The sequence below is a fragment of the Halomonas sp. DP5N14-9 genome, from assembly GCF_019802175.1.
Lineage (GTDB): Bacteria > Pseudomonadota > Gammaproteobacteria > Pseudomonadales > Halomonadaceae > Halomonas > Halomonas litopenaei.
The window spans coordinates 343,276-457,763 of sequence record NZ_JAHVHR010000002.1 but is presented as its reverse complement, the minus strand read 5'-3'; the positions used below and the strand labels follow the sequence as shown (position 1 = coordinate 457,763).

The window sequence follows — 114,488 nt, the reverse complement described above, 5'->3', positions numbered from 1 at the left end:
GAACACCACCGCCATGTTGCGACCGATGTTGGTGCGAGTGGCGCGGTTCATCAGGGTGCCGCCGGTGCCGTCCAGGTTGATGTTGACCTGGGGGCGACCGTTCTCGTCGAAGCCGCGGCTGGCGCTGGACACACTGTCGCCGGTGATGATGACGTCGCGCATCAGGTCGGCGGTGCGTCCGGGCTCATTGCGGAAGGACAGCGCCTCGGTCTCGTTGGACGGGGTGTCGGTGCGCGCCTCCAGGCGGAACTCCAGGTTGGCGGTGGCGCCGACGATACGCTTGGCGGCGGCGGTGTCCTGCACGCCGGGCAGCTCGACCACGATGCGATCCGGGCCCTGACGCTGTACCAGCGGTTCGGCCACGCCGAGCTCGTTGACGCGGTTGCGCAGGGTGGTCAGGTTCTGGTTGATCGCGTAGTCCTGGATCTCGTCCACGGACGCGTCGGTCAGGGTCATCGCCAGGCTGGCGCCGCGTTCACGCTCGACGTCCTGATACTGGAAGTCGGGGAATTCGCGGCGAATCAGCGTCTCGGCAGCGTCGCGGTCCTCGGCGTTCATGAAGTCCAGCGAGATGGTGCGGCCGTCGATCTCGGTGTTGCGGTAGCGGATGCGCTCTTCACGCAGGGTCTCGCGCATGGCGCTGGCGTTGACCTCGAGACGCTGATTGACCGCCGCTTCCATGTCCACTTCCAAAAGGAAGTGCACACCGCCACGCAGGTCCAGACCAAGGGTCATGGGCGAGGCCGCCAGCGAAGACAGCCACTCGGGGGTGGACTCTGCCAGGTTCAGCGCGACCACATAGTCATCGCCGAGCTGCTGGGCGATCAGGTCACGGGCGGGAATCTGGTCCTCGGCGTCGTTCAGCCGGATCAGCAGGCTGTTGGGCTCCTGTTCCACCGTCTTGACGTCGATGTCCGCCTCGGCCAGGGCCTGTTCGAGGCTCTGCTGCTGGGACTGGCTGAAACTCAGCTCGCCACGATCACTGCTGATCTGGACCGCTGGGTCTTCGGGAAACAGATTGGGAAGGGAGTAGACCAGGCCGACAAGAAGTACCACCAGGATCAGCAGGTACTTCCATAAAGGGTAACGATTGAGCATCGGGGCTCTGCCCTCAGGTTGCTGACAAATAAGGGAAAGCCGGGGGCGCTCGAGAGGTGCTCCGGGGACTTTCCAAAGCGAAGGGTGCGGCTGCCTCGCCAACGCGCGACAGCCGACCGATCGGCTCCCCCCGCGTCAGCATGGGGCCCCCTTCGGCGCACAGGGCCGAAGGGGAATGACACCAATCAGATGGACTTGATAGTGCCCTTGGGCAGCACGGCGGCCACGGCGTTCTTCTGCACGCTGACTTCGGTGCCTTCGCTGATTTCCATGGCGAGGAACTCGCTGTCGTCGCTGACCCGGGTGATGCGGCCCATCAGACCACCGCCGATGACGATCTCGTCACCCTTGGACAGGCCAGCGATCAGCTGCTTGTGCTGCTTGGCGCGCTTGGCCTGGGGACGCCACAGCAGGAAGTAGAAGATCAGCACGAAGCCGACCAGCATCACGATCTGGGCGATACCACCACCGGCGGCAGCGCCAGCATCCTGGGCCAGGGCCGGGGAGATGAAGAAGTCCAACATGTACGACGGTCTCCTGAAGTCGTGGGGAAAAGGGAGTCAGACGGCCGGCGGCTGCCGACCGGGTCATCAATTCGGGGCGGGGGGAACCGGCAGGCCACGCCTGGCATAGAACCCTTCCACGAAGTCAGCCAATGTACCCGCTTCGATAGCACCGCGCAAACCGGCCATGACACGCTGATAGTGACGCAGATTATGGATCGTGTTGAGCATCGATCCGAGCATCTCGCCGCAGCGGTCCAGGTGGTGCAGATAGCCCCGCGAGAAGTTCTGACAGGTGTAGCAGTCGCAGTCATCTTCCAGCGGGCGGGTGTCGTGACGATGCTTGGCGTTGCGGATCTTGACCGTGCCCTCGGCGGTGAACAGGTGGCCGTTGCGGGCGTTGCGGGTGGGCATCACACAGTCGAACATGTCGACTCCGCGGCGTACCCCCTCGACCAGATCCTCGGGCTTGCCGACGCCCATCAGATAGCGCGGCTTGTCCGCCGGCATCCACTCGGGCAGATAGTCGAGCACCTTGATCATCTCTTCCTTGGGCTCGCCCACCGACAGCCCGCCGATGGCGTAGCCGTCGAAGCCGATGTCGCCGAGGCCCTTGAGCGAAGCCTCACGCAGATCCGGGTACATGCCGCCCTGGATAATGCCGAACAGCGCCGACGGTGAGTCGCCGTGGGCATCGCGAGAGCGCTGGGCCCAGCGCAGCGACATCTCCATCGAACGGCGCGCCTCGTCGTGGGTCGCCGGGTAAGGGGTGCACTCGTCGAAGATCATGACGATGTCGGAACCCAGCGAGCGCTGCACCGCCATCGACTCTTCCGGTCCCATGAACACCTTGGAGCCGTCCACCGGCGAGCGGAAGTGCACGCCCTGCTCGGTGATCTTGCGCGTCTCGCCCAGCGAGAACACCTGGAAGCCGCCGGAGTCGGTGAGGATCGGCTTGTGCCACTGGGCGAAGTCGTGCAGGTCGCCGTGGGCCTCGATGACCTCGGTACCGGGACGCAGCCACAGGTGGAAGGTGTTGCCGAGGATGATCTCGGCGCCGATCTCTTCCACCGAGGCCGGGGTCATGCCCTTGACCGTGCCGTAGGTGCCCACCGGCATGAAGGTCGGGGTCTCGATGGTGCCGCGGGGAAAGGTGATGCGACCTCGGCGAGCCCGGCCGTCCTCGGCCAGCTTGTCGAAGCGCATGAAGCATTGCTCGCGCATGGGTCTCTCCGTGCCCCTTGGGGGCGTTGATTCGAGCCTGACGACGGTGGACCGCTCGGCCGAGCAGCCACCGCCTGGCAAATAGGGTCAGCGTGCCGGCGTCAGCAGCATGGCGTCGCCGTAGCTGAAGAAGGCGTAGCGTTCCTTTACCGCCTCGCGGTAAGCCTTCATCACGGTGTCGTAGCCGGAGAAGGAAGACACCAGCATCAGCAGGGTCGATTCCGGCAGATGGAAGTTGGTGATCAGGGCGTCCACGCAGCGCCACTCGTAGCCCGGGTAGATGAAGATGTCGGTGTCGCCGGAGAAGGGCGCGATCTCGCCCGACTGGCTGGCGGTCTCCAGGCAGCGCACGCTGGTGGTGCCGACGGCGATGACCTTGTTGCCGCGAGCCTTGGCCGCGCGCACCTGGGCACAGGCCTGGTCACCCACCTCGATCCATTCGCTGTGCATGTGGTGCTCGTGGATATTGTCGACGCGCACCGGCTGGAAGGTGCCGGCGCCCACGTGCAGGGTCACGTAGGCGGACTCGACGCCCCGCTCGGCCAGCCGCTCGAGCAGCGGCTCGTCGAAGTGCAGCCCGGCGGTCGGCGCGGCCACCGCCCCGTCGCGGCGGGCGTAGACGGTCTGGTAGCGCTCGCGGTCGGACAGCTCGTCGTCGCGGGTGATATACGGCGGCAGCGGCATATGGCCGTGGCGTTCCAGCAGCGCGATCATCGGGGTATCGCCGAGAAAGCGCAGCTCGAACAGGGCGTCGCGGCGACCTTCGACCACTGCCTGGATGCCGCCCTCGAAGTGAAGCTCGGTGCCGGGCTTGGGCGACTTGCTCGAGCGCAGATGGACCAACCCCCGATGGGCGTCCAGCGGCCGTTCGAGCAGCATTTCCACCTTGCCGCCGCTGGCCTTGTGGCCGTGCAGGCGGGCGGGGATCACGCGGGTGTCGTTGAACACCAGCAGGTCGCCGGGCTCGAGCAATTGCTCGAGGTCCGGAAAGCGGCGGTGGTCGAGGTGTCCGCTGGCGCCATCGACGCACAGCAGGCGGCAGTCGCTGCGAACGTCGGACGGGTAACGGGCGATCAGCTCTTCAGGGAGCTCGAAATGAAAGTCGGCGCGCTGCATGGGAATTCGCAAGTCGTCAGGCGGGATGAAGGATGCCAAAGGCGCACAAGGATACCGTTTCCTGACCGCCACGTCAGGAAACGGCGTCGATCTTCTGTCACGACCACGCCATGGGCGTCAGCCCGTATCGGCCGTCCGCGAGGCGGGCAGCGCAGTCGGGTCGACGACCAGGGGACATCGGCGTGGCTACCACAGCAGCAGGATCAGGCCGTAGGCCATCAGCGTCACCACCACCGTACTGATCAGGTTGAGGGCAAAGCCGGCACGAATCATCGACTGGATCTTCATGTGACCGGTGCCGAAGACGATGGCGTTGGGTGGTGTGGCCACCGGCATCATGAAGGCGCAACTGGCGGCGATGGCGGCCGGCACGGTAATCAGCATCACTGGCAGATCCAGCGACAGCGCCAGGGCGCCGAGCAGCGGCAGAAAGGCCGCCGCGGTGGCGGTGTTGGAGGTCACCTCGGTGAGGAAGATGATGACCAGCACCACACCACCGATGATTGCCAGCACCGGCAGGGCACCGAGGATCGACAGCTGGTTGGCGATCCACTCGGCCAGCCCCGACTTGCTGATCGCGCCGGCCAGCGCCAGGCCGCCGCCGAACAGCAGAAGGATGCCCCAGGGCAGCTTCACCGCGTCTTCCCATACCATCAGCGCCTCGCCGGAACGACGGCCGGAAGGAATCAGGAACAGCGCCATGCCGGCGACGATGGCGATGGTGGTGTCGGACAACCAGGAGGCGCCCATGTCATTGAGCAGCGGGCGCAGGATCCACAGCGCCGCCGCGGCCAGAAACAGCAGGCCGACACGGCGTTCGGCGGCACTCATCGGGCCCATCTCGGCGAGCTGGTCCTTGATCAGGTTGTCGCTTTCACCCTTGCCGACCTTCAGCGAGAAGCCGCCGCGGGACAGCCACCACCAGGTCAGCGCCATCATCACCACACTGATCGGTACCCCGACCAGCATCCACTGGGCGAAGCCCAGATCGATGCCGCGGTCATCGGCCAGATAACCCGCCAGCAGAGCGTTGGGCGGCGTGCCGATCAATGTGGCCACGCCACCGATGCTGGCCGAATAAGCGATGCCCAGCAGCAGCGCGGTGGCAAAGCGGCGCAGCTCATCAGGGTCGGAATCCTCGAGCAGGCTCAGCACCGAGATGCCGATGGGCAGCATCATGATCGAGGTGGCGGTGTTGGACACCCACATGCTGAGAAAACCGGTGGCGATCATGAACCCGGCGATCTGGCGCTTGGGTTCGCTGCCGACGACCTTCAGCACGTGCAGGGCGATACGCTTGTGCAGGTTCCAGGTCTGCATCGCGATACCGAGCAGGAAGCCGCCGAGGAACAGATAGATGATCGGGTTGGCGTAGCTGGCCGCGACCTCCTTGATGCTGCCGATGCCCACCGCCGGGGCCAGCACCAGGGGGATCAGCGAGGTCACCGGGATCGGGATCGCCTCGGTGGACCACCAGCTTGCCATCAGCAGTGCCATGCCGACGCAGCCCCAGGCGGCCTGGGACATGTCGCCGGGCGGGGGCAGCACCAGGGTGGCGATCAACAACAGCGGACCCAGCACCAGCCCGATGCGGCTGGCGATGGACGGATGGGGAACGGCTTCATTGCGAGTGTCAGCCATGGGCGACTCCATTCTGGGCTGGACGCGGGTCTCGTTGACCAGGGGCTTGGTTGACCTGGGGCAGGCGGAGCGCAGTCTACCAAGGTCTAACCCGAGCGGGCGAGCGTCAAGACATGGAGGAATGACCCACCTGCCGCCAGGGTGCCGAAACCGACGGCCGGTGGGGCTTTGGCTGACAACGGCCGAGGCCGATCCCCGGTCGGTGCTCGGCCGGATGCGGTGGGTGCCGCGCCCGACAGGGGCGGGAGTCGCCTCGACAACGGCGCCATCGGCCCCGACAGGCGCCACCGAGCGGCTCAGGGGAATTGACCTCTCGCGCCACCCACGTATAATCCTCGCCCGTTGCCGGTGTGGCGGAATTGGTAGACGCAGCGGATTCAAAATCCGCCGCTGGAAACAGTGTGTCGGTTCGAGTCCGACCACCGGCACCATTCCCAATGCAGTTCGTGTATTCCCTCCTTACGCTCGTTTTCCCCTATCTGCAGTTCCCTAGGCGCTAGCGACTCGAGGCAGGCCAGAACAGTACCCTCGATGGGCAACCTGAGAGACCGTTCAAGCTCGGGTCAGCAGATCATGAGGGTCGGTGTTGTCACGACCCGACCATCGTCCACGCGAAAGGTAGCGAGCCTGGAAACAGGCCCAGTACCCATTCTGGCGCTTTTCTCGCTTGACCATGTTTTGTCAGCCCGTTCGACAAATCGACCGTCCCATTCGCTCAAGATGTTCAAGGCGGTCAAGCCTGATTCGAAGACATGCACCCCACGGCTCTCCGTCGACAGCGGTGACTGGGCGTGCCGGTGTTGTATGCCAGGTTGGTGGTCCTGTCTTCGTCTATTTTCCTGCTTTTTCTTCGGTTTTTGTAAGTAATAAACCTTCCTTGTATCTCCCAGGCTCGTAGGGTCCCGCCGAACAATACGGCTAGGCTGAAAGTTGATTCAGGCCTTATGACAACAAGATGACAGGGTGGGCCCATGCTCAATAAAACGTTGCTTGCGTTGTCGGTTGCCGGCGCCAGTCTTGGTGTTTGTGCCGATACCACCGTGATTCATGATGCCAACGGCTACGGTTTCGATGCCTATCGCCAGTTGGTGAGCTTTACCACCCTTGTCGTCGAGGATGGCAAGGTGGTGGCACGAGGCGATGAGCAACTGCTATCGCAGTATCCTGAACCACAGGCAACGATCGATGCAGGAGGCCGCACGCTGTTGCCTGGCCTGATCGACGCCCACGGGCATCTGATGGGGCTCGGCTATGGCCTGCTCGAGGTCGAGTTGCGTGGCCTGGCGTCGGCCGAGCTGAGCGCTCTGGAAGTCGCCGACTTCGCCGCGGCAAATCCCGATCTGGAATGGATACGCGGCAGGGGATGGAATCAGGTGCTGTGGGACGGCAAGGCATTTCCCACCGCGCAAGTGCTCGATGAAGTGATCGCCGATCGTCCTGTTGTGCTGAGTCGAGTGGATGGGCATGCGATCTGGGTCAACAGCAAGGCCATGGGAATGGCGGGCGTGGATGGCGAGACCCAGGCACCGGAAGGGGGAGAGATCCTTCGTGATGATGCTGGCACACCGACCGGCGTCTTTATCGATAACGCCGAGTTGCTTATCACCGACAAGATTCCCCCGCGCAGTGCACAGGAAATGGCCAAGGCCTTCGGTACCGCCGTGGCACATCTGCAGGAGCTTGGCATCACCGGAATGCACGATGCCGGCGCCAGCGCCGCTGAGCTTGAGATGTACCACTCCAGGGCCGATGCAGGTGAGTTGGGGGTGCGCATCTACCCGATGGTGTCGTCAAGCGACCCGAAGCTTGACGAGATACTCGCGCAAGGCATCCACGACGACCCCGAAGACTGGCTGGATATTCGCAGCGTCAAGATTTACGCAGATGGCGCCCTCGGCAGCAGAGGCGCGGCGCTGCTGGCGCCCTACAGTGATAGACCCGATTCCAGCGGACTGATGATCCAGAATCAGGACGCCCTGCAGGCGCTGGTCGATCAGGTCAGTAGCCAGGGATTCCAGGCCAATATGCACGCGATAGGCGACCGCGCCAATCGTGTCGCTCTGGACGTTTATGCGCGTAGCCTGGAGCAGGACCCCCAGCGGCGTGAGCTTCGCCATCGCATCGAGCATGCGCAGGTGGTGAGCGTCGACGATATACCGCGATTTACGGAACTTGGCGTCATTCCCTCGATGCAGCCCACCCATGCGACCAGTGACAAGAACATGGCCGGCGACCGGCTAGGCCAGGAGCGTCTTGCCGGTGCCTACGCCTGGCGCTTTTTCATGGACAGCGGTAGTCGTATCGCCGCGGGTTCCGACTTTCCGGTCGAGCCTGCCAACCCTTTTTACGGCTTGCACGCCGCCGTGACTCGGGAAGACCGCGACGACCAGCCCGAAGGAGGCTGGCTGCCCGGGCAGAAGCTCACCGTGGCCGAAGCCCTGCGCGGCTTTACCATCGATGCGGCCTACGCGGCGCACCAGGAGGGTAGCCTGGGTGGCTTGATGCCGGCGCAGTGGGCGGATTTTGTGCTGGTGGATACCGATATTCTGCGTGCCGATCCGGCTGAGCTCTGGCGAACACAGGTGAGTGAAACCTGGATTGCTGGAGAGCGAGTGTTTGTGCGGGACCAATAGGCCGAAAGGTGCCCTACAAGGCTTGGAGCAAGGCCGATATGCAGAGGTTGTGGCGAAGGGGGGAGGGCGCCTGTTTACTCGTTCACGATGGCTCGATTTCAGTCTGACTCAGGGCGGTGATGGCGGTCTCGGCCAGGCCCACCAGCGATGAAATGTCCAGCAGCGAGGAGTGATGATACTCGGCGAGGCCGGGCTGGGTCCGCCAGTAGCGGGAGTCCTGTCCATCGATCTCCCACCCTGGTGGAATGTCCTGGACATCCCGCGGTTCGATGCTGAACGCGGCCACCAGCCCTTCGCCCTGATGCCAGCTCAGCAAGGTGGTCAGTGGCTGGCCGTTGTCGCGATTGATGAAGCACCGAAACAACCCTTGGGTCCAGACGTTCTGGGGGCTCGGTTGCTGTTCCGGGGCGAGTTCTCCGATGGAGAGCTCGCGCCAGATGGTGCCCTTGATCAATGGCTTCCAGATGCGCTTCGACGCCTTCAGCAGGATTTCCAGATAATCGTTGCGGATCTGATGCGCCAGAATCAGCGTATTGCAGTGGTTGATGAGTTCGTCCCACTGCATGCCGACCGCCAGGTGCTCCAGCTCATGGGCGAGCAGGGCGTCCACGGCGTGTCGTGTGGAAGGGTGTTGCAGGTAGTCGTGAAGCGGGTCGGACAGTTTCAGGTCATGGCGAGAGGTTTTCATATCGGTCCCTGCTGGGAAGAGGGACGGAATGCCACCTCTTGCCCCCGAAAAGCGATGCGACGGCGTCCATGCCGTCGCTGACTTGTCACTCGACCATTCCTTGGTCGGCAAGATCAGAATAGCCCCCTTAGACGGCTGTGCCTTTGACCAGGATCAGGTGGCCATGAGCATGGTTGTGCGATAGCGCTACTTTGCTGTTTTTTGGGCACAATTGGCCCAGTGTGGCGGAAAAACCTGTGGCCAGCTCTTCGCTTCAGCGCACCCTGGCCGTGCGTGAAGCGCGGGGCGATGCTCGTGCGCCGGCTTTACAAGGGTTCGAGGCTCATCCATGTTGCCATTCTGAATCCACCGTCGGGCAGGAGGCTCATCATGAAGAAGCTGATCAACGATCCCAGAGGCAGCGTTCGCGAGATGCTGGAAGGCATGGTGGCCCTTCATCCTGGGCTTGCGCTGATGGATGAAGAAAACGTGGTCATCGACGCTAGCTTGTCTGAAGACCCTGAGCGTCGGTCGGTGGCGGTGATATCCGGCGGCGGCAGCGGACACGAGCCTGCCCACGCTGGCTACGTCGGGCGCGGCATGTTGACGGCCGCCGTGGCGGGAGACGTTTTTACCTCACCGAGCGTCGATGCGGTGCTGGCGGCGATCCTTGCCTGCGCCGGTCCACGTGGGGCCCTGCTGGTGGTAAAGAACTATACCGGGGATCGTCTCAACTTCCGCCTTGCCGCTGAACTGGCAAGGGTTCGGGGGATTCCAGTGGAGGTGGTGATGGTCGCCGATGACGTGGCGCTGCGCGATTCATTACCCCGGGAGCAGAGTCGTGGTGTGGCCGGGACGGTACTGGTGCACAAGATCGCCGGTGCCGCTGTGGCCCGTGGTCTACCCCTCGAGGAGGTCGCCGCGCTGGCTCGGGGAGCGGCCGAATCGGTGGCGACCATGGGCATTTCCTTGGGGGCCTGCACGGTGCCGGCGGTCGGCCGGCCGGGGTTCGAACTCGGTGATGACGAGATCGAATTCGGCTTGGGCATCCATGGCGAGAAAGGGGTTCGCAAGTCGGCCATGCTGCCGGCGGATACCATCGTCGATAGCATGCTGGAATCTCTGAGCCAGGCGTTGTCGGTGAAGGGGTGTCGCCTGGGTGTGCTGGTCAATGGTCTCGGCGGCACACCGCCGATGGAGCTTGCCATAGTGGCGCGACGGGCCTTGACCAGGCTGCGTGAGCTGGGGGCCGAGCCGGTGCTGGGGTGGTGCGGCAACTTCATGACGGCGTTGGAAATGCCGGGGTGCTCGCTGTCGTTGATGGTGCTCGACGAAGCCCGCGAGGACTTGCTCACGTCGCCGACCGAGGTACGCATCTGGCCAGGCAGTGCCGAAGTGGCAGCAGAGGTGAAGAGTGTGACTGCCAGCGTGCTTGATGAGCCGCTGCCGGGCGCCGACGAGGCTGGACCATCCTGCGAGCGACTTCAGCGAGCGGTGGCGGCGGTGGCGAGCGCCATGGTGGCCAGCGAGGAACGCTTGACCGAGCTCGACAGTGCCGCCGGCGACGGCGATCTGGGGGCCAGCATGGTGCGCGCGGCCCAGGCGCTGCGAAAGCTGCCGGACAGCGCTTTTGGCTCGCCTGCCGACTGCCTGGCCAGAGCCGGGGAGGCCCTGAGGCGAGCGATTGGAGGAAGCTCAGGTCCCTTCTACGCCTTTGCCCTGCTGCGTGCGTCGCAGGCATTGCCGAGTGAAGGGGAGGTCGCGGCGCAGGATTGGGCAAGAGCGCTCAAGGCCGCCGGCGACGCTATCGCCGAGATCGGAGGTGCTGCTCCTGGGGATCGCACCATGCTGGATGCTCTGGTGCCGGCCAGCCACGCCTTCGAGGACACGCTGGCAGAGGGACTGGACGGATTCCAGGCCTTTGCTCGGGCGGTCGAGGCGGCCTGGCGCGGCGTCGAGGCTTCGGCCCGCATGCATCCACGCTTTGGTCGTGCGGCCTACCTCGGCGATCGGGTGATGGGCGTGCCCGACGGTGGCGCCGAGGCGGTGGCAAAATGGCTCGAGGCCATCGACCGCTCCTGCGGCCAGCGTTAGAGCACGATCGTTTCGACTCAGGCTGAGAAAGGCAGAAGCGTTGGCCAAGCTTAGAGCGCCACCAGCACCACCCAGGCGGTGGATAGGGTGAAGAGATAGCCCAGCAGCGCCATCAGGCCGTCTCGTGCCAGCAGGGCCAGGCCGAACAGTGATCAGAGAGAGGGGGCCGCGCCGGCTTTGCTCTAAAGAGGGGGGCTTCGTGCTAGAGCGCCACCAGCACCACCCAGGCGGTGGATAGGGTGAAGAGATAGCCCAGCAGCGCCATCAGTCCGTCTCGTGCCAGCAGGGCCAGGCCGAACATGGTCTGTGCCGCGCCGGCGAGCGTGGCGCTGAATGGAATCAGCTCCATCGGTGGCGTGGCGAGCGCTATGGCCAGACAGGCCAGGCCGATGGGGTAACGGGCGATCTGACCGGTGAATACAGTCAGCCTCGGTTTCAACAACCGATCGATCCAGGCGGCCGGCTTGCGCAGCCAGCCGATGGTTCGCTCGACCTTGTCGGTCTCCACCTCACGCCGCGCCAGCCAGGCCGGAAGCCAGACGCTCTTTTTTCCGGCCAGCAATTGTGCTGCAGCAAGCACGACTAGCAGCGCCATCATGGTGGGCACACCGGGGATATCACCGATCAGCGGAGTGAGCGTGACCAGGCCTGCGACCAGCAGAATGGGGGCAAAGCTGCGCCTGCCGACGGCGTTGATGACCTCAGCCAGGCTCAGGCAGCGCTTGTCCTGGCTGGCGGCCTGTAGCTGGTCGAGCAGTTCGGTCAAGGATTCTGGAGAGGACTCTGAAGCGGTGGAACTCGTCGGCATGGGGCCTCGGGCGTGGGTAAAGCGACGTAGTATGGGGGCTGGAAAAGCAGCCTGTCCATGCCGTGAACCTGGCGCGCTCGTCGCCTTCGGAGGCAGGCGGCGGTGTAGAGGCAGACTTGCCAGGCCTGTCACATCGATCGTCAACTACGTCCGCGCTTGTCGATGCGACGGCGACAGAACGGTGTCCAGGCAAGGGGCGAGGCTGGTGCGAGTTTAATATAAGTAGTTTCTTATTTTTAGAAGTTGTCGTATGCTGAAACTGATACGAGTCCTTCCCTATATCGGGGAGGGCTTTTTTTGTTGCCAGGCCTGATTCTCGATCGTTGTCTTCGACGCAGGCCGACGTTTAGCAGTGAGGTGCCAAGGATGTCGTTGAGACTTGCCAACCGTCTTGATGCGGAGCGTTTACAGCGCCTGATCGATGAAGCCTGCGGAACCGAACGGGCTGCCGCCGACCTGCTGGAAGAGCGACTGGAGCGTGCCGAGATTCGCGACCCGGACGAGATGCCCGATGACGTGGTCAGCATGAACAGCAAGGTTGTGCTCAGGGACGTCGACACGGATCGACTTCTGACGCGCACGCTGGTCTATCCTCATGCGCTGGCGACGACCGAAGATGGTCTATCGGTGTTGGCGCCGCTGGGCGCCGAGCTGTTGACCCGTCGGGTCGGGGAAGAGTGGACGACCCAGGTGGCATTGGGCAAGCCAGGGCGCTGGCGGGTGGAAGAGATACTGTGGCAGCCGGAGCGAGAGCGTCAGTTTCATCGCTAGGTTTGTCTGAAAAGTGCCTGCGCTCGGTAATACGGCGTTAAAAATCGGCTGGTGCGCCAGCCCGGTCAAAATGCTCATTTACACCCCGTAAACTGCGCTTTCTCACCGATTTTTGCCTTGTCTAACCTTCGCTCGTCGACTTTTCGCTCATCGACTTCTCGCTCAAGGCCCAGTGAGCAGCGCAGCCGCAGCCTTTGGCATCGCCTGGATGAGCAAAGGAGGAGGGAGATGGGCCGATTCACTCACCGGTTCTCAGGGTGTGTCCTCGGGCTGGGGCTTTTCCTCGCGGGTACAGGCGTTGCCGTGGCCGATATTGTCGTGCGGTTCTCCGGGACTCAGGGCATTCCCTTCACCGCTCAGTGGGAGTGGACGGGCCAAGGGCAGGAGCACAGGAGCGGGACCTGGGCGGGACGGGCGCCTCGGGTAGAGCGCCTGCCTGACGGAAGGTTCAGCATGACCGTCATCCAGCAGGCGTCCGGGGGCCGGCTGGAGGTGCTGGTCACCGGGCGTGGCAATCGTTCTTCCTCGTCCAGCAGTGGTGCCGGGGCGACGATGTTGTTCTCGTTGCAGTGAGCCTGGCCGCAAGGCCATGTCGTGATCGGTTCAGCGAGGCTCGAGCTCCCGGGGCAGACGGCTGCGATGTGAATTCTTGGTCATGGGGGGCGGGATGCCCAGGTGCTTGCGCGCCCAGTGTGCGGCCTCGGCGCGGTGATGCACCTTGATCTTCTTGAAGATGTTGTACAGGTGAGACTTGACCGTATGCTCACTCAGGAACAGTTGGGTGGCGATATCCTGGTTGGACGCGCCGTTGCCGATGAAGCCGAGAATTTCCAGCTCCCGCTGGGTCAGGCCGGCGACGGGACGGTAGGTGTTGAACTGCTGTCGTCGGAAATATTCGAACATCTGCTGAAGCAGCGGACGCGACATCCACAGGGCGCCATCGAGGAGTTGGATGATTCCCTTGCAGATATTGTCCAGTTCGTCGCGGCGATAGAAGATGCCCTGAAGGTGCAATGACGCCAACAATTCAGCGGCTTGTTCCTGGTTGGCCAGGTTGAACGCCGCCAGCAGAATGTCGGGAAACTGTGCCTTGAGCTCGTGGCAGCGATGCATGTCGCTGTGCGATAGCTGATCGGCGTCCAGTAGCCACAGTTGCACACCAGGAGGTGAGTTCGACAGTTCCGCTTCCAGGCCGGACACCGCCTCCGGGGCAAGAGGACTGACCTGGCAGTCGAGTACCTGGCTCAGGTGATGGGTGAACAACTGCGACTGCACGTTGGGGTGCGTGATCAGCCGGACGATCGGACCTTCCTGAAGGGCAGACATCGTCCCCTCCCTGTTCCCATGCGATGATTGATCGTTATCGTTTTTTGGTGATGCCGATTTAGTATCGTTATCGATACTAATATGCTTGTAAATGACCATTAGGCGTGAACTTTGTCATTTCCGAAGAATGGTTTTTTTGATTCGGGCCGCAAAGGATGGCCGCTGAGCGCCGTGGGTCGTAGGTGTCAGCACGCTGAACTGTGCGCCATTCGTCGTCTAGTCCATCGGAATTCTCACGAGGGAGTGTGATGCCGCTGTCATTGTGGATGTCTCTGGCCGCCATCTGTGCCATGGGGGCGATGTCTCCTGGTCCAAGTCTGGCCTTGGTGCTTCGTCATACGCTGGGAGGGGGGCGCAGCTCCGGGGTGGTGGCGGCGATCGCCCATGCGCTGGGCGTCGGCCTCTACGCCTTGCTGACCGTGTGGGGGCTGGGGGAGGTGATCGAACGCCATCCCTCCGCCTTTCGCGTGATCACGATCGGTGGGGCACTGTATCTGGCCTGGCTTGGCATAAAGGCGCTGAGGGCCGGGCGTGGCGGAGCGCTGGGCGCCCGACCCACCGCCGCCAGTCACCGCGTCGCTGCGAGAGAAGGGCTGTTGGTTGCCCTGGGTAATCCCAAGCTGATCCTGTTCTTCGTCGCGCTGCTCAGTCAGTTTGTCAGCCCCGAAATGTCCTCGATCGAGCGTGCCATCATTGTGCTGACGGCGATGCTGATCGACGGTGGCTGGTACGTCATCGTGGCGTTGGGGCTGTCGCACTCCCGCGTGCTGCCCTGGCTCCAGGCTCGCGCCCACTGGATCAATCGCATCAGCGGGGTGCTGCTGCTGGGGCTGGCGCTGAGGGTGCTGGTGGGATAAGGCCGCCGCCGGCTGCGAGCATTTCGTGGCCGAGGCTGCTGGCGATGTCGGTTCATGCTGGCGCCGAGCGATGGAGGATGGCGTCCAGCGGACTTGCCGTCGGCAACACGCCATAGGCCGGGCTCGGGTGCCGGCCCAGGCGGGTACGGCAGAAGGTATCCGCCACCTCGTGGGGCGCGTGCTGGACCAGCAGCGCTGCCTGGGTGCACTGGGCCAGCCACTGGGTCAGCCAGCGGGCCCTGGGCACCAGGTCTTCGCTGGTCAGTGGCTGAGGCAGCTGGGCCAAGGCGCGATCCAGATCCGGATGTCCACCTCGGGCATGTTCGAACAGCTGATACAGAGCCGCCATGGCCTCGGGGTGTCGCGCCATGACCCGCAGCACGTCGAGGCAGATCACGTTGCCGGACCCTTCCCAGATGGAATTGACCGGCGCTTCGCGGTAGAGCCGCGCCAGCGGTGCTTCCTCGACGTAGCCGATGCCTCCGAGGCACTCCATGGCCTCGGCCATGAAGCCGGGGGCGCGCTTGTTGTGCCAGTACTTGGCCAGGCTCGGCAGCAGCCGGGCCAGGGCGCGCTCCTGCTCCTCCCCGCGGCTGGCGCCGTCGAAGGCCTGAGCGGTGCGCAGCATCAGCGCTACGCCGGCCTCCACCTCCAGCGCCAGATCCGCCAGTACCGCCCGCATCACCGGCTGCTCGGCCAAGGGCGCCCCGAAGGCATGACGCTGACAGGTATGCTGCCAGGCCTCGCGCCAGGCCTGACGCATCATGCCCACCGGTGCGCTGGCGGCGTCGAGGCGGGTCTGCTGAACCATTTCCAGGATGGTGGCGATGCCGCGTCCAGGGTCGCCGAGCGGGTGGGCCCAGGCCCCCCGATATTCGATCTCGGCGGAGCCATTGGCGCGATTGCCGCACTTGTCCTTCAGTCGCTGAATCTCGATGGCATTGCGCTCGCCATCAGGGGCGAAGCGAGGCACCAGGAAGCAGCTGAGGCCTTCGTCTCGCTGAGCCAGGGTTAGGAAGGCGTCGGACATGGGGGCGCTCATGAACCACTTGTGTCCGTACAGGCGCCAGCCGTCCTCGCCATGTTCGGCTCGGGTGGTGTTGGTGCGCACATCGCTGCCACCCTGCTTCTCGGTCATCGCCATGCCGAAGGTCAGGGCGTGCTTGTCGCTCGCCGGTAGGGCCCTGGAATCGTAGTCCTCGACGAGCAGCCCAGAGGCCCACCAATCCGGCAGCGAGCGTTCTCGACGCAGCACCGGGTAGGCGGCGTGGGTCATGGTCACCGGGCAGCAGATGCCAGTTTCGGCCTGGGTCAGCAGATAGAGTCCCGCCACGTGCGCCTGATGACCGCCGCGCCCCTCCTCCGTCCAGGCCATGGTATGGACGCCACGGGTGGTAGCCAGGCGCATCAGCGCGTGGTAGGCCGGGTGGTAATCGACGACGTCGAGTCGGCGACCGTGACGATCGAAAAGTCGCAATGAGGGTGGGTGGCGGTTGGCCTCGTCAGCCAGTTGCTGGGTCTCCGCACGACCGACATCCTGGCCCAGCAGGGACAGTCGGCAACTCACCCAGGCCGGCGCCAGATGGGCCAGCCAGAACTGAAGCACGGCGTCGTCGGCGAAGGCGTCGAAGGGAAGAGAGTACGGCTGATTGTCGACCCGGTGGCTCGCCAGGCACTCTCGCGGAGCTTGGTCATGCATGGCCCTGTCCTGATGACGAAAGACCTGATATTCAGCATGGTGTGCTGTGCCCCTCGGGTCAAACGAGAGGGATGACGCAACGGGACGGGATGGGTAGTCTTGGGGCTTTCTCGGTGGAGCCCTTCGATGTGCCCTGTTTCCTCTTTCGACTCGGCTCCCACGGCCTCTGGCGTGACGAATGCTGGCGAGGCATCCCCTGACAGCCAGCGTGAGGCGCCCGCAGCGGTGATCGCCCGGGAGCGTGTGCAGGTGGTGGATGCCCGCAATCGTCCCTGTGGCAGCGCCTGGCGCGCAGAAATGCGCCGCTATCGGTTCTGGCACCGCGCCACCTACATCGTGGTACGCAATCGCCGTGGTGAACTATGTGTGCAGCATCGAACGCTGACCAAGGAAGCCTTTCCAGGCGGACTGGACCTGGCGGCGGGAGGCGTAGTCGGCGCCGGGGAGGCGGTCCACGTCTCGGCACGTCGTGAGCTGGCCGAAGAGCTCGGTATCCGCGCAGTAGCGCTGCGCCATTGCCTGGAGTTTCGCTACGATGAAGACGGGTATCGCATCTTCGGCAGCGTCTACTGCGTAGAGTGGGACGGCCCCTTGTCGCTGCAGGCCGAGGAGGTCGCCAGCGTGGCCTGGATGTCACCGCGTCGAGCCCTCGAGCTCGCCGGCGTGACGCCGGATACGCGGCTGGCCCTCGAGTTGCTGCTCGAGCGCGAGGGGGACAATTGAATGCCGCTTTGCCGCCAGGGCGTTGCGACTGGCGCAATGACGTCTGGCATGTCATCGTGAAGACAGTAAGCGCGAGTTCATCCCATGACCCTGCATGATGTCGAGTGCCGCACCCATAGCGGCGAGCCCTTCAACCTCCGCGCCCTGCGTGGCCAGGTGCTGCTCGTGGTAAACGTGGCGAGCAAGTGCGGCTTCACCCCTCAGCTAGCGGAGCTGGAGGCGCTCTATCGTGAACACCGCGAGCGCGGCTTCACCGTGCTCGGGTTCCCCTGCAACCAGTTCGCACGGCAGTCGCCGGAGTCCGCCGAGCAGTTCTGCGCTTTCGGTGAGCGTGAGTTCGGTGTCACCTTTCCCTTGATGGAAAAGGTCGAGGTCAATGGCGCCAAGGCCCATCCGCTGTTCAAACGCCTGAAGGCCGAAGCCCCAGGATGGATGGGGACGCGCGCCATCAAGTGGAACTTCACCAAGTTTCTGGTCGCTCGAGACGGCCGTGTGCTCAAGCGCTATGGGCCTCGCGATGGGGGCGACGCCATGATGCTGGACCTCGAGCGGGCACTGGACGAATCCTGACCTCTTTGCCGGTCAGCGTATGTCTCCACCGCGGGCCACCACCAGCCGTTCCACCAGTTCGTTGTAGCGATGGCGCACCATCATGGTGGTCAGGCCCGAAAACAGCGCCCAAAACTTGCGTCGCCAGCCCTTGAGGCGAAGGTTGTGGGCGACCAGACGGCGCATCAATTGGTGGTCATCGAACTTGCGCCACTCACCGGCGACCGACATCTGCTGACGCGACAATACCGGCGCCAGCTCGATCCGAAAGACCCATTCCAGGTCCTTGAGGGCGATGCCGTCGCGCTCGATCACCTCGACCATCCGCGCATAGTCGGACTCTCTGGGCTCGCGTTCGAGCCACATGGGCGCCAGGGCAAGCCACAGCTCGCCGCGTTCATCGACCAGGGTCTGTGCATCCATCGGGCGGTCTCCTCAAGCGGTGGGCAGCATCCTGCCCGACCCCGTGCCGGTGGGCAAGAGAGCGACGCGATCGCCAGCACAGCCGGACAGGGCCCTGGTGTGTTCAGGCGTAATGCGCGGCAAGGAAAAGCGCGGGAAGTCAGGGGCATGTGCACAAAGGCGGACAGGGCGGCGCTGTGCCGCTAGAATATCGCGACCACGCTCTACACATTGGATGGCTCTCCCTCGGGAGCCGCGAGTAACGAAGAGGTCTGTCGTGATCATCAAGCCCAAGGTACGCGGATTCATCTGCACCACCACCCATCCCGTCGGTTGCGAGAAGAACGTCCTCGAGCAGATCGAGGCGACCCGTGCGCGCGGCCTCGATGCATCCAAAGGGCCCAAGAAGGTGCTGGTCATCGGCGCCTCCAGTGGCTACGGTCTGGCCGCGCGCGTCACCGCGGCCTTCGGCTACGGCGCCGATACCCTGGGGGTGTTCTTCGAGAAGCCGGGCAGCGAGAAGAAGCCGGGCACGGCGGGCTGGTACAACTCTGCCGCCTTCGACAAGTTCGCCAAGCAAGAAGGGCTCTACAGCAAGTCCATTAATGGCGATGCCTTCTCCCACGAGGCGCGTGACAAGGCGATCGAGCTGATCAAGGCCGACATGGGCCAGATCGATCTGGTGGTCTACTCGCTGGCTTCCCCGGTGCGCAAGCTGCCCGATTCCGGCGAGCTCAAGCGTTCTTGCCTGAAGCCCATCGGCGAGACCTATCGTGCTACCGCCATCGATACCAACAAGGACACCATCATCGAAGCCCAGGTGGAGCCGGCGACCGAGCAGGAGATCGCCGACACCATCGACGTCATGGGTGGCCAGGATTGGGAACTGTGGATGGAGGCGCTGTCCGAGGCCGGCGTGCTGGCACCCGGCGCTCGCAGTGTGGCGTTCAGCTACATCGGTACCGAGATCACCTGGCCGATCTACTGGCACGGCGCCCTTGGCAAGGCCAAGGAAGACCTGGACCGGGCAGCCTCCGCCATCGATGACTCGCTCAAGCAGAGCGGTGGCGGCGCCAACGTGGCGGTGCTGAAGTCCGTGGTGACCCAGGCCAGTGCGGCGATTCCGGTCATGCCGCTGTACATCGCCATGGTGTACCGCGTGATGAAGGAGCAGGGTCTGCACGAAGGCACCATCGATCAGCTCAATCGTCTGTTCGGCGAGCGCCTCTACGGCGGCGAGGCGACCACCGATGACGTCGGGCGCCTGCGCCTGGATGACTGGGAGTTGCGTGACGATGTCCAGCAGGCGTGCAAGGACCTGTGGCCCCAGGTGACCAGCGACAACCTGTTCGACATCACCGACTACGCCGGCTACAAGCACGAATTCCTGAAGCTGTTTGGCTTTGAGCGCGATGACGTCGACTACGACGCCGACGTTGATCCTGTCGCCGAGTTCGACGTGGTGCAGCTGTAAACCAGAGGACTGCCGTTCGGCGATGAAGGAGGCCGCGACCGAGAGGTCGCGGCCTCCTTCGATGTGAAGCCAGCTGCCGTGGGTGTCGACCTGGTGTAGCCCATGCGCAACGGACATGGGCGCTGAATCTCGCAGATCAGTGGCGTAATATATGCCTCGCGCACACTCCTCGAGACCCCCCATGCCACACACCGTCAGCACAACACGTTTGCCGGATTTGCTTCGACAGGTCGGGGTCGTGGTCATGCCGGGGTTTTCGCTGCTGGCGCACGCCTGTGCCACCGAACCGCTGCACGTGGCCAACTTGCTGCACGGGCGAACCCTGTATCGATTGACCAGCTACGCCAGCGGCGGCGACGCGGTTACCAGCGCCTCCCAGCAGACGGTGTTGCCACGCGCCGCGCTGGGGGAGGCGGAGTCGCAACCCGACATGGTGCTGGTGTGTGGTCCGGCCAAGCTGCCGGGGGGCATTCCTGATGACCTGGCCGCCTGGCTCAGGCGACTGGCGGCGTCCGGGGTGGTGCTTGGCGGTATCGGCGGTGGCACCGAAGCCCTGGCCCGGCTGGGCCTGCTGGATGGCTACCAGGCAACGCTACCCTGGCAGCGTTTCGAGGCCTTCGCGGCGGCCCATCCCAGGGTGCGCCTGTCACAGCAGCTGTTCGAGATCGACCGCGACCGGATCACCTGCGGCGGGGGGACCGCCGCCATGGACATGATGATCACCCTGGTGGAAAGCCACCACGGCCCAGGCCTTGCTACTCGTATCTCCGAGTACTTCGTGATGGAGCGCATCCGCATGGGGGACGAGCCCCAGCAGATCCCCCTGCGTTCACGCCTGGCCCATGCGCCGGACAGCCTTGTCGAGGCGGTCCAGCTGATGGAAGCCAACATCGAGGAGCCGCTGTCTACCCATGAACTTGCCGAGCATCTGGGGATCTCTCGCCGTCAGTTGGAGCGGCTGTTCAAGAAGTACCTGAAGTCGGTGCCGAGCCGCTACTATCTGGACCTGCGCCTACAGAAGGCCCGTCGAATGTTGCGCGATACCGACCAGCCCGCGGGCGAGATCGCCCTGCAGACCGGCTTTTCTTCTGCCGCCCACTTTTCCACGGCCTATCGCAACCACTTCGGCATGACCCCGAGAGAAGAGCGACTGGGCTGACGCTCGACGCCTTCTGTATCCGGTACGTCTTCAGGCCTTGATGAGCGACGCTTGTCGGAATGGTCTGGTCCTGAGGGTAACGGCTGCTGTCTTCACCGTGCTTCTCCCCTCCGTCGCGTTTCAGCTTCTCGCTCCGACCCTCTCGCTTCGCCCCTGCTCACTCCCGCATTTCTAGCCCCGTCTGTACTCGTTCCGTCTGCACGCGCTCCACTCGCCTCGTCTGCACTCGTCCCGTCTGCACTCGCTCCACTCGCCTCTGCGCACTCCCGCATCTCCAGCACGACTCCTCTCGCTGATCTCTCCCCGACTTCTGTCGTCCTATCGTTTCGCCTCTTGTTATCTCTACCGTTCACTGCCCGATGTGCCTACCCGCTAGCAATTGGCGTATTTCCTTCTTTTGCGTCGCCGAGTGCATAGACCGGCACAGCATTGGCACGTAAGGAATCTCCAATAAATGCTACATAGATACCGTAACTCCTGGAGCCGTTACGGCTTGTCCGCTGGCTGAGGTCAGGCAACGGCCAAGCAAATGGCTCTGCTTTCGTCCCGGGAATGTCGATGGGCGTGTCGATGGCGGCCCGGGACGAAAAAAAATGAAGAAGGCGTGTAAGAAAGTCGCAGGTAACACCTACCAACCACCATGAACAACAGACGAGTTGCTCGGAAGCCTGCCGCTAGTGAGGTCGGAATTCTGTGCATATTCGAATGAAACGTGAATGAAACGGTAGCAGCAAAGTGGAGGTGTCAGGATGCCATCCACGCAAACTAAAAAAGTGAAGACGGAGAGTTAGACATGAACCACACCACCATTTCTCGACTGGGTTTCTATGTGGCCCTGTACGGCGTCGTCGCCATTCTTTTCTGGATCGGCTTTTTCAAGTATCACCCCGATGAAGCTGCAGCGATCCAGGGCATTGTGGCCAGTTCGCCACTGATGGCCTGGCTCTATGATGTCGCCAGTGTCAATCAGGTATCGGCCGCGATCGGAACCGCCGAGATTATCGTCGGCCTGCTGGTAGCCGCCTATCCCATCTCGAAAAAAGCCGGCCTGGTGGGTGGTGCCTTGGCAAGCGTGATCTTTCTGACAACGACCAGCTTCCTGTTGACCACGCCGGGTGTACTGCACGTCAGCAGCCTGTCCGGTGACACCCTGGCGTTCCCGTCCCTGTTCGGAGGCTTCCTGGCCAAGGATCTGGTACTGCTTGGCGCATCGCTGGTGATCACCGGCTCAGCCTGGCAGGCAGTGAGTGCAGAGCGCAGTGCACAGCATGCCAAGGACGACGCTCTGGTTGCTGATGCTGCATAGAAATGAAAGGGCTTTTCGGTCTCGGGAGTGTGGCTTTCCCGGGCTGGAAAGCCCGCTCCGCGCCTGGTCCCTTTGTGAAGGGGCGCTGGTGGAGGACATGGCTACCAAGGTGTGTGGGCGCAAGAGTCCGTGTCGGCGCTCTTTTCTAATCAAGAAGTTTGGGTGAATTAAATCAGCAGCTTAAACGAATATTGTGCCTGAATGATTTGATGGACATATTTGCAATTGCCAATATGAGGGATGCCGATTAGATTTGATGTTGCCGGGTAACAAAACGTTACGACGAGAGTCGGAAAGACGGAAAGTGGTTAGACCGAAGATAGAAGTAGAGGGCAGAGTGTCGGCGCGTCCAGGAAGATGATCCCAAGGGATGCTCGATAACGCACAAAATATCAGAACGATTCAACGTCGAAACACTATCGACGACTCCAAGGAGAGTGACATGAAAACCAAAATGATCTTTGCCGCAGTGATGGCCTCCATGTTTGCCGCTGGCAGTGTCTATGCCATGGACTCCGACACCCTGCAAAAGCGCATGCAGGAAATCGAAGAGCGCAGCACCGAAGCCTCTGAAGAGCAGAAGGTCGAGGCCCTGGAGCAGGAAGTGGCTGAGCTCAAGGACCTGCTGCAAATGACCGTAGAGAGCCTGGAAGAGTCCCAGTAACACAAGCTGGAGAAAGACACGCTGGAACGCTGACGTAAAGGGCGCTCGCTCTGCAACCCGAGAGGATCGCCCTGGCAGCGCATGAACTAGCCAAAAGGACATGCAAGCGTGAAGGGAAATGTCGGTAAGGTGATAGAAAAGGCGTGCTCATCTTGATGACTCCCTTATCTACAGCGGCAGGGACGCCGTCTTGCCTTGCGGGTTTGAAGCGCTCTTTGGGTTGGTTGTGACAAGACGTTGGGCATCAATACGCTGGCGGTTTCCGCTGGGTAGATGCCGCCAGCCAAAAGCGCTAGTGGTCAAACCAATGTTCGGACTGTGCAAGTCTGGTCATGCAGAGCAAGCGTCGGTTGCGTGCTGAAATGGTGCCCTTTAGATTGATCTTGTCGATTTGTGAACAGTGTTTTTCGAACGGATATCGATGCCTGTTCGCCGACACGTGGACGTTCATGGACCGAGCGCCTCAAGGACTTGAGTCGAAGGATTGGCTCACTGGCCGCAGGGACGCGGTCTTGCAGAGCGATTGAAGCGTGACATTGGATGTCCGGCGGAAGAGCTCGGGAGTGGTCGTCGAAGCGCCTACCTGTCGGTGGCCGTGACGCACCTTGGCTTTCACTAACGTTGGTTGATTACCGCTTCCTGCCACCACCCGGCAGCGCCATCCAGGGGCGGCGGTCAGGACAAGTGGTCGAAGGATGTTCGACGAAAACGAGGAGAGAGACATGAAAACCAAGATGTTGGCAACTGCAGCGCTGGTCTCGATGATGGCCGTCGGCTCAGCCTTCGCCATGGATTCCGATACCTTGCAGAAAAACATGCAGCGGATCCAGGAGAATGCCGAAAGCGCAGAGCGCCAGGCCAAGATTGCAGCCCTCGAGCAGGAGGTTGCAGAGCTGAAGGAACTGCTGCGCGAGACCATCGCGGCGTTCCAGGAAGCGAATATGTAAGTCGTCAGCAAAGACGGCAGCAGTGTTGTCGCGTTTCGCGACCGCTACGTGAAAGGCTCACTCAGGTGGGCCTTTTTAGCGTTTGAAGGATGCTGCGTTCGAATGCTCCTGCGTTCATGACATGCTCAACCGTGGCTACGCTGCTGCGGTCTGCTGGTATCCAGCGCTCGTCCATTGATGTGAGAAAGGTCAGGGCAGCCGATACCGATTCCTATGCTGATGCCGATGGACAGCATCCTCGACAGTCACGTCATGTCCGAATCTGCCCCCTTCAGGGCCGGCCCTGTACTGCGCATCGCTGCTGCGGGGCACTAGTCTGCAATCTCCCCCCCTTGCTGGAGATTGGCCATGACCACAGCACTTCTCGTCATCGATGTTCAGGCCTCGTTTCTCGCGCGCCCCTATTGGGATGCCACTCGACTCGGTGATTGGCCGGAAGCTCAGCGTGCCTTGATCGATCTGGCTCGCGAGGCTGGCATGTTGATGGTGCGAATCATCCATACGGAGCCGGGAAGCCAGGGCGCCTTTGATCCCGACAATGGATTGACCCGAGCCATGGAGGGCTTCGAAGACCCCGCTGATGTGACCTTTTACAAGACCGCCCACAACGCCTTCACCGATACAGGGCTGGACCGCTGGCTACGCGGTCGAGGGGTGTCTCGGCTATGGATCAGCGGTATTCGCACCGAGCAGTGCTGCGAGACCACCACCAGGGTGGCCTCCGATCTGGGATACGCAGTGGATTTCGTCAGTGAAGCGACCCTGACCTTTGCCATGCAGCGGGGAGCGCGAACCTTCAGCGCCAGCGACATCCGCGAGACATCGCCGAGCGGGTGGGGGTGAGCGACGAACGTCAGCTGCGCCGGCTGTGGAAGCGCTTTGAAGCCGACACGCCTGCCCGGTGGCGCCGCCAGCATCGCCAGTGGACGCAGGCTCAGCCGGACTGATGTTCAGTAGGCCCAGGTTCTGCTGGTCGAGATTCGGCTGGTCGAGGTTCTGCTGGTCGCGGTTTCGCTGGTCGCGGTTTCGCTGGTCGAGGCTCGGCGTGGTCGGCCTTGGCGGCGATCAACGCACGAAACAATGAGCCCATCATCACCGGAGTGTCCTGTTCGATGACAAACCCTGCCTGGTCCAGCAATGGCCGGGCCTGGCGAGTGATATCGGTGGCGATGGCGGATGTCAGCAGATTGAGTCCCCTGCGCGCCAGTCCCGAGGGCCGCTCATCGCTCTGGAACTTGTCCATCACGCATAGCTGGCCGTCGCCTTTGAGGACGCGATGGGCCTCGGCGAGCCCCTTTGCCGGATCCGGCATCACCGCCAAGATCAGGTGCATCACCACCACATCGAAGCTGTTGTCGGCGTAGTCCAGCCGCTCGGCGTCCATGGTTCTGGCCTCGACGTCGATGCCAAGCCGACAGGCGCGATCCTTGAGACGCTTGACCATCGCCGGGCACAGGTCGCTGGCGTGGATCTCCAGGTCGCGCGGTAGCCACGGCAGGTCAAGGCCGGTGCCGGCCCCCACCAGCAGCACCTTCATCCCCGACTGCCAGCACACCTGATTCAGGGCGCGCCGCCGCGCCCTGGCAAAGGTACGCTGGGCCACCGTGTCGTAGACGGGGGCATAAAGCGAATAGCGCCAGCGGTTCCAGACGGTGGTGTTGAGCATGGCGGAGCCCCTGGAGGTGGTAGTGATCGGGTCAGGTCCTGCGGGAGTCTTCAGCCTAGACGAAGCCTTGATAGGCGTCATGACAATGGTGCAAGGGCAGGGCGCAAGGACAGAGCTTTGTGAAAAAGCGGGTCCCATTGCTGAAAGCCGTGGAGCGAGGGCGTCCCTATACTCGAAGCATCGATCCATTTCATGCTTTGCAGTAGCGCGCAAGCTGCGCGCTCCCGTCCGACGACGGGCAACGCCAACCACAGCGGAGATCCCCGATGAGCCATACCCCGAGCCGTGCCGACTTCGACCAGTACATGGTGCCCAACTACGCTCCTCAGAAGGTCATCCCGGTGCGCGGCGAAGGCAGCCGTCTGTGGGATCAGGAAGGCCGCGAGTACATCGACTTCGCCGGCGGCATCGCGGTGAACTCGCTAGGTCACTGCCACCCGGTGCTGGTCGAGGCTCTCAAGGCCCAGGCCGACAAGCTGTGGCACCTGTCCAACGTCTACACCAACGAGCCGGCACTGGAGCTGGCCCGGGAGCTGACCGAGCGTACCTTCGCCGACAAGGTCTATCTGTGCTCTTCCGGTGGCGAGGCCAACGAGGCCGCGCTGAAGCTGGCGCGTCGTTGGGCCCATGACAAGCACGGGGCCCACAAGGACAAGATCATTTCCTTCCGTCAGTCCTTCCATGGTCGCACCCTGTTCACCGTCAGCGTGGGTGGCCAGCCCAAGTACTCCCAGGGCTTCGGGCCGGTGCCCGGAGGCGTGCTCCACGCCGAGTTCAACAACCTGGACAGCGTGCGCGAACTGGTCGGCGACGACACCTGCGCCATCATGGTCGAGCCGATGCAGGGCGAGGGCGGCATCGTGCCGGCCACGCCCGAGTTCCTCCAGGGCCTGCGTGACCTGTGTGACGAGCACGACGCCCTGCTGGTGTTCGACGAGGTGCAGACCGGCGTGGGCCGCTCCGGCTCGCTGTACGCCTACATGGACTACGGCATCACCCCGGACATCCTGACCAGCGCCAAGAGCCTGGGCGGTGGTTTCCCGGTGGGCGCCATGTTGACCACCGATCGCGTCGCCCCGGTGCTGGTGCTGGGCACCCACGGTTCTACCTACGGTGGCAACGCCCTGGCCTCGGCGGTGGCATTGGCGGCGATTCGTCATATCGACACGCCGGAAGTGCTCGGTGGCGTCGCCAAGCGTCACGACCTGTTCCGCGAGCACCTGGAAGCGATCAACCGCAAGCACGGTGTGTTCAAGGAAATTCGTGGCATGGGACTGCTGATCGGTGCCGAGATGGTTCCCGAGTATGAAGGTCGCGCCAAGGACATCCTGCCGCTGGCCATCGAGGAAGGTCTGATGGCGCTGATCGCCGGCCCCAACGTGCTGCGCATGGCGCCGTCGCTGGTGATTCCCGAGGCCGACATCGTCGAGGGACTCGAGCGTCTCGAACGCGCCATCGCACGGATGGTCAGCGCGTCGTGAAAGGTGCCGATCAACATGAGCTGACGGGAGGGCATCCGATGCTGGCCGTTCGCCCTGTGCGGCTAGGTGACCTGCCGGCGCTGGAGCGCCTGGCGGGTTCCGCCCAGCCACGTTTGACCAACCTGCCGGCCCACCGTGATCGCCTGGAAGAGCGCATCGCGCGCTCCCAGCGGGCGTTTGCCAGTGAGGCCGAGGTGCCCGGCGACGAGCACTACACCTTCGTGCTCGAGGATCGCGAGCGGGGTGAGGTGGTCGGTACGGCGACCATTCGCGCCCTGGCCGGGGCCAACGAGGCGTACTACACCTATCGCCAGGAAACCCTGATCCACGCCTCGCAGCAGCTCAATGTTCGCCGTGAGGTGCCGACCCTGGCGCTGTCCCATGAGGTCTCGGATGCGAGCCTGCTGTGCGCGCTGTCGCTGGATCCGCGGTACAAGGGCACCAGCGCCGAGAGCCTGCTGCGCCGCGCCCGGCTGATGTTCATCGCCCAGTACCCCGAGCGCTTCGCCGAGGTGCTGGCGATGGCCTTCCCGGGGTATCTGGACGACGACGGCGAGTCGCCGTTCTGGAACAGTGTCGGTCGCCACTTCTTCGTGCGCGACTACCACGAGATCAACTACATCGCAGGCGTGCGCTCGAAGAGCTTCATCGCCGAGGTGATGCCGCAGTTCCCGCTGTACCTGGCGCTGCTGACGCCCAAGGCGCGGGCGGCCATCGGGCGCGAGCACCCGGCCCACGAGGCGGCGCTGGAAGAGATGCTGGCCGAGGGCTTCCTGCGCTCGCGCCACGTCGACCTGTTCGACGCAGGCCCGGTGATCAAGGGCGATCGCATGCGCCTCGAGTCCTTCCGTCGCGCCGCCTGGCACCCGGTACGCATCCGCCCCGAGCACGCTCTACCCGACGCCGAGCCTGCGATGGTCGCCAACCAGCGCCTGGACGGCTTCTGCTGCACGGTGGCGCGCTACGCGCTGTCGCCCACCGGCCAGCTGATGCTGTCGCCGGCCCACGCCGAACTGCTGGGCGTGGAAGAAGGACGTGCGGTGCTGGCGGCACCGCTGGGGCTGAGCGATGACGGGCTCGACCCGGGCTACGATGAGGGAGAGCTGTAATGCGCATGCGACCGATCATGGAAGGGGACCTGGACGAACTCCAGGCGCTGGCCCGGGAGACCGGGGTCGGCTTCACCTCCCTTCCCGACAACCGCGAGTTTCTGGCGGACAAGATCGCCTCCGCCACGAGCGCGTTCAACGAGCAGACCCCGGTGGACCAGCGTCTCTACTTCTTCGTGCTGGAAGACGAGGAGAGCGGGCATCTGGCCGGCTGCTGCGCCATCGAGGGGCAGGTCGGGCGTGAAGTGCCGTTCTATCACTACCGCGTGGGCACCCTGGCGCACTCGTCCAAGCAGCTCGACCTGCATCGCACCGTCGATACGCTGTTTCTGAGCTCGGATCACACCGGCGACGCCGAGGTCGCCTCGCTGTTCCTGCGCCCGGAGTTCCGGGGTGCCGATCGCCGCCATCAGCGCAACGGCGCGCTGTTGTCGATGATGCGTTGGCTGTTCATGGCCGAATTTCGCGATCGTTTTCCCGAGAAGGTGCTGGCCGAGATGCGCGGACGCTTCGACGAGAACGGACGCAGCGCCTTCTGGGACTGCCTGGGGGCCAACTTCTTCCCCATGGACTTCAACGAGGCGGATCGGCTGACCGGCCTTGGCCAAAAGAGCTTTATCGGCGAGCTGATGCCCAAGTTCCCGATCTATACGCCGTTTCTCTCGGAGCAGGCGCGTGCCTGCATCGGTCAGGTCCACGAGCACACCCGCCCGGCCCTGGCCATGCTCAAGAAGCAGGGGCTGCGCTGGGAAGGCTATATCGACATCTTCGACGGCGGTCCCACGGTCGAGGCCTACATCGACGACGTCAAGGGCGTGCGCTTGTCGCGACACGTGCGTGTCGAGGTCGACCCCAACGCCGACAGCGCCGAGCGGCCCCAGTGGCTGGCGGCGACCACCCGCATGGCCGACTTCCGTGCCGCTTGGGTCGGGCGCGGTCCCGACGCCGACGGCGTGCTGGTGCTCAATGACAACGAGGCGCGCAGGCTGGAGGTCGCCTCCGGCGACACCCTGCGCGTGCTGAATTCCGACGAGGAGGCGTGATGCAACCCACACAACAATTGCTTATCGATGGACAGTGGATGTCCGGCGACGCCGAGGCCTTCACCAAGCTCGACCCGATCACCGGCGCCGAGCTGTGGCAGGGCAAGGCCGCCAGCGCCGAGCAGGTCGCCCAGGCCGTTGCCAGCGCACGCAAGGCTTTTCCCGACTGGGCATTGACCTCGCTTGAGCAGCGTGAAGCCTTGGTCGAGCGCTTCCGTGGCGTGCTTGAAAGCCACCGCGAGGACCTGGCGGCCAGCATCGCCCACGAGACCGGCAAGCCGCTGTGGGAAGCACGCACCGAGGTCGGCGCCATGATCGGCAAGGTGGCGCTGTCCATCCGTGCCCGCGAGGAGCGCACCGGCGAGCGCGAGCGTGACCTGGGCGACGCCCGAGCGGTACTGCGCCATCGCCCCCATGGCGTGATGGCGGTATTCGGTCCTTACAACTTCCCCGGCCATCTGCCCAACGGGCATATCGTGCCGGCGCTGCTGGCCGGCAATACCGTGGTGTTCAAACCCAGCGAGCAGACCCCGCTGACCGCCGATCTGACCCTGCAGTGCTGGCTCGAGGCCGGCTTGCCGGCGGGCGTCATCAACCTGGTCCAGGGCGCGGCACAGGTCGGCCAGGCGCTGTCCGCCGATGCCGGCATCGACGGCCTCCTGTTCACCGGCAGCGCCAAGGTCGGTGGCCTTCTGCACAAGCAGTTCGCCGGCCAGATGGGCAAGGTGCTGGCGCTGGAACTCGGCGGCAACAACCCGCTGGTGGTCAAGGACGTGCCGGACGAGGACGCCGCGGTGCTGACCATCCTGCAGTCGGCCTTTCTGTCCGGGGGCCAGCGTTGCACCTGTGCCCGCCGCCTGATCGTGCCCGAGGGCGAGGCCGGTGATCGCCTGATCGACGCCCTGAGCGGTGCCATCGAGCGCCTGCGCGTGGCCGAGCCCTTTGCCGAGGAGGCGCCGTTCTACGGTGGCCTGGTCAGCGTCGAGGCGGCCGAGGGGCTGCTCGCCGCTCAGGCAGACCTGGAGGCTCGCGGTGGCAAGGTGCTGTCGCGCATGCGCCAGGTCGAGACGGGCACCAGCCTGCTGACACCGGGACTCGTCGATGTGACCGGGGTCGAGGTGCCGGACGAGGAACACTTCGGGCCGCTGCTCAAGGTCTACCGCTACCAGAGCTGGGACGACGCCATCGCACTCGCCAATGACACCCGCTATGGCCTGTCCGCCGGGCTGATCGGTGGTGAGCGGGCCGATTGGGACGACTTCCTGCTGCGCATCCGCGCCGGTATCGTCAACTGGAACCGCCAGACCACCGGCGCCTCCGGCGACGCGCCCTTCGGCGGCGTCGGCGACAGCGGCAACCATCGCCCCAGTGCGTATTACGCAGCTGACTACTGCGCCTACCCGGTCGCCTCCGTCGAGAGCGAAGCCCTGAATCTGCCCGAAAAGCTGCCGCCGGGGGTGAGCCTGTGAGCGATATGAGCCAGCGGGACGTGGTCGAGGTCAACTTCGACGGCCTGGTGGGGCCGACCCACAACTACTCGGGGCTGGCCCACGGCAACGTGGCGTCGATGTCCCACGGGGGACTGGTGTCCAATCCCCGCGAGGCGGCGCTGCAGGGCCTGGCCAAGATGAAGGCGCTGAAGGACGCCGGCTACGTCCAGGGCGTGCTGCCGCCGCAGCAGCGCCCTGACCTGGGGGCGCTGCGCTCGCTGGGCTTTGCCGGCGACAACGGTCAGGTGCTGGCCCAGGCCGCCAGCCAGGCGCCGCAACTGCTGCGCGCGGTGTGCTCTGCTTCCAGCATGTGGACGGCCAACGCCGGCACCGTGACGCCGAGCCTGGATGCCGCTGACGGTCGAGTGCACTTCACCCCGGCCAACCTGCAGTCGAGCTTCCACCGCTTTCTGGAGCCGGAGACCACCGGTCGGGTGCTGGCGGCGATCTTCGCCGATCCCGCCCACTTCGCCCATCACCCGGTGCTGCCGGCGACGCCGGCGTTCTCCGATGAAGGCGCGGCTAACCACACCCGGCTGTGCGGCGAGCACGGCGAGCCAGGGGTGCACCTGTTCGTCTACGGGCGTCAGGCCTTCGGTGGTGACGGCGTCGAGCCGCGTCGCTTTCCGGCCCGCCAGACCCTGGAGGCCAGCCAGGCCATCGCCCGTCAGCACGGACTTGGCGAGCATCAAGTGGTCTACGCCCAGCAGCATCCGGATGCCATCGACGCCGGGGTCTTCCACAACGACGTCATCGCCGTGGGCAATGGCCCGGTGCTGCTCTACCACGAGCTGGCCTTCCGTGACGAAGAGGCCACCCTCGATGCGCTGCGCGAGAAGATGTCGACGCCGCTGATTCCGGTGCGGGTACCGCTTGAGGCGGTCAGCCTCGAGGACGCGGTGGCCTCCTACCTGTTCAACTCCCAGCTTCTGTCCAATGACGACGGCAGCATGACCCTGGTGGTGCCGGGGGAGTGTCAGGAGCGTGAGGCGGTGTGGCGGTGCATCCAGGATCACCTGCTGGCCGGCAACAACCCGATCGGCGAAGTGGTGGTCAAGGACGTCAAGCAGAGCATGCGCAATGGCGGTGGTCCGGCCTGCCTGAGGCTCAGGGTGGTGCTGAGCCAGGCCGAGCGCGAGGCGCTGTCCGGCCGGGTGCTGCTCGACGACGCCCTCTACGCCGACCTGGTCGCCTGGGTCGAGCGTCACTATCGCGAGCGTCTGGCACCGGAAGACCTGGCCGACCCCAGACTCGCCGAGGAGACATTGGCGGCGCTGGACGAGCTGACGTCCCTCCTCGCGCTGGGCCCTGTGTACCCCTTCCAGGGAGCTGGCAACTGAGCCGCGATGGGCTCAAATGAACACGCGTATCCTGGTTGCTGTTTGTCGATTCGACCCCACCCTCCCCGGTGGGGTTTTTTATTGAGCGAGAGCGCCAGGTGGGCCTTGGTGCAGCGCTTCTGCCCAGGGCATGTAACGCAGCGAAAAGACCGCGTCCGGATGGCAGTCGTTGCCGCGTTGGCGTGGGGTCGCCGGGCTTGCCTGGAAGTCGGATTCGGTCGCGCTGGTGCGGGCGAAGGCTTCGCGGACGACGCCGATGCGACAGCTCAGGGCGTCGCGGTAGGCCTGGCGCATGGGCGGATCCAGGTTGCGGGCGCCTTCGTCGTCCTGCCACCACACCTGCCAGCCGCTTTCGGTGATGTCCTCGGCCCAGGCCGCGTAGACCCCTGGCGTCACGAAGCCTCCGCTGAACATGCTCAGGTGCAGCGGGCCCGTCAGTTGTTGGCTGGCGCTGGCCAACTGGCGCGTCAGTTCCTGGCGTACGCCGGGTTCACGAAACAGCCAGTCATCGAGTTCTTCCGGCAGGTACCAGCCCACCGGCGTCAGTGGCCATTGGCGCTGGATCTGCTGCTGTCGCGCGTGCGCCTTGGCCAACTGCTGGTACCAGTAGTGACGGAAGCGGGCGTTGTCGGGGAGGGTTTCGTAGTATTCGGGGTCCTGATAAAGACCGAGAATCAGATCGAGTCCCTGGCGTTCAGCGTCGACCAGGGCGCTGGACAGCCAGCCATCGGCGCCGCCGAAGGTCTCTTCGCCGTACTGGGTCCACTGCACGATCAAGGTGTGGACGCCGTTCTCGCGGGTACGCCGCCACAGCGTCTGCCACTGCTGTCGGCTGAGCGTCGCATCGCGATTCTGAGGCTGGTAGAACAGGGTTTCGCTGCGGTAGGCCTCGGCGGCTCTTGTCAGGGGGCTGTCGTCGGCGGCAGCGACCGTCCCCACGGGGATGGCAAGGACCACCGTCAGGGTCAGTGGCGCGACAATGCCAGCGAATGGGACTGGCACCGCGGTGCCTTTGAGGTGTCCGGCCACAAGAATGCTTGAGTTCATCACAGGCTCAGCTCCAGATGGATCATCCAGCCGTCGCGTTCCTGGTAGAGGTTGCCCCCCAGGGATTGCTGGTACTCGGTGGAGACGCTCAGCTTGCGGAGAAAGGCGTTGTAGTGATCCTCGTCGTACCACCGCTCCCAGCGCAGTCCGGCGGCGAGTCGTACATCTTCGTCCCAGCTGGTGGTGTCGTGGCTGGTGGCCTGGAGACTGGCGTAGGGCATCAGCGTCTGGGCCGAACGGGTCGGCAGCTTGAAGGTGCGGCCCTGGCGGTAGCGGCCGAACAGCTGTACATCGCCACGTTGGGTCCACCAGGCGGCGTCGAGATAGAGCGAGCGCTCGTTCCACTGATCCTGGCTCGCGCGCCATTCGCTGCTGTAATCGCCCTGATCCAGAAAGGAGCCGGTGGCCCTCAGCAGCAGATTGTAGTCGGTGTGCTCGCCATCGTTTTTCTGGGACTCGGCGAATATCTCGGCGTACAGGTTCAGGTTGTGACGGGCCAACGGCTTGGCCCGCAGTCCCAGACCCAGGGAGCGTCCTCGCCCGTAATCATCACGATCATCGCCGCCGATGATGGCTCTCATGTAGCCGGCCAGCTCCCGTCCCTGGTGGATCGGGTCGTGGCCAAGCGCGTGGTCCCATTGAACCACCTGGGTGTTGATATCGTGGCCGCTATCGTCGTCGTTATCGTGGTTCGATGGGTCACTGCGTATCCCCGGCGTCGGGCTGGTTGGCGACCAACTGCTGGTCAGCGTGATCCGGTCGCGCCGCGTCAGCGTCTCGTGGGCCCTTCGCAGCCGGTAGCGGCGCTCGGCCATGGCCTCGAGGCTGTCCTCGCCCACCGCCAGGTCGAAGGGCTGCAGGTCGATAGCGTCCTCGATGCGCGTCATGGAGCGGGCGTTGTCGCCAATGGTGCTGTAGAGGTTTCCCAGGGTGGCGGCGCTGACGTAGTCCTCTGGATAGGCCGGACGGGCGCGCTCCAGCAGCGCAATGGCCTCTGACCGAGCACCTGCTTCCTCCGTTGCAGCGAGCGTCAGTCCCAGCTCCCGGGCAAGCCTTGGCGAGCCCGGCGAGGCCGCCTGGGCCTGGGTCAGCCAGCGGCGTGCGAGGGTCGGGTCTCCGGCCTGGCGGGCCACTTGGCTCGCGCCTTCCAGGACGGCGGCATCGGTCTTGGGATTTCCGCCGGCGGCTGCCACTGCGCCTCTGGCCAGCGCCACGGCGCCGGCGTCGTCGTGGCGGGCCAAGGCGATGCGCGCGCCGAGCAGCCTCGCCTCAGGGCTGTCGCTATCCTCGGGCCACCAGCGCCAGGCGCCCTCGGCGTCGCCACTTGCCAGGGCACTGCGCGCGCCGGCCAGGCGGTCTGCCTGGTCGAGTTCTCCGTCGCTGGCGCCGTCGCGTTCGAACGCTCGCCACTGACGCCAGGCGGCGTCGGGGTCGCCGGCGGCAAACAGCGCGAAGGCCAGTCGCTTGCGGGCCTGGATCTCTGGCTGCGTCATTGCAGCCGTCACCGCGCCAGCTTCTGGCTGGCGCGGGGTGAGCTGTGTCAGCGCCCTCTGAAAATAGGCGGCGGCCTGGGCGGGCCTGTCTTGCGAGCAGATACCGAGGGCCGCCCAGGGTGGCGTGCTGGCGTCGGCCACGCTGCGAACGACAGGGCAACGATCGTGGCGGGCAAGCTGCTCGAGCAGGTTGTTGCGCTCGGTATCGGCCAGTCGGGGCCGGCGTACCAGCGCTTCCAGCGTTGAATCGGTGACGCCGGCATTGTCGTCGGCGTAAAGCTGGGCCAGTCGCGCCAGTGAGGTCGCCGATAGCCGCTCGGGGGCAAGCTTGAAGGCTTGCTCCAGCAGTCGCCGGGCCGCCTGGGGCCGCTGTGATGCCAGATACAGATAGCTTGCCTGCTCAAGCGAGCCGGAATCGCCGGTCAGATGATAGTGCTGCTGCCATAGCTCGGCGGCCTCGGGGCGTCCCAGCCGCTGGGTCAACTCGGCGCGCTCGCGCAGGATCGCCGGCGTCTGTGGCTGACGTGTCAGCAGGCGCAGCGCCTTGTCATCCAGCCCGTCGGCGCGATAGCGATCCAGCAGCACCCGATCGCGTCGCTGGTGCCAGGCCTCCGGCAGTTCCGTGGTTTCCAGCAGGTCGAGGGCATCGAGACGATCGGCGAGTATCAGCCAGCTTTGCGGACCTTCCTTTGCGTCGCACTCGGTGAAGGTGCTCAAGGCCTCGGGGTCGCCATGATCGCTGAGCCAGCTCACCAGCGTCAGGCAATCCATGTCCTGGCGGCTGGCCATCTGGCGGACCCTGTCGGTGTCGCCCACTGCCAGCGAGGTCTGCAGCAGCTTGCGGGTGTCGCTGGCGTCCAGCTGATCCGACTGCTCCAGGGTGGCCAGCCAGCGCTGGGCGATCCCGGGGTAGCCGAGAGCGATGGCGCGATCGGCGCCTGCGCGCAGCACGAAATGGCGGACGTCGCCCTCGGGAAGCCTGGCGATCACGGCATTGATGCCGCGTGCATCATCGGTCTGAATCATGGCGATCGACAGGCGTCGCCAGTCGTCGTCGTTCAGCGTATCTTCCATGGCGTGGGGCACCAGCGCATCGATCACGCCGTTCCAGTCCTGGATCTGCTCGGCCAGGGCGGCACGGTAGCGGTCCTGTGCCAGGGCGTCCTGCCGGGCGGGCACCGTAGCAAGCCATTCCAGCGCTGCCCGGGCGCCGCGGGTTGCGCGCAGATAGTCGGCCTGGGCGCTCCACAGGGCCTCCCGGGCGCTGCCCGACGTTTCGCTGAGCCATAGCGTCAACTCGCCCTCGCTGGCGTGGCCGTCGGCGATCCAGGCCTGGCGCAGGGCATTGATCTGGACCGCCGCCACGTTGGCGTCCAGCGCCCCCAGCGCCGCCATGGCGCCATCCAGATTGCCCTGCTTCGCCAGTGCCTGGGCCAGCAGGCGATAGGCCTCGACGTTCTCGGGTACCTGACTGATCAGGTGCTCCATCAGCTGCTGGACTTGCGCCCAGTCGCGCTGTTCTGCTGCCCGGTAGGCCTTGTCGAGATAGGGGTAGCTGTGAAACTCCTCGAACTGGCTCAGCCCCCAGGCCGGTGGCTGAGCCAGCAGCTGAGCCAGCGACACGGCGATCAGCAGCGACATTGCCCTGGCCTTCATACCGCCACATCCTCGAGGCTGCGGGCCGCCTGTCGGCGGTGGTCCGCCTGGAGCGCGAGCGCTCGCTCCAGATCATTCGACGTAATCATCCCGCGTGCGACAAGGAAGTCGCCCAGACGACCCTGTTCAGGATCGAAGTCGATCATCGCCTGACCGAACAGGGCGGGTGTGATAAGCCCTTGCTCCAGCAACAGTTCTCCGAGCAGGTACTGGTGAGCGCAGTAACCATCGAGGCGTGCGGCGTCGGCGTCTGCATCCAGTTCAAGCAGCCGGTCCCGGTCGACGTCGCCAAGCTCTCCCAGGTACCAGTGGCGCAGGCCAAGGGTGACGCGACCGAGCGGGACCAGACGCTGCTCGACAGGACGCTTGATGCGCCGGCCAATGGCGCCGATGGCGACCGGACTCAAGGCGGTCTCGGTGGCGATGATCAGGCTGTCGCCGCTCTCGCCGATGGGCAGCGTGGCGTAGCGCAGGGCGACATGCCGGGGCAGGGCGTCGATCAGCGCGGGCGACAGCACCAGCGGATGGATCTCGACGCTGGCGATGCCCCGCCGCCTGGCATCCAGCCTGGCCAGCGTCGCCCCGGACACCAGGTCTCGTGCAATCAGCTCTCTGGGTAGCCGACGTGCTCCGACGTCAACACCTATGCGTTCGATATCGCTTGCGGTGACAACGCCATCCTCGATCAACAGGGCTTCGAGAGAGACTTGCACGGCGTCGTCGAGCTGGGGGAAGTCGTGGGTGGTCTTGTCCCAGGCGAAGGTGCGGTGACGCGCCCGGGTGAAGAAAAGCTTCCAGGCCCGCACGTTAGCCAGAAAGTTGACCAGATTGCTCCACAGCATGCGTGGAAAGGACAGCAGGCCCTGACGCCAGCCGTAGTAGATCTTGACGAAGTAGAAGCGCTGGAAGGCCCTGTTGACCAGCAACAGGCCATTGATGGTGAGCAGGGTCTCCAGCAGCCAGCCACCGAGGATCGACTGGAAGTGCCAGGCCTGTGGCGACAGCACGGCGTACAGCCAAAGCCCTGCCAATACCAGCATCAGCAGGGTGGCGACCAGCGCCAGGGGGTAGGCCACCAGGCCACGACGGTCGCGCCACAGAAAGTAGTTGAGACGCCAGTTGGTGCGGCTCCAGCCCAGATGCTGATAACCCTGGAAGACGATACCGGTGATCCAGCGGGACTTCTGCCGGACCACCGCGCCCAGCGCCGTGGGGAAGTGCTCGCGCACACAGATCACCTTGCTGTCACGAATCGACAGGCCGTGGGCCTGTTCGCGCCGAGGCGACAGCTCGTCGCGCTCGACGCTGTAGCGCACGAAGACACAGGACAGTCCGCTTTCGTGCAGGCGAAAGCCGATATCGTAGTCTTCGGTCAAACTCCAGATGTCGAAGGTGATGCCGTCATTGAGCTCTCTCAAGTGGGCCAGCGCACGACGACTGAAGCAGGTGCCGACCCCGGCGCTGGGCACCTGGCCGCACATGGCCTCGCGAATCAGCACGTCCTTGCCGTGGTACTCGGAGAACTCGTCGATGTAGTGGCCGCCGGAGAGCTGATACCAGCGTGGTCGGAAGGGGTAGACCGGGACCTGGATCGGGTCCTTGTCCGGCAGCAGATAGTTGTAGAGCCTAAGCTCCATCGGCGAAATGACGTCTTCGGCGTCATGCAGGATGCAGCCGGCAAACTCGATCCCGGCGGCCTTCTCGAAGCGCGCGATGGCCTCGATGATGTTGTTCAGGCAGTCGGCCTTGCTGGTGGGGCCGGGGCGTACCGTGACCACCTTGTGCACGTTGCTGAAGCTCTGGCAGACCGCGTCGACCTCGGCCTGGGTCTCGGGGTCGTTGGGGTAGGTGCCGACGAAGATCTGATAATTCTCGTAGTCCATGGTACTGGCCATCAGCTGGGCCATCTGGCCGACCACGCCGACTTCCTGCCAGGCCGGCACCATGACCGCCAGCGGTTTCTCCCGGGCCTGATAGAGACGCTCCTCGTTGGCCCTGGGGTTATCGCGATAGATCGACCAGTAGCGCCAGCTACGCCGGGTCCAGTAGATCAGGTCGAGAAACAGATCATCGATGCCCATGGCCAGCATCAGCAGGCACAGCGTTATGGCGACGTACTTCAGGGCGTACAGCACATGGATGGTGGCGTCGACCAGCCACAGTGACAGCTCGGGGGATAACTCAGGCATCGCCGGCCTCGAGTGTCTCGACGGCGCGGACAAGCCAATCGTTGAGGTCTGCGATGATCTGCCTGGCGGCGTCGCCGCTACCGTAGGGATTGGGGATCGCGGCCATGCGCCGGCGCGCCTTTTCATCGTCGAGCAGGAGCGCCGAGGCGGCCACGATGGCGTCGCTGTCACTGCCGGTGAGGATGACGGTACCGGCGCTCAGGGCATCGCATCGCTCGGTGTGCTCACGCATCACCAGTACCGGCACACCGAGGGCGGGAGCCTCCTCCTGGATGCCGCCGGAGTCGGTGAGGATCAGATAGGCGCGGCCCATCAGCCAGACGAAGTCACGGTAGTCCTGGGGGAGCACCAGCAGCACGTTGGGGATGCCCGCCAGGGCGTGTTCGACGACGTCCTTGATCGCCGGGTTGAGATGGACCGGGTAGACCAGGTCGACGTCCGGGTAGCGAGCGGCGAGTGCGGCGATGGCGGTGCAGATGGTACGGATGCCATCGCCGTGGTTTTCCCTGCGGTGGCCGGTGATCAGCACCAGCCTGGCGTCGTCGCGCAGCGCGGCAAGCGGTGAGGGGGCTGCCGGGCGATAGCCTTGGCGGTCGAGGCGGTCTTTCATCCAGGCCAGGGCGTCGATGACGGTATTGCCGGTCACCAGGATGGAATCCGGTGCCACCTGCTCACGCAGCAGGTTGTGACGCGCCGACGCGGTGGGGGCGTAGTGGCGCTGGGCGATACGCGCCACCATGCTGCGGTACGCCTCCTCCGGCCAGGGCGACGCGATATTGCCGGTGCGCAGCCCGGCTTCCACGTGAGCCACCGGGACCCGCCGGTGGAAGGCCGCGAGGCTCGCGGCAAAGCAGGTAGCGGTATCACCATGGACCATCACCAGGTCGGGGGCCACCCGGGACATCACCTGATCGAGTGCCTGGATCATGGCCTGCATCAGACCGTTGAGGGTCTGCGCTGGTCTCATCACCGCCAGATTGCTGTCCGGCGTGAGGTCGAACAGCGACAGTGCCTGGAACAGCATCTCGTCGTGCTGGCCGCTGGCACACAGATGCAGTGACAGTGCCGGGCATGCCTGTATGGCCTGGGCGACCGGGGCCATCTTGATCGCCTCGGGACGGGTTCCAACAACGAGCATGACGACAGGCATGAGACGTCCCATAGGAGCGGAGTAAAGTATTCTTTGATTATCTCAGCATACTTCGGTGCGAACTGGGCGCCATCGCAGTGATCTAGGTCAACAAAAGGATATTTTTTGCCGAAAGCGGCGAGAGGGCGACACCTCGTAAGGGAGAGGTGGAGCGACTCTTGGGAGAGAGGGTGGCGGCGAGCCTGGAGAGAGGGTGGCGGCGAGCGTGGAGAGAGAGCAGCGGCGGGAATCGAATCCCGGGACGACCCAGCCAGCCAGTCAGCAGGTTTTGCAATGCACAAGGAAGTCGAGCACCTTGTGCTCGCTCATCTCGCAAGGCTTCAGTTGCCACCCACGAGCGGTCAGGTAGCCATTGAGACTGACCATATCGTTGCCGCCCAACTCCCGCGCGAACACCTTGAGCGAGCGCCCTCGGTTGAAGGTGCGTCGGGTCATGGCGTAGCGGCGTCCCCGGTAGTGCACCTCGCTGTACCCCTCGGGCACACCTTCGAGCAAGAGCGCCAGGTCGTCGGGCGTCAGCTTGTCGGCTGTCAGATCGTCAGCAGCGGGATCTGAAGCCGGCTGCGGCCTGGCATCGGGCAAGTCTGGATGGGCCTTTGATGCTGCCGGCTTTCCAGTGGATGCTTGCGACATGGCATAGACCTCCAGGGCAATTGCTGCGGCGGCGAAGGGGCCGAGCGGTTATGCTGAGTCTACCCAAGTTTTCCCAGGCCAAGGAGGGATGCCCTGTGGCTGGAAGTAGCCTGTTAACCCTGATCGACGACATCGCCACCCTGCTCGACGATGTCTCGGTGATGACCAAGGTGGCGGCCAAGAAGACCGCCGGTGTTCTCGGCGACGATCTGGCGCTCAACGCCCAGCAGGTCACCGGCGTGGCGGCGGATCGCGAGCTGCCGGTGGTGTGGGCGGTGGCCAAGGGGTCGCTGTTCAACAAGTGTTTCCTGATTCCCGGCGCGCTGTTGATCAGCGCCTTCGTGCCCTGGCTGGTGACGGTACTGCTGATGCTTGGCGGGGCCTTTCTGTGCTTCGAGGGCGCCGAAAAGCTGGCCCACAAGTTCCTGCACAAGGAAGACGCCGAGCAGGAGCGCCAGGCGCGACTGGCGGCGCTGGCCGACGGCGAAACCGACATGAAGGCCTTTGAACGCGACAAGATCAAGGGCGCCATCCGCACCGACTTCATTCTCTCGGCGGAGATCATCGTCATCGCGCTGGGCACCGTCAGCGCCGCCCCCCTGAGCCAGCAGATCGCGGTGCTGGTGGCCATCGGCCTGCTGATCACCGTGGGCGTCTACGGCCTGGTGGCGGGGCTGGTCAAGCTCGACGACCTGGGGCTCTACCTGACGCAGAAGGACGGCGGCCTGGCACAGGCCCTGGGCCGAGGACTGCTCAAGGGCGCACCGCTATTGATGAAGGGATTGTCGATCTTCGGCACCCTGGCGATGTTCCTGGTCGGCGGTGGCATTCTTGCCCACGGCATCCCGGTGGTCGGGCACTGGATCGAGGGGCTGGCCGAGACCGAGGTAGCCCTTCCCGGCCTCGACGCCATCATGCACGGGCTGGTGCCAATGCTGGGGAACGGCCTGTTCGGCCTGGCCGTGGGTGCTGCCCTGGTGGCCGTCTGGACCGGCGTCCAGCGGCTTCGGGGCAAGGGCCACTGAATGTCAATGCTGGTCGATCATGCTTCGTTCGTCCTGGCCGTGGGCGCGGCTCAGGGGCAAGGGCCACTGATCGCGGATAGGTAGACAGGGGCGGAGTGTGCTCCTGGCATCAAGCAAGAAGGGCGACCCGTGGGTCGCCCTTCTTGTGTGGTGGATGGCCTTTTCCTGGCTTTGCCGATGGCCCTTTCCTGTCTTTACTGATGTGGGGCCTAGCCGGTAGCGCGTCGGCGTGCCGCGACCAGGGTACGCAGGGCGTCCACCGTCAGGAATATCACCAGGCTTACCCCCATTACCGGCATCGCCAGGCCCAGCAGCAGCGCCACCAGCGAAATGAGCGCCAGCACCGACAGCGGTAGTTCCAGCAGGGCCTGCCACAGCGTCTGGCTGTCGCGGGTCAGGGCACGGCGGCGCCACCACATGGCGTAGCCCCAGCCGACCATGGTCATGATGCCGATGCCGAGGGCGGCCAGCAGCAGTTGGTTGGGCAGGCCGAAGAGGATGCCCATATGGCCGTCGATGCCCCAGCGGGTGAGCTTGGCCGTAGGCGGGTAGTCGTTGAAGCTCACCTGATCCAGCACCTGAAAGCTTTGCGGATGGATTGCCACCTCGTCCACCTGGGACGGCCAGCTACGGTCGATCTCGCGCACCTTCCAGGCCTGATTGTCGCCGGGCACCAGCAACTCGATCTTGCCGGCGTCGAGGCCAGCCTCACGGGCCTGGCGTTCGACCGCGTCGAAGGCCTCAAGCGACCCCGACACGGTCGGGTGAGCGCCGGGCATGGCGTGGTCGGCGTGTGCGTCGTAGGCGACGTCGTGGGCCTGAAGCGACTGGGACACCCGAGGCGTCCCCCAGCCCGCGGCCTTGAGCATGGTGAAGAAGTTGTCGCCGGCGTACTTCGACCAGGTCATGCCGGTGGCCGACAGGGCCAGCAGGCCGACCAGCAGGAACAGCCCCAGCAGACTGTGGCGTCGGCGGGTGCGCAAGCGACGGGCGGTGCGGGTCTGCTTGCCGGGCTGCACTTGGGGCGAGGGAGTGACCGCCCAGATGGCCAGTCCGCCGAGGGCGGCGAGCCACATCCAGGAGGCGGCCAACTCGCTGTAGAGGCGGCCGGGATCGCCCTGCATCAGGCTGCGGTGGATCTGGTCGATGATCCGGCGTAGCGGCAGTACCCCACTGGTACCGTAGACAGTCATGTCGCCACGGATTTCGAGGCTTTGCGGGTCGACAAAGATGGCCCGGTGTTCGCCGGCATCTAGGCTTGGGTCTGCGAACATCACCCGGGTGGTGGCGCCGGGTTCGGGGGCCGGGCGCACGGCGCTGGGCAGGGCGGAATCATCGAGATAGTCCTGGGCCGCCGCGATCTGGCGTGACAATGGCCGGGCCAAGGTCGCGGAAGCGCTGTCCGAACCGGTGGTCAGGGCGTCCCGGTACAGTGCCTGCTCCAGTGCCGGGGTCAGCGCATAGAGCGTGCCGGTGAGGGCGGCGAAGAAGATGAAGGGGCCGACCAGCAGGCCGATATAGAAGTGCAGTCGTATCACCAGCGTCTTCAGCGCCGGCGCAACGGGTTTCGCGTGCGTCGTCATGGTCATTCTCTTGGAGGCGGAGGTGCCGACGGCGATGCCGTTCGGTGGCTCTGGAGGCGGTGGCCTCGATGGATCACGACAATGACGCGGGAGGGGCGCGGGGAGTCGGACGCTGGAAGCGCCCGCTGACAACGGGGGGAATGCCTGCAGCACAACGTGCCGGCGGGGCCCGCGGCGCCAGGCTAACCAATACCAGCAACAGCAGGGCCAGCCACGGCACCTGGGCAAACAGTACGCAGTAGCCACAGGCGGCCAGGTGATGATGCCCGGCGTCACCGATAGCCCCCTCGGCGGCAGGCTCGAACGTGCCGTGCCCCTCGACCTTGCCGACCGCCCCCTCGGCGGCAGGCTCAAACGTGCCGTGCCCCTCGACCTTGCCGACCGCCCCCTCGGCGGCAGGCTCAAACGCGCCGTGCCCCTCTACTTCCGTGGCGCTCGGCGTGGGATCATGCTGGGCATGGCCTTGTCCGGTGCCTTGAGCCAGGCCTTGGTGGTGACCATGTCCATGGTGGTGTTGTCGACCGGCCTCGTCCTCCATCGCCAGGCGCTGGACCTGGCTGATCAGTGGGCCTACGAACAGCATCAGCATGGCCAGCACCGCCAGCAGGCAGACCCGGCGCTGACGGCGGGGTCGGGAGCTCAAGAGACGAGCGGCTGAGGGCATGAAAGAGGCAACCTTAGCGATCGGGAATATGCAGACGGGCCACTATAGTGCAGCGCCTGGCGTTTGCCCACGGTGGAGGCATGCTCTTCCGAGGGACCTGTGCCGGCGGCAATAGGGGCACACGGGACAGCAGCACCAGCCAGGGAGCTTTCAATGGGTGACCGCTTTGAAGAAGGCGAAGAGATCGATGAATGGATCGATGTGCGCCAGGGGCCGCATCCTGGGCCGGACCGAGAGGCGCCATCGCTTGGCAGCCAACGGCTGGATCGGCCGCTCCATGGGCCGTTGAACCAGTCTCGATGTCAGCCGTTGTCGCTGGGCTATCAGGCGCTGCTGGAGGAGGGACATCTGGTTGCCGATGCCGCCCAGGCCCGGGCGGTCGAGGCGCTGGACGCATTGCAGCAGGAGCTCGCTGGCGGCGTGACGAGCCGGGGCCTGTACCTCTGGGGGCCGGTGGGTCGTGGCAAGACCTGGCTGATGGATCTGTTCGTCGAATGCAGTCCGGTGACGGTGCGTCGTTGGCACTTTCATCACTTCATGCGCTGGGTGCACCAGCGTCAGTTTTACTGGCGCGGACAGCCCGACCCGCTGGCAAGGCTCGCCGAGGAGCTTTCCGCCGAGGTCGGGGTGCTGTGTCTCGATGAGGTGTTCGTCGAGGACATCGCCGACGCCATGCTGCTGGGCGGGCTGATGCAGCAGCTGTTCGCCAGACGCCTGACGCTGGTGGCTACCTCGAACCAGCCGCCGGCCGAGCTCTATCGCGATGGCTTCAATCGCGAGCGTTTCCTGCCGGCCATCGCCGCCATGCAGGCCCATCTTCAGGTGCTCGAACTGGATGGCGGTCAGGATCATCGCCGCCATCCCGGCGACGTTCACCAGCGCTATTTTGTGCGTAGGGCCGGCGACCCCGGCATTCTGTCCGAGCAGTTTGTTCGGCTGAGCGGCAGGGCGGCGACGCCCCGAACACTGGCGCTTGGTGGCCGCAAGCTGGAGGCCAGAGGCCTCGAAGGCCAGGTACTCTGGTGCGACTTCGCGGCCCTGTGCGAGGCGCCGCTGGCGGCGCTCGACTTTATCGCGCTATGTGATCGCTTCGATACGCTGTTGCTGGGGGAGGTGCCGTGCCTGGCTTCCAGGCCTGATGAGGATGACAGCGACGGCAGAGCCGCGCCGGATCGGCGACCGGGCGCTCCGCGTCCCATCGCTCGGGGTACCGAAGACGCCAGTGAGCGGGTGGCCGCCGGTGATCGCGTACTGCCGCCGCTGGGAGCCAGGGACGACAGCGTGCGTCGCTTTATTGCCCTGGTCGACGAATGCTACGACCGCCGGGTACCGCTGGTGATCGAGGCGTCGGTGGCGATGGAGGAGCTTTATCCCGACGGCTATCTGGCGTTTGCCTTCCGGCGCACCCTGAGCCGGCTTGGCGAAATGCAGCTGGCGCGCTTCGGGCAGCGCCGGTTGCCTTGATCCTTCCGGCGTCAGCCTGGGCGAGGCCGCGCTTGGCAGGCGCCGTCGAAAAGTGTCGGCAAGGACAACAACGCTCACAAGTGAACGGCAATAGACGGAAGTGGACAGCAATGGACGAAAATCGACAGATGAACGGGATCACCATCGAGCGCTTGAGCGCCGCTTCGCAACAGCTTGACCAGGTCGCCGACTGGACCTTTGACGCCTGGGGGCACCTGCATCCGGAGGCCGACATCGCCGGCTGGCGACAGGCGGTGGCTCAGATGTGCGGTCCGGCCGGGGTGCCCTCGGTGTTCGTGGCGATGAAGGAGGGGCAGGCCCTGGGCACGGCGAGCCTGTCGCCGGATGACATGAGCATTCGCCGGGAACTGTCGCCGTGGCTCGCCTCGGTCTACGTGCCGCCCGAACAACGCGGTCAGGGGCTCGCCTCCGCACTGGTACGGCGGGTGGAGCGGGAGGCCCGCGACCACGGCATCGAATGGCTTCACCTCTACACGCCGGATCAGCAGTCACTGTATCGCCGGCTGGGGTGGGAGGAGCTCGAAGAGCTCGACTACCTGGGTGAGCGGGTCACCATCTTGCGGCGGCGGCTGATTGATGGGTGAAGTGAAAAGGTTTGTCGGAGGATGGACTGTGCTCAAACAGTCTTTTTCGGAAGTTATCTGGTTGAATTTTTTATAAAAAACGAAGGTGTGTGGTGGGGTGGGCTAGCCGCTGGGTTTGCCGCAGGCTAGCCTTCGTCAGGAGTATGCCATCTACCTTTTTGCAATCGACTGACCCGGAGATCATGCCATGGACAAGCACACCATCGAAGGCAAGTGGAAGGAACTGAGCGGTGCCGCCAAGGAAAAGTGGGGAGAACTCACCGACGACGAGATTCAGCAGGCCGAAGGCAACAAGGAAAAGCTGATCGGCATCATCCAGCAGAAGTTTGGCCTGGCCAGAGAAGAGGTGGAGAAGGAGTTCGACAAGCTCAAGGGCCGGCTCGATCAGTAGCGGCGAGTGCCGCGGGCTCTGTCGCCCGTGCGGGCAGGCAGCGTCTTGTACCAGCGGGGAGTCATCGTGACTCCCCGTTGTTCGTTGTGGGTCAGGTCTGGTGTCCTCAGGTGCTCTCACCTTCCAGCAGGGCGAAGCCAACGTCGATCTGGCGTTCGGGGTCACGGCCCTCCAGACGGTCGATGATCTGCGAGGCGGCGAGCCGGCCGATGGCCTCGCGGGGGGAGGAGATGGTGGTCAGACGCGGCATCAGCGAGCGGCCGAAGGGCAGCCCGGTAAACCCGGCGATGGCGATGTCGTCGGGTACTCGCAGGCCCCGGCGCTGTGCGCCCAGCAGGGCGCCGCTGGCCATTACATCGTCGACGAAGTGGATCGCCTCGACGCCCGGGTGGTGGCGACGGACCTCGTCCAGCGCCGTGGCGCCCAGATCGAAGTGGCTGTCCTGGTGCCACTCCATCAGCGGGGCCGCAAGTCCGGCCTTCTCGAGCCTGGTGCGGTGGCCGGCGTAGCGCTGGGCGGCGCGATAGTTGGACTCGAGCCGGGTGCCGGCGAAGACGATATGACGGTAGCCCCGAGCGATCAGATGATCGGCCATGGCGGCGCCTGCCTTTTCGTGGTCCATGCCGACGTTCATGTCCAGCGCCGGGCCCAGTTCCATGATTTCCACCAGCGGTCGAGGAAAACGTTCCAGCAGCGCGCTCAGCCCCGGCTGGTGGCGCAGGCCGGTGGTCACCAGGGCGGTAGGGGACCAGCCGAGAAAGGTGCGGATCAGCTCTTCTTCGCGCTGCATGCTGTAGTCGGTGTTGCCCAGCAGCATCTGGTAGCCGTGCTGATCGAACTGTGCCTGCAGCCCCTGGATGACCTCGACGAACACCACATTGGACAGCGACGGCACGATCACCGGAATGAAACGCGAACTGGCCGATGCCAGGCTACCGGCCACCATGTTGGGCACGTAGCCAACCTTGGCGATCGCCGCCTCCACCTTGTTGCGGGTGGTCTCGCGTACGCTCTCCGGGCGGTGAATCGCCCGGGATACGGTGATCGAGGAAACACCAGCCTCACGGGCGACGTCGTCAAGCGTCGGGTTGTCCAGGCCCTTGCGGCGGCGGCGATCACCGCCCTGGGTCTCGTTCATCGGACTCTCCTTGATCGATGGCATCAGAGGGACGCCTGCCTTCCATGGTATGCCGAATGGAGCGCGCTGGCTCGCTCGTTCCCGGGCTGTCTACGTCGCAGGTCGGTGGAGACATGGCCCAGTTCCACGGCCTCGAGCGGCGGATGCCGAGCGCTTCATGCAGGGCAGCTTGGATCAAACGCTGCGCGCCTCGGGGCACCCATGGTCCCGACACCGGGATCACGGCGGTAGTTAGACATTGGTCGATGCCTATCGCTTTCGTGCTTGTGCAACAAGGGACTCTGGACTAAAAATGTTAGCGCTAACATCTTGCAGGACAGCAGCGGTGATCTTCACTCATCATCGTCGACCGGATTTCCTATCGTCCTGTTATCGGTATTGGTCGCTGGCCTCCGATGTGCCGGGGACAGATACCGCCTCCCTGCTCCTTCCGCAGATGAAGTCGAAGCAGGCCATACTCTTGTTTGTCGGCCCTGACGGCCTCGTTCCCGGAGAGCAGCATGAGCGAATCATCCACAACATCCGCCGGATCCCCTGTCTGTGGCGTGGTGGGGCTTGGCGCCATGGGCATGGGTATCGCCCGAAGCCTTCTGCGTGGCGGCCTTGAGGTGATCGGTTGCGACGTTTCCAGCGCCTCCCGTCAGGCCTTCGAGGAAGCCGGTGGCGAGGCGGTGGCGTCGGCCCGTGAGCTGGCGCCGCGCTGTGACGTGGTGCTGCTGGTGGTCGTCAACGCCGATCAGGTCGAGGCGGTGCTATTTGGAGAAGATGGCCTGGCGGCGACGCTTGCGTCGGGCAGCCTGGTGATCCAGTGCGCCACCGTGGCGCCGAGTTTCGCCGAATCCCTGGGACGCCGACTGGCAGAGGCTGGGCTGATGATGCTCGACGCCCCGATCAGCGGCGGGGCGGCCAAGGCGGCCAGCGGAGAGCTGTCGGTGATGGCCTCCGGGAGTGCTGAGGCCTTCGCCCTGGCCGAGGCACCGCTTGGTGCCATGGCGGCCACGGTCCACCGGCTGGGTGACACGCCGGGGCCCGGCTCCAGCGTCAAGCTGGTCAATCAGCACCTGGCCGGGGTGCATATCGCCGCCGCCGCCGAGGCCATGGCGCTGGGCCTGAAGATGGGCATCGACGGTCGCGCGCTGTACCGGGTGATTACCCAGTCGGCGGGCAATTCGTGGATGTTCGAGAACCGGGTGCCGCACATTCTGGACGGCGACTATCACCCGCTGTCGGCCGTGGACATCTTCGTCAAGGACCTCAACATCGTCCACGACACCGGCCGCGAACTGCGCCTGTCGATGCCAGTGGCGGCCAGCGCCCTGCAGCAGTTTACCGCCGCCAGCGGCATGGGGCTGGGACGCGAAGACGACGCCGCAGTGGTCAAGGTCTACGCCGCCACCGCAGGGATCGCACTGCCCGCGGCCAATGACGACGACGCCGGATAAGGCCGCGTCGCAGCCGTGCCCCTCCCCTTTATTCACCGTATTTGACGAGGACTGACCATGACTCTGGTACTCGGCGCCATCGCCGATGATTTCACCGGCGCCACCGACCTGGCCAACAATCTGGTGCGCTCCGGCATGCGCACCGTGCAGATGCTCGGTGTGCCCACCGGCAAGCCGCTTCCGGAAGGTGTCGACGCCGTGGTCGTCGCGCTCAAGTCGCGCACCTGCCCGGTGGAGGAGGCGCTGGCCGACAGCCTGGCGGCGCTGGACTGGCTGACCGAACAGGGCGCACGGCAGGTCTTCTTCAAGTACTGCTCGACGTTTGATTCCACCGCCGAGGGCAATATCGGCCCGGTGGCCGATGCCCTGCTCGAGCGTCTGGGCGGCGATCAGACGGTGATGGTGCCGGCCTTTCCGACGACCGGACGCACGGTCTATCAGGGTCACCTGTTCGTCGGCGATCGCCTGCTCAACGACAGCGGCATGCAGGATCACCCGCTCAATCCGATGACCGACGCCGATCTGGTGCGGGTGCTGGGCGCGCAGACGTCGCATGCGGTGGGGCTTCTGTCCCACTCGGTGATCCGCCAGGGCGCCGAGGCCTGTGCCAGCCACCTCGAACGCCTGGGAGGTGACAAGGTCCGCCACGTCATCTGTGACACCCTGGATGACGCCGACCTTGAGGTGCTGGCTGCGGCCTGCGTCGAGCTGCCCCTGGTCACCGGCGGCTCGGGCCTTGGCCAGGCGCTGCCCGCCGAGTATCGGCGCAAGGGCTGGCTTGAGGCGGTCGACGATGCGGCTCGGTTGGCCTCGGCCCAGGGACAGGCCCTGGTGCTTTCCGGTAGCTGCTCGCGGGCGACCCTGGCCCAGGTCGAGCACTTCCTCGAGCGCCATCCGGGGATCGCCCTGGACCCGCTGGCGCTGGCCGAGGGTGACGCGCCCATCGCCGAGGCGCTGGACTTCGTGCGTCGCCACTATCGTGACTCGCCGGATGAACCGGTGCTGGTCTACGCCTCGGCTGCACCCGAGCGGGTCAAGGCCGCCCAGCAGCGCCTGGGTGTGGCCAAGGCGGGCGAGCTGGTCGAGCGGGCCCTGGCGACCCTGGCCGCCACCTTGGTGGACGAAGGTGTCGGCAGGTTGCTGGTGGCCGGCGGCGAGACCTCCGGTGCGGTGGTCTCGGCGCTGTCGCTGGACCAGTTGCATATCGGCGGGCAGATCGATGCCGGGGTGCCCTGGACCCAGGCCCGCGTCGGCGGGTCGACCCTGTCGCTGGCGCTCAAGTCCGGCAACTTCGGCGGCGTCGATATCTTCAGCCGCGGCTTTCAGGTGCTCAAGGAGATGAGCCAATGAGTGCACGTGACGTCAATCGTCTGCGCGAGCAGATCGCGACCTACGGCAAGTCATTGTTCGACCGCGGCCTGACCATGGGCTCCAGCGGCAATATCAGTGTGCGTCTGGACGACGGCGGCTGGTTGATGACCCCGACCAACGCCTGCCTGGGAGGACTCGATCCGGCCAGCATCTCGACGTTGTCGGCGACGGGGGAATGGCTCGATGGCGACAAGCCGACCAAGGAAAGTTTCCTGCATATGGCGATGTACGCCGAGCGGCCCCAGTCCGAGGCCATCGTCCACCTGCACTCGACCCACTCGGTGGCGGTATCCTGCCTGCCGGATGTGGACCACCACGACTGCATTCCGCCGCTGACCGCCTACTACGTGATGCGCGTCGGCCGCCTGCCGCTGGTGCCCTACCACGTACCGGGGGACCCCAGCCTTGGCGACGCGGTACGTGGGCTCGCCGGCAAGCACAGCGCGGTGCTGCTGGCCAACCACGGCCCGGTGGTGGCGGGCAAGTCGCTGGAAGCAGCGGTCTACGCCACCGAAGAGCTCGAGGAGACCGCCAAGCTGTTCCTGCTGCTGCGCGGCCAGAATCCTCGTGGGTTGACGCCAGAACAGGTAGAGGAGCTCGAAGCACGCTTCCCCCGAGACTGACACGGCGCTTGCTGCGTCGATCTCAAGGCCCGCACGACAATGACAATCAGGAGAGCGAGATGCCCCGCCTGGCCGCCAACCTCAGCATGATGTTCACCGAACACGCCTTTCTCGACCGCTTTGGTGCCGCCGCCAAGGCGGGCTTTACCGGCGTCGAGTACCTCTTCCCCTATGACTTCGAGGCGCACGAACTGCGTGAGCGGCTCGACCAACATGGGCTGACGCAGGTGCTGTTCAACCTGCCCCCCGGCGACTGGGAGGCCGGCGAGCGAGGCCTTGCCAGCCTGCCGGGGCGCGAGGGGGAGTTCCGCGAGGGACTCGAGCGCGCGCTCGACTACGCCGCGGCGCTCGACTGTCCGCGCCTGCATGCCATGGCGGGGCTGCTGCCGCAAGGCGCCAGCGAGGCCACCCGAGAGGCCCATCTGGCCACCTACGTCGACAACCTTTCCCATGCCGCCGAGGCCTGTGGCCGGGCCGGGCGCACCCTGTTGATCGAGCCGATCAACGGTCGCGACATGCCGGACTTCCTGTTGCAGCGCCAGGAGCTTGCCAGGGAGGTGATCCAGCGCGTCGGCTCACCCCACCTCAGGCTGCAGTTCGACCTGTACCACTGCCAGATCGTCCAGGGCGACCTGATCCGTACCCTGGAAGCGCAGTTCGATGTGGTGGGACACGTTCAGCTCGCCGGGGTCCCGGAGCGCCATGAACCGGACCAGGGGGAGGTGAACTTTGGCCCGGTGCTCGAGCGTCTCGACGCCCTTGGCTATGACGGCTGGATCGGTTGTGAATATCGTCCCGCAGGTGACACCGTCGATGGCCTGGGCTGGGCGCGCGCCCATGGTGTTGTTGCCAAATAACTCGCCGCCGAAGGAGGAGGGCTTCCATGCATATCTTGATGACTGGTGCCTCTGGTGTATCGCTGGGGCAGCGCCCGGCGTGGGCCATCGTCCCCAAAGGAGGAGAACACCCATGCATATCTTGATTACTGGTGCAGCCGGCTTCCTTGGCCAACGTCTGGTTCAGGCGCTGCTGGCCAAGGGCGAGGTCAACGGCCAGCCGCTTTCACGCCTGACCCTGGTCGACCAGAGCACGCCGCCTCACCCGCAGGACTCAGGCCAGGTGGCGGTGACGTCCACCGCTCGGGATCTTACCGAAGAGAGAGCCTGGGACGCCCTGCTGGATGGCGCCCCGGACGTGATCTACCACCTGGCGGCGGTGGTCAGTTCTGCCGCCGAGGCCGATCTGGAGCTGGGGCTTGCGGTCAACTTCGACGCCACCCGGGCGCTGCTCGACGGCTGCCGCCAGCGCGGCCTGGCCACGACCCGGGTGATCATGGCCAGCTCGGTGGCGGTGTACGGCGGCGAGTTGCCCGAGGTGCTCGACGACATGACCGCGCTGCGGCCCCAGAGCTCCTACGGCAGCCAGAAGGCCATGTGCGAGTTGTTGATCAACGACTACAGTCGACGGGGCCTGATCGACGGTCTGGTGCTGCGCCTGCCGACCATCGTCATTCGGCCAGGCCGGCCCAACGCCGCGGCCTCGAGCTTTGCCTCCAGCATCCTGCGTGAGCCCCTGAACGGCGAGGCCGCGGTGTGCCCGGTGCCCACCGAGCTCGAACTGTTCGTGATGTCGCCTGGCAAGGTGGTTCAGGCGCTGGTCCACGGCGCCGAAGTCGCCGCCGATGCCCTGGGTGACTTCCGCGCCTTCATGCTGCCGGGTATCAGCGTGAACGTGGCGGCCATGCTCGACGCGCTGGAGCGTCAGGGTGGCGCTCAGGCGCGGGAGCTGGTGAGTTTCGAGCCGGATGAGCGTATCCGCGCCATCGTCGAGAGCTGGCCTGGGCGCTTTCGTACCGACAAGGCTGAGGCCCTTGGCTTTGTCGGTGACAGCGACTTCGATGCCATCGTCGCGGCCTTTGTCGAGGATCAGGCGACGGGCTAGCGCTAGCGGTGGGGAATCGAGGCTGAAGGCGGTTGCCCAAGGGCTGGCGCGGGTGCTTGGCGCGAGTCCTTGGCGCGGGGCCTTGGCGAGAGTCCTTGGCGTGGGTGCCTAGCGTGGGTGCTTAGCGTGGGTCTTCGGGGGTATCCAGGTCGCGCACCACGCCGGGATCATCGACGTCGATCTCGAGCAGTGCCTGGCGGTGGCGGTGCAGTAACGCTCGGGCGCCGTCCTGGCCGTGAAGCTGCGTCATCTCGGGCCAGAAGTCGCAGCCAACGATCACCGGGTGGCCGGGTTGGCCGTGAAAGCGCGGCCTGACCAGTCGGTCGGCCCTGGCGCTGGCGGCAAGCCGGCGGCAAGTCGGTGCCGAGATCCAGGCCATGTCGCCGAGCCATACCGCCGCTGCGGTGAGCTCAGTACGTTGCTGCTGGCGTTGCTGAAGCAGCCAGCGAAAGGCCGCCGACAGGCTGTCGCCGAGGGCGTCGCTGGGACGTTCAAGCGACAGCAGCTCGAGGTTGGCAGACGGTGCAAGGTCCCAGTCGGCGAGGCTCTCGCCCGGCCCCAGCACCACCAGCCGCCGAGGGGTCAGCTCGGCCGCCGCCGCAAGGCTTGCCGCCAGCAGCCGACGACCATCCTTGAGGCGTGCATGGCGCTTGTCCGCGGCGCCGAAGCGCCGTGAACGACCCGCCGCCGCTACTACACAAATCAGTGGGGTGACGTGGGACGGATGGCGGCTTTCCTCACAAGAGGGGGTTGAAGCGGGAGTGCCCGACTGGCCGCTAGAGCGCATGGCGGTCCTTGCCCCGGCGTACCCGAACGATATCGGCCATCACCGCCAGGGCGATCTCCGCCGGGGTCTTGCTGCCCAGGTTCAAGCCGATCGGCATATGGATACGCGCGATCTCGTCATCGCTCAGACCACCGCTGCGGGATAGCCGCTCTGCCCGTGCCCGGGACGTCTGCAGCGATCCCATCACTCCGATATAGAACGCCTCGGAGCGTACCGCCTCGATCATCGCCAGATCATCGATGCGCGGGTCGTGGGTCAGCGCCACCACCGCCGTGGCAGCATGGCAGCCGCCTTCGGCGATAAAGCGGGACGGTAGGGTCGCCACCTTCTCGATGTTGCCGGAGGCGCCCCCGAGTTCATCGATAAAGGACTCCAGCATGCCTTCCCGAGGGTCGCAGACGATCACCTCGAAGCCGAGCCCCACGGCGAACTGGGCGCAGGCGACGGCCACCGGCGAGACCCCGGCAAGCAGCAGTCGGGCGGCTGGGCCGACGCGCAGTTGCGCACTGGCCTCACCATTCCCATCGACCAGAACGACGCGATCACCCAGGCCATCGTCTTGAACGAGTGAACGCGCGCCGCTGTCCAGATCGACGCGGCGAATCAGCGGCTTGCGTCCTTCCAGCGCCGCCTCCAGGGCGGAGAAGTGCGCCAGTGCCGCCTGGCCGGGGGCGAAGCGTTCGACCAGGACGTCGAGCACGCCGCCGCAGGGAAGGCTGGGCGCCGGGTAGTCGACGTCGTCGCCGGCGCCGTAGCGCACCCGCCTGACCGGCGTATCGAAATCACCCTGCCCAAGGCGCTCAAGAAAGTCCTCCTCGACGCAGCCGCCGGACAGCGAGCCAACGTGATCACCGTCACGGGTAGCAGCCAGCCAGGCGCCGGGTTCGCGTGGTGAGGAGCCATAGGTGGACAGCACCGTGGCCAGCCACAGGGTGCGCCCGTCGCGCAGCCAGGCGAGGGCACGTCGCACCACCGTAAGATCCAGATGTTGCATGGTCAGCGTGTCCTGTGTGTGACGAGCGCCACGCGATCAGCGTGGCGCTCGGGTGGCGGGTCAGGCCCCCAGTGCGGCCTTGAGCGCCTCCGGCCGCATCGGCAGGTCGCGCAGGCGCACGCCGGTGGCGTGAGCGATGGCGTTGGCGATGGCCGGCGCTACAACGCAGGTGCCAGGTTCGCCTAAGCCGACCGGGGTGTGGTCGTTGTCGACGAATTCAAGGTCCAGCTCCGGCACCTGATGCATGCGCAGCGGCGTATAGCTGTTCAGGTTGAGGTCCGCAGGCTGGCCTTCGGCGTACTCGGTGCCTTCGTGCAGGGCCATCGACAGGCCCCATAGCAGCGAGCCCTCCAACTGGGCCATGGCACCGTCGGGATGGGCCAGGGTGCCGGCATCCACCACCGAGGTCAGCTTCTCGACCGTCACCTCGCCGCTGGCACGATCCACCTTGACGCGGGCGACACAGGCCACCCAGGTCGGCATATGGCGTTCCTGGCCGAAGCTCAGCGCCACACCGAGACCGGTGTCCTCGGGCAGGGCGTCGCGCTCGTTCCAGCCGGCCTTGTCGAGGGTGCGTTCGAGCACTGTCTTGAGGCGCTCGGCGCCGCCGACGCTGTTGGGCGCCTCGCCGGCGTTGCGTCCTTCGGCCTTGAGCAGGTTCCGGCGGAACTCGGCAGGGTCCTGGTCGGCGGCCAGTGCCAGTTCGTCGATATGGCTCTCCACCGCCCAGGTGGTCCAGCCTGGCCCCACCGCACGCAGATAGCCGGGAACGAAGGCCTCGTGGGCCTTGTGGTTCTGCTGGGCCCACACCCGCTGGGCGCCCAGTGCGTACCAGTGGTCGGCACCACTGATGGCAAAGGAATCGATCTTGCCGCCACCTTCGACGAATTCGCCGAGAAAGCCGGGTGCGATATCGGCGGTGGGCCAGCCGGCGGCGGCGGCGTGTTCGCTGGCCTGGATGGCGCCGTCGGCTGCCAGGGCCGAGCGCAGCCGCTGCACCGAGGGTGAGCGCACGCAATCCATGCGACTGTCATCGGGGCGGGTAAAGACCATCTTGACCGGGGCACCCACGGCCTTGGCTGCCAGCGCCGCAGGCACGGCATAGTCGCCATAGAGACGGCGTCCGAAGCCGCCGCCCAGATAGTACTGGTGGAAGGTCACCTGGCTCTCGTCGACTTCCAGCGCCTTGGCTACCAGGGGCACCGCCACGGACTGCTGCTGGTTGCCGCAGTGGACGTGCCAGTGGCCGTCGCGCTCGACCACGGTGGCGTTGACCGGCTCGAGCTGGAAGTGCAGCACGCTGGACGTGGTGTAGGTGGCATCGATCAGCGACACGTCCTCGGCGGACGCGGCCTGCTCGAGGGTGGACGTCACCTCGCCGATATCGACGAACAGGGCGCCGTTGTCACGGCTCGGTGACTGGGTCAGACGGCGGCCTTCATCGAGAATGTCGGCCTCGGTGATCGAGATGCCGGAGCCGTTTTCCCATTCAATCTTCAGCGCATCGGTGGCACGCATGGCGGCGGAAAAGTTGTCGGCGATCACCGCCAGCCAGCCCTGGCACAGGCCCGAGGGGTCCTCCAGCCGGATGGTCTGGCGATAGCCGGCGATGGACTGGGCTGCGCTGTCATCGATGGAGGTGGCGCGGGAGCCGAAACGGGTAGGCGGCAGCACCGGGCGGGCGTAGAGCATCCCATCGACCTTGGCGTCGATGCCGAAGACGGCCTCACCGGTGGTCTTGGCGGGGATGTCCTGGGCTCGGCCGGAGGTGCCCAGCACGCGGCGCTCGGAGGCCGGCTTGAGCTCGATGGCTTCAAGCTCTTCGGCGCTGTAGCTGCGCGACAGGGTGCCGCTGGCAACGATCTCGCCGTAGCCGATGCGCTTGTCGCCGCTGATGACCTGACCGTCACGGGCCTGGCAGTCGGCGGCGTCGACCTCGAGCAGGCGCGCACCTGCTTCGATCAGCGCCTGGCGTCCGGCGGCGCCGGCACGGGAGAGCGGCAGGAAGCTGTGGTTCACCGACCAGCTACCCCCGGTGATCATGTAACCCCACTTGGGGTCGCTGTCGACGTATTCGATGGCGATCGTCGCCGGGTCGACCTCGAGTTCCTCGGCGACCAGGCGGGCCAGGCTGGTGCCCACGTGCTGGCCCATCTCGGCCTTGGTGCAGTGCAGGGTGACGTGACCCTGGGCGTCGATGGCGTACCACAGGGTCGGCTCGAAGCGACCCTTGGCCAGGGCCTCGCTGGCCGCGTCGGCGGCGCCGAAGGCCATGCCGGGCAGGCCAAAGGCGAGAACCGCGCTGGCGCCCAGGGTGCCGATCAGAAAGCCGCGGCGGCTAAGGCCGGGGCCTGCGTTTCGGTCGGCTAGGGACGTATCGCTGCGGACTGCGGAAGCGCCCCGATGGGCCGCCAGGGTGTCATCAAACCGGCTCATGGCGGGGCTCCTCGGCGCTGGTACGGGTTTCGCTGCGGGCAGCAGTAGCGGAGGCGGGGTCGAAGGTCTCGACGCCGCCCTGCTGAAGCGAGGAGGCGCGTTTCACCGCGCGATGGATGCGCACGTAGGCCATGCAGCGGCACAGGTTGCCGCTCATGCCCTGGGTGATCTCGTCATCGCTGGGGGAAGGCTTGCGCTTGAGCAGATCGGCCGCCTGCATGATCTGGCCGGATTGGCAGTAACCGCACTGGGGCACCTGCTCTTCTCGCCAGGCCTGTTGCAGCGGGTGGTTGCCGTCGGCGTCGAGGCCTTCGATGGTGGTGATCTCGGCACCTTCGGCGGCGGCCAGCGGCAGCACGCAGCTACGCGTGGCCGAGCCGTTGAAGTGGATGGTGCAGGCGCCGCACTGGGCGATGCCGCAGCCGAACTTGGTGCCGGTCAGGCCCAGGGTATCGCGCAGTACCCACAGCAGTGGGGTCTGGGGATCCACCTCGACGCTCACCGCTTCGCCGTTCAGGGTGAAGCTGGTCATGGGGGCTGGTTCCTCGCTGGTTTCATTGCGTAGCTTCAGGGTCCGTTGGTGCTTCTGATTTTTTTGTATGCGTCCCTTTTACCCGTTCTTGAGGCAACAGGGGACGCGAGGACGGTCGGGATGCCGTAACTGGCACACCATCTGCCTCTTAATAAGCGATGTCGCGATACTATAGACCAGTCGACTAGTGGGCAACGTTGAATGCGGGAACGGGCGAAATGCGTGGATGGCGGTTACCGCAAAGGCGCCGGGGGCGTCTGGCGCCTCTCGTGGTGAGGGCTGCTTCTCGACATGGAGTTCAGGGCGTCAGTGAATCTAGCTCTCGCTGAGACGTCGATGGAGTGCGTCGCCCTTGAGCATTTCGGGGTTCAGGCGAACGCCCAGCCCGGGTTCGCCGCTGACGCGGATCATGCCGTCCTCGACCGGCGGCAGGCCCTCGACGCAGTCGGCGTACCAGCCGTAGTAGAAGGCCCGGGTGAACTCCTGCTCGGCGACGTTGGCAAGCGCCATGGCCAGGTGGGTGGATACCGCCAGCGTCACCGGGCCGGAACAATCATGGAAGGCGATCGGGCGACCCTCGGCTTCGGCCAGGGTGGCGGCCTTGCGGGCGAAGCTGACGCCGCCGCCCCAGGTCACGTCGATGATCGGGGTGTGGATACGTCCGCGATGCAGCAGGTCGCGAATCTGCCCCAGGCCGCCGAGGGTCTCGCCGCCGGCCAGGGGGACGCAGGTGTCGGCCAGCTCGCCAAGCTGGTCGAAGCGATCCATCCACAGCGGGTCCTCGATCCAGTCCGGGTCAATGGGGGCCAGCGCCTGACAGATGGTGCGCGCCGCCGGCAGACTCCAGAGTCCGTGCAGTTCCGCCTTCAGGCGCATGCGATCGCCGTGGACACGACGGATCTCCTCGAACGGCCACAGCGCACGATTGAGATCGGCGGGCGAGATGGACATGCCGTGGCGGGCGCCTTCGGCGAAGTCGAAGGGCCAGATCTTCATGGCGGATATGCCCATCTCGAGAAGCTCTGCGGCGAGCTCTGCCGGACGCTCGAGAAAGGCGTCCAGGTCCTCGTAGCGGGGAGACGCCCCGTCATCCCCCGAGCCACCCTTGATGCCGAAGTTGTCCGGGCGTACCTCGGCGGACTTGGACACATAGTCGGGGCCGGCGCAGGTGTTGTAGAGCGGCACCCGCGCTCGGGTGGCGCCACCGAGCAGGTCATGCAGAGGCAGGCCGGCACGCTGACCAGCCAGGTCCCACAGGGCCACGTCGATGGCGGACAGCGCGCGGGTCTCGGCACTGGTGCCGCCAAAGCCCACGTAGGGTTGCATCTTGCGGTGCAGCGCCTCGATGCGGGAGGCATCCTCGCCCAGCAGCAGGGGAGCGAGGCGGCCATGAACATCGGCGTCGATGGCGTCGGTGCCGAACCAGCTCTCGCCCAGGCCCACCAGGCCGTCCTCAGTGTGGACGCGCACCCAGATCAGCGACGGACGAGCCGCAGGACGCAGGGTTTCGATACGCTGGATCTTCATGCTGGTCTCCGCAAGGTTCAGTGTTTCGCTACCGTTGATCGGCCCCGTTCGTCATTGCCGCGTACCGCCACCGTTCATCGCTGTTGTGCATCTTCAATGGCCACCCTTGCTGACGTCGCTTGATCCGCTCAGGCAGCTTGCGAGTGGCCGCCGTCAAATGACGTGTGACGCAAGCATCATGGCTGCTTTGACTGTGATTCGCCGAGCAGACTGACCAATTCCGGGACCAGTCTTTCACCGTGGCCGGCATCGACGATGTCCTGGTAGAGCCGGGTGATCGCCTGACTGAGCTGGCGCGAGGCGCCGAGGTCCTCGGACATGCTTTGATAGTAGCCCACGTCCTTGAGCGAGTTGGACAGGCTGAAGCGGAAGCCTGCAGGGTCGGCGTCGGTCAGGAAGGGACGCAGGCGTTCGAGCACCACGCCGCCGCCGCCACCGTTGCCCAGCACCTCGAGCAGCACGGCGTCGTCGATGCCGGCGCGTCGAGAGGCGGCGCTGGCCTCGGCCAGTACGGCGGTGAAGCCCAGCGAGACGAAATTGTGCAATAGCTTCAGGGTGTGGCCGGCGCCCACCGGGCCGCCGTGGGTGATGTGCTCGGCGAAGGCGCCAAACAGCGGCTTGAGCTCGTCAAACAGCGCCTGATCGGCACCGACGATCAGGTTGAGGCGGCCCTCGGCGGCCTCCTTCGGGGTGCGGGTCATGGCGGCGTCGACGAAACGGCCACCGGCCTCGCGCACCCTGGCGTCGATGGCCTGGGTGGAGCTGGGGATGGCGGTGGAGCAGTCAACCACGATCTGGCCTGGCTTGAGCCCCTCCAGCACGCCGCCTTCGTCGAACAGCACGCTTTCCACCTGGGGAGTGCCGGTGACGCACAGGATCACCAGATCGGCGGTCTCGGCGACCTCGCGGGCGCTGGTCAGAGCGCTTGCCCCTTTGTCGATCAGGTCGTCGCTGGGCTGATTGCCGGGGTGATCGAGAAAGCTCAGGCGATGGTCCGCGCGCAGCAGGCTGGTGGCGATCCCGTGGCCCATCAGGCCGACGCCGATCAGGCCGACGTGAAGCGAGGTGGTCATGTCCCTTTCCTTGTGGTGGTGGTAGTGGTGATGATGGTGGTTGGTGCTTGATAGTCCTGGGTGACGGCCTAGAGGAGGGCCGGCACCTTTCGTGCCAGGCCCAGACGTTTCCAGCGACGTCTAGCCGTGATGAATCGCAATGGTCTTGATGCGGGTATAGCTCCTGAGCCCTTCAAAGCCCTTTTCGCGGCCGTGGCCGGAGCGGCCGACGCCGCCGAAGGGCAGCTCGATACCACCGGCGGCGCCGTAGTTGTTGACGAACACCTGGCCCGAACGGATCGCCTTGGCCAGACGCAGTTGGCGGCCGCCGTCGGTGGTCCATACGCCCGCACACAGGCCGAAGTCGGTGGCGTTGGCCAGGCGTGCGGCCTCGGCCTCGTCGGCGAAGGCCTGGACCACCAGTACCGGCCCGAACAGCTCCTCGCGGCTGACGCCGTGGCCTTGCGGCACCTGGGTCAACAGGTGGGGGACCACGAAGTGGCCGTCCCGGGGGGCGTCGTCGGCCAGGCGTCCATGGGCGGCGATGTGGATGCCATCATCCTGTGCCGCCTGGATCAGCGTCATCACCTTGTCGCGCTGGCGTTCATTGATCAGCGGTCCGCAGTCCGGGTCGTTCTCGCCGACGTCACAGGTCAACCGCGCGAAACGCTCGCTCAGTGCCGCCACCACCTCATCGTGGATGCTCTGCTCCACCAACAGACGGCTGCCGGCGGAACAGGTCTGGCCGGCGTTCTGGATGATCCCGCGTACCACGGCGTCCAGGGCGCGTTCACGGTCGGCGTCGGCGAACAGCAGCTGGGGCGACTTGCCGCCGAGTTCCATGGTCACCGGCACGTGGTGCACCGCCGCCGCCTGAGTCACCAGGGTGCCGGTCTCCGGCGAGCCGGTGAACGACAGATGATCGATGCCGGGGTGGGCGGCCAGGGCGGCGCCGGCTTCACGGCCGAGGCCAGGCACCAGGTTGAGCGCGCCTTCCGGCAGCCCGCAGTCGACGGCCAGCTGGGCCAGGCGCAGCACGCTCAGACAGGCGTCCTCGGCGGGCTTGAGCACGCAGGTGTTGCCAGCGGCCAGCGCCGCCGCCACGCAGCGTCCGAAGATCTGGGCCGGGTAGTTCCAGGGGATGATCTGGGCGCACACGCCCCAAGGCTCGCGCAGGGTCATCACCGCATAGTCGGGATCGAAGGGGATGGTCTCGCCGTGGAGCTTGTCGGCGGCGCCGGCGTAGAAACGGAAGTAGCGCGCGCAGGCGGCGATGTCGCCCCGGGCCTGGCTGATCGGCTTGCCGGTGTCGGCACACTCGAGGGCGGCCAGGGTGTCCCTGTCGGCGTCGATGGCCTGGCTGAAGGCGTACAGCCATTCACTGCGCGCCCGCGCCGAGAACGTCGACCACTGGCCAAGCTCGCCTGTGAAGGCTGCCCGGGCGGCGGCCACCGCAGCATCGACGTCGGCTGCGCTGGACGCGGCGATACGGGCGATGACCTCGCCACTGGCCGGTCGCAGCACCTCGAGGGTGTCGGCGGTATCGACCCAGTGACCGCCGATCAGGGCGCCGGTGGGTGGAGTGAGGGGGAGGGCGTGCATGCTGTCGACTCCTGAGAAGGGGCGGAAGATAGGATGGGCCCCGGCGCGGCCGGGGCAGTGATCGGTATCAGTACAAAAGATCGACCAGGCCCAGTGAGATCCAGGGCATGTAGGTGATCGCCATCAGACAGGCCAGTACCACCAGCACGAAGCGCGCAAGCCAAGGGATCAGCTCGTCGATGGACAGCTTGGCCACGGCGCAGGCGGCGAACAGATTGACCCCCAGCGGAGGGGTGAACATGCCGAGCGCCAGGTTGACCACCACGATCAGGCCGAAGTGCACCGGGTCGATGCCGTACTGCACGGCGATGGGGGTGAAGATCGGGGCCAGCACCAGGATCGCCGCCGAGGTCTCGACGAACATGCCGATTACCAGCAGCATCACGTTCACCGCCAGCAGGAAGCTGACCGGGCTCTCGAACACCTGGGTGACCCAGGCGGCAACCTCGCCGGGTAGCCCCGAGCGGCTGATCAGGAAACTGAACAGCGCCGCCGCCGAGATGATCAGCATCACCGTGGCGGTGGAAATCACGCTCTGGCGCAGGATCGGCACCAGTTCCGACAGCGGCAGCTCGCGGTAGACCAGACCGCCGACGATCAGGGCGTAGAACACCGCCACCGCCGAGGCCTCGGTGGGGGTGAAGACCCCGCCATAGATGCCGCCGATGACCACCACCGGCATCAGCAGAGCGGCCCAGGCACGGCGCATCGAGGTGGTGAAGGCGGCGCGATCCTCGCGGTCGCGCAGGCCGTAGCCGCGCAGCTTGCAGAAGATGTACAGAAACAGCAGCAGCGCCGAGCCGATCAACAACCCCGGACCGATACCGGCAATGAACAGGCGCCCGATCGAGGTGTCGGTGCTGACGCCGTAGAGGATCAAGGGGATGGAGGGCGGGATCAGTACGCCGAGCTCCGCCGAGGAGGCCTGGATCGAGGCCGCCAGCGGACGCGGGTAGTCGTGGGCCACCATCGCCGGAATCAGGATGGAGCCGATGGCGAAGGTGGTGGCCACGCTCGAGCCGGAAACCGCGGCGAACATCATGCAGGTCAGCACGCAGGTCATGGCGAGCCCGCCCTGGAGCCCGCCGACGATGGACTTGGCCAGGTCCACCAGGCGCTGGGAGATGCCGCCGGCGGCCATCAGGTTGCCAGCCAGGATAAAGAAGGGGATCGCCATCAGCGGGAAGTTGTCGATGCCGACGAACATCTGCTGGGGCACCATCAGCAGCGGAAAACGGGTGAAGAACTCGATACCGATCACCGACGCCAGCAGGATCGACACGGCGATCGGCACGCCCAGGGCGAACAGGATGATCAGCGATAGTCCGATAGCGGCGTTCATGGCTGCTTCCTCCCTTCGGTACCGGACGAGGTCCCAGTGTCAGGGCCAGGACTGGATTCGGGTTCAGGCACGTGTGCGGGGGCCTCGGCATCGACCACGCCGATGGTCTCGCGTCCGGTCAACTGGGCGATCAGTCGAGTGATCACCGACAGCAGCGAAAAGGCGGCGCCGATCGGAATGGCGGCGTAGATCCAGGCGATCGAGATGCCGACGCCGGAGAGCATCTGGTTCTGCACGCGCAGCGTCATCTGATAGCCGTAGATCACCAGGATCGCCAGAACGATCATGCAGCAGGTGGCGATCAGTATCTCCAGCGCCTTGAGGGCGGAGGTCGGCACCAGCTTGTAGATCACTTCGACGGCCATCATGTAGCCGCCGCGAAAGGTCGCTGCGGCGCCCAGAAAGACGCACCAGATCATGGTGGAGCGGGCCATCACCTCCGACCAGGTGGAGGGGGCGTCGAACACGAACCGGGTCAGCACCTGGTAGAAGCCAAGGCTTACCGAGGCGATCAACATCAGCACCGCTGCGTAGAGGGCGACCTGGGAGATGGCCCGCTCGAGACGGAAGAACAGATCCAGCATGGGGCTTTCCTCATCGCGGGTAAGGCCCGAGGACGGGTCAGGCTTGACCGCCCAAGCGCTCGCCAACGGCAGGTAGCGAGCGCTCGGGCGGGAAGGTCAGTCGAGGATCAGTGGACGATCAGCTGCCGCAGTCGCTGGAGCGAATGCGATCGAGCATCTCCGAGCCGTACTCGTCGGTGTAGACCGAGTAGGAGGGCTCGACGGCGGCCTGGAACTGGGACTTGTCGATGTCATCGACCACGGTCATGCCCTTGGCCTTGAGTTCCTCGACGCCTTCGGTCTCGAGTCTCGACACCATCGCTCGGGTGGCCTCGGCGCCGGCCTGGGCGGCCTCCATGAACCAGCCCTTCTGCTCATCGGACAGGCCGTCCCAGAGGATCGGCGAGGCCAGCATGATGGCCGGAGAATAGACGTGGCCGGTCAGCGACAGGCGATCCTGGACCTCCCACAGATTGCCGGTGAGGATCACCGAGATGGGGTTTTCCTGGCCGTCCACGGTGCCCTGCTGCAGCGCGGTAAACAGCTCCGGGAAGGCCATCGGTGTCGGATGCACGCCCATCTCGTTGAACGCCGCCATGTGCATCTCGTTTTCCATGGTGCGGATCTTGAGACCCTGGGCATCTTCGGGGGTCTCGATGTCACGCTGGCTGTTGGTCATGTGGCGGAAGCCGTTCTCGGTCCAGGCAAGACCCACCAGATCGTGCTCGCCGATCTTGTCGAGCAGGTCCTGGCCGACCTCGCCATCCAGCACGCAGCGGGCGTGGTCGTAGTCCTTGAACAGAAATGGCAGGTCGAGCACGTAGGTCTCAGGGACGAAGTTGCCCAGCGGCCCGGTTGAGGTGACAACGGCGTCGATGGTGCCGATCTGCAGGCCTTCGATCATGGCGCGCTCGCCGCCCAGCGCACCGGAGGGCTGCTCGTTGACCGTGAATTCGCCGTCGGACAGCTCCTCCAGGGTCGCCTTGAAGGCATCGATACCCTCGGAGTAGTGAGAGCTGTCCGAGGTGGTGTGGCCGACGGTGATGGTCTGGGCGGCAGCCGCCGGCAGGGCAAACCCGGCCAGTGCCACGGCCAGCAGGCAGGGCTTGAGGTGAAAGGCGGGGCGGCGTGTTGCGTGGCGTACAGTCGTCGTCATTGTTGTTTCCTCTTTGCGGGATGACGCTTGGGTGTGGCCGTGCCCGGTGGCACGGCCGGATCAGTGCTCGTGGTCGGCCAGGGCTCGTCCTCGCCTGAGCCGCTCGAAGTAGTCGTCGCCACCGATCTGGCCGCCCTTGAAGGCGATCTCCAGATCCTGGTAGCGCGGGTCGTCGCTGTGGGCCTGACATAGCGGCGAACCCGGGGTGTCCGGCAGCGGCATCTTGACCGTCAGGGCATGGATGTTCAGGGCGGCGATGGCATGGCTCGAGGTGTCGCCGCCGGCGACACACACCCGGGTCAGCCCCTGATCGTCCACCAGCGCCTTGAGCATCTCGCCGAGGGCCTTGCCCAGACTGTGGCGGCTGGATTCGGTGGCCAGGCTGTCGTCGTGGCTGTCGGGTCCCATGGCGGTGTGCAGGATGACGCTGCGGCCACTGCTCAGGGCATCCAGTGCCTTGAGGATGGCGGTAGCCATGGCCTCGTTGCGATGGGCGGGGATGGCCAGGCTGCGAGCGTCGAGCTCGATGCGCTGAAAACCGGCATGCTCGACCGCCCAGTGAATCTGGCGTGCGGTGGTGCTGGAGACGCTGCCGGAGACCACCGCGATGCGCTCGACCGAACGGGGCGGAGAGAAGTCGTTGCCACCTTCCACCAGCCCCAGGCGTTGCCATTCGGCGAGCAGGGCATACTCGACGCCGGACGAGCCGACCACGAAGCCGCCCGTGCCGCCTTGTTGCTGCGGGCGAGTGCGCCAGAGTTGATGACCCACCGCCTGTTGATGGGCGGGTTCGAGCACGTCGAACAGCACCGCCGGATGCTCTGCGAGGGCGTGATCCACGCGTTCGTCGATATCCGGCAGGGCCAGGCTGGGCACATCGATCAGGCCGACCGGCAGAGTGGTCTGGGCGGCCAGGTGGCGGCGCAGGTCCGCCTCGTGCATGGGGGTGACCGGGTGGCGCGACATCACGGGGTGTCGATCGATGCGGTAGATCTGATCCTGATAGGCGGCGTAGAGCTCGCCGAAGACGGTGTAGCGGCGCATCTGCGGCACCCCCACCACCAGTGGGATCGGTGTCTCGCCGAAGACGCCGCGCGCGACCTCCATGGCACAACCGATGCTGCCGACCTCAGGGCTGCTGTCGAAGGTGGAGCAGGTCTTGTAGTGGGTCAGCGCTGCGCCCTGTTCGGCCAGCCACTGGAAGGAACGCTTGAGCTCGCGGCGCATCCAGTCATTGGACTCGCTGCGGCTGGTGCCGGCCAGACCCAGGGCACGACAGTGGTCGAAGCGGGCGCGCTGCTCGGCGCTGGGGCGAGCGGTGAACAGCACACTGGGGACGCCCTGGCAGGCCAGGGCCTCGAGCGCGTCGGTGGAGCCGGTCAGGTCGTCGCCGTAGTAGCTCAGCAGCAGGTCGTTCATGGGCAGAAGGTCTCCAGAGCCTGGGCCAATTCGCCATGGTCACGGGCGTGGTCGGACAGCGAGATGCCGCGTGCAGCGGCGTCGTAGGCCTGGCGCAGGCTTCTGACGCCGGCGGCGATACCTCCAGGGTGGGCCATGATGCCGCCGCCTGCGGTGACGATCATGTCGCTGCCGCCCCCCATGGCGCGACAGGTGTCGATGGCCTGGCAGGCGGTCTGGTTGGACGAGAATACCGGCATCACGGTGTGGGCCGGTCCCGGGGGCTCGAACAGCGGCGTCAGGCAGGCCCGGGCGCTGGCGGCGACGCTGTCGTCGGATTCCGAAAACTTGTTGGCCAGACCATTGACGTGAAGGTGATCGACGCCGGCCAGGCGCCAGAAGGTCTGCCAGGCGGCGAAGTCCATGCCCAGCAGCGGCTCCCGGCTGAACATGCCCCAGCCGGCGCGGTGGCCGTGGATGGGCAGCTCACAGTGGCGCCGCAGATGACTGACGCCGGCCAGACCCACCGCGTTCAGGGCGACCATCACACAGCTACCGCCGGCGGCCAGCACGTGGTCGTGGTGCCGGCGCATCTCGTCGATCTCGCCGGTGATGTTGAAGGCCACCATGACCTTGCGTCCGGTGCGCTGCTCATGTTCAAGCACCAGCGGCATGATCGCGTCGACCCGCTCGGTGAACGGGCAGTGCGGGCCGTTGGCCTGGAGTTCATCGTCCTTGATGAAGTCGATGCCGCCATCCAGCAGTTCCTTCACCACCTCGGCGGTGGCATCGGGTGAGAGCCCGACGCTGGGCTTGATGATGGTGCCGATCAGGGGACCCTGGTCGACGCCGCTGAGGCGGCGGGTGCCGTCGATGCCGAACTGGGGCCCGGGGCAGGCCTCGGCAAAGGCGTGGGGCAGGCTGACGTCGAGCAGCCTGAGCCCGGAGAATTCCTTGAGTTCATACAGATTGCCGGCGAGGGTGGCCATCAGCGTGGTCAACGACGGACCGAGGTTCTCAAGGGGCCAGGACAATCGCACCCGGGCGCGCTGGTAGCGGGTGCCGGGCGGCTGGGGCCGGGTCGGCATGGGCAGCGAGGGCGCGTCGACGCTGTCGAGCAATTCGATGGACTCGACTCTGGCCGCATGACGCTTTCGAAAGTCATCGGTTTCCGCGGCCAGGCGGGTGAAGGTGCCGCAGGATTGCTCCCCGGCCATCACCTGGCAGGCCTGCTCCACCTCGAAGGGGGTCTCGATCAGGTAGCTGGCTTCGATTCGGTTCATGCCTGGCCTCTTGGTACTCGCGATGGCGCTGTCGTCAGACTCTGTGGAGAGCGTGGCCCCTCAGGTGATGCGCTGAATGCTGTCGGCGATGGCGTCCGGCTCGAACACCCGCTTCCAGTCATCGCGCATCAGCATCGGCTTGCCGTTCTCGATCGCCTTGTTGCAGGCATCCGAGAAAGCGCCGGGCTGTTCATCGAAGATCACCGCACCGAGGATGTTGAGATGGCCAAGCAGAAAGTCCCTGGCGCACTCATGGCTGACGCCTCGATCCACGACTTCGTCCATCGCTTCACGCATCACCGATAACAGTGTGGCACATACCGTTTCCGACAGACCGGGTTCCAGCAGCGCCATCTGTTCAACGCTGACGCGATGGCTGCGCCCGACGGGGGCATAGATGGTCCTGGCCACGGCCTCGCCGAGGGCAAAGTGGCGGTCATCGCCCTGCATCAAGGCGCTGACGATATGCTGGGTGGCGTGGCTGCCGCCGAAATAGTCGCGCTTGGCCTCGAGGGTGGTCTCGTCGTTGAAGATCGGGGGGTGGCAAGGGTGAGTGACGAAGTAGACCAGGTCGTCACGTTCGGGCAGATGGCCGGCGAAGGGGGCGGCGGCGTCCAGGCAGACCACCATGGTGCCGGCTTCGATCGACGGTGACAGCTCGGCGGCAATCTTCTGGATCAGGGTGTCGGGAACGGCCAGGATGACCACATCCGCGCCGGCCACCGCCTGCTCGGCGCTGTCGACGCACTCGATGTCGAGTTCGTCGCGAAGCCGTTGGCGGCCCTGTTCGCTGACCTCGACGTGACGCACGTCGAAGTCCGAAGTCTTGAGATTGCGGGAGAGGCGGGCGCCCATCTTGCCGCCGGCACCGATCAAGGCAATGGTCGTCATGGCCAGGTAACCTGTGTGAAAAAGTGGAAGAGGCAAGCTGTGCTGCAACTGGTATGATGACAATATAAGTGGCCGGGGCTGTCAAACACGACCTTGGTCGAGTGTCATGTTCCAGGACCGCTGGCATGGGTATGCTGCGGGGCCTGGCGCCGCGAGGTAGAGGCCATGAGCGACTCGTTGAAGATTTCTCGCCGCAAACTGTCCGACGAGGTGTTCGATCGGCTTTATCAGCAACTGCTGAACGGCGACTATGCGCCGGGGGACAGCCTGCCCTCTGAGCGGGAATTGATGGATACCTTCGGGGTCGGCCGGCCGGCCATCCGCGAAGCGATGCAGGCGCTGGAGCGGCTGGGGCTGGTGTCGATCCACCACGGGCAGCGGCCCAAGGTGCTGACGCCCAGTGCCGACGGCATGCTGGCCCAGATAGAACTGACCGCGATGCACCTGCTGTCGACCGAACCCGCCTCGCTCGAACACCTCAAGGAGGCGCGGCTATTCTTCGAGGTGGGCATGGTGGCGCGGGCGGCGCGGCAGGTGGGCGCCAAGGATCTGGCGCGCCTCGAGGCGCTGGTGGAGCGCCAGCGGGTGGCGTTGAACAAGGACATCGATGCCTTTATCGCGGCGGACATGGGGTTTCATGTTGCCATCGCGGAGACCACCGGCAACCCTATCTTCATCGCGGTCAGTCGGGCGATGTTCGAGTGGCTGGCCAGGTTCCATACCTCGCTGATCCACTGGAAGGGCAGCGAGCATGTGACGTTGGAGGAGCACGAGCGCATCCTGGCGGCGTTGAAGAACGGCGACGAAGGCGCCGCCATTCGCGAGATGACGCGTCATCTGGAAAGGGCGCGTTCGGTGTACGCTCCCAGTTGAGGGCGCATTGATTCCCGCTTTTGACGCTCGCCCCGGACGGGCGACACTTATCGAGAAGGAACGGGACCTTGGATAGTGATCTGGTCTACGCCCTGGACATGGCGGGGACGGTGGTCTTCGCCTTGTCGGGCATCTTGCTGGCGTGCCGCTCACGCATGGATCCCATCGGCATGCTGGTGCTGGCGGCGGTGACCGCCGTCGGAGGAGGGACCCTGCGTGATCTGGTGCTGGGTGTCGCCCCGGTGTTCTGGATCCGCGATCCGACCTATCTTTGGGTGATCCTGGCCACGGTGCTGTGCGCGCTGGTCGGATTTCACTATATCCATCGCCTCAATCGGGTGGTGCTGCCGGTGGCCGACGCCTTTGGTCTGGCGCTGTTCGTGATCATTGGTGCCAACAAGGCGATGCTGCTGGGGACCTCGGGGGTCGTGGCGGTGTTGATGGGGCTGTTTACCGGGGTGGCCGGCGGCATGATCCGTGACGTGCTGGCAAGGCGCGTGCCGATGGTGCTGTGTCGTGAGGTCTACGCCACCGCCGCCATCGCCGGCGGTGTGGTCTTCGTGGCATTGGCAAGCCTCGGCGCCCCCAGGCTTGGCATTCTGCTGTCGCTTGTCACCACCCTGGGGCTGCGGCTCGCGGCAATCCGCTGGCAGCTGGCGCTGCCGGTGCTGGCCTGGGTGGTGATCGAGCCATCTCCAGGCCAGTCGGCGTCGAGTCGGGCGGCGGAGCCCGCTGCCCCGGCGTCGATGCCGGCCGATGGCAATGACACACCGCTGACATCGGCCCGCGAGACGGTATCGTCCGCCGACGTCGCGCGTCCCAAGATGCGGGTGAGGATGGTCTCCCGAAGCAAGGCCGCCCGCCTGTGGCCCGAGGATGAGGACGTCGACTGAGCCCTCGATTGACGGTTTTCTTCCTCGATGCTCGAGCATCGCCGTCTGCAACTCTGTGCTGGGATCTCTGCGATCGATGCCAGGCGATTGCCTCTGGCGCGGGCAGGCGGGAGGCATCTATCTTGCGGGTGTGACGCCCATCCTCGGGCGTTGCTCGCCGGCAGGAGAGATGGCATGGACAGTGCAGTTTGTCGCTTGTGGAAGAGGTCGCGAGCTGCGGCTGTGCTTATGGTGCTGCTGCTGGCGTCGGGGTTGGCCGTATCGGTGGGTGCTCACAGCGTCTCGGCCGGCGCTGGCAGCGAGTCGGCGCTCACTGTCAGGACTGCCTGTGCTGACTGCGCACGCGCCGCCGCCGAGATCCGTGCCGTCTACGAAACCTCCTTCGACCTTCTTCCCGCCGACAAGCAGCGCCACTACGCCCAGCGGCTGTGGCGGGTGACCGGTGACCCTGCCTACCTGTGCGCCAATCATGCCTACGGCCGACGCCTGCTCGATCAGCTCGCGCGTGACGCCTTCACCGTCGCGGACAGTGACCGGCTTCGCCAGCGCAATCGCGAGTTGCTGGCGGCCTACCCCGAGACCAGCCCCAAGCAGCGTCGGCGCAAGGCCATGCTGTCGGAACATGTCGACATGATGCTGCCTCGGAGCATCCTGTTTCGGCTGGCCCAGGCCCGCTACCACGGCTTGCTTGGACAACTTTCCGAGGCTGACCGGCGCTTGCTTGAGCAGGCCGTGGGCGCAGTGGATTGGCGGGCCTTTCTGACCGACCCCGAGGTGCTGTCGGTGTATGCCGCCCAGGTGGCCAACCAGGCCGCCTTCCTGGCCCAGCTGGGGATCGTGGATCTGCGTGGCGAACTCGCCCGGGCCTTTCGTGACCGTTATCCACCCGGACGGATCGAGGAGCTGTCACCGGCGGAATATCGCAACTGGGTCTACGGCCTGACCCACTTCATCATCGCCGCGAGCCACTACTACCAGCGGATGCTGTCCGACGGCGAGCTCGATTGGGCGGTGGCGGCGTTGCTCGGCCAGGGAGAGGTGTTGTTGCAGGTCAAGGCCGATATCATCGCCGAGGTGGCGCTGTCGCTGCAGTTGGCAGGGCAGGCCGATCATCCGCTGGTGGCGGTGCTGCATGAAGCGCTGCTGGCACGACGGGATCCGCAGTCGGGCATCCTGCCCGCTACCGACGGCGGGTTCGATCTGGGCGAAGGTGAGCATCGCAACGTGCTGGCGATCATGACGCTGGGGTGGGACGGGCGGTTGTATTCAGGGCCCCGGCTGGTCCTCAAGAACATCTCCGAGGAGCGTGACTGCCGACTGCCTGGGCGGTCCCTGGCTACGTCGCCAGAGGACTGAGTTGGAGGCCGGGTCGGAAGTCCGCTCAAGGGTCGGGTCGAGAGGCCAGACACTCGACCGACGCCTCGCTATACCCGGCAGCTCGACGTTGAGCGCCACAGGCTCCCTAGTCCGTCGAGGTGGTCCCGGGTGGCGGGCAACTGGGCCCCCAGTGACTCGTGCAGACGAAGGTAAAGCGGCGTCAGCAGCGGATTGCGCTCGCGATCGGCGCATTCGTTGTCGATGTAGTAGGCACGCCGGGTACCGCAGTAGTGGATGGTGTCGCTCACCGGCTGGAAACGAAAGCCGGACAGGGTCAACAGCCGCGCCAGGGGAGGCTCCATCAGGGCGTAGAGGTGTCGCCGTGCGGTCAGGCCGGCAAGGGCGTGGGCGCTCAAGAACAGGCCGGTGACGATCAACGGAAATGCCTGGCGTTCCTCCGGAGGAAACTGTACCGGCAGCGTTTCTTCGCCCTTGCTTGGGGCCCGGAAAAGCCGCGAGATCGCCAGGCGAGAAATTTCGGCGATCTGGCGCCCGTCGTGCTGTCGCGGATGTAGCGAAGGCGCCGTGAAGACGCTGCGGGTGGCGTTCATCACCGGCAGGTCATCCGGACGATCGACGGGGGGAAATACCAGTCGCACGCAGCCCGCCGCCAGACCGCTTGAGCGATGTTCGACCAGGCAGTGGATGGCCTGTTCATCGAAGTCATCATGCTCCTGTTGCTTGTCACTGTCGCCTGGCAGGGCGTATTGAAGCTCACGTAGAAAGACGTCATGGCGCAGCGAATAGACCCGCTCCCTGTCCGCGACCGTCTTTACCAGGATCACCCGGAACTGGTCGGCGAACTGCTCCAGCAGGCGCTGTTGCCGGGATGGCCTCTCGGTGTCTGCTGCTGGCATGGGGGATCACCTCCGTGTTGTTATAGCCGGGCCGCAAAGGCCCGGCGGGCGCCCGGCTCCCTGCACCAGTACACCCTGTCTATGATAATACCCATTCAATATGCACTAGTTTACCGAATCGATGTCGATCACTGGATCGAAGGCGAAGACCTCTTTGAAGGGCACAGGACGGCCCAGGTGATACCCCTGGCCATAGGTGATGTTGTAGGACGACAGCAGCGGAATCAGCGCCTCCTGGTCGACGAACTCCGCCACGGCCTGTTTGCCGAAGCCGGTGGCGATGTCCGACACCGCCTTGACGATGACGCGGCTGTCGGGATTGGTCGCCAGGCTGCGGATGAAGGAGCCATCGATCTTGATATAGTCCACCGGCAACTGGCCCAGATAGTGGAAACTCGAGAAACCGACGCCGAAGTCGTCCAGCGCGGTCCGACAGCCTAGATCACGGACGCTCTGCAGCACCCCGCGGGCGGTGGAGAAGTCGGTGACGGCGGCGGTCTCGGTGACTTCCAGCACCAGATGATGGGGATCGGCCTGACTGACCGTCAGCAGGTTGGCCAGGTACTGCTTCAGCCCTTCGTCGTGGAGCGACTGTCCGGACAGGTTGACCGCCAGGCTGATGCCCTCGAGCCTCGCCAGGGCATGCACGCAGTGATGCAGCACCCAGCGATCGATGGCCACGATCTGGCCGGAATGTTCGGCCACCGGGATGAATCGTGCCGGTGATATCAGGCTGCCATCGTCGTCGCGCATGCGCAGCAGCACCTCGTAGTGGCGGATCGAGCGATCCTCCAGCCGCACGATGGGCTGCACCATCAGCACGAAGTCACCCTCCACCAGGGCTCGGCGAATACGGTCGACCCAGTAGACACGCTCGTTGAGCTCATCCCGGGCGTTTTCCAGAGTGGCCAGCAGGTGCCAGCGTTGCAGGTTGCTGGCCTTGGCCTTGTACATGGCCACGTCGGCGCTGGCCATCAGGTCGGCGGGGGTGGCGCCCTCGGTGGGGAAGGGGACGATACCGATGCTCGCAGTGACCCGGTGGCGACGTCCTTCGGCGACGAACCCGAGGCTCTCGAACAACTGGTTGAGGTGCTGGGCGACGCGGATCGCGTGGTCGTCGTCGACCCCAGGCAGCAGCAGGGCGAACTCGTCGCCGCCGAGGCGCGAGATGACCCCTCGGTGGGCGTACTCCTGCTGCAGCAGGCGGGCCACGGTATGCAGCATGCGATCCCCGGCATGATGGCCGCTGAGCTCGTTGACTTCCTTGAACTGGTCAAGGTCCAGCAGCATGACCACGCCCTGCTCGTCTCGGGCCAGGGCCTTGCGCAGCGACTCCAGGAAGAAGCGACGATTGTAGAGCTCGGTCAGCGGATCACGCTCGGCGAGCCAGGTCAGTCTGGCCTCGGCGGCCTTGCGCTCGGTGATATCAAGTCCCACCGATATGCGTGCCAGGGAGGCTTTGGCACCGCTCTTCAGCGGGCTGTGGTACCAGATGATGGTGCGTGGCTCCCCATCGGGAAGGGTCAGGGTGCGTTCTTCCTGATGCAAGGTCTGGCTGGGCTCGCTGTCCCCCGGGCCTGCGCCGAAGATGTCGTCGAAACGACGCCCCAGCAGTTCCTGGGAGGGGCAGCCGAGCTGGTCCTTGAGGTAGTCGTTGACCATGTCGATGCGCCCCTCTTCGTCCAGCGTGAGGATATGCACCTGGGCGGTATCGATCAGATTGCTGACAAAGTCCCGCTCCCTGGCCAATTCATCGATACGACGTGCCAGCTCATCCCCCCGCTGAGCCACCTGGCGCTGCAGGCGCTCGAGCTTGTCGGCCAGGGTCAGGGTGCTGGATTCCAGCACGTCGATCTCGTCCGGCAGGCGACGTGGCGCCAGCGGCAAGGCTTCGCGCGCCTGGGAAAAGCCACCACTGGCCAGCGGCGGCAGCACCGAGGCCACCCGGCGCAGTCGAGCCATGGGACGCAGCAGGATCGCCAGCAGCAGGAGTTCGGCAGACAGCCAGCCAAACAGACTGGCCATCATCTGGGTCCGGGTATCGAGCTGGATGGCATGGATCTGGGTGGTGATGTCCGAGATCAGCACGAAATAGGCGGGTGCACGAGCCCCGGAGGACGAGGTCAGCGGGACGGCGGAAAGCTCGAGATGACGTCCCTGCTGTTCGAGGCGCAGGGGTTCCTGCGCCAATGCCTCGAGGGAACCTTTTCGGCTTGCCTGGTGCAGCAGCGGCAGGCTCTGTGAGGCGTTGGTCACCGCCTGTACCCGTCCCTTCCAGCCGTCCAGTCGACGTGGTTCAAAGGCGGCTTCGGTGGCGCTGGTATCGACGCTGATCAGGGCGACCTCTCTGGTGGATATCTCGCGAGTCTGGCGGGCGACGTCCGCCAACGAGCGAGACAGCAGCAGGGTGCCTGCGCTGCCGCCGCTGGCCAGTATCGGGACCACGGCATACTGGCGGCACTCGGGAGAGCACTCGAGCGGCGACAGGGGGAGCTCCCGGGACATGACGCTTTCCACCCAGCGCCGATAATGAGGCGGCGGCGACTGGCCTGGTTCGAGCCCCAGCGACATGACCGCACGGGTGCGATCATCGTAGACCAGCATCTGTTCGATACCCGCCTCCAGCTGGAGCGAGGGCCACAGTGAGGCCAACGCAGGGGACAGCGCCTCGGGCGGTGACGGCGGGGCCCCCTGCTCCAGCGCAGGGCCCAGGTCGGGCGAGGCCGCGATCAGTCCCGCCAGCTGCTGCAACCCTTTTTCCGAACGGCGGATGGCGAACTCGAGCTCACGCTGCTGGCGCTCGATCTGCTCCTGGCGCGTGGCGGTGAACTGACGTGTCAGGTTGGTGTGAGACAGGTAGGTGAACAGCACTGCCAACGCCACCAGCAAAAGGCTGGTGAGGGTGACCACTCGCCATGTGAGGCCCAGGCGAAGGCGCTCGGGGCGTGACGGGCTGGTAACCGGCATCAGAACCTCAACGAGAGCTGGAAGAGCCACATGTTCCAACGTCGCTCGGTGTCTTCAGGATCTGGATTATCCTGAACCGGCAGCCAGGCGGTCCCGTCCACATAGTGATATTCGCCCGCCAGCATGACCCGTGAATGGGGCTGCCACTGTAGACCGAAGGTCCAGTCATTGGCGTACTGGGAGTGGGCCGGACCACGGCCTTCGCGTTCGTAGTCGGTGCCGTTGCGGTCGTCGCGGTCGTTGACCAGGCTGTCGTAGCGGACCAGCCAGCGCCAGTCGTCGAGGAAGCGCCGGCGATATTGCACGTACCAGCTTTCACCCTGGTTCTCGTTGTCCTCGAAGGCGTCGAAGCCGGTGAGGCTGACGTCGCGCAGCGCGTACTCCGCGGTCAGGCTCCACAGCTCGGCGTTGTATTGAGCAGAGAAGATCCACGGCTGGAAATCGAGCTTGCCGTCTCCGGGAAAGGCACCGGGGGAATCGTAGTCGGCCTTGACCGAAGCCGCGCTGACGGCAAATACCATGCGACCGCCGTCGTGTTCGTAGCGCACCTGGCCTACCGCCGAGGTGTCGGCGTCGAAGGAGCCGGGTAACACATCGAGACCCAGCACCTCTTCCACATCGTCATCCACCTGCGCCTGGCCGACACCCAGCTGGGCATGGATCACGCCGTTGTCGATGCGCTCTTCGTGGTAGAGGCTGACGCCGTCGGCAGACAGCCCCAGGGAACGGGTGCGGTCGAAATAGATCGACTGTGGCAGCAGAATGCTGGGGCGGGTAAAGGCCACGTCCCGGGTCTGGTTGTAGAAGCCGAAGGGATTCTTGAAGCGCCCGACCTGAATGCCGAAGGTGCGATCCCGGTCGGACAGCATCTGCCAGTCGACGATACCGTAGTCGAGTTCCACCGAACCGTTGTCGACCTCGCCGGCGCGCCGGCTCAGGGCCTGGGCGGCCAGCAGCAGGTTCTCGGTGGGTCGGATGGAGGCGTTGATGCCGAGCTCCGTGTAGTCCCAGCTGCCGCCACTATCGCTGCTGTCGCCGAACATGTTGTTGTCGTCGGTGATCACCAGCGCCTGGCTCAGAAAACCGTGCACCTGGAAGGTGTCCAGGGGGGACGCCTGTGCGGTGGACACCAGCAGCAGCGGCACCAGCAGCGAAGGCGCCAGCAGCCCCAGGCGGCAACCCACCGACCTAATCCCTGGCAATGGCTTGGACGCGCTCATCCAGATACTCCCTTTCGATGTAGCCGATGGCTCCGGGGGTGGTGGCCACCGTGTCGATCATGTCTTGCTGACTGCGCACACGATGTGGCGCCTGCCCGGTACCCGAAAAGACGATGCGGTCCCAGGCCAGCTGCAACTGGTGAGGATAGACAGACAGCCATTCCTTGACGAAGGTGGCGTGGACGGGGTCGTCACTGGCCAGGACGTACACCTCCGCGCCTTGCCCGCTGGGCCAGGTGCGCAGGCGCATGGCAAAGATCGCCCGCAAGGTATCGCGGTCGAGCTCGTTCAGGGCAAGGCCAGGATGAGAAATGACCACCACCTCGTCTGCGGTCTTTCCCCACGCAGCCGTGCTGGCCAGCCCTCCGGAGATCAGGACCGTCCAGATGCAGAACAGGAGGCGAAGAGATAACCGACGCATCAACGCAGCCTCTCTGCAGCCTCGATGGAGGACAATCGCCACCTGGAGAGTGGCATCCACTGTGTCATAGTGCTCCGGATTCCCTGCATGGCTTCCTTGCGACGTCGCATTTCTTGGGCTTGGCCGCAGAAAAACGCTCTTTATAGGTAGATAGCCAGATGTCGTTACGCATCAAATGCGCCCAGCTTGTGCATTAACAAGCTTATCCTAAGGTGAGTCACTGTGGGGGAAAAGAGAGGTAGTAAAGAGTTTATGCCACCAACGCAAGGCGATGTGGTGCTTGCGAAGGTGGCATGGCAGAGAGAGGGACGGCCGGGATTCAGCCCTGAATGGCGAAGCTGGCCTGGTTCAACCACAGGTGCGCCGCGACGCTGGCGGCGTAGCCCAGCGCGATCACCGGGGCCCAGCGCAGGTGGCCCATGAAGGTGTAATAGCCGCGTGCCTGGCCCATCAGCGCGACGCCAGCAGCGGAACCGATCGACAGCAGGCTACCACCGACGCCAGCGGTCAGGGTGATCAACAGCCAGTGGCCGTGGGACATCTCTGGCTCCATGGTCAGTACCGCGAACATCACCGGAATGTTGTCGACCACCGCCGAAATGACACCGAGCGCGATATTGGCCCAGGTCGCGTCCCACTGGTTGTACATCACGTCAGACAGCAGTCCGAGATAGCCCATGAAGCCAAGACCGCCAACGCACATGACGACACCATAGAAGAACAGCAGGGTGTCCCACTCAGCCCGGGCGACCCGGTTGAACACATCGAAGGGGACCACGCTGCCGAGTTGCTCGAGCTTCTTCCAGTCGCCCTTCTGGGTATAGACGGTGCGCTTGCGATCCAGCGACTTGGGCAGGCTCTTGCGCAGATAGAAGCCAAAGAACTGCAGATAGCCCAGTCCGGTCATCATGCCAAGCACCGGCGGCAGGTGCAGCAGGGTGTGGCAGGCAACGGCGGTGGCCACCGTGAGCAGGAACAGGACGATGATGCGGCGTGCCCCACGCTTGAGCTCCACCGTCTCCTCGAGGCTGTCCGGGGTGCGATTGTGGATGAAGAAGCTCATCACCACCGCCGGGACCACAAAGTTGATCAGCGAGGGAATCAGCAGTTCGAAGAACTCCTGAAATTCGATCAGGCCGGCCTGCCAGACCATCAGGGTGGTGATGTCGCCGAAGGGGCTGAAGGCGCCACCTGCGTTGGCTGCGACCACGATGTTGATACAGCAGAGATTGATGAAGCGCTTGTCACCTTCGGCCACCTTGGTCACCACCGCACACATCAGCAACGCCGTGGTCAGGTTGTCGGCGATCGGCGAGATGACGAAGGCAAGGCCGCCGGTGAGCCAGAACAGGGTGCGGTAGCTGAAGCCTTTCTGGACCATCCAGGAACGCAGGCCATCGAAGATCCGGCGCTCGTCCATGGCGTTGATGTAGGTCATCGCTACCAGCAGGAACAGCATCAGCTCGGAGAATTCCAGCAGCGTCATATGGAAGGCATGCTCGGCCTCATCCGGCATACCGGATTGCACGTAGGTCCAGCCGATCAGCGCCCAGATAAGGCCTGCCGCCACCAGCACGGGCTTGGACTTGCGCATGTGCAGCTTTTCTTCCGCCATCACCAGGGCGTAGGCCAGTACGAAGATGGCCACCGCCAGAAAGCCGGCGAAGGAGCCGGTGAGGTCGAGTTCTCCGGTCACCGCCTGGCTGGCTCCCGCCAGGGTGAGCCCCATCAGCAGCAGAGCGGCGAGGACGAGCCAGCGACCCGGTCGTCGTATCCTCTTGTTGTCATAATTATGCATGACGATGTCATCCTGAAAGTGAATGAGAAAGGGAGAAATCGACGTCGAGACTACCACAGCGTTTTGCACTGCAATATGCTGCCAAAGGCGCGCTGGAATGCACCTTTGGTAGGAGTAGTGAGGCCCTGTCCGGTTGTCGGGGCAAGAATCTGTGCTAGTTGATGCCGGCGGTGCTCATCTCGGCAGGTTCTGTGGCATCATGCTCGCCTGGAGAGCCTCCGGGAGCTCCATCTTCAGTTTCAGCCAGGCGCCTGTTCCATGTTTCTTGATGACTACCACTCCTGCGTCGATGATCGCATCGTGATTTCCGCTGACCAGGCGAGCCGCTTCGCCAAGTGCATAGCCGGCGACTTCAACCCCATTCACACACCGGGCGCACGGCGGTTCTGCGTACCGGGCGACCTGTTGTTCGCTCTGGTGCTGAAGCGTTTCGGACTGTCGCCGCACATGAACTTTCGCTTTCTCGCCATGGTGGGGGCGGATCGGGCGCTCAGTTTTCGCGAGGAAGGCGACCGGGTGATACGGGTGCTGGACGATGACGGCAAGTGCTATCTGGAGGTCGAACGGCGCGGAGAGGCGACCTTCGACGAGAGCGTCGTCGAAGCCTTCACGCGCTGCTACGTGGCGTTTTCTGGAAAGAACTTTCCTCACTACATGAAGCCGCTGATGGAAGACTGCGGTGTCATGTTCAATCCCAAGCGGCCGCTGGTGATCTACGACAGCATGGGCTTTTCGCTGACGCGACTGGATGCGCTGGAGCCGGCGTTACGGCTGCTGGATTCCCGCCTGGAGGTCATCGGCAAGCGCGGTGACGTGCACCTCGAGTTCGCCATCGACGCCGCTGGAGAAAGTATCGGTCATGGTGGCAAGAAGCTGGTGGTCAGTGGCCTGTGTCCCTATGACGCCGAGGCCATGGACGACATCGTCGACCAGTTCTACCAGTTGAAGCGGGATCACGCCGGCACTCCCTGCTGAGTCCGGGCCGGACCTGACGGCCGGCTGCTGGTATCGCCGGCGTCGGGAGCGACACCTTCTTCATGGGCAGGCACCCTTCGTACCCGCCAAGCCCTAGCCCAGCAGCCCCCTGACCAGCCCCAACGCCAGAAACGCCAGCACCAGTGCCCACACCGGCAGCCGCTTCAGCAGCACGAATCCTGCCACCACGATCGCCACGTCGAGGGTCGAGACGATGGCGCTTTGCCACACCGGATCGATGAAGGCGGCCCCCAGCAGCCCGACCACAGCGGCGTTGGCACCGCTCATGGCGGCCCTCAGGCGAGGGCGACGGCCGAGCCGTTGCCAGGCCGGCAACAGCCCGATCACCAGCAGGGCCCCGGGAAGGAAGATGGCGACCAGCGCCAGGGCGCCCGCCCACACGCCGCCGGCAATGCTGCCCAGATAGGCGGCGAAGGTGAACAGCGGCCCCGGAACAGCCTGAGCGGCGCCGTAGCCAGCCGTAAACTCCTGAGTCGAGACCAGCCCGCGGCCGACCACCTCGGCGTCCAGCAGCGGCAACACCACATGGCCCCCGCCAAACACGAGTGCGCCGGCGCGATAGAAACCGTCGGCCAGCGTCGTCCAGGCGTTGGGCGAGAGCCAGTGCAGCAGGGGCAGCCCTCCCAGCAGCAGCGCGAACAGCACCAGGGCAACGGGACTCACCCAGGACGCCAGCGATGGTGCCGGCACGCCAGCGTCGTCGGTCGACGTTGGCGTCGCGCCTTCCAGCAGCAGGAGACCTGCCAGGGCTCCCAGCACGATGACCGCCACCTGGGCGCCGATGCCGCCGACGACCAGCATGATGGCAAGCGCCACCAGCGCCATCCCGGCACGCGGAAGATCCGGGCAGAGGCTGCGGGCCATGCCGGTCAGGGCCTGGGCGACGACCACCACGGCGACCAGCTTGAGCGAGTGGATCAGCGCTTCGCCAAGGGCGCCGTCCATGGCACCGGCACCATAGGCGAAAGCCATCATCGCCAGTGCCGAGGGCAGGGTGAAGGCGAGCCAGGCCAGCAGGGCGCCGACCAGGCCGCCGCGGATCAGTCCGATGGCGAGCCCCACCTGGCTGCTGGCCGGGCCGGGAAGAAATTGGCACAGCGCCACCAGTTCGGCGTAGGCGGATTCGCTCAGCCAGGCCCGGCGCTTGACGAAGACCTGATGGAAGTACCCCAGATGAGCGACCGGACCGCCGAAGGACGTCAGCCCGAGGCCAAGGAAGGTCAGAAAGATATCCAAGTGGCGTCGCGGCTGTTGTCGGAGGGGTTGTTGCGATTGTTGAGGGCTGTGTTCCATGACGTCACCGCGAGAAGTGGCAGTCCAGTCTGGCACCTCGAGGTGACAGTGAAATGAAAGGAGATAACGGAAGGCAGGTGGCATGGACAGGGGGCGTCATGCCCCCTCTCTGTCTGTGCTCTGTCTCCAGTCTATCTCAACTCAATCTCCGCTCTATCTCCGCTCTATCTCCAGTCTGGCCGACTAGCCCTTCGGCCAGGGCCTCATCCCACCAGTCAGCCAGCGCCGGTACTTTTCAGGCAAGCCTTAGGCGCTGTCCGAAAAGTCGACGAGCGAAGGTTAGACAAGGCAAAAATCGGTGAGAAAGCGCAGTTTACGGGGTGTAAATGAGCATTTTAAGCCGATTTTTAACGCCGTATTACCGAGCGCAGGCACTTTTCAGCCAAGCCTTAGCGCAGGTAGAGGCGGCCCTGTTCGTACAGACTGCGGCAGTCGCTGGCGTCGTGGAAGCGATCGGCTTCGATATTGCCGCTGGCAACCCCGGGGCCGGCGAAGCGAGGATCATCGCACTCACCGTCGTGGCTCCACTGGCTGCCGTCGTCGCCCCACTCGATCTCGCCACCGACGTAGCTGCTCGATGCGCTGGCAGAGGCGCCGGCCGACGCTGCGCTGCTGGTGGACAGCGACTCGGATACCACCAGGGTCGCGGGTGCCAGCTGGCCGCTGCCATCGTAGCTGCCGACCCAGACGTTGTAGTTGCCGCTGGGGGGCGAGGTCAGTACCACCGCCGGATCGGTGCCGTCGGCGTCATCGCTGCAGTGCCAGATGCCGCTGGCGTCGTAGACCACCAGGGTGGTATCGCTGGCCGAGGTGGCGGCGATCTTCAGCGGATAGCTGCCGGCGGTGTAGTTGATGTCCACATCCGGAGCCTCGGCGTTGACGAAGCCGGCGCAGTCGGCGCTGACCACACTGGCCCGGGTATTGCCGCCGGCCATCACGTCGAGGGTCTGGGGATCCGGCTGGAAGCCGGCGCTCAGGGTCAGGGTGGAATAGACCGGAGCGGCGGACCAGTCGAGCTGCTGGGCCACGGCAGGCTTGCTGGTGGACATGCCGGCGCAGGCGGTGGTCAGCAGAGGAAGCGCCAGAATGAGGGAGGTACGTGCGAAGGGGGGCATCGGATGTCCTTGGATGGCGACGGGGCGAATGAGACACCAGGTCAGTTGAACGAGGGGGCAGTCGAATGGACGGACGACATGACAAGAGCGACGCCCGAATTTCAGCGCACGCCCGGTCCTTAGCATAAAAAACCTGGATATCGGATACCACTTAATAAGCACTCACTAGCTCTGGGCGATAGTGCTGTGCTGAATCGGCGCATCAGGCTGAATCAGCAAAAAGTACGCTGAAAGTGTGTTCTACAGGCGTGGTACTGTGATTCATGGAAATTTGAGAGCAGGCGATGGCGTCGGGGGTCTTCGGAATGGGCCCGCGCAGGGCACCCGGGAATCCGGTTCGGTCTTCGCCAGCACTCGACGAGACCGTCATCTTCCCGACACGCAGAGGATGCTGCCGATGGATACCCCCCGTACGGAGCGAATCTCGATCTACCCCTTGACCACCCGCGTAAGAGTGGACGTCGAAGGCCAGGTCCTGGCCGACACCCTGCACGCGCTGGAACTCACCGAACCGGGCTACCCGCCACGTCTCTACCTGCCTCGCAGCGACGTCGACATGAGTCGTCTGGTAGAAAGCGACACCCGGACCCACTGCCCGTTCAAGGGTGACGCTCGCTACTTCCATGTGGAGGTCAACGGCCGCCGTTACGAAGATTCGGTGTGGAGCTACGAACAACCCCTCGATGGCGTCCAGGCGATCCGCGCCCACCTGGTATTCGATCCCAGGGTCGCGACCGCCAGCGTCGAATCCTGAAGAGGGGCCGCTTGGCGATAGAGAGCCCTGTCAGGCGGTCAGGCTGCCAGAAACTGGTCAGCACAGCTCCAGCGGCACTTCTTGGGCCTCGAAGGCCAGCAGCCATTGCTTGCGGCCCATGCCACCTGACGATAGAGAGCCCTGTCAGGCTGCCAGGAACTGGTCAGCACAGCTCCAGCGGCACTTCCTGGGCCTCGAAGGCCAGCAGCCATTGCTTGCGCCCCATGCCACCTGCATAACCCGTAAGGCTGCCATCACTGCCGATGACCCGGTGGCAGGGCACCACGATGGCGATGGGATTGCGTCCGTTGGCCGCGCCCACCGCCCGGTGGGCTCCCTTGCGGCCGAGTCCTTCGGCGATCTGGGCATAGCTTCGGGTCTCGCCGAAGGGGATCTCCGACAGCGCCTTCCACACCTGACGCTGGAAGTCGGTGCCCAGGGGATCCAGCGGCAGCGAGAAGCTCTGGCGTCGCCCCGCAAAGTAGTCATCAAGCTGTTCGCGGCAGGCGCGAGTGTGCTCCGAGGGGCGAGCCGTGATGGTCTCGGCACGACCGATGTCGATAAAGTCGAGTCGGGCGACGCCGCCAGCGGTAGCGGCGATGACGATGGCTCCCAGAGCGTCGACCTCGGGCGGATGGTAGACCTCGAGTCCAGCGAAGGCGTCGAGACAGGCGATGGGATCAAGGGTCGTTGTCATGGTCATGACTCCAGAGTTGCAGCAGCAGATAGCTGCGCCAGGGGCGGGCCTTGTCAATGTCGATGCCGATGTCGCTGTCGCCCCCAGCCAATGAAGGGGGGGACAGGACGCGTCGAATCACGGCGTCACCGGCGAGCCAGACATCGGGATCGCTTTCGCCCCTTAGACGGGCGTAGCCGGCGGTCCAGGGGCCGATGCCGAGAATGTCCTCCCAGTGCGGAGGCTTGCGCTCGTCACCTGCCACCGCCTCGGCCAGGCGTCGAAGCGTCTGGCGTCGGCTGTCGGGCATGCCGAGAAAGGCAAGCGGCGAGCCTGCCAGCGACGCCGCGCTCGGAAAGTGGCAGCCACCGTCCGGGGTCCTCTCGCCGAGGGCATCGACCAGCGTCTGGGTCAGGGCGCGCGCCTGGACGAGGCTGACCTGCTGGCCGAGTACGGCGCGAACGGCAGCCTCGAAGGGTGACCATAGCCCAGGCAGGCGCAGGCCTTCCACCAGCGGCAGAACGGGAGCCGCGTCGCGCAGGGTCGCGTCGATCAATGAGGGGGTAGCGTCCAGGTCGAGCATGCGCCGAATATTGGCGATGACGCCGGTCACCTGATTCAGATCGTCGATGACCAGTTCGACACGAAAGCCATGGCGTTCGGGCTGATGGAAGGCGGTGAAGTGCCCACGGGCGCTACGCCAGCGGAAACGTCGGCCGTAGTGATCGTCGCCGACCCACTCGAGACCGCGGATCGCTCGGCGAGCGAAGAAGTCGCGCAGCGTGGCGAAGGCGTAAGGGGGACGATAGCCGAGGGTCAGGCTCAGGCACTGGCCGAGCCCCTGCCCTGTGTCCTTGCGCGTGCTGGTGCTCGACACGCGCCGGCGGATATCACGGGGGCTGAGTCCGATGCGCTCGCGGAACACCTCGTTGAAGCGTCGTACGCTGCCGAAGCCGCTGGCCAGCGCGACCTCGCCGATGGTCAGGCTCGATTCATGCAGCAACTGTTTGGCGAACAGACAGCGACGATGCTGCGCATAGCCCGATGGCGAAATGCCCAGGTGGCGCTGAAACAGCCCTCGTAGATGGCGAGCTCCGATACCGAGCCGTGCGGCCAGGGCCTCGACCGAGTCACCATCCAGCGCGCCCTGGTCGATCAGCGCAAGCGCTCGCTTGAGGGTGGTGTCACTACCTTGCCAGGCAGGCGAGCCCGGGGCGCTGTCGGGACGACAGCGCAGACACGGTCGGTAACCCGCCTGGAGCGCGCCCAGCGCACTTTCGTAGTAGCGCACGTTGTCTTCCCGCGGCAGTCGCGCCGGACAGATGGGCCGACAGAAGATACCGGTGGTCAGCACCGCCACGAAGAAGCGACCGTCGAAGCGTGGGTCCCGGCTGAGCCGGGCACGTCGCAGCGTCGCGAGGTCAAGCGTCATGGGGTGGGATGCGCGGGCGCCTGATGCGTGGCCCGGGGCGCCTGGCTGGCGGGTGGCGTTCAGGTTGGCGGACGGCGCAGGCATGTCCCTCTCCCAGACGGTATGCTTGAGGACAAGTCTATCGCGTCCTTGTCCCCACAATGGCGGAAATCGGCACTCACTGGAAGATCGTTGTCCCCCCCGCACAGGAGAACCGCATGTCGCTACCCTTGACTCGCCACAATCGTCCGCGTCAGGTGCTTGACGCCATCGAGGCAGCCAATACCGGTCTCAGGGAAGACGACCGGCAGGCCAAGTTCGACAAGATCGCGGCCTCGCCCTACGCCTTCTTTCGAGGCACCAATCATCTGTACTGGGCCGATGTCTGGCATGACTGGCGCTTTTCGCTCTACGGCGGTCAGGTCGACACCCAGACCTGGTTGCAGGGTGACGCCCACGCCTTCAACTTCGGCGCCTATGGCCACCACGATGACCACGTGCGCTACGGCATGGACGATTTCGACGACTCGCTGATCGGTGACTATCAGTATGATCTCTGGCGCCTGGCCATCAGTCTGGTGCTGGACGCCCACGACAATCAGGGTCTTTCGCCCAAGGCGCTGCGCCGTGGTCTCAAGCACCTGGTGCTGGCCTACCATCGGGAGCTTGCCGACCATCGCCGAGGCGAGACCCCAGGGTACGTCAATGTGGAGAGCGCCAAGGGGCCGCTCAAGCCGTTCATGCAAAAGGTCGAGCGCAAGAAGAGTCGGGCCAAGATGCTCGACAAGTGGACCCGGCTCGACGATGACGGCCGCCGGCTCGAGCGTGAGGGCAAGCTGTCCAACCTGCCTGCCCACCTGGACAGCCAGTTGCGCAAGGCCATCAACGAGGAGTATCGCGATACCCTGAAAGGCGAGCGCAGCGAGTCCGAGGACGAGCACTTTCGCATCAAGGACACCGCGCGGAGTCTGGATGCGGGCACCGGTTCACTGGGACTGGACCGTTTCTACGTGCTGATCGAGGGTGGCAAGGACCACGAGCACGACGATGTCATTCTCGACGTCAAGGAGCAGCCTGGGCCGGCCGGACTGGTGCTGATGAGCGAGGCCGGCAAGCGCGCCTGGAAGGCGACCTTCCCGCATGAGGGCATTCGTCATGCCGCCGCTTTCCACGCCATCGCCGAACACCCGGATATCTACCTGGGCTGGCTGCACCTGGGCGACAAGGTGTTCTCGGTGCGCGAGCGCTCGCCCTACAAGGAAGACTTTCCTACCCACAAGCTGAAGGGCGGCAAGGACTATCGCCAGCTGGTAAAGCAGTGGGGTGGCATCCTCGCTCGCGAGCACCTGCGCGGCGCCGCTGCGCTGACGCCGGACGATCCGGGCCGTTTTGCCCGGGCGGTGGGCCGGCGGGTCGACGGTCACCTCGATCAGGTGGTCGAGATGGTGACCACCCTGGCGCACAGCTACGCGCGTTGTGTGGCCCAGGACCATCAGACCTTTGTGCAGTCACGCAAGGATCGGCAGTGATGCCTGGCCTGGCTCAGGTCTGCTCGCCCGGCTCCAGCGGCTCGCGGGTGGGGCCTCGATAGACCCGCGCCAGGGTCCGCGTCATCAGCTTGCGTGACAGACCCGGCACCAGGCGCATGCCAAGGGTGGCCAGGCGTGCCTGGCGGGTCGGCACGATCAGGTAGTCACCCTTGTGCAGTCCCGTGAGGGTATCGTCGGCGATGGCGTCCAGGCTGGCCTTGGGGATGGACAGGGTCTGGGCGCGATTTTCCGGCGTCCGGCCCTGTTCCAGGGTGTCGACCATGGGCGAGTCGAACTCGCCGGGGCACACCAGCTGTACACGGATGCCCTGGGGCGCGAGCTCGTAGTAGAGCGACTCGGTCAGCCCCACCAGGGCGTGCTTGCTGGCGCAGTAGGGGGTGTAGCCGAAGACCCCGGTCAAGCCCGCCACCGAGGCAATATTGATCAGCCAGGCCGCGGGGGCATTGCCCTTGTGTCCGTGCTGGCGCCCGCCCTGGGCCGCCAGAAACGGCAGCGCCGCCCGAGTGGCGTTGAGCGGGCCGAAGTAGTTGACCTCCATGACCTCGCGAAAGTCCCGCTGGGTCAGTGTCTCGAAGTAACCCTCGCGCATTACCCCGGCGCAGTTGATCAGACCGTCGATGGCGCCGCTTTCGGCGGCGATGGCGGCCATGGCCTCCTGCATCGCGGTTTCATCGGTGACGTCCGCCACCCGACAGTCGACCACCGCCGCCGGCGACTCGCCTCGCAGCGTCTCGAGCGCGGCAAGCAGGCGCTGTTCGTTGCGGGCCACCAGGGTGACCCGCGCGCCCTCGCGTATCAGCCGCTGTGCCAGCGCCTGGTCGGCATCGACACCCTGCTCGTCGAGCAGGGTACGGTAGCCGGTCAGGGCCGCGGCACGCACCATGGGCTGCATGGGGGTATCTCCGGGACAGGGTGTGATCAGTATATCGCTCTGTGCGCGGGGCCGCGCTTGGTCAAAAGATATAGATGCCAGGCGTCTAATATGCCGAAGCGGGAGGTGCTGGTATACGCCGGCGGCGCCCCGCAGGGCGCCGCCGATGATAGAGCGAGTGTCGAGCTGCGCCGAAGAGGCGTCCCGGACTCAGCGATAGGTGTCCTTGAAGCGATCGCGCAGCTGATTCTTCTGCACCTTGCCCATGGTATTGCGCGGCAGGCTTTCGACGAAGAATACCCGCTTGGGCTGCTTGTAGCGGGCCAGCTTGTCGCTCAGCGCGGCGATGACGTCGGCCTCCTGGGGCGAGGCGCCTTCGGCGGGCACCACCACCGCGGTCACCCCTTCGCCCAGGTCAGGGTGGGGCAGGCCGATGACCGCGGATTCGGCGACGCCGTCCATCTCGTCGATATGCCCCTCGACCTCCTTGGGGTAGACGTTGTAGCCGCCGGAGATCACCAGATCCTTGTCGCGTCCGACGATCTGCACATAGCCCCGCTCATCGATCTGGGCCAGGTCGCCGGTGATGAAGAAGCCATCTTCCAGCAACTCCTCGGCGGTCTTCTCGGGCATCCGCCAGTAGCCCTGGAACACATTGGGGCCGCGCACCTCGAGCATGCCGATCTCGCCCTGGGGCAGCGGCGTATGGTTGCCACCCTCACGGTCGGTGATGCGCACCTCGACGCCGGGCAGCGGCATGCCCACGGTGCCGGCGATGCGATCACCGTCGTAGGGGTTGGAGGTGTTCATGTTGGTTTCGGTCATGCCGTAGCGCTCGAGGATGGCGTGGCCGGTGGCGGCCTCGAAGGCCTCGTGGGTCTCCGCCGTCAGCGGCGCCGACCCCGAGGTGAACAGGCGCATGCGGGCGGTGGCCTCGCGGGTCAGGCGGGGATCCTTGAGCAGCCGGGTGTAGAAGGTCGGCACCCCCATCATGGTGGTGCCTTCGGCCATTTCCTCGAAGATCACGTCCGGGTCGAACTTCGCCAGGAAGCGCATGCTGGCGCCGGCCATCAGGATCACGTTGCAGGCCACGAACAGCCCATGGGTATGGAAGATCGGCAGGGCATGGATCAGCCGGTCGTGCTCGTCGAAGCGCCAGGCCTCGACCAGCGACTCGGCATTGGAGCCAAGATTGCGATGGCTCAGCATGGCGCCCTTGGAGCGGCCGGTGGTGCCAGAGGTGTAGAGGATCGCGGCCAGGTCATCCGGCCCGCGCTCGAGCATCTCGGTGACCGGTGTGGCCGCCTCGGCGGCCTCCATCAGGCTACCGTCGGCGGCGGTGCCCAGGGATTCGACTCGGGCGCCACCGCAGGAGGCAGCGACCTCGCGGGCGGCCGTGAGTGAATCCGGGCGGCAGACGAACAGGGCGGGTTCGGCGTCACCGAGGAAGTAGCGAATCTCCTCGCTGGTGTAGCCGGTATTGAGCGGCAGGTAGACCCCGCCGACCTTGAGGCTCGCCAGGTACAGAAGGATCGCCTCGGGGCTCTTGTCGACCTGGACGGCAACCCGGTCACCGGGCCCCACGCCGAGCGCGACCAGCGCCCCGGCGAGCCTGGCCACCGCTTCCAGCGCATCGCTGTAGCGGTAGTCACGGCCTTCGCGGGTGGTGATGAAGGGCGCGTCGCCACGCTCGGTCATGCGCTTTTCAAAGGTGGCAAAGAGGTTGTGATTCATGTGACGGGATCTCCCTTCAAGTGCTTGCGGGCGCGACGACGCTGGTCCCTGACCTGAGACGAGCAGGCCACCTTGCCTTCGGTGGTGTAGCGCTCATGGTTGCCTTCGATGTCGTCGAGCACGTAGAGATAGTTGACCATCAGTGAGCCGAACTGTGACAGCCCCCGGCGAGAGGTATCACCGAGCCAGTTGATGCGGTGCAGTTCGGCGCCATTGCCGAGATGGAAGCGAGCGACGGTATTCAGCGGCAGATTGCGCGCGTTGCGCTCCTTGGTGAGGTAGTGAGCGGCCAGCGGCTTGATCACCTCACCCAGGGCCTTGCTGCGCTCGGAGTCCTCGAGCCAGTCGTCCTGATCGAGCTCGGCCAGCAGGGCGCGGGTGTCGTCGTCGAGGCGACCGCGTTGGTCCTGGCGCTCGGCGTCCAGCCAGGCGCGAAAGCCGGGTACCGGTGACAGGGTGACGAAGTTCTTCAGCCGCGGCAGTTCCGACTTCAGCTCCTTGACCACCTGTTTGATCAGGAAGTTGCCGAAGGAGATGCCGCGCAGGCCGACCTGGCAGTTGCTGATGCCGAAGAAGGCCGCACTGTCGGCGTCTTCGGCCTCGATGGCCTCGTGGTTGGCGTCCAGGATCGGCTGGATGCGCTCGGGCATGCCCCTGGTCAGGGCCACCTCCACGAAGATCAGCGGCTCGTCGCCGATGGCCGGGTGAAAGAAGGCGAAGCAGCGCCGGTCCCGGGCGTCGAGGCGCCTGCGCAGGTCGTTCCAGTCGCAGATCTCGTGCACTGCCTCGTAGCGGATGATCTTCTCCAGTACCGCCGCCGGGGTGTTCCAGTCGATCCGCTTGAGCACCAGAAAGCCACGATTGAACCAGGACGCGAACAGGTGGGCGAAGTCGGCATCGAGCGCCTCCAGCGCCGGGAAGGCCTTGAGCCGGGGCAGCAGGTCCTCGCGCATGCGCACCAGCTCATAGGTGCCGCCGGCGGTAAGGTTGAGCCGGCGCAACAGCTCCTGGCGCTGCGGTTCGCAGGCCTCGAACAGTCGCTGCAGGTCGACATTGCCGCGACTGTCCCGGTAGCACTCGTAGGCGCCGTCGACGGCCTCGGCATCGGCACTGAACTGCTCGGTCAGGCACTTGAAGAAGCGCGTCTTCTCGTCTTCATCGAGGCAGCTGTAGCCGTCCAGGGCCTGGCCGGCCAGGGCGATGCTGGAGGCCTCGCCATCGCTTTCCAGAAGCTTGCGACAGGCGTCGATCACCTGGGTATGTTCCAGCGGCGGGCCATCGCCCCGGCGTCTGAGCAAGGCGTCACGCTGCGTGATACTGGAGAACAGTTCCTGCAGAAAGCTGAAGTTCATCGGGGACATCTCCTCGGGGCTGGGCCAGGTGGGAGCGGGCCTGGTGGCCCGCTGGTCACGCGCGTCGGCGTCGGGATCATCCGGCGCTCTCCATGATCAGGTCCGGCAGCCAGGTGGCGATGCCCGGGAAGAAGCACAGCAGCACGATGCCGAGCACCATGCACAGGGCATAGGGCAGGCTGCCGAGCAGGATGTCCTTGAGCGCGATATCCGGCGCGATCCCCTTGATGATGAACAGGTTAAGGCCCACCGGCGGGGTGATCAGGCCGATCTCCAGGTTGATGGTCAGGACCACCGCGAACCAGTAGGGATCGAAGTTGGCCGCCAGAATGATCGGCAGCAGGATCGGCGCGGTCATCACGATCACCGCCACCGGCGGCAGGAAGAAACCGGCCACCAGCAAGAAGACGTTGATGATCCCCATCAGTACCCAGCGATTGACCTCCAGTGCCGCGATCGCCTCGGCCACCGTCTGGGTGATGAACAGCGACGACAGGGCGTAGGCGAAGATCTCGGCGCAGGCGATGATCAGCATGATCATCACGCTCTCGCGCAGAGCGTCGCGCATGATGGTGGTCAGCGGTTTCACCTGCCACATGCGATAGACCACGATGGCCAGGGCCAGACACAGGAAGGCCCCGGCACCGGCCGCCTCCGAGGGCGTGGCGACACCGCCGTAGAGAGCGAACAGGATACCGCTGACCACCACCAGGAAGGGCAGCACCCGCACCAGCGCCTTCATGTTGGTCTCGACGTTCCTGGCGACGGTGTCCTTGAGCTCGCGGGCGGCATCGGCGACGGGGCTGGGGGTGTCATAGCCACCGGCCAGCTTGCAGGCGATCAGCGTCCAGGCCATGAACAACAGCGCCAGCATGATGCCGGGCAGGGCGCCGGCGATGAACAGCCGTCCGATCGAGGTCTCGGTGGAAATGCCATAGACGATCATGGTGACCGAGGGCGGAATCAGGATGCCCAGGGTGCCGCCGGCGGCGATGCAGCCAGCCGCCACGCCGTCGGGATAGCCGCGCTTGCGCATCTCGGGGATACCCAGCTTGCCGATGGCGGCGCTGGTGGCAGGCGACGAGCCGGACAGGGCGGCGAAGATCGAGCAGGCGCCGATATTGGAAATGGCCAGTCCCCCCGGCACCTTGCCGAGCCACAGGTCCAGCGAAGGGTAGAGGTCGCGGCCGGTGGGGGAGGAAGCCACGGCAGCGCCCATCAGGATGAACATCGGAATCGCGACGAAGCCGAACGACGCCAGGCTGCCGAAGAAGGTCTCGCCGAAGTAGGTCAGCTCGCTGACGCCCCGGTCCATCACCAGGGCGGCGAGGGACACGCCGCCGAGGGCAAAGGCGATGGGCGTGCCGATGGCCATCAGCACGAACAGGGCGGTAACGATAAGGATGCCACTGGTAACCGGATCCATCAGCGTGCTCCTCCCAGAATTTCCGCCAGGTACTGCAGCGCCAGCAGGGTCGAGCCCAGCGCCAGCGGCACCAGTGCTGGCCACAGCGGCGGATTCCACACCGTGCCGGTGGTCCAGCCTCCGTGGTAGGCCTCCAGCAGGTAGAGCCAGGAGCCGTAGGCCAGGGCGATGCAGAAGGCCAGGCCGCACAGTGAGGCGACCAGGTTCATGGCGCACTTGATGCCGCCCTTGAGCGCATCGGGCAGCACCGTGACCGCCACTTGGCCGCCGGTCAGCAGCACATAGGGGGCGCCCAGCAGCATGGCGCCGGTGATCGAGAAGATCGCGAATTCGGTCTGCCAGGTGGTGCTTTCACCGAGCAGGTAGCGCACGAAGATCATGTGGCAGACGGCCAGCACCCCTGCAAAGAGGGCGGCGCCGGCCACCACTGCCATAGCGATGGATAGCCGGTCCATCAGCCGACAGAAAGCGCCCACCGGGCCGGAGGCATGTCGCCGGGAACCGGGGGCTGCGGGTGCAGAGACGTGGGGGGGAGAGTGGGACGGTGTGTGTGACATGGAGCCTCCGAGGTGACACGACAGCGACGAACGACGAGGCGCGGCCAGCGGCCGCGCCCACCTCGGTCTATTCCACCGCCAGGGCGGCGTCGATCAGTGCCTGGCCGTTGTCGACGTTCTCGGCAAAGCTCTTGTAGGCGCTCTCTTTCGCTACCTCGAGCCAGGCGTCGTAGTCTTCCTGGGACATCTGGACCACTTCGACGCCGTTTTCCTCGAACACTTCCACCATGGTCTGGTCGAGCTGGGCGGCCTGCTCGGCGAAGTACGCCTCGGCCTTCTCGCCAGCGTCGATCAGTGCCTGCTGCTGCTCCTCGTTGAGCCCGTTCCAGCTCTGTTCGGAGATCAGGATCGGCTCGTACATGAACCACAGGGCGTTCTCGCCCGGCGCCGTCAGGCAGCTGACCTGCTCGTAGATGCGATAGGAGACGAAGGAACCCGACGAGGTGTTGGCGCCGTCGAGCACGCCGGTCTGCATGGCGGTATAGATCTCCGACGATGGCATCGAGGCGATGGAGGCGCCGGCGGTGGCCAGCATCTCGTCGAAGGCCGGGCCAGCCGCACGCATGGTCTGGCCCTGCACGGTGTCGGGCGAGGTGATGCACTGCTGGTTGGAGGCAAAACCGCCGGCCAGCCAGGCGTCGGCCAGCACGCGAGCGCCGGCGTCCTCGATCACCTGCTTGATCATGTCCATGAACTCGGAGTCGTTGAGGCGCTGGGCACGCTCGTGATTACGCACCAGACCCGGCATCAGGGTGGCCGAGAATTCGGGATGGCGACCGCTGGCGTAGTCCAGCGGCAGCGAGGTCATGTCCAGGCGGCCGCGTACCAGCGCGCCCCACTGCTCCTTGGCCTTGAACAGCGACTGGCCGGGATAGACCTGCAGGGCCAGGTCGACGCCGGCGGCTTCGACCTCCTTGGCCATCAACTGGACCATTTCGTCGCGCACGTCGCCCTGGCCACCGGGAAACTGGTGGGACACGCGCAGGGTGGTCTCGGCGCTGGCAATAGACGCGCTGGCGGTGGCGATGGCGGCGACGGCGAGAGTGAGAGCTTGGCGTTTCATGGTGACTCCTCGAGGCGTTGTTGTTGTGATGATTGTTGTAGTGGGTGTTGTAGCGAGCGTGATGATCACTGTTGTGGTGGTGGGATAAACGCGCCGAGGTCGGCGCGGGGGATGGAGGTCAAACATTTTTTATCTGCTATGATGTATACATCAATAGCCAGCATGTATATTCCTGTCAGTTCGTAGGGCTTAGACCATGGTGGGGTGAGGGCGCCGAGGGGTCAGTCGCATCAGGACAGGATATGCTGGAACGATTCGAGTTCAGCCAAGGGACAGCCAGGGGACAGCCATATGAGCAAGAAGCCCTCCAACGCCCAGCGTCTGCGGGACTCTCTCGAGGACGACATCATCAATGGTCGGCGCACACCGGGTGAGCGACTGGACCCCGAAGAGCTGTGCCGGACCTTCCAGGTATCGCGTACCCCGGTGCGCGAGGCCATCCAGCAGCTGGTGGCCAGTGGCCTGGTGACCGTCTACCCCAAGAAGGGCACCTTTGTCGCCAGGCTAGGGCTCGAGCGACTGATCGAAATGTTCGAGGTGATGGCCGAACTCGAGGGCATGTGCGGTCGACTGGCAGCGCGGAGAATCTCAGCCGATGAACTCAAGGCCCTGCGCGACGCCTTCGAAGGATGCCGCCGCGCCGGCGAGACCGGTGACAGCGACGACTACTACTACGAGAACGAAGCCTTCCACAGCGTCATCTATCAGGCCAGCCACAACGCCTTCTTGGCCGAAGAGGCCCAGACCCTCAAGCAGCGGCTCAAGCCCTATCGACGCCTGCAATTGCAGGTGCGTTCACGCATGCAGAGCTCGCTCGATGAACACCGTGAGGTGCTCCAGGCGATCGAAGCCGGTGATGCCGAGAGCGCCGAGCGCATCCTGCGTGACCACGTGCTGATCCAGGGCGAGCGCTTCAGCGACTTTGTCTCCAGCGTGCGCAAGCTGGAGGAGGGAGGGGGCGAGTTGCGGCGCGCCACTGCCTCGAACTAGCCGGGCCCTGCCGTACCGAGATGGTGGTGTCGCAAGCAATGTCGCTTGACGACCACCACAGGCAGGGCCGAGGGTAGTCGGCATCCCACTTGCCAGCCTGAGGTAGCAGCCCATGTTTCCTGCCTTTTCCGGGCGCTATGCGTCCCTGCCCGATCGTATGCGCGCCGAGATGGCGCCCACCCCTGTGGCGGCGCCGCGTCTGCTGGCCTTCAATCGTCCGCTGGCCGAGGCGCTGGGTTTCGACCTTGACGCCTTCGACGCGACCCGTGCCGCCGAGGTGCTTGGTGGCAACGCCGTGCCCGACGGAGCGACGCCGATCGCCGCGGCCTACGCCGGGCATCAGTTCGGCAACTTCGTGCCACAGCTCGGCGATGGTCGGGCGATCCTGCTGGGCGAGCTAGCCCATCGAGACGGTGGCTTGCGTGAGGTCCAGCTCAAGGGCGCCGGACGCACGCCCTTTTCCCGCGGCGGTGATGGTCGCGCGCCGATCGGACCGGTGCTGCGCGAGTATCTGGTGTCAGAAGCCATGGCCGCACTGGGGGTGCCCACCACCCGGGCGCTGGCGGCGGTGGCCAGCGGCGAGCAGGTGGTGCGCCAGATGGTAGAGCCCGGGGCGGTACTGACCCGGGTAGCCTCGAGCCATGTGCGGGTCGGCACCTTTCAGTACTTTGCCGCCCGTCGTGACAGCGAGGCGCTGTCGCTGCTGGTGGACTTCTGCATCGAGCGCCACTACCCCGAGCTGGCCGACTTGCCCGAGGCCGAGCGCGCGCTGGCGCTGCTCGAGGCGGTGGTCGAGCGCCAGGCAAGCCTGGTCGCCCAGTGGAAGGGGTTCGGCTTTATTCATGGGGTAATGAACACCGACAACTGCGCGATCTCGGGGGAGACCATCGACTATGGTCCCTGCGCCTTCATGGACGCCTTCCACCCGCACAGGGTGTTCAGCTCCATCGATGAACGCGGGCGCTACGCCTGGGACAACCAGCCGGCCATCGCCCAGTGGAACCTGGCGCGCCTGGCCGAGACGCTGCTGCCGCTGATCAGTGACGATCAGGAGCGAGCGGTGGCGCTGGCCACCGAGACCATCGAGGCCTTCGCTGAGTGCCATGACGCCGCCTGGACGGCGGTGCTGCGTGCCAAGCTGGGACTCGGGGCTGATGACTCGCAAGGCCAGCCGGAAAGCCGCTCGACCGATGGTCAGGGGGGCCAGGTGGCAGACGAGGACCTGGCCCTGGGCGAGGACTTCCTCAAGGCCATGGAAGAGGGCAACGCCGACTTCACCCTGAGCTTTGCCCATCTGTCCCGGGCGCTGGCCGGTGATGAGGCAGCGCTTGCCGAGGGCTTCGAGCGCAGTGGCAGGCTCGAGGCCTGGCTGCCGCGCTGGCGCGAGCGTCTGGCCCGTGAAGGCGTCTCCGACGAGGTCGTCGGCGCGCGCCTGGCGGCGGCCAACCCCCAGGTGATACCGCGCAATCATCTGGTCGAGAAGGCCATTCGCGCCGCCATCGATGACGACGACCTGAGCGTATTCGAGACGCTGCTCGCCGCCGTGACCCGGCCCTACCGGATCCCGGACGATACCAGCCTGCTGGCCCCACCCGGGCGCGACGAGCGAGTGCTCAGAACCTTCTGCGGTACCTGAGGGACCCCACCGGCAACGTCGTCGCCGCCGGTGGGCTGCTCGCCAGCAGGACTTACGCCGACAGAACTTTCGCCAGCAGGGCTCGCGCCGGCTACTGCGGTGCCTGGCTGGCCTGCAGGGTGCGCGTCAGCAGTGCCCGCAGGGCGGCCGGGCGCACCGGCTTGAGCAGCAGCTGGTAGCCACCGCGGCGGACCTCTTCGGCCACCTCCTCGGTGCGGTCGGCGGTGATCACGATACCGGGCACCGCGCCGGTCAGGCGCTCCCCCAGGGCGTCCAGCGCCATCAGGCCGGTGACCTCGTTGTCCAGGTGATAGTCGGCGAGGATGGCGTCGGGGTCATCGTCCAGATGGCGCAGCACCGACTTGGCGCCACCGATGGAGGTGGCGGTGAACACCTCGCAGCCCCAGCCCGACAGCATCGCCTTCATGCCCTCGAGGATCAGCGACTCGTTGTCGATACACAGGATGCGCTTGCCGTCGAGCTTGCTGGCGACCTTGCGCGCAGGCCGGGAGTCCGTGTCCTCGGCCGGGGCCTTTGCCTCGACCCTGGGTACGCTGACTGAGAATACCGTGCCCACGCCGACCCAGGAGCGCACCCGGATGGGGTGGTCGAGCACCCGGCTCATGCGGTCGGCGATGGATAGGCCGAGGCCCAGTCCCTTCTCGCTTTCCTTGTGGCGCGAGGCCTGATCCAGGCGACGAAACTCCTGGAAGATCTCGGCCTGCTTGGCCTCGGGGATGCCGGGGCCGCTGTCCCATACCTCGATCAGCAGGCGCTCACCGCGCCGGCGAATGCCCAGCAGCACCCGGCCCTCCTGGGTGTAACGGATGGCGTTGGACAGGAAGTTCTGGATGATTCGGCGCAGCATCTGGCTGTCGCTGTCCACCCACAGGGCCGACCCCACCACCTTGAGGTCCAGGCCGCGATCTTCGGCCATCACCGCAAACTGGGCCTGCAGCGGGCGCAGGATGTCGGTCAGCGCAAAATGGCTGCGTCTGGGGGTCAGCGCGCCGGCGTCCAGCTTGGAGATATCCAGCAGGGTGCCGAGCAGCTCTTCGGCGGACTGCAGTGAGCTGTCGATATGGCCGATGGTGCGCTTCATGTCCTCGGCGCCCATGTCCTGGGACAGCGCCGAGGTAAACAGCCGCGCCGCGTTGAGTGGCTGCAGCAGGTCATGGCTGGCTGCGGCCAGGAAGCGCGTCTTGGAGGCGTTGGCGTCCTCGGCCACCTGCTTGGCCTGGCGCAGGGCCTGCTCGGCTTCGGCGCGCACTCGGTTCTCCTGGCGCAGCGCGGCGTTGGCTTCGGACAGGGCCAGGGTGCGCGAGCGTACCCGCTCCTCCAGGGTCTCGTTGGTTTCCTTGAGGGCGATCTCGGCCCTCCGGCGCTCGGTAATGTCCTGGTAGAGCGCGAAGAAGCCGAGGATCGCGCCGCTGTCGCCGAAGTGCGGAGTATAGGTCACCAGCATGTAGCGCAGGCCTTCGTTGGTGATCTCGAGCGACACCTCGAAGCTGACCCTTTCGCCACTCAGGGTGCGCTGAATCCAGGGAATGCGCTCCTCGGCCATGGTCTCCGGAATCACCTGGGTCACCTTCTTGCCGATGACCTCGTTGCGGTTGATGTTGAAGGCCTGCTCGTAGGCACGGTTGGTAAAGAGGTAGCGACACTCCCGGTCGAAGTAGGCGATCAACGCCGGCACGTTGTCGGTATAGATGCGGATATTGTTTTCCGAGCGGATCAGCGCTTCTTCGGTGCGTTTCTGCTGGGTGATGTCCTGATAGGTGTAGACGAAGCCGCCACCGGGCATGGGGTTGCCCTGGACCTCCAGCACGCTGCCGTCCTGGCGATATCGCACGTAGCGGTGGGGCTGGCCCTCGCGGATGTTGTCGAGCAGCAATTCCACGTGCTCTTCCGGGTCGCCGGGGCCGTACTCGCCGTTATGGGCGTTGTAGCGGAAGATGCGGTCGATCGGTGCGCCGACACGGATCAGGTGGTCAGGGAAGCGGAACAGCTCCAGATAGCGCTGGTTCCACACTACCAGGCGCAGGTTCTGATCCACCACGCTGATGCCCTGGTTGATGTTCTCGATGGTGGCCTGGAGCAGGGCGCGATTGAACTCCAGCACCTGGGAGGCCTCATCGACGATGGAGATGACGTCGGAGATGCCGATGCCACGCCCCTGCAGCGCGGAGTTGACGACGATGCGCGCCGACGAGGCGCCCAGCACCGAGGCCAGAAAGCGCTCGGTGAACTGGATCACGTCGATGGACGCTCGGGCACTGTCTTCCAGCGCCTTGCCGTTGCGCCGGGCGTAGTCCGAGAAGGCGCGGTCGACCTGGCCGGCGCTGAGGAAGCGCTGGCACAGCACCTTCAGGTCGCCGACCGTGGTAGCCCCGGTCCAGGGGCGATTGACCGAGGTCTGGCGGGTCTCGACGCTGTCGACGAACAGCGACGCCTGAATCCGTTCCACCACCCGCTGAGGGGTTACCTGGGAGACAAAGATGTAGGCCACCAGGTTGACCCCCAGCGACAGCATCACGCCGTGGGTAAAGCTGTCACCCACGTGCAGGCCGAACAGCGAGGTCGGTGACAGCCAGGCGATCCCCTGCGGCCCACCCTGGAGCCAGCCGGCGGGCAATACACCGGCGTTGATCATCGCTGGCAACAGCAGGGTGTAGGCCCAGATGGCGAAGCCCGCGTTCATGCCGACGATGACCCCCAGGCGATTGCCGCGCTTCCAGTAGAGCCCGCCGATCAGCGCCGGGGCGAACTGGGCGGCGGCGGCGAAGGACAGCATGCCGATGGAGGCCAGCGAGGTGAATTCGCCGATCAGCTGATAGAAGCCATAGGCCATGGCCAGGATCACGGCGATGGTAATGCGCCGTGCCCGCAGGACCAGGCGTCCGTAGTCGCGAGCCTTGGTGTCGAACCAGCGCATGCGGAACAGTGCCGGGATGACGATCTCGTTGGAGATCATGATCGAGACCGCCACGGCGGCGACGATGACCATGCCGGTGGCGGCGGAGAAGCCGCCGATAAAGGTCAGCAGGGCCAGCCAGCTCTGGTTGGCGGCCATCGGCAGCGACAGCACATAGGTATCGGGTGATACGTCGGTGCCGGCGAAGATGGTCAGGCCGGCGGCGGCCAGCGGCAACACGAAGAAGGCGAACAGCACCAGGTACAGCGGGAACATCCAGCGCGCGCGGGCGGCGTCGTCGCGGTGGGTGTTCTCCACCACGGTGACGTGAAACTGACGCGGCAGACACAGGATCGCCAGCATGGCCAGCAGGGTCTGGGCCCAGAAGCTCTGGCCGAAGTCCTGCTGGGCCAGTTGCCGCTGCAGCTGCAGGTGGGTGTCGGCCCGGGTCATCAGGTCCTGCAGGCCATCGAACATGCCCCAGGTGACGTAGGCGCCGAGGATCAGGAAGGCTACCAGCTTGACCAGCGACTCGAAGGCCACCGCGTGGATCAGGCCCTCGTGGTGCTCGGTGGCGTCGGTATGGCGGGTACCGAACAGGATGGCGAAGATCGCCATGACGATGGCCACATAGAAGGCGGTGTCACCGAACAGCGGCGCCTGGGTGATGTCGGAGGCGTCGGTGAGCACGGCAAAGGACGTGGACACGGCCTTCAACTGCAGGGCGATGTAGGGCAGGGTGCCGATCAGCGCGACCAGGCTGGCGAAGGCCGCCAGAGACTGGGTCTTGCCGTAGCGAGAGGCGATGAAGTCGGCGATCGAGGTGACGTTCTGGTGCTTGGCGACCCGCACCATCTTGGCCAGTACCGGCCAGAACAATAGAAGCGTCAGTACCGGACCGACGAAGATGCTGGCGAACGACCAGCCGGAGGTCGCCGCCTGGCCCACGGCGCCGTGGAAGGTCCAGGAGGTGCAGTAGATCGCCAGCGCCAGGCTGTAGACCAGCGGGCGACGATGGCTGGCCCCCAGGTGGCGTGCACGACGATCGCCGCGCCAGGCGATGGCGAACAGCACGGCGATGTAGAGCAGTGAAACAGCGATCAATAGCCAACCGGCAAACATGGGCACCTCCTCGACGTCAGCGGCCATTCTAGGGCATTGGCGGCCTGCTCGGCAGGGGCGCAGCGTGGTTGCCTCGATTCGGGCGCCTGAAGCGCGAAGCATTGACGGAATTTTGCGCCATCAAGGGAAAGGCATTGCCTGGTCTCAAGGCCTTGGATCGCGACTAAGGTGGATTGCACCTTTGTAGTGATAGACCATCGGCTAATATTCCAGGAATGTTTGTAAGTTGCTGAAATATTTAATGTAATGGTTTTCTTGGTGCGGTGCATTTATGCTTTTCGACTAAAGTTATCGTTCCAGGAAAGGCCATTTTGTCTAGTCTGCTTCTCGAGCCTTTGTGTCGTCTTTGCGGCGGCATTTGGCGATCAAACCACTTCTTGAGGGTAGCCTTATGCTAGACAAGAGCGCACAGGCCTACTGGAAACGAAACATACGAACCATCCTCGGCTGTCTGGCCGTATGGTTCATCGTCTCCTATGGCTTCGGCATTCTGCTGGTGGATGTACTCAACAATATCCAGTTCTTTGGCTTCAAGCTCGGCTTCTGGTTTGCACAGCAGGGATCCATCTACACCTTTATCGTGCTGATCATTTTCTATGCCTGGAAGATGAACAAGCTCGATGAAGAGTACGACGTCCACGAACAGTGACACCCGCAAAATAACGTCAATGAACGGGAATTGATTCCATGGATGTACAACTACTTACCTATATATTTGTAGGGGCGTCCTTCGCGCTCTACATCGGTATCGCGATCTGGTCGCGTGCCGGGTCTACCAAGGATTTCTACGTCGCCGGCGGCGGCGTCCACCCTGCCGCCAATGGCATGGCTACCGCGGCAGACTGGATGTCGGCGGCCTCTTTCATCTCCATGGCGGGTCTTATCGCCTATCTGGGTTACGACGCCTCGGTCTACCTGATGGGCTGGACCGGTGGCTACGTCATGCTGGCCATGCTGCTGGCGCCTTACCTGCGCAAGTTCGGCAAGTTCACGGTGCCGGACTTTATCGGTGACCGTTACTACTCGAATATCGCCCGTACCGTGGCGGTCATCTGCGTTATTTTCGTGTCCTTTACCTATGTCGCCGGTCAGATGCGCGGCGTCGGTATCGTCTTCGCCCGTTTCCTCGAAGTCGAGGTCAATCTGGGCGTGGTCATCGGCATGGTCATCGTGTTCTTCTACGCGGTGCTCGGTGGCATGAAGGGCATCACCTACACCCAGGTGGCCCAGTACTGCGTGCTGATCACCGCCTTCATCGTGCCGGCGGTGTTCCTGTCGATCATGATGACCGGCCACGTGCTGCCGCAGACCGGGCTCGGTGCCACCTTCGTCGATGCCGCCGGCAACGACAGCGGCCAGTACATTCTCGATCGTCTCGACGGTCTGCTGACGGATCTGGGCATCACGCCCTACACCGACGGCAGTCAGCCGATGATCAACGTGTTCTTTATCACCGCAGCCCTGATGTGCGGTACCGCGGGTCTGCCCCACGTCATCGTGCGCTTCTTCACCGTGCCGCGGGTGCGTGACGCCCGGGTCAGCGCCGGCTGGGCGCTGGTGTTCATCGCACTGCTCTACACCACCGCTCCGGCGGTCGGCGTGTTCGCCCGCACCAATATCATCGAGACGGTACACGAGACCAGCTACGAAGAGGCACCGGCCTGGTTCAAGAGCTGGGAAGGCGTGGGCCTGATCGGCTGGCTCGACAAGAACGACGACGGTCGGGTGCAGATGGGGCCGGGCGCGCCGTTCGAGGGCAAGCCGACCTTCGAAAGCGGCCCGCTGGAAGAGGAAACTCCCGGCGAGCACGGGCAGCGGGTGGTGACCAATACGCCTACCGACAGCCCCAACGAGGTCTATATCGACCGCGACATCATCGTGCTGGCCAACCCCGAGATCGGCGGCCTGCCGGCCTGGGTGATCGCCTTGATGGCCGCCGGTGGCGTGGCCGCGGCGCTGTCCACCGCAGCCGGTCTGTTGCTGGTGATCTCGGCGGCGGTGTCCCATGACCTGATCAAGAAGCAGATCAATCCCAACCTCAGCGAGAAGGGGGAGCTGCTGGCGGCGCGTAGTGCTGCTGCGGTGGCGGTGGTGGTAGCCGGCTACTTCGGCATCAACCCGCCGGGCTTCGTGGCCCAGGTGGTGGCCTTTGCCTTCGGTCTTGCTGCCTCGTCCTTCTTCCCGGCGATCCTGCTTGGCATCTTCGACAAGCGCATGAACCGCGAAGGGGCCATCGTCGGCATGGTGCTGGGTCTGAGCTTCACTTTCATCTACATCGTCTACACCAAGTTCATCAACACCGATCCTTCGATCTGGTGGTTCGGCATCTCGCCGGAGGGTATCGGTACCCTCGGCATGATCCTCCACTTCGTTGTGGCCTTCGTGGTCTCGCGGGCAACCGCGGCACCGCCGGAGCACATCCAGGAACTGGTGGAGAACGTGCGTGTGCCGAGAGGCGCGGGTGAGGCCCACGCTCACTAGAGCGGGCCATCAGGCAGGGGCGTCGGACCACCATCCGCCGCTCCCTGCCAGACGACAACACTCCCCGACCCCGGCCTCGCCGGGGTCGGTCATGGAGCAGACATGATCGACATCGACTTCACTCATCCACCGTTTTCATTGCTCGACGAGGCCGAGCGCGAGCGGGTCCTGGGCGGGCTGGATATCGCCTACTACGGGCGGGATGACGTGATCCTCGATGCAGGGCAGTCCGGCGAGTTCGTCTTTGTGATCCACAAGGGCGAAGTCGCCGAACTGGACCCGGCCGAGGGCCCCGCCGGGGGGCGCATCGGCCACTACACCGGGGGCGATCTGTTCGGTGCCATCAGCGTGATCAACGGCCAGAGCCGTTACCGCTTCGTCGCCGAAGAAGAAAGCCTGTGTTACCTGATGCCGCACACCTTGTTTCTGTCGCTGTGCGAGAACAACGCCGCCTTCTCGGACTACTTTCACCAGCGCCTGATCAGCAAGACGCGCTTGCTGGCCGAACGTCGCGCCGAGGGCGGCGTCACCCTGGCCGGATTCATGCTCGCCCGGGTGAACGAGTGCATGCGTGAGCCGCTCAAGGTCGGCTCGACGACATGCATTCGCGACGCCGTGCTGACCCTCAAGGACAAGGGCGCCGACAGCCTGCTGGTCGAGACGCCCGACGGTCCTGGCATGCTGACCAAGACCGACCTGCTCGAGGCCCTGGTGCTGGAGGGGTGCGACGGTGATGCCGAGGTCGGTGGTATCGCTCATCTGTCGCTGGTGACGGTGGATGAAAGCCAGTACCTGTTCGAGGCACTGATCGAGATGACCCGCCACAAGGTGGCCAGGGTGGTGGTGCTTCAGGGCCAGCGGCTGATCGGTGTCGTGGAGCTGACCGATGTGCTCAGCTTCTTTTCCAGCCGCAGCTACGTGGTCAGCCTGCAGGTCGAGCAGGCGACGACCCTGGCCTCGCTCAGCGAAGCAAGTCAGCGTGCGCCGGAGCTGGTCGAGGCGCTGATGGCCCAAGGGGTACGCATGCGCTTCGCCATGGGCATGCTGTCGGCGCTCAATGGGCGCATCATCAGCAAGGCCTGGCACTTCTCGATGCCGGCCCCTCAGCGCGAGCGCGCCTGTCTGCTGGTGCTCGGCAGCGAAGGGCGCGGCGAGCAGATCCTGAAGACCGACCAGGACAATGCGCTGATCCTGGCCGATGACCAGCAGTGGGACGAGCTCAGCGCAGATACCGCGCGGTTCACCAGCGTGCTCGACGATCTGGGCTATCCGCGCTGCCCGGGCAACATCATGGTCTCCAACCCCCAGTGGGTCGGCACCCTTGCGCAATGGCGCGCGCGCATCCGTCGCTGGGTCAGCGAACCCGACGGAGAAAGCCTGATGCGTCTGGCGGTGCTTGCCGACGCCTCGGGGGTGGCCGGTGACTTTGCCCTGGTGGACCGACTCCACGACGTGCTGATCGAAGAAACACGGGGCAATGAACTGTTGCTGACCCATCTGGCGAGGGGAGTGTTGCGGTTCTCGACGCCCTTGACCCTGTTTGGAACGCTGAAGAAGCCCGAGCACGGCGTCGACATCAAGAAGGGTGGCATCTTTCCCATCGTCCACGGTGTTCGCACCATGGCGCTGGAGTGCGGGCTGCGCGAGACCTCGACCCACGACCGGCTGGCGGCGCTGGCGTCACTCGGGCGCATCGAGCGAGTGGTGGCGGAGGATCTCGGCGAGGCGTTGTCGCTGTTCTGTGAGCTTCGGCTTCGGGCGCAGCTGGCCTACCGGCGCGACGATGCCCGGGCCACGGACGCCCCGGACAGGGTGGTGGTGCAGTCGCTCAATTCGCTGGAGCGGGACTTGCTGCGCGAGGCGCTGCACCTGGTCAAGGAGTTCAAGGCCAGCCTGTCCCACCGCTATCACCTGGAGTATGCATGAGTGTCGAGGCAGCCCCCCAGGGCAAGCTGCCTTGGCGTCAATGGTTTCGCTTGGGAGAGTACCCGATGCTGAGAGCGATCAGGCGTGTGGCCGACAGGCGTCGGCAGGCCGATGGCGATTTCGCCTGGCTGTTCAATCCCTATACCGGCGACGAGCTGGTGTCCCTGGACTGCGAAACCACCGGCCTGGATACCCGTCATGCGGAGCTGGTGTCCATCGCTGCGGTGCGCATTCGTGACGATCGCGTCTTGACCAGCGAGTCGCTGGACCTGCGGCTCGCGCGTCCTGCCAGTCTGAGTGGTGACTCCATCTGTATCCATCGCCTGCGTGGGGTCGACCTGGAAGGCGGCCTCGAGGTGCGCGAGGCCTTGACGACGCTGCTGGAATTTATCGGCAATCGCCCATTGGTCGGCTGGTGTATCGACTTCGACCTGGCCATGCTGGATCGCTACCTGAAGGCGGAGTTTGGCTTCTCGCTGCCCAACGCCACCATCGACGTGGCCCAGCAGTACCGCAAGCGGCTGCGCCGAAGTCACCCGGAAATCGAGGTGCAGCCGACCTTTGAACAATTGGCAGAGCGACTTGGAGTCCCGATCATGGGACGCCATACGGCCCTGGGCGACGCCGTCACCACGGCGCTGATGCATCTGCGCCTGGAAAGCGGGGCACTCACGGCGCCATCGCGCTGACCCGTTGCCGTCATCCGCGCTGACCCGTTGCCGTCATCCGCGCTGACCCGGTGCCACCCGCACCGGCAACCATTCACCTGCAAGGAGATCCTGTCATGAGTCTGCACGCCATGTTGACCCTTCTCGAGCCCACGCTGCTGGCGCTGGGCCTGGTCTCGGTGCTGGTGGCCTACCTCCAGTACTATCGCCGTACCCGGGACCTGTGGGGCATGGTCAAGTTCTGGGAGAAGCGACTGACCCTGACCGTGCGCGAGTTTGGCTGGCAACGTGCCGGCATCCTGCTGCTGTTGCTGGGCGTGGTGGTGCGCTATCTGCTGGCGCTGAACGTCGTCTAGGGCTTGTCTGAAAAGTGCCCGCGCTCGGTAATACGGCGTTAAAAATCGGATCAACATGCTCATTTACACCCCGTAAACTGCGCTTTCTCACCGATTTTTGCCTTGTCTAACCTTCGCTCGTCGACTTTTCGGACAGCGCCTAGGGCCTGGCTGACAGGCACTTGCGTTCTTCGACTTGCCGGACCAGACCAGACCAGACCAGACCAGGCCACGACGCGCAAGGGCGCCACTACGGCGGTGTCGTCCCTGGCGGTTTCCGATGTGCCGCCGACGAAAAGCCCCCCCCCCTTATTGTCCTCGCCGGGGTAAGCGGTCGCTGACCTCTTCGCCACTAAAGCGTCCGGATGGTAGACTGGCGCCTCTTTCATTTTCAGCCGTGATGTCCCGCTCCCATGTCGCCACAGTCCGCCTCCGCCACCCTGTTCGATCCCCGTACCCCCGAGGATGACCATCTCTCGATCGATGCCGGCGACAGCCCGGCCGACCCTGCTGCGGATGGCGACCAGACGGAAGCTCACGTTCAGGCCAAGGCACGGCGTGAGTTCAACAAGCTGCAGAAGCGCCTGCGCCGCCAGGCCGGCAACGCCATCATCGACTACGGCATGATCCAGGAAGGCGACAAGATCATGGTGTGTCTGTCTGGTGGCAAGGACAGCTACACCATGCTCGAGATCCTGCGCAGCCTTCAGCGCAACGCGCCGGTCAACTTCTCGCTGGTGGCGGTGAATCTGGATCAGAAGCAGCCGGGCTTTCCGGAGCATGTGCTGCCGAACTATCTGGACAGCATCGGCGTGGACTACCACATCCTCGAGCGCGACACCTATTCGGTGGTGAAGGAGAAGACGCCGGAGGGCAAGACCACCTGCGCGCTCTGCTCACGCCTGCGGCGCGGCTCTCTCTATGGCTTCGCCGAGGAGATCGGGGCGACCAAGATCGCCCTGGGCCACCACCGCGAGGACATTCTCGAGACGCTGTTTCTGAACATGTTCTTCGGTGGCAGCCTCAAGGCGATGCCGCCCAAGCTGCTCTCCGACGACGGCAAGAACATCGTCATCCGCCCGCTGGCGTACTGCCGCGAGGCCGATATTCAGGCCTACAGCGAGGCGATGGAGTTCCCGATCATCCCGTGCAACCTGTGTGGTTCCCAGCCCAACCTGCAGCGCCAGGTGGTCAAGGAGATGCTGGCCGAGTGGGAGGTCAAGCATCCCGGGCGCCTCGAGAGCATGTTCAAGGCGGTGACCAATGTAGCGCCGTCGCAGCTGGCGGATCGGCAACTGTTCGACTTCGAGGGGCTGGAGGCCGTACAGGCCGAACGCCAGGCCCGGCGCATCGACGTGGTGGATGCCGGCTGATCTCGCCAACAGCGAATGTGCATGACGCCATGACAGCAAAAGAGGCCGCATCTCCGGATGCGGCCTCTTTCTTGTCACACGCCATCTACTACGCTTTGCTTTCCAGATCCTGGGTACCGGGCGCTGCTGGCCAAGCCCGGCACACTGCCGCCAGGCCCGCTCAGGTAACTTCGGTGTCGGCCAGGGTCGACAGCGCGGTCAGGTCGAGGATATTGACCTCACGTCCCGATACCGCCACCAGATCCTGCTGCTGGAAACGCCCGAGGATACGGCTGACCGTTTCCACCGCCAGCCCCAGGTGATTGCCGATGTCGGCGCGGGACATGGACAGGCGGAAGCTGAACGGTGAATAGCCGCGGCGGCGGAAGCGGTCCGACAGGCCGAGGAAGAAGCAGGCCAGGCGCTGATCGGCGGTCTTGCGTGACAGCAGCTGCATCATCCGGCGGTCCTCTCGCAGCTCCTTGCTCAGGGTGCGAAACAGCTGGGCACGCAGCTCCGGTAGGGTCTGGGTCAGCGCATCGAGGCGGTCGAAGGGAATCTCGCACACCGTTGTGGTCTCCAGCGCCACCACGCTGCCGGGATAGCGGCCGTCGTCGATGCCATCCAGACCAACCAGTTCACTGGGCAGGAAGAAGTTGGTCAACTGAGCTTCGCCGCTGCCTTCGGTGGTGATCTGCTTGAGACTCCCCGATCGGACCGCGAAGACGCTGGTGAAGCGATCTCCCTGCTCGACCAATCGTGTGCCTTTCTTGATCGGCGGGTGACGACGGATGATGGAATCGAAGCGCTCGAGGTCGGCGGTCTCCAGCGACAGCGGAAGGCACAAGGAACTCAGGCTGCAGGACTCACAGCGAGTCTCATGCAGCATGGGACGCCGCCGATCTTGGGCCGTAGGACTCATTCGCAGCTCCTGTGGATCTGGGATCGATATTGACTGGGCCATGGGGAGAACAGACGTCGCCCGTACAGCACGTTGATGGCACTATTCTACACCCTCAGATCAGCTAAAAGTGGCGTCTACCTCTTTAGGATTAATAACTTAGAGGTAGGATGCGTCATTGATGCAGCCCAGTCCAAAGTTGCCAGACGGCAAAGGCGATGATCATGCCAGCGGCGACAAGGCGTGTTGCCCGATGCGCCAGCAGGGCCTGCATTTGTCTGGCGGCGAGGCCCGTCACCACAAGCGCCGGAAGCGTACCAAGACCGAAGCTCGCCATCAGCAGTGCGCCCTCGAGGGGCTCGGCCCGTGCCAGGCTCCAGGCCAGCATCGAGTACACCAGGCCACAGGGCAGCCAGCCCCAGATGGCGCCCAGCGCCACCGCCTGGGGCAGACGCACCACCGGCAACAGGCGTCTGCCTGCGGGTTCCAGGTACCTCCAGAGGTGACGTCCCAGTGCCTCGACGTGACGCAGGCCTTTCCATAGATCGGCAATGTAAAGCGCCATCAGGATCAACATCAGGCTGGCGACGATCTGCATCAGGCCACGCAGGGTCGGCGAAAGGCCGATCACCGAACCCAGGGCGGCAACTAGAGCGCCCGCCACACAGTAGCTGGTGATACGACCTACATTGTAGCCGAGCACAAGTGTGCTCACCCGCCAAGGTTGACGCATGCTGGGTGGGATGGCAAAGGTCAGGGCGCTCATGATACCGCCGCACATGCCAATACAGTGTGCACCGCCGAGCAGGCCAAACACGAAGGCCGCCATCATGGGAGGCAGTTCCAGGCCGGTAGGGTTCACTCAGGCCCTCTGGACGATGGACCACGATCGGATGTCTGCGCAGGCGTTTCGGAAGAGGAAGCGCCGTCATCGGCACCGCGAGTGTCGTCCTCATCCTCGAACAGGATGCGATAGGCGGGGCCTTCGAGGTCCTCGAACTGGTCGTTGCGCACCGCCCAGAAGAAGGCCCAGACCGCCAGGCCCAGCAGGATCAACGACAAGGGTATCAACAGGTAAAGGATGCTCATGGGCCGGGGCTTGCGGTGACGGGTGAAGGCGTCGCGGTCCGCCTGGTGCGTCCACGTCGCAGACGCAGGGCATTGCCGATGACCAGCAACGAGCTGAGTGACATGCCGATGGCGGCAAGCCATGGGGGCACGAAGCCCAGCGCCGCTGCGGGCAGCGCCACGACATTGTAGAGCACCGACCAGGACAGATTCTGGCGAATGATGCGACGGGTCTGACCGGCCACCTCGATGGCTTCGACGATACCCGTGAGCGGTTCGCCCAGCAATACCAGATCGGCGCGGGTGCGGGTGAGGTCGCTGGCCCCGGCCATGGCGATGGCAAGGTCGGCGCCGGCCAGTACCGGCACGTCATTGATGCCATCACCGACCATGGCCACCTTTTCACCCTGTGCCTGTCGCGCCTTCAAGTGCCCGAGCTTGTCCTCGGGGGTGGCCTCGCCACGCCACTGATCGACGCCCAGCGTGCGGGCAAGCTGGCCGACGTTGACTGCGCGGTCGCCCGACAGGATCTCGATGGCAAGCCCCCGCTGGGCGAGGGCGGCGAGGGTCTCGGCGGCGTCGTCACGGGGCTGATCGTCGAGCTTGAACCAGGCCTGGGGCTTGCCTTCGCAGGCCAGCAGCAGCCAAAGCCCTGCGCCAGGGAGCTCAGTAACGGGTTGGCCCAGGCAGGCAAAACCCGGCTGGCCCAGTCGCCAGCGCCGGCCGTCGATCACGCCTTCCACGCCCTGACCCGGGTGATTGCGCAGTTCGCTGGCCTGGCAGCTGGCGTCGCGCCAGGCAGCGAAGGCACGGGCGATGGGGTGCTCCGAGCCGGTCTCCAGTGCCGCCGCCAGGGCCAGATGCCGGCGCTTGGCGGCAGGGTCCATCTCGCCATTGTTGGCGCTTCCTTCGTCGTCGCTCAGCGGCCGGTGTTCGGCGAGTTGCATGCGACCCCGGGTCAGGGTGCCGGTCTTGTCGAAGACGACGCGATCGAGACAGGCCAGGGTCTCCAGCGCATCGGCTCGGGTCACCAGTACCCCGGCACGTCTCAGCCGACCGTGGGCCACGGTCAGGGCGGTGGGGGTCGCCAGCGCCAGGGCGCAGGGGCAGGTCACCACCAGTACCGACAGGGTGATCCACAGGCTGCGGCTAGGGTCGATCAGGCTCCAGACCAGCGCCACCAGGGCGGTGATGACCAGCAGGTTCAACACGAAGCGATGGGCCACCTGCTCGGCCAGGCGGGCGATACGTGGACGATGGGCGAAGGCACGGTCGGTGAGATCGAGAATGCCGGCGGCGCGGGTGTCGTCGCCGACGCGGGTGACCATCACTTCGATCGGGCTGTCCATGCACAGGGTACCTGCGTGCACGGTATCTCCCTGGCGACGCAGGCAGGGCAGCGATTCGCCGGTCAGCAGCGACTCGTCGATCTGGGCCAGGCCCGAGGTCAGGTTGCCGTCCGCGGGGATCTGGGCGCCGGGGCTGACCCGAACCCGGTCACCCGGGACCAGCCGACTGGCGGGGATGACGCGTTCATCGCCATGCTCGTCGAGGCGCACCGCAGCGCTCGGCAGGGCACTGGCCAGGGCATTGCCGCTACGGCCGTAGTGGGTACGGGCGCGAGACTCCAGGTAGCGTCCGAACAGCAGGAAGAAGGTGAACATGCTGACCGAGTCGAAGTAGCGATCACCGGAGTCGCTCACGACCGACCAGGTGCTGGCGATAAAGGCACCACCGATGGCCAGGGCCACCGGCACATCCATGCCCAGCACGCGGGTTCGCAGATCGCGCAGGGCGCCGACGAAGAAGGGTTGGGCCGAGTACAGTACCACCGGAGTGGTCAACGCCAGCGATAGCCAGGCAAACAGACGCTCGAACTCGCTACTGAGATCACCGCCGTCGACGTAGTGCGGGATGGAAAACATCAGCACCTGCATCATGCCGACGGCCGCCACGATCAGGCGTCTTATCATCTGGCGCGACTGTTGCTTGAGCCGCTGCTGAGCCTGGTCCGGCTCGTAGGGCTGGGAGGGATAGCCGATGGCAGCCATCTCGGCCAGCAGGCGCGACAGCGACAGGCGTTCGGGATCCCAGCGCACCTGAAGGCGATGCTGGGAAAGATTGACAGCGCAGCTCTCCAGGCCGTCGAGGGCATTCAGGCGGTGTTCGATCAGCCAGGCGCAGGCGGCGCAGGTGATGCCATCCACCGCCAGGGTCGCTACCTTGGTGTCGCCATCCTGACGCACGAAACGATCCTGCAGGCCCGGATCGTCGAATACCTGATAGCGGGCCTCGTCGGCGGGTGTCGGCGATGGGCGCTCCGGCAGGGCGGTGCGAAAGCGATAGTAGCTGTCCAGGCCGCCGCCGACGATGGCCTGGGCCACCGCCTCGCAGCCCGGGCAGCACAGCGGATGGCGCTGGCCATCCAGGGTGATCGACCAGGGTGCTGTGGCCTCCACCGGGGCGCCACAGTGGTAGCACGAGGCCGCCATCAGAGTCCCGGTGTCAGGCGCACGGAGGTCTCCCGCGGGAACTCTGCCTCGCCGGTCAGGCGCCATTCAGGCTGTCCTGACGCGCCTTCTGCGTGGGGCTGCAGCTGAAGGTACCAGCGATAGCGCAGATTGCGGTCGAGGGTGCCGACATAGTGGCCTGCACGGGTGTGGGTCAGCACCAGTGCCCGGTCGCGGGCGCCATCGGTGGGGAACTTCAGCGCCAGATCCAGCCGCTCTGGGCGTTCGTCGCCATCGAGCGTTACCACCACGTCGCCGGTGGTGGCGTCGATGCGCAGCTCGGCCGCCAGCCCCAGCGCCTCGGCACGTTGCTGCTTTTCGAGCTGGACGTTGATGGCCAGACCTTCCTTGTAGTAATCGTCCGGCACCGAACCGTCGAAGTAGCGGATCGAGAAGGCCAGGTAGACCATGCTGAAGGTGACCGACGACAGCAGCAGGGCGATCAGGAACCAGGGCCAGAACTGCTTGTACCAGGGCGGCACCTGGGGATCGGACAGGGACATCAGGGGGTAACTCCTATAAAGCGGCTTTCACGTTCGATGGCCACGGACGGATCGTCCTCGGCGAGGACGCGAACGCTGATATCGGCACTGCGTTGTTCCATCTGATCAGGATTCACGCTCAAGGTCATCACCAGTTGGCGGGACTGGTTGGCGGGAACCTCGATGGCGGTGGTGTCGCTCTCGAGACCCTCGATGCCGGCTACCTCGATCACGTAGCGATGAGGGCGGTTGTCGAGGTTACGCACGGTCATGGCGTAGGAGTTGGCGATGCGTCCATCGGTCAGTGTCTGGTAGAGCCGAGCGCGATCGCGCTCCACATCCACATCCAGCGGTGTGCGGTCGGCGATGGTCCAGACGAACAGGCCGATCATCACCACCAGGGCGACCAGGTAGCCGATCAGGCGTGGTCTCAACAGGTGGGTCTTGTTGCCGTCGAGGGCGTGCTCGGTAGTGTAACGCACCAGGCCACGGGGGTAGCCCATCTTGTCCATGACGCTGTCGCAGGCGTCGATGCAGGCGGCGCAGGTGATGCACTGGTACTGCAGACCGTCGCGGATGTCGATGCCGGTCGGGCAGACCTGAACACAGAGGTCGCAGTCGATGCAGTGGCCAAGGCCCTGCTCTGCCGGGTCGGCGTTGCGCTTGCGCGGGCCGCGAGGCTCCCCGCGGTGGTAGTCGTAGGACACGATCAGGGTGTCGCGATCGAACATCACCGACTGGAAGCGGGCGTAGGGGCACATGTACAGGCAGACCTGCTCGCGCAGCCAACCGGCGTTCAGGTAGGTGAAGACGATAAAGAAGCCGACCCAGAAATAGGACCAGCCGCTGGCCGACAGGGTGGCAAGGTCCGTCATTAGGCCACCGATCGGGGTGAAGTAACCGACAAAGGTGATGCCGGTGACCGCCGAGATGATCAGCCAGATGGCGTGCTTGGCACTCTTGCGCCAGGCCTTGTCGGCGTCCCAGGAGCGTTTGTCGAGCTTGATGCGACGATTGCGCGGCCCCTCGATACGGTGCTCGACCCAGATGAACAGGAAGGTCCAGACGCTCTGGGGGCAGGTGTAGCCGCACCATACTCGACCGGCAAAGACGGTGATGAAGAACAGGCCGAAGGCGCAGATGATCAAAAGCCAGGACAGCAGCACGAATTCCTGGGGGTAGAAGGTGGCGGCGAAGATATGAAATTCGCGCCCCGGCAGATCAAACCAGACCGCCGGTCGATCACCCCAGGGAATCCAGGGCAGCAGCAGAAAACCGAGCATCAGCGCCCAGTTGGCGACCCGACGGACACGCTGGAACACGCCTTTGATCTCGCGTACGTAGATGTGCCGGCGGCTCTCGTACATGCTCTGGCTGTCGGGGGAATGGTGCGACACCGCAGGGTCGGTGACGTCGTGGGCAGGGATCTTGTCGCTCATGGCAGACTCACATCGCGTCGATGGGGCCGAAGCCCCAGTCTAGCGATTGACGGGTAGGTGGGTGGCGAGTGCGGCCAAGCGCCGCACTCGCCGCGGGAGCGATCCCGCTGGGGTCACTACTGACTCTGGTCCTGATTCTGGCTCAGACCATAGACATAGGCGGCGACCAGGTGGACCCGCTCCTCGCCGATGTAGGCGGCCTGCGCCGGCATATGGCCGTTGCGGCCGTTACGCAGCGTCTGACGCACTGAGTCGGCCAGGCTCTGGCCCGGTGCCTGGTACAGCCAGCTGTCGTCGGTCAGATTGGGCGCGCCCAGCGCCTGGTTGCCGGTACCGTCAGGCATATGGCAGGCGGCACATACCGAGGTGAAGACGGCGCCGCCTTTTTCGGCACGTTCGGCGTCTTCGGCCTGGCCGGACAGCGACAGCACATGCTGGGTCAGGTTCTCGATATTGTCCGCGCCGAGCTGCTGCCATGACGGCATCAGGCCATTGCGTCCGTTGTTGATGGTGGTGACGATGTGCTCGGGCTCGCCGCCGTAGAGCCAGTCGTCGTCGGTCAGATTGGGGAAGCCGTAGCCGCCCTTGGCGTTGGAACCGTGGCAGATGGCGCAGTTGTTAAGGAAGATGCGCTCGGCCACCTGCATGGCGTCACCGTCCTGGGCGAGTTCCGGGATGGGTACCTGCTGGTACTTCTCGAAGATCGGTGCAAAGCGCTCTTCGGCCTGGGCGACCTCTTCCTCCCACTGACCTTCCTGGCTCCAGCCCAGCACACCGGCGAAGTTGCCGAGGCCCGGATACAGCACCAGATAGCCCAGGGAAAAGATCACCGTGGCAACGTAGAGCTGAAACCACCAGCGAGGCAGCGGGTTGTCGTATTCGTCGATACCGTCGGCGGTGTGGCCGGTGGTCTCGACGGTGCCGTCGGCGTCAGGGCGCTTGTCGGTCTTGCGGTTGGCCCACAGAAGCCAGAACGCAAAGCCGATGGTGCCGAGCGTGATGACGATGATCCAGGCACTCCAGAAGCCTGAGAGGGCATCACCCCAAAGCGTATTCATGTGTTCTTCTCTCCCCTGTCCTCTCGGGAATCGGCCTGTCGCTCGGCCGTGCGGTCACGATTCGGTTGTTCGTCGTCGTCGGCGAACGGCAGCTGCGCCGCCTGATCGAACTCACGCTTGCGGCGGCTCGAGTAGGCCCAGGCCACCAGGCCCAGGAAGGCGATCAGCAGGATGCCGGTCAAGATGCCGCGAAAGGTTCCGATATCCATGGTTACGGGCTCTTCGCCGAGCTGGGCAACACCGTGCCAAGCTGCTGCAGGTAGGCGACCAGGGCGGTGATTTCACGCTCACCGCGGACCTCGCTGGTGGCGTTGGCGATCTGCTCGTCGGTGTAAGGCACGCCCAGTTTCTGAAGGGTGCGCATCTTGGCCGGGGTGTCCTCGCCGTCCAGGGTGTTCTCGAACAGCCAGGGGTAGGCCGGCATCACCGATTCCGGCACCACGTCCCGCGGGTTGTAGAGGTGGGCACGATGCCAGTCGTCACTGTAGCGACCGCCGACGCGGGCCAGGTCCGGGCCGGTGCGCTTGGACCCCCACAGGAAGTTGTGCTCGTAGACGGATTCACCGGCCACACTGTAGTGGCCATAGCGCTCGGTCTCGGCACGGAAGGGGCGAATCATCTGCGAATGACAGCC

Annotated in this window: 97 protein-coding genes, 1 tRNA gene and 1 pseudogene (2 of these 99 only partly in view); 42 read left to right on the top strand and 57 right to left on the bottom strand. The window is 65.0% G+C overall.

Annotation, left to right across the window (positions count from 1 at the left end):
• From secD to KUW00_RS03615, 5 genes are all read right to left on the bottom strand, one after another.
• Positions 1 to 1,098, bottom strand: the 5' portion of a protein-coding gene (gene secD, locus KUW00_RS03635; protein ID WP_108131253.1) for a protein translocase subunit SecD. 753 nt of this gene lie to the left of the window's left edge; only the first 1,098 of its 1,851 coding nucleotides appear in the window; its start codon is at positions 1,096 to 1,098; its stop codon lies beyond the left edge, outside the window.
• A gap of 185 nt (positions 1,099 to 1,283) precedes the next feature.
• Positions 1,284 to 1,622: a preprotein translocase subunit YajC gene (gene yajC, locus KUW00_RS03630; RefSeq protein WP_045992761.1), complete on the bottom strand. Its 339-nt coding sequence runs from the start codon at positions 1,620 to 1,622 to the stop codon at positions 1,284 to 1,286.
• Positions 1,623 to 1,688: 66 nt separating this feature from the next.
• Positions 1,689 to 2,825 (bottom strand): tRNA guanosine(34) transglycosylase Tgt, encoded by a 1,137-nt coding sequence (gene tgt, locus KUW00_RS03625; RefSeq protein ID WP_045992762.1) that lies wholly within the window; start codon positions 2,823 to 2,825, stop codon positions 1,689 to 1,691.
• Positions 2,826 to 2,912: 87 nt separating this feature from the next.
• A complete protein-coding gene (queA, locus tag KUW00_RS03620; RefSeq protein WP_108131254.1) occupies positions 2,913 to 3,941 on the bottom strand; it encodes a tRNA preQ1(34) S-adenosylmethionine ribosyltransferase-isomerase QueA in 1,029 nt (342 codons plus the stop codon).
• Between the two features lie 186 nt (positions 3,942 to 4,127).
• Positions 4,128 to 5,582, bottom strand: a complete 1,455-nt coding sequence (locus KUW00_RS03615) for an SLC13 family permease (RefSeq protein ID WP_185696469.1) — start codon at positions 5,580 to 5,582, stop codon at positions 4,128 to 4,130.
• Positions 5,583 to 5,926: 344 nt separating this feature from the next.
• Here KUW00_RS03615 and KUW00_RS03610 point away from each other — a divergent pair.
• Both KUW00_RS03610 and KUW00_RS03605 read left to right on the top strand, forming a co-directional pair.
• Positions 5,927 to 6,013, top strand: a tRNA-Leu gene (locus KUW00_RS03610).
• Between the two features lie 540 nt (positions 6,014 to 6,553).
• On the top strand, positions 6,554 to 8,215 hold the full coding sequence (locus KUW00_RS03605) for an amidohydrolase (RefSeq protein WP_222568243.1): 1,662 nt from the start codon (positions 6,554 to 6,556) through the stop codon (positions 8,213 to 8,215).
• 82 nt (positions 8,216 to 8,297) lie between these two features.
• On the opposite strand, the gene KUW00_RS03600 is transcribed toward KUW00_RS03605, so the two are convergent.
• The gene (locus tag KUW00_RS03600) at positions 8,298 to 8,903 is read right to left on the bottom strand and encodes a hypothetical protein (RefSeq protein ID WP_045992774.1); all 606 of its coding nucleotides are present in this window, start codon (positions 8,901 to 8,903) and stop codon (positions 8,298 to 8,300) included.
• Positions 8,904 to 9,272: 369 nt separating this feature from the next.
• Between KUW00_RS03600 and KUW00_RS03595 the strand changes: the two genes are divergently transcribed.
• Entirely contained in the window at positions 9,273 to 10,976 is a 1,704-nt protein-coding gene (locus KUW00_RS03595) for a dihydroxyacetone kinase family protein (RefSeq protein WP_222568242.1), read from the top strand.
• Between the two features lie 202 nt (positions 10,977 to 11,178).
• Here KUW00_RS03595 and KUW00_RS03590 read toward each other — a convergent pair whose 3' ends face one another.
• Positions 11,179 to 11,784, bottom strand: coding sequence for an exopolysaccharide biosynthesis protein (locus KUW00_RS03590; protein ID WP_108448535.1), 606 nt, complete (start codon positions 11,782 to 11,784; stop codon positions 11,179 to 11,181).
• A gap of 366 nt (positions 11,785 to 12,150) precedes the next feature.
• Here KUW00_RS03590 and KUW00_RS03585 point away from each other — a divergent pair, with 366 nt between their 5' ends.
• Positions 12,151 to 12,555, top strand: coding sequence for a GreA/GreB family elongation factor (locus KUW00_RS03585; RefSeq protein ID WP_222568241.1), 405 nt, complete (start codon positions 12,151 to 12,153; stop codon positions 12,553 to 12,555).
• A gap of 303 nt (positions 12,556 to 12,858) precedes the next feature.
• Positions 12,859 to 13,128: a hypothetical protein gene (locus KUW00_RS03580; RefSeq protein ID WP_222568240.1), complete on the top strand. Its 270-nt coding sequence runs from the start codon at positions 12,859 to 12,861 to the stop codon at positions 13,126 to 13,128.
• Between the two features lie 30 nt (positions 13,129 to 13,158).
• Here the strand turns inward: KUW00_RS03580 and KUW00_RS03575 are convergent, their stop codons facing one another.
• Entirely contained in the window at positions 13,159 to 13,881 is a 723-nt protein-coding gene (locus tag KUW00_RS03575; RefSeq protein WP_108131263.1) for a response regulator transcription factor, read from the bottom strand.
• A gap of 248 nt (positions 13,882 to 14,129) precedes the next feature.
• Here KUW00_RS03575 and KUW00_RS03570 point away from each other — a divergent pair, with 248 nt between their 5' ends.
• Positions 14,130 to 14,738 (top strand): LysE family translocator, encoded by a 609-nt coding sequence (locus KUW00_RS03570; protein ID WP_213228189.1) that lies wholly within the window; start codon positions 14,130 to 14,132, stop codon positions 14,736 to 14,738.
• Positions 14,739 to 14,790: 52 nt separating this feature from the next.
• On the opposite strand, the gene KUW00_RS03565 is transcribed toward KUW00_RS03570, so the two are convergent.
• Positions 14,791 to 16,437 carry an acyl-CoA dehydrogenase family protein gene (locus KUW00_RS03565; RefSeq protein ID WP_222568239.1) on the bottom strand — a complete coding sequence of 549 codons (1,647 nt, stop codon included), beginning with the start codon at positions 16,435 to 16,437 and terminating at the stop codon, positions 14,791 to 14,793.
• Between the two features lie 171 nt (positions 16,438 to 16,608).
• Between KUW00_RS03565 and KUW00_RS03560 the strand changes: the two genes are divergently transcribed.
• Together KUW00_RS03560 and KUW00_RS03555 are read left to right on the top strand one after the other, a co-directional pair.
• A complete protein-coding gene (locus KUW00_RS03560) occupies positions 16,609 to 17,160 on the top strand; it encodes an NUDIX hydrolase (RefSeq protein WP_315900715.1) in 552 nt (183 codons plus the stop codon).
• Between the two features lie 84 nt (positions 17,161 to 17,244).
• A complete protein-coding gene (locus tag KUW00_RS03555) occupies positions 17,245 to 17,730 on the top strand; it encodes a glutathione peroxidase (RefSeq protein ID WP_045990894.1) in 486 nt (161 codons plus the stop codon).
• A gap of 12 nt (positions 17,731 to 17,742) precedes the next feature.
• On the opposite strand, the gene KUW00_RS03550 is transcribed toward KUW00_RS03555, so the two are convergent.
• Positions 17,743 to 18,132 carry a hypothetical protein gene (locus KUW00_RS03550; RefSeq protein ID WP_108131267.1) on the bottom strand — a complete coding sequence of 130 codons (390 nt, stop codon included), beginning with the start codon at positions 18,130 to 18,132 and terminating at the stop codon, positions 17,743 to 17,745.
• Between the two features lie 256 nt (positions 18,133 to 18,388).
• On the opposite strand from KUW00_RS03550, the gene fabV reads away from it, so the two are divergent.
• The 6 genes from fabV (at position 18,389) to KUW00_RS03520 (ending at position 24,504) form a co-directional block, all read left to right on the top strand.
• Entirely contained in the window at positions 18,389 to 19,585 is a 1,197-nt protein-coding gene (gene fabV, locus KUW00_RS03545) for an enoyl-ACP reductase FabV (RefSeq protein WP_045990896.1), read from the top strand.
• 181 nt (positions 19,586 to 19,766) lie between these two features.
• On the top strand, positions 19,767 to 20,744 hold the full coding sequence (locus KUW00_RS03540; RefSeq protein ID WP_213228183.1) for a GlxA family transcriptional regulator: 978 nt from the start codon (positions 19,767 to 19,769) through the stop codon (positions 20,742 to 20,744).
• Positions 20,745 to 21,537: 793 nt separating this feature from the next.
• Positions 21,538 to 22,050: a DUF417 family protein gene (locus KUW00_RS03535; RefSeq protein WP_108448003.1), complete on the top strand. Its 513-nt coding sequence runs from the start codon at positions 21,538 to 21,540 to the stop codon at positions 22,048 to 22,050.
• 442 nt (positions 22,051 to 22,492) lie between these two features.
• Positions 22,493 to 22,714, top strand: a complete 222-nt coding sequence (locus tag KUW00_RS03530; RefSeq protein ID WP_045990898.1) for a hypothetical protein — start codon at positions 22,493 to 22,495, stop codon at positions 22,712 to 22,714.
• 722 nt (positions 22,715 to 23,436) lie between these two features.
• On the top strand, positions 23,437 to 23,661 hold the full coding sequence (locus KUW00_RS03525) for a hypothetical protein (RefSeq protein WP_124802861.1): 225 nt from the start codon (positions 23,437 to 23,439) through the stop codon (positions 23,659 to 23,661).
• A gap of 348 nt (positions 23,662 to 24,009) precedes the next feature.
• Positions 24,010 to 24,504 carry a cysteine hydrolase family protein gene (locus KUW00_RS03520; RefSeq protein WP_213228181.1) on the top strand — a complete coding sequence of 165 codons (495 nt, stop codon included), beginning with the start codon at positions 24,010 to 24,012 and terminating at the stop codon, positions 24,502 to 24,504.
• Positions 24,505 to 24,715: 211 nt separating this feature from the next.
• Here the strand turns inward: KUW00_RS03520 and KUW00_RS03515 are convergent.
• Positions 24,716 to 25,327, bottom strand: a pseudogene (locus tag KUW00_RS03515) (class I SAM-dependent methyltransferase); the annotation flags it as partial.
• Positions 25,328 to 25,593: 266 nt separating this feature from the next.
• Here KUW00_RS03515 and KUW00_RS03510 point away from each other — a divergent pair.
• From KUW00_RS03510 to astB, 5 genes are read left to right on the top strand one after another with little or no spacing between them, the layout of a single operon-like run.
• Positions 25,594 to 26,808: an aspartate aminotransferase family protein gene (locus tag KUW00_RS03510; protein ID WP_222568237.1), complete on the top strand. Its 1,215-nt coding sequence runs from the start codon at positions 25,594 to 25,596 to the stop codon at positions 26,806 to 26,808.
• Positions 26,809 to 26,846: 38 nt separating this feature from the next.
• Positions 26,847 to 27,917, top strand: a complete 1,071-nt coding sequence (locus KUW00_RS03505) for an arginine N-succinyltransferase (protein WP_108131271.1) — start codon at positions 26,847 to 26,849, stop codon at positions 27,915 to 27,917.
• Complete coding sequence (gene astA, locus KUW00_RS03500) at positions 27,917 to 28,960, top strand: arginine N-succinyltransferase (RefSeq protein ID WP_045990904.1); 1,044 nt, start codon at positions 27,917 to 27,919, stop codon at positions 28,958 to 28,960. The genes KUW00_RS03505 and astA overlap by 1 nt, the downstream gene beginning before the upstream one ends.
• Positions 28,960 to 30,429, top strand: coding sequence for a succinylglutamate-semialdehyde dehydrogenase (astD, locus tag KUW00_RS03495; RefSeq protein WP_222568236.1), 1,470 nt, complete (start codon positions 28,960 to 28,962; stop codon positions 30,427 to 30,429). The genes astA and astD overlap by 1 nt, the downstream gene beginning before the upstream one ends.
• A gap of 5 nt (positions 30,430 to 30,434) precedes the next feature.
• Complete coding sequence (gene astB, locus KUW00_RS03490; RefSeq protein ID WP_213228275.1) at positions 30,435 to 31,790, top strand: N-succinylarginine dihydrolase; 1,356 nt, start codon at positions 30,435 to 30,437, stop codon at positions 31,788 to 31,790.
• Positions 31,791 to 31,868: 78 nt separating this feature from the next.
• Here astB and KUW00_RS03485 read toward each other — a convergent pair whose 3' ends face one another.
• The 5 genes from KUW00_RS03485 to KUW00_RS03465 form a co-directional block, all read right to left on the bottom strand.
• Positions 31,869 to 32,792, bottom strand: a complete 924-nt coding sequence (locus tag KUW00_RS03485; RefSeq protein ID WP_213228173.1) for a DUF4434 domain-containing protein — start codon at positions 32,790 to 32,792, stop codon at positions 31,869 to 31,871.
• A 44-nt stretch (positions 32,793 to 32,836) separates the two neighbouring features.
• The gene (locus KUW00_RS03480; protein ID WP_222568235.1) at positions 32,837 to 35,986 is read right to left on the bottom strand and encodes an NfrA family protein; all 3,150 of its coding nucleotides are present in this window, start codon (positions 35,984 to 35,986) and stop codon (positions 32,837 to 32,839) included.
• On the bottom strand, positions 35,983 to 38,175 hold the full coding sequence (locus KUW00_RS03475; protein WP_222568234.1) for a glycosyl transferase family protein: 2,193 nt from the start codon (positions 38,173 to 38,175) through the stop codon (positions 35,983 to 35,985). The genes KUW00_RS03480 and KUW00_RS03475 overlap by 4 nt, the downstream gene beginning before the upstream one ends.
• A complete protein-coding gene (wecB, locus tag KUW00_RS03470) occupies positions 38,168 to 39,313 on the bottom strand; it encodes a non-hydrolyzing UDP-N-acetylglucosamine 2-epimerase (RefSeq protein ID WP_315901103.1) in 1,146 nt (381 codons plus the stop codon). The genes KUW00_RS03475 and wecB overlap by 8 nt, the downstream gene beginning before the upstream one ends.
• A 270-nt stretch (positions 39,314 to 39,583) precedes the next feature.
• The gene (locus KUW00_RS03465) at positions 39,584 to 39,958 is read right to left on the bottom strand and encodes a hypothetical protein (protein ID WP_261391954.1); all 375 of its coding nucleotides are present in this window, start codon (positions 39,956 to 39,958) and stop codon (positions 39,584 to 39,586) included.
• 95 nt (positions 39,959 to 40,053) lie between these two features.
• Between KUW00_RS03465 and KUW00_RS03460 the strand changes: the two genes are divergently transcribed.
• Entirely contained in the window at positions 40,054 to 40,983 is a 930-nt protein-coding gene (locus KUW00_RS03460) for a DUF808 domain-containing protein (RefSeq protein ID WP_108131280.1), read from the top strand.
• Between the two features lie 209 nt (positions 40,984 to 41,192).
• On the opposite strand, the gene KUW00_RS03455 is transcribed toward KUW00_RS03460, so the two are convergent.
• The gene (locus KUW00_RS03455; protein ID WP_222568232.1) at positions 41,193 to 42,566 is read right to left on the bottom strand and encodes a PepSY-associated TM helix domain-containing protein; all 1,374 of its coding nucleotides are present in this window, start codon (positions 42,564 to 42,566) and stop codon (positions 41,193 to 41,195) included.
• A gap of 73 nt (positions 42,567 to 42,639) precedes the next feature.
• Positions 42,640 to 43,230 (bottom strand): DUF2946 family protein, encoded by a 591-nt coding sequence (locus KUW00_RS03450; RefSeq protein ID WP_222568231.1) that lies wholly within the window; start codon positions 43,228 to 43,230, stop codon positions 42,640 to 42,642.
• 153 nt (positions 43,231 to 43,383) lie between these two features.
• On the opposite strand from KUW00_RS03450, the gene zapE reads away from it, so the two are divergent.
• The 3 genes from zapE to KUW00_RS03435 all read left to right on the top strand — a co-directional run bounded on the left by zapE (position 43,384) and on the right by KUW00_RS03435 (position 45,690).
• A complete protein-coding gene (gene zapE, locus KUW00_RS03445) occupies positions 43,384 to 44,694 on the top strand; it encodes a cell division protein ZapE (protein ID WP_222568230.1) in 1,311 nt (436 codons plus the stop codon).
• A gap of 110 nt (positions 44,695 to 44,804) precedes the next feature.
• The gene (locus KUW00_RS03440) at positions 44,805 to 45,299 is read left to right on the top strand and encodes a GNAT family N-acetyltransferase (protein ID WP_261391953.1); all 495 of its coding nucleotides are present in this window, start codon (positions 44,805 to 44,807) and stop codon (positions 45,297 to 45,299) included.
• A gap of 187 nt (positions 45,300 to 45,486) precedes the next feature.
• Positions 45,487 to 45,690, top strand: a complete 204-nt coding sequence (locus KUW00_RS03435) for a CsbD family protein (protein WP_045990910.1) — start codon at positions 45,487 to 45,489, stop codon at positions 45,688 to 45,690.
• A gap of 106 nt (positions 45,691 to 45,796) precedes the next feature.
• On the opposite strand, the gene KUW00_RS03430 is transcribed toward KUW00_RS03435, so the two are convergent.
• Entirely contained in the window at positions 45,797 to 46,828 is a 1,032-nt protein-coding gene (locus KUW00_RS03430; protein ID WP_222568229.1) for a LacI family DNA-binding transcriptional regulator, read from the bottom strand.
• A 500-nt stretch (positions 46,829 to 47,328) separates the two neighbouring features.
• Between KUW00_RS03430 and ltnD the strand changes: the two genes are divergently transcribed.
• From ltnD to denD, 5 genes are all read left to right on the top strand, one after another.
• Entirely contained in the window at positions 47,329 to 48,270 is a 942-nt protein-coding gene (gene ltnD / locus KUW00_RS03425) for an L-threonate dehydrogenase (protein ID WP_108448013.1), read from the top strand.
• Positions 48,271 to 48,327: 57 nt separating this feature from the next.
• The gene (otnK, locus tag KUW00_RS03420) at positions 48,328 to 49,620 is read left to right on the top strand and encodes a 3-oxo-tetronate kinase (protein ID WP_222568228.1); all 1,293 of its coding nucleotides are present in this window, start codon (positions 48,328 to 48,330) and stop codon (positions 49,618 to 49,620) included.
• Positions 49,617 to 50,264: a 3-oxo-tetronate 4-phosphate decarboxylase gene (otnC, locus tag KUW00_RS03415; protein WP_222568227.1), complete on the top strand. Its 648-nt coding sequence runs from the start codon at positions 49,617 to 49,619 to the stop codon at positions 50,262 to 50,264. Before otnK ends, otnC begins: the two co-directional genes overlap by 4 nt.
• 59 nt (positions 50,265 to 50,323) lie before the next feature.
• Positions 50,324 to 51,121 (top strand): 2-oxo-tetronate isomerase, encoded by a 798-nt coding sequence (gene otnI, locus KUW00_RS03410; protein WP_222568226.1) that lies wholly within the window; start codon positions 50,324 to 50,326, stop codon positions 51,119 to 51,121.
• A 112-nt stretch (positions 51,122 to 51,233) separates the two neighbouring features.
• A complete protein-coding gene (denD, locus tag KUW00_RS03405) occupies positions 51,234 to 52,205 on the top strand; it encodes a D-erythronate dehydrogenase (protein ID WP_222568225.1) in 972 nt (323 codons plus the stop codon).
• 121 nt (positions 52,206 to 52,326) lie between these two features.
• Here denD and KUW00_RS03400 read toward each other — a convergent pair whose 3' ends face one another.
• From KUW00_RS03400 to KUW00_RS03340, 13 genes are all read right to left on the bottom strand, one after another.
• Positions 52,327 to 52,992, bottom strand: coding sequence for an NTP transferase domain-containing protein (locus tag KUW00_RS03400; protein WP_222568224.1), 666 nt, complete (start codon positions 52,990 to 52,992; stop codon positions 52,327 to 52,329).
• The gene (locus KUW00_RS03395; RefSeq protein WP_222568223.1) at positions 52,982 to 53,986 is read right to left on the bottom strand and encodes an XdhC family protein; all 1,005 of its coding nucleotides are present in this window, start codon (positions 53,984 to 53,986) and stop codon (positions 52,982 to 52,984) included. Before KUW00_RS03395 ends, KUW00_RS03400 begins: the two co-directional genes overlap by 11 nt.
• Before the next feature lie 60 nt (positions 53,987 to 54,046).
• Positions 54,047 to 56,422: a xanthine dehydrogenase family protein molybdopterin-binding subunit gene (locus KUW00_RS03390; RefSeq protein WP_222568222.1), complete on the bottom strand. Its 2,376-nt coding sequence runs from the start codon at positions 56,420 to 56,422 to the stop codon at positions 54,047 to 54,049.
• Positions 56,409 to 56,954 carry a (2Fe-2S)-binding protein gene (locus tag KUW00_RS03385; protein ID WP_045991771.1) on the bottom strand — a complete coding sequence of 182 codons (546 nt, stop codon included), beginning with the start codon at positions 56,952 to 56,954 and terminating at the stop codon, positions 56,409 to 56,411. Before KUW00_RS03385 ends, KUW00_RS03390 begins: the two co-directional genes overlap by 14 nt.
• Positions 56,955 to 57,269: 315 nt before the next feature.
• Positions 57,270 to 58,481: a mandelate racemase/muconate lactonizing enzyme family protein gene (locus KUW00_RS03380; RefSeq protein ID WP_222568221.1), complete on the bottom strand. Its 1,212-nt coding sequence runs from the start codon at positions 58,479 to 58,481 to the stop codon at positions 57,270 to 57,272.
• Between the two features lie 176 nt (positions 58,482 to 58,657).
• The gene (locus KUW00_RS03375) at positions 58,658 to 59,554 is read right to left on the bottom strand and encodes an NAD(P)-dependent oxidoreductase (protein ID WP_045991769.1); all 897 of its coding nucleotides are present in this window, start codon (positions 59,552 to 59,554) and stop codon (positions 58,658 to 58,660) included.
• A 120-nt stretch (positions 59,555 to 59,674) separates the two neighbouring features.
• A complete protein-coding gene (locus tag KUW00_RS03370) occupies positions 59,675 to 61,135 on the bottom strand; it encodes an aldehyde dehydrogenase family protein (RefSeq protein ID WP_222568220.1) in 1,461 nt (486 codons plus the stop codon).
• Between the two features lie 67 nt (positions 61,136 to 61,202).
• Positions 61,203 to 62,477 (bottom strand): TRAP transporter large permease, encoded by a 1,275-nt coding sequence (locus KUW00_RS03365; RefSeq protein ID WP_045991767.1) that lies wholly within the window; start codon positions 62,475 to 62,477, stop codon positions 61,203 to 61,205.
• Positions 62,474 to 63,061, bottom strand: a complete 588-nt coding sequence (locus tag KUW00_RS03360) for a TRAP transporter small permease (protein ID WP_222568219.1) — start codon at positions 63,059 to 63,061, stop codon at positions 62,474 to 62,476. The genes KUW00_RS03365 and KUW00_RS03360 overlap by 4 nt, the downstream gene beginning before the upstream one ends.
• Before the next feature lie 118 nt (positions 63,062 to 63,179).
• Positions 63,180 to 64,196, bottom strand: a complete 1,017-nt coding sequence (locus tag KUW00_RS03355) for a TRAP transporter substrate-binding protein (protein WP_045991765.1) — start codon at positions 64,194 to 64,196, stop codon at positions 63,180 to 63,182.
• A 60-nt stretch (positions 64,197 to 64,256) separates the two neighbouring features.
• Positions 64,257 to 65,615: a four-carbon acid sugar kinase family protein gene (locus tag KUW00_RS03350; protein ID WP_261391952.1), complete on the bottom strand. Its 1,359-nt coding sequence runs from the start codon at positions 65,613 to 65,615 to the stop codon at positions 64,257 to 64,259.
• Positions 65,612 to 66,877, bottom strand: coding sequence for a ribulose-bisphosphate carboxylase large subunit family protein (locus tag KUW00_RS03345; protein ID WP_222515644.1), 1,266 nt, complete (start codon positions 66,875 to 66,877; stop codon positions 65,612 to 65,614). Before KUW00_RS03345 ends, KUW00_RS03350 begins: the two co-directional genes overlap by 4 nt.
• Before the next feature lie 60 nt (positions 66,878 to 66,937).
• On the bottom strand, positions 66,938 to 67,768 hold the full coding sequence (locus KUW00_RS03340; protein ID WP_108448026.1) for a phosphogluconate dehydrogenase C-terminal domain-containing protein: 831 nt from the start codon (positions 67,766 to 67,768) through the stop codon (positions 66,938 to 66,940).
• A gap of 165 nt (positions 67,769 to 67,933) precedes the next feature.
• Between KUW00_RS03340 and nanR the strand changes: the two genes are divergently transcribed.
• From nanR to KUW00_RS03325, 3 genes are all read left to right on the top strand, one after another.
• Positions 67,934 to 68,641 (top strand): transcriptional regulator NanR, encoded by a 708-nt coding sequence (nanR, locus tag KUW00_RS03335; protein ID WP_045991761.1) that lies wholly within the window; start codon positions 67,934 to 67,936, stop codon positions 68,639 to 68,641.
• Between the two features lie 98 nt (positions 68,642 to 68,739).
• A complete protein-coding gene (locus KUW00_RS03330; RefSeq protein ID WP_222568417.1) occupies positions 68,740 to 69,534 on the top strand; it encodes a trimeric intracellular cation channel family protein in 795 nt (264 codons plus the stop codon).
• A 228-nt stretch (positions 69,535 to 69,762) separates the two neighbouring features.
• Positions 69,763 to 70,890 (top strand): DUF3541 domain-containing protein, encoded by a 1,128-nt coding sequence (locus tag KUW00_RS03325; protein ID WP_261391981.1) that lies wholly within the window; start codon positions 69,763 to 69,765, stop codon positions 70,888 to 70,890.
• 68 nt (positions 70,891 to 70,958) lie between these two features.
• Here the strand turns inward: KUW00_RS03325 and KUW00_RS03320 are convergent, their stop codons facing one another.
• The 5 genes from KUW00_RS03320 to nhaD all read right to left on the bottom strand — a co-directional run bounded on the left by KUW00_RS03320 (position 70,959) and on the right by nhaD (position 78,174).
• Positions 70,959 to 71,768: a PEP-CTERM/exosortase system-associated acyltransferase gene (locus KUW00_RS03320; RefSeq protein WP_222568217.1), complete on the bottom strand. Its 810-nt coding sequence runs from the start codon at positions 71,766 to 71,768 to the stop codon at positions 70,959 to 70,961.
• Between the two features lie 105 nt (positions 71,769 to 71,873).
• A complete protein-coding gene (locus KUW00_RS03315) occupies positions 71,874 to 74,735 on the bottom strand; it encodes an EAL domain-containing protein (RefSeq protein WP_222568216.1) in 2,862 nt (953 codons plus the stop codon).
• Complete coding sequence (locus tag KUW00_RS03310; protein WP_231498440.1) at positions 74,735 to 75,955, bottom strand: hypothetical protein; 1,221 nt, start codon at positions 75,953 to 75,955, stop codon at positions 74,735 to 74,737. The genes KUW00_RS03315 and KUW00_RS03310 overlap by 1 nt, the downstream gene beginning before the upstream one ends.
• A complete protein-coding gene (locus tag KUW00_RS03305) occupies positions 75,924 to 76,436 on the bottom strand; it encodes a substrate-binding domain-containing protein (RefSeq protein ID WP_231498441.1) in 513 nt (170 codons plus the stop codon). Before KUW00_RS03305 ends, KUW00_RS03310 begins: the two co-directional genes overlap by 32 nt.
• Positions 76,437 to 76,695: 259 nt before the next feature.
• Complete coding sequence (nhaD, locus tag KUW00_RS03300) at positions 76,696 to 78,174, bottom strand: sodium:proton antiporter NhaD (RefSeq protein ID WP_045991758.1); 1,479 nt, start codon at positions 78,172 to 78,174, stop codon at positions 76,696 to 76,698.
• A gap of 258 nt (positions 78,175 to 78,432) precedes the next feature.
• On the opposite strand from nhaD, the gene KUW00_RS03295 reads away from it, so the two are divergent.
• On the top strand, positions 78,433 to 79,149 hold the full coding sequence (locus tag KUW00_RS03295) for a DUF3581 family protein (RefSeq protein ID WP_222568215.1): 717 nt from the start codon (positions 78,433 to 78,435) through the stop codon (positions 79,147 to 79,149).
• Between the two features lie 93 nt (positions 79,150 to 79,242).
• Here the strand turns inward: KUW00_RS03295 and chrA are convergent, their stop codons facing one another.
• A complete protein-coding gene (gene chrA / locus KUW00_RS03290; RefSeq protein WP_308812407.1) occupies positions 79,243 to 80,406 on the bottom strand; it encodes a chromate efflux transporter in 1,164 nt (387 codons plus the stop codon).
• A gap of 446 nt (positions 80,407 to 80,852) precedes the next feature.
• Complete coding sequence (locus tag KUW00_RS03285) at positions 80,853 to 81,578, bottom strand: hypothetical protein (protein WP_052704305.1); 726 nt, start codon at positions 81,576 to 81,578, stop codon at positions 80,853 to 80,855.
• A gap of 397 nt (positions 81,579 to 81,975) precedes the next feature.
• Between KUW00_RS03285 and KUW00_RS03280 the strand changes: the two genes are divergently transcribed.
• The gene (locus tag KUW00_RS03280) at positions 81,976 to 82,332 is read left to right on the top strand and encodes a DUF427 domain-containing protein (RefSeq protein WP_045992174.1); all 357 of its coding nucleotides are present in this window, start codon (positions 81,976 to 81,978) and stop codon (positions 82,330 to 82,332) included.
• A 163-nt stretch (positions 82,333 to 82,495) separates the two neighbouring features.
• Here the strand turns inward: KUW00_RS03280 and KUW00_RS03275 are convergent, their stop codons facing one another.
• Positions 82,496 to 83,029 carry a methylated-DNA--[protein]-cysteine S-methyltransferase gene (locus KUW00_RS03275; protein WP_108131303.1) on the bottom strand — a complete coding sequence of 178 codons (534 nt, stop codon included), beginning with the start codon at positions 83,027 to 83,029 and terminating at the stop codon, positions 82,496 to 82,498.
• Positions 83,013 to 84,524 (bottom strand): DNA-3-methyladenine glycosylase 2 family protein, encoded by a 1,512-nt coding sequence (locus KUW00_RS03270; protein WP_231498443.1) that lies wholly within the window; start codon positions 84,522 to 84,524, stop codon positions 83,013 to 83,015. The genes KUW00_RS03275 and KUW00_RS03270 overlap by 17 nt, the downstream gene beginning before the upstream one ends.
• Before the next feature lie 113 nt (positions 84,525 to 84,637).
• Here KUW00_RS03270 and KUW00_RS03265 point away from each other — a divergent pair, with 113 nt between their 5' ends.
• Positions 84,638 to 85,948, top strand: coding sequence for a DUF2252 domain-containing protein (locus KUW00_RS03265; protein ID WP_222568214.1), 1,311 nt, complete (start codon positions 84,638 to 84,640; stop codon positions 85,946 to 85,948).
• Between the two features lie 13 nt (positions 85,949 to 85,961).
• Here the strand turns inward: KUW00_RS03265 and KUW00_RS03260 are convergent, their stop codons facing one another.
• The 6 genes from KUW00_RS03260 to dctP all read right to left on the bottom strand — a co-directional run bounded on the left by KUW00_RS03260 (position 85,962) and on the right by dctP (position 92,972).
• On the bottom strand, positions 85,962 to 86,861 hold the full coding sequence (locus KUW00_RS03260) for an SDR family NAD(P)-dependent oxidoreductase (RefSeq protein ID WP_222568213.1): 900 nt from the start codon (positions 86,859 to 86,861) through the stop codon (positions 85,962 to 85,964).
• A gap of 189 nt (positions 86,862 to 87,050) precedes the next feature.
• Positions 87,051 to 88,574: a malonate--CoA ligase gene (locus KUW00_RS03255; RefSeq protein WP_222568212.1), complete on the bottom strand. Its 1,524-nt coding sequence runs from the start codon at positions 88,572 to 88,574 to the stop codon at positions 87,051 to 87,053.
• Positions 88,571 to 89,926 carry a malonyl-CoA decarboxylase gene (locus tag KUW00_RS03250; RefSeq protein ID WP_222568211.1) on the bottom strand — a complete coding sequence of 452 codons (1,356 nt, stop codon included), beginning with the start codon at positions 89,924 to 89,926 and terminating at the stop codon, positions 88,571 to 88,573. Before KUW00_RS03250 ends, KUW00_RS03255 begins: the two co-directional genes overlap by 4 nt.
• Positions 89,927 to 90,002: 76 nt before the next feature.
• Positions 90,003 to 91,352 (bottom strand): TRAP transporter large permease, encoded by a 1,350-nt coding sequence (locus KUW00_RS03245; protein WP_222568210.1) that lies wholly within the window; start codon positions 91,350 to 91,352, stop codon positions 90,003 to 90,005.
• Positions 91,352 to 91,909 carry a TRAP transporter small permease subunit gene (locus tag KUW00_RS03240; RefSeq protein WP_222515635.1) on the bottom strand — a complete coding sequence of 186 codons (558 nt, stop codon included), beginning with the start codon at positions 91,907 to 91,909 and terminating at the stop codon, positions 91,352 to 91,354. The genes KUW00_RS03245 and KUW00_RS03240 overlap by 1 nt, the downstream gene beginning before the upstream one ends.
• Positions 91,910 to 91,976: 67 nt before the next feature.
• Entirely contained in the window at positions 91,977 to 92,972 is a 996-nt protein-coding gene (gene dctP / locus KUW00_RS03235; RefSeq protein ID WP_108131311.1) for a TRAP transporter substrate-binding protein DctP, read from the bottom strand.
• Between the two features lie 291 nt (positions 92,973 to 93,263).
• On the opposite strand from dctP, the gene KUW00_RS03230 reads away from it, so the two are divergent.
• Together KUW00_RS03230 and KUW00_RS03225 are read left to right on the top strand one after the other, a co-directional pair.
• Positions 93,264 to 93,962: a GntR family transcriptional regulator gene (locus tag KUW00_RS03230; RefSeq protein WP_222568209.1), complete on the top strand. Its 699-nt coding sequence runs from the start codon at positions 93,264 to 93,266 to the stop codon at positions 93,960 to 93,962.
• A 112-nt stretch (positions 93,963 to 94,074) separates the two neighbouring features.
• A complete protein-coding gene (locus tag KUW00_RS03225) occupies positions 94,075 to 95,598 on the top strand; it encodes a protein adenylyltransferase SelO (RefSeq protein ID WP_222568208.1) in 1,524 nt (507 codons plus the stop codon).
• A gap of 91 nt (positions 95,599 to 95,689) precedes the next feature.
• On the opposite strand, the gene KUW00_RS03220 is transcribed toward KUW00_RS03225, so the two are convergent.
• The gene (locus KUW00_RS03220) at positions 95,690 to 99,634 is read right to left on the bottom strand and encodes a NahK/ErcS family hybrid sensor histidine kinase/response regulator (protein WP_222568207.1); all 3,945 of its coding nucleotides are present in this window, start codon (positions 99,632 to 99,634) and stop codon (positions 95,690 to 95,692) included.
• Positions 99,635 to 100,025: 391 nt separating this feature from the next.
• Between KUW00_RS03220 and KUW00_RS03215 the strand changes: the two genes are divergently transcribed.
• The 6 genes from KUW00_RS03215 (at position 100,026) to ttcA (ending at position 106,417) form a co-directional block, all read left to right on the top strand.
• The gene (locus KUW00_RS03215; protein WP_045992160.1) at positions 100,026 to 100,283 is read left to right on the top strand and encodes a DUF4212 domain-containing protein; all 258 of its coding nucleotides are present in this window, start codon (positions 100,026 to 100,028) and stop codon (positions 100,281 to 100,283) included.
• A gap of 38 nt (positions 100,284 to 100,321) precedes the next feature.
• The gene (locus KUW00_RS03210; protein ID WP_108131315.1) at positions 100,322 to 102,115 is read left to right on the top strand and encodes a sodium:solute symporter family protein; all 1,794 of its coding nucleotides are present in this window, start codon (positions 100,322 to 100,324) and stop codon (positions 102,113 to 102,115) included.
• Positions 102,116 to 102,217: 102 nt separating this feature from the next.
• Positions 102,218 to 104,041, top strand: a complete 1,824-nt coding sequence (locus tag KUW00_RS03205; protein WP_222568206.1) for a DUF294 nucleotidyltransferase-like domain-containing protein — start codon at positions 102,218 to 102,220, stop codon at positions 104,039 to 104,041.
• Positions 104,038 to 104,730 carry a 3'-5' exonuclease gene (locus KUW00_RS03200; protein WP_308812406.1) on the top strand — a complete coding sequence of 231 codons (693 nt, stop codon included), beginning with the start codon at positions 104,038 to 104,040 and terminating at the stop codon, positions 104,728 to 104,730. Before KUW00_RS03205 ends, KUW00_RS03200 begins: the two co-directional genes overlap by 4 nt.
• A 95-nt stretch (positions 104,731 to 104,825) precedes the next feature.
• Entirely contained in the window at positions 104,826 to 105,065 is a 240-nt protein-coding gene (locus tag KUW00_RS03195) for a hypothetical protein (RefSeq protein ID WP_239452527.1), read from the top strand.
• A gap of 392 nt (positions 105,066 to 105,457) precedes the next feature.
• Complete coding sequence (gene ttcA / locus KUW00_RS03190) at positions 105,458 to 106,417, top strand: tRNA 2-thiocytidine(32) synthetase TtcA (protein WP_222568205.1); 960 nt, start codon at positions 105,458 to 105,460, stop codon at positions 106,415 to 106,417.
• Positions 106,418 to 106,577: 160 nt separating this feature from the next.
• Here ttcA and fnr read toward each other — a convergent pair whose 3' ends face one another.
• From fnr to ccoO, 9 genes are all read right to left on the bottom strand, one after another.
• Positions 106,578 to 107,318: a fumarate/nitrate reduction transcriptional regulator Fnr gene (fnr, locus tag KUW00_RS03185; protein WP_045992157.1), complete on the bottom strand. Its 741-nt coding sequence runs from the start codon at positions 107,316 to 107,318 to the stop codon at positions 106,578 to 106,580.
• Between the two features lie 154 nt (positions 107,319 to 107,472).
• The gene (locus KUW00_RS03180) at positions 107,473 to 108,159 is read right to left on the bottom strand and encodes a sulfite exporter TauE/SafE family protein (protein ID WP_108131317.1); all 687 of its coding nucleotides are present in this window, start codon (positions 108,157 to 108,159) and stop codon (positions 107,473 to 107,475) included.
• Positions 108,156 to 108,386, bottom strand: coding sequence for a cbb3-type cytochrome oxidase assembly protein CcoS (gene ccoS, locus KUW00_RS22310; RefSeq protein WP_231498447.1), 231 nt, complete (start codon positions 108,384 to 108,386; stop codon positions 108,156 to 108,158). Before ccoS ends, KUW00_RS03180 begins: the two co-directional genes overlap by 4 nt.
• Positions 108,383 to 110,857 (bottom strand): heavy metal translocating P-type ATPase, encoded by a 2,475-nt coding sequence (locus tag KUW00_RS03170; protein ID WP_222568204.1) that lies wholly within the window; start codon positions 110,855 to 110,857, stop codon positions 108,383 to 108,385. The genes ccoS and KUW00_RS03170 overlap by 4 nt, the downstream gene beginning before the upstream one ends.
• On the bottom strand, positions 110,857 to 111,378 hold the full coding sequence (locus KUW00_RS03165; RefSeq protein ID WP_045992153.1) for a FixH family protein: 522 nt from the start codon (positions 111,376 to 111,378) through the stop codon (positions 110,857 to 110,859). Before KUW00_RS03165 ends, KUW00_RS03170 begins: the two co-directional genes overlap by 1 nt.
• On the bottom strand, positions 111,378 to 112,796 hold the full coding sequence (gene ccoG, locus KUW00_RS03160) for a cytochrome c oxidase accessory protein CcoG (RefSeq protein WP_261391950.1): 1,419 nt from the start codon (positions 112,794 to 112,796) through the stop codon (positions 111,378 to 111,380). The genes KUW00_RS03165 and ccoG overlap by 1 nt, the downstream gene beginning before the upstream one ends.
• Positions 112,797 to 112,912: 116 nt before the next feature.
• Entirely contained in the window at positions 112,913 to 113,854 is a 942-nt protein-coding gene (ccoP, locus tag KUW00_RS03155; RefSeq protein WP_045992152.1) for a cytochrome-c oxidase, cbb3-type subunit III, read from the bottom strand.
• Complete coding sequence (locus KUW00_RS03150) at positions 113,851 to 114,063, bottom strand: CcoQ/FixQ family Cbb3-type cytochrome c oxidase assembly chaperone (protein WP_045992151.1); 213 nt, start codon at positions 114,061 to 114,063, stop codon at positions 113,851 to 113,853. The genes ccoP and KUW00_RS03150 overlap by 4 nt, the downstream gene beginning before the upstream one ends.
• 2 nt (positions 114,064 to 114,065) lie before the next feature.
• Positions 114,066 to 114,488 carry the 3' portion of a cytochrome-c oxidase, cbb3-type subunit II gene (gene ccoO, locus KUW00_RS03145; RefSeq protein ID WP_108131320.1) on the bottom strand. It continues 195 nt past the right edge of the window, so the window shows 423 of its 618 coding nt (coding positions 196–618); its start codon lies beyond the right edge, outside the window; the stop codon is at positions 114,066 to 114,068.

Coding starts and splice junctions, on each gene's coding strand:
- ltnD (WP_108448013.1), top strand. CDS start 47,329: ATGAGCGAATCATCCACAACATCCGCCGGATCCCCTGTCTGTGGCGTG.
- KUW00_RS03435 (WP_045990910.1), top strand. CDS start 45,487: ATGGACAAGCACACCATCGAAGGCAAGTGGAAGGAACTGAGCGGTGCC.
- KUW00_RS03480 (WP_222568235.1), bottom strand. CDS start 35,986: ATGAAGGCCAGGGCAATGTCGCTGCTGATCGCCGTGTCGCTGGCTCAG.
- KUW00_RS03615 (WP_185696469.1), bottom strand. CDS start 5,582: ATGGCTGACACTCGCAATGAAGCCGTTCCCCATCCGTCCATCGCCAGC.
- KUW00_RS03150 (WP_045992151.1), bottom strand. CDS start 114,063: ATGGATATCGGAACCTTTCGCGGCATCTTGACCGGCATCCTGCTGATC.
- tgt (WP_045992762.1), bottom strand. CDS start 2,825: ATGCGCGAGCAATGCTTCATGCGCTTCGACAAGCTGGCCGAGGACGGC.
- KUW00_RS03440 (WP_261391953.1), top strand. CDS start 44,805: ATGGACGAAAATCGACAGATGAACGGGATCACCATCGAGCGCTTGAGC.
- yajC (WP_045992761.1), bottom strand. CDS start 1,622: ATGTTGGACTTCTTCATCTCCCCGGCCCTGGCCCAGGATGCTGGCGCT.
- KUW00_RS03605 (WP_222568243.1), top strand. CDS start 6,554: ATGCTCAATAAAACGTTGCTTGCGTTGTCGGTTGCCGGCGCCAGTCTT.
- KUW00_RS03255 (WP_222568212.1), bottom strand. CDS start 88,574: ATGAATCACAACCTCTTTGCCACCTTTGAAAAGCGCATGACCGAGCGT.
- ccoP (WP_045992152.1), bottom strand. CDS start 113,854: ATGAATACGCTTTGGGGTGATGCCCTCTCAGGCTTCTGGAGTGCCTGG.
- KUW00_RS03245 (WP_222568210.1), bottom strand. CDS start 91,352: ATGGATCCGGTTACCAGTGGCATCCTTATCGTTACCGCCCTGTTCGTG.
- KUW00_RS03195 (WP_239452527.1), top strand. CDS start 104,826: ATGAGTCTGCACGCCATGTTGACCCTTCTCGAGCCCACGCTGCTGGCG.
- astD (WP_222568236.1), top strand. CDS start 28,960: ATGCAACCCACACAACAATTGCTTATCGATGGACAGTGGATGTCCGGC.
- KUW00_RS03525 (WP_124802861.1), top strand. CDS start 23,437: ATGAAAACCAAGATGTTGGCAACTGCAGCGCTGGTCTCGATGATGGCC.
- astB (WP_213228275.1), top strand. CDS start 30,435: ATGAGCCAGCGGGACGTGGTCGAGGTCAACTTCGACGGCCTGGTGGGG.
- KUW00_RS03260 (WP_222568213.1), bottom strand. CDS start 86,861: ATGCAGCCCATGGTGCGTGCCGCGGCCCTGACCGGCTACCGTACCCTG.
- KUW00_RS03555 (WP_045990894.1), top strand. CDS start 17,245: ATGACCCTGCATGATGTCGAGTGCCGCACCCATAGCGGCGAGCCCTTC.
- KUW00_RS03295 (WP_222568215.1), top strand. CDS start 78,433: ATGTTTCTTGATGACTACCACTCCTGCGTCGATGATCGCATCGTGATT.
- KUW00_RS03275 (WP_108131303.1), bottom strand. CDS start 83,029: ATGACAACGACCCTTGATCCCATCGCCTGTCTCGACGCCTTCGCTGGA.
- KUW00_RS03210 (WP_108131315.1), top strand. CDS start 100,322: ATGGATGTACAACTACTTACCTATATATTTGTAGGGGCGTCCTTCGCG.
- KUW00_RS03320 (WP_222568217.1), bottom strand. CDS start 71,768: ATGCCAGCAGCAGACACCGAGAGGCCATCCCGGCAACAGCGCCTGCTG.
- otnC (WP_222568227.1), top strand. CDS start 49,617: ATGAGTGCACGTGACGTCAATCGTCTGCGCGAGCAGATCGCGACCTAC.
- KUW00_RS03570 (WP_213228189.1), top strand. CDS start 14,130: ATGCCGCTGTCATTGTGGATGTCTCTGGCCGCCATCTGTGCCATGGGG.
- KUW00_RS03230 (WP_222568209.1), top strand. CDS start 93,264: ATGAGCAAGAAGCCCTCCAACGCCCAGCGTCTGCGGGACTCTCTCGAG.
- KUW00_RS03390 (WP_222568222.1), bottom strand. CDS start 56,422: ATGAGCCGGTTTGATGACACCCTGGCGGCCCATCGGGGCGCTTCCGCA.
- astA (WP_045990904.1), top strand. CDS start 27,917: ATGCGCATGCGACCGATCATGGAAGGGGACCTGGACGAACTCCAGGCG.
- KUW00_RS03575 (WP_108131263.1), bottom strand. CDS start 13,881: ATGTCTGCCCTTCAGGAAGGTCCGATCGTCCGGCTGATCACGCACCCC.
- KUW00_RS03375 (WP_045991769.1), bottom strand. CDS start 59,554: ATGACCACCTCGCTTCACGTCGGCCTGATCGGCGTCGGCCTGATGGGC.
- KUW00_RS03430 (WP_222568229.1), bottom strand. CDS start 46,828: ATGAACGAGACCCAGGGCGGTGATCGCCGCCGCCGCAAGGGCCTGGAC.
- KUW00_RS03455 (WP_222568232.1), bottom strand. CDS start 42,566: ATGACGACGCACGCGAAACCCGTTGCGCCGGCGCTGAAGACGCTGGTG.
- KUW00_RS03475 (WP_222568234.1), bottom strand. CDS start 38,175: ATGCCTGAGTTATCCCCCGAGCTGTCACTGTGGCTGGTCGACGCCACC.
- denD (WP_222568225.1), top strand. CDS start 51,234: ATGCATATCTTGATTACTGGTGCAGCCGGCTTCCTTGGCCAACGTCTG.
- KUW00_RS03510 (WP_222568237.1), top strand. CDS start 25,594: ATGAGCCATACCCCGAGCCGTGCCGACTTCGACCAGTACATGGTGCCC.
- KUW00_RS03355 (WP_045991765.1), bottom strand. CDS start 64,196: ATGACGACGACTGTACGCCACGCAACACGCCGCCCCGCCTTTCACCTC.
- KUW00_RS03540 (WP_213228183.1), top strand. CDS start 19,767: ATGCCACACACCGTCAGCACAACACGTTTGCCGGATTTGCTTCGACAG.
- otnK (WP_222568228.1), top strand. CDS start 48,328: ATGACTCTGGTACTCGGCGCCATCGCCGATGATTTCACCGGCGCCACC.
- ttcA (WP_222568205.1), top strand. CDS start 105,458: ATGTCGCCACAGTCCGCCTCCGCCACCCTGTTCGATCCCCGTACCCCC.
- ccoS (WP_231498447.1), bottom strand. CDS start 108,386: ATGAGCATCCTTTACCTGTTGATACCCTTGTCGTTGATCCTGCTGGGC.
- KUW00_RS03600 (WP_045992774.1), bottom strand. CDS start 8,903: ATGAAAACCTCTCGCCATGACCTGAAACTGTCCGACCCGCTTCACGAC.
- KUW00_RS03400 (WP_222568224.1), bottom strand. CDS start 52,992: ATGCGCTCTAGCGGCCAGTCGGGCACTCCCGCTTCAACCCCCTCTTGT.
- KUW00_RS03340 (WP_108448026.1), bottom strand. CDS start 67,768: ATGACGACCATTGCCTTGATCGGTGCCGGCGGCAAGATGGGCGCCCGC.
- KUW00_RS03315 (WP_222568216.1), bottom strand. CDS start 74,735: ATGCCGGTTACCAGCCCGTCACGCCCCGAGCGCCTTCGCCTGGGCCTC.
- KUW00_RS03250 (WP_222568211.1), bottom strand. CDS start 89,926: ATGAACTTCAGCTTTCTGCAGGAACTGTTCTCCAGTATCACGCAGCGT.
- otnI (WP_222568226.1), top strand. CDS start 50,324: ATGCCCCGCCTGGCCGCCAACCTCAGCATGATGTTCACCGAACACGCC.
- KUW00_RS03265 (WP_222568214.1), top strand. CDS start 84,638: ATGTCGCTACCCTTGACTCGCCACAATCGTCCGCGTCAGGTGCTTGAC.
- KUW00_RS03310 (WP_231498440.1), bottom strand. CDS start 75,955: ATGAGCGCGTCCAAGCCATTGCCAGGGATTAGGTCGGTGGGTTGCCGC.
- KUW00_RS03550 (WP_108131267.1), bottom strand. CDS start 18,132: ATGGATGCACAGACCCTGGTCGATGAACGCGGCGAGCTGTGGCTTGCC.
- KUW00_RS03215 (WP_045992160.1), top strand. CDS start 100,026: ATGCTAGACAAGAGCGCACAGGCCTACTGGAAACGAAACATACGAACC.
- dctP (WP_108131311.1), bottom strand. CDS start 92,972: ATGAAACGCCAAGCTCTCACTCTCGCCGTCGCCGCCATCGCCACCGCC.
- KUW00_RS03205 (WP_222568206.1), top strand. CDS start 102,218: ATGATCGACATCGACTTCACTCATCCACCGTTTTCATTGCTCGACGAG.
- KUW00_RS03565 (WP_222568239.1), bottom strand. CDS start 16,437: ATGCATGACCAAGCTCCGCGAGAGTGCCTGGCGAGCCACCGGGTCGAC.
- KUW00_RS03520 (WP_213228181.1), top strand. CDS start 24,010: ATGACCACAGCACTTCTCGTCATCGATGTTCAGGCCTCGTTTCTCGCG.
- ccoG (WP_261391950.1), bottom strand. CDS start 112,796: ATGAGCGACAAGATCCCTGCCCACGACGTCACCGACCCTGCGGTGTCG.
- KUW00_RS03225 (WP_222568208.1), top strand. CDS start 94,075: ATGTTTCCTGCCTTTTCCGGGCGCTATGCGTCCCTGCCCGATCGTATG.
- KUW00_RS03380 (WP_222568221.1), bottom strand. CDS start 58,481: ATGAAGATCCAGCGTATCGAAACCCTGCGTCCTGCGGCTCGTCCGTCG.
- KUW00_RS03200 (WP_308812406.1), top strand. CDS start 104,038: ATGAGTGTCGAGGCAGCCCCCCAGGGCAAGCTGCCTTGGCGTCAATGG.
- KUW00_RS03170 (WP_222568204.1), bottom strand. CDS start 110,857: ATGGCGGCCTCGTGCTACCACTGTGGCGCCCCGGTGGAGGCCACAGCA.
- KUW00_RS03395 (WP_222568223.1), bottom strand. CDS start 53,986: ATGCAACATCTGGATCTTACGGTGGTGCGACGTGCCCTCGCCTGGCTG.
- KUW00_RS03450 (WP_222568231.1), bottom strand. CDS start 43,230: ATGCCCTCAGCCGCTCGTCTCTTGAGCTCCCGACCCCGCCGTCAGCGC.
- KUW00_RS03240 (WP_222515635.1), bottom strand. CDS start 91,909: ATGTCACACACACCGTCCCACTCTCCCCCCCACGTCTCTGCACCCGCA.
- KUW00_RS03350 (WP_261391952.1), bottom strand. CDS start 65,615: ATGAACGACCTGCTGCTGAGCTACTACGGCGACGACCTGACCGGCTCC.
- KUW00_RS03585 (WP_222568241.1), top strand. CDS start 12,151: ATGTCGTTGAGACTTGCCAACCGTCTTGATGCGGAGCGTTTACAGCGC.
- queA (WP_108131254.1), bottom strand. CDS start 3,941: ATGCAGCGCGCCGACTTTCATTTCGAGCTCCCTGAAGAGCTGATCGCC.
- KUW00_RS03590 (WP_108448535.1), bottom strand. CDS start 11,784: ATGCCGACGAGTTCCACCGCTTCAGAGTCCTCTCCAGAATCCTTGACC.
- KUW00_RS03530 (WP_045990898.1), top strand. CDS start 22,493: ATGAAAACCAAAATGATCTTTGCCGCAGTGATGGCCTCCATGTTTGCC.
- KUW00_RS03345 (WP_222515644.1), bottom strand. CDS start 66,877: ATGAACCGAATCGAAGCCAGCTACCTGATCGAGACCCCCTTCGAGGTG.
- KUW00_RS03465 (WP_261391954.1), bottom strand. CDS start 39,958: ATGTCGCAAGCATCCACTGGAAAGCCGGCAGCATCAAAGGCCCATCCA.
- KUW00_RS03370 (WP_222568220.1), bottom strand. CDS start 61,135: ATGCACGCCCTCCCCCTCACTCCACCCACCGGCGCCCTGATCGGCGGT.
- KUW00_RS03220 (WP_222568207.1), bottom strand. CDS start 99,634: ATGTTTGCCGGTTGGCTATTGATCGCTGTTTCACTGCTCTACATCGCC.
- KUW00_RS03325 (WP_261391981.1), top strand. CDS start 69,763: ATGGTGCTGCTGCTGGCGTCGGGGTTGGCCGTATCGGTGGGTGCTCAC.
- KUW00_RS03270 (WP_231498443.1), bottom strand. CDS start 84,524: ATGCCTGCGCCGTCCGCCAACCTGAACGCCACCCGCCAGCCAGGCGCC.
- KUW00_RS03165 (WP_045992153.1), bottom strand. CDS start 111,378: ATGTCCCTGTCCGATCCCCAGGTGCCGCCCTGGTACAAGCAGTTCTGG.
- KUW00_RS03385 (WP_045991771.1), bottom strand. CDS start 56,954: ATGACCAGCTTCACCCTGAACGGCGAAGCGGTGAGCGTCGAGGTGGAT.
- KUW00_RS03505 (WP_108131271.1), top strand. CDS start 26,847: ATGCTGGCCGTTCGCCCTGTGCGGCTAGGTGACCTGCCGGCGCTGGAG.
- KUW00_RS03280 (WP_045992174.1), top strand. CDS start 81,976: ATGGATACCCCCCGTACGGAGCGAATCTCGATCTACCCCTTGACCACC.
- KUW00_RS03595 (WP_222568242.1), top strand. CDS start 9,273: ATGAAGAAGCTGATCAACGATCCCAGAGGCAGCGTTCGCGAGATGCTG.
- wecB (WP_315901103.1), bottom strand. CDS start 39,313: ATGCTCGTTGTTGGAACCCGTCCCGAGGCGATCAAGATGGCCCCGGTC.
- KUW00_RS03535 (WP_108448003.1), top strand. CDS start 21,538: ATGAACCACACCACCATTTCTCGACTGGGTTTCTATGTGGCCCTGTAC.
- zapE (WP_222568230.1), top strand. CDS start 43,384: ATGGGTGACCGCTTTGAAGAAGGCGAAGAGATCGATGAATGGATCGAT.
- KUW00_RS03330 (WP_222568417.1), top strand. CDS start 68,740: ATGGCGGGGACGGTGGTCTTCGCCTTGTCGGGCATCTTGCTGGCGTGC.
- KUW00_RS03285 (WP_052704305.1), bottom strand. CDS start 81,578: ATGCCCCCCTTCGCACGTACCTCCCTCATTCTGGCGCTTCCTCTGCTG.
- fnr (WP_045992157.1), bottom strand. CDS start 107,318: ATGAGTCCTACGGCCCAAGATCGGCGGCGTCCCATGCTGCATGAGACT.
- nanR (WP_045991761.1), top strand. CDS start 67,934: ATGAGCGACTCGTTGAAGATTTCTCGCCGCAAACTGTCCGACGAGGTG.
- nhaD (WP_045991758.1), bottom strand. CDS start 78,174: ATGCATAATTATGACAACAAGAGGATACGACGACCGGGTCGCTGGCTC.
- KUW00_RS03360 (WP_222568219.1), bottom strand. CDS start 63,061: ATGCTGGATCTGTTCTTCCGTCTCGAGCGGGCCATCTCCCAGGTCGCC.
- KUW00_RS03365 (WP_045991767.1), bottom strand. CDS start 62,477: ATGAACGCCGCTATCGGACTATCGCTGATCATCCTGTTCGCCCTGGGC.